The organism is Citrobacter sp. Cu096 (assembly GCF_030332285.1).
GTDB classification, from domain to species: Bacteria; Pseudomonadota; Gammaproteobacteria; order Enterobacterales; family Enterobacteriaceae; genus Citrobacter; species Citrobacter meridianamericanus.
The window spans coordinates 1-113,587 of sequence record NZ_JAOWID010000018.1; the positions used below are offsets into that span (position 1 = coordinate 1).

Sequence of the window (113,587 nt, forward strand, 5' to 3'; positions counted from 1 at the left end):
AGGGAACTGCCAGGCATCAAATAAAGTGAAGAAGCCCATCCTGCCGGATGGGCTTTTTTGCGTCTGTGCGCCGTGAAATCTGCCGGCTGCGGCGCAGCGCCTTATCCGGCCTTAGGTTCATAACCTGTGCTGTAGATTTATGCAGCGGACTGCCGTTATCCACAAGTGACAAACCGGACAGTATCATGGACCGCTTTTCCCGATAATCCGCATTCACAAGGCTGGTCTCACTATGGAACAGGAACTTCATTTTATCGGTATCGACGTCTCTAAAGCCTGGCTGGATGTCGATGTGGTGCGGCCAGATGGCCGTCACCGCAGTGTATATGCCTGCGATGGTGGCGGTGAGTAAAACAGAATGGGGACGGGCATTCCGGGTGCGTCTGGCAGGGAATGGAAAGAAAGGGAAAGTGATAATCGGCGCGATGATGCGCAAGCTGGCGCAGGTGGCTTACGGGGTGCTGAAATCAGGTGAGCCGTTCGATGTGAGCAGACACATAGCCGTACAGCGTGGTGAAAAGCGCGGGAGATAACAGCGCCTGACGGCGCTGTGGTTGTCATGCCTTCAATCCGGAATGCCGGAACATCAAAATGCTTGCAGGTGATAACAGTATCGATAACAGTCTACATCATTACCCGAGCACCAGTTTCAGTAGCGGATACGGTCGTCCGAGATCGACTACTTCCGTGCGTCCCGTCACTTTAAAGCCCATCTTCTTATAGAGCCCAGATGTCTTCTTGTTAACTGGCATGGCTATTTTATATATGGATTGTGAGCGGGGAAACTCTGTAAGGATATTGAGAGATGAACAGTTGGAAAGTATCAGAAACTATAAAAGCAAAAACCCGCCTTTAGGGCGGGTTCTTTAAATAGTGGTGCCCGGACTCGGAATCGAACCAAGGACACGGGGATTTTCAATCCCCTGCTCTACCGACTGAGCTATCCGGGCAACGGGGCGCATTAAACCGTATTCACGTCTGTCAGTCAATTAAATTTCGGGAAAAACCGTTCAACCGCTTAATATTACGGCAATCTACGCATTTATGCCTGAAGATTGAACAAAATAGCGTGGTGCCAATTTCTCACCACCCAATAAGCGTTGTGCGCTTAAGTCAGCGCACCGCCCATACGGCACTGAGCAAAGCGCAGGATATCTTCAGCCAGACGGTGTGCTGTTTCGACATCAGCATGGCTACGATTGACCAACATGCGGCTCAGGCAGCCTTCCAGCACCAGTTCCATCTGTTTGGCAACCATTGCCGGGTCGTCAACTTCCAGCGTCGTGAGCAGTTCATGGGTGAAGTCATGTGCCGCCTTTTTTTGTTGATCGGCTAACTGATGGATCGGATGTCCGGGATCGGGGTAAAACGTACAGGCGGCGATGAACAGGCAGCCTGGATAGCGATTATTGCTCACGCATTCGGACAGCGCGTTGTAGCGTGCCAGTAATTTCTGCTCAACGCTCTGGGTGTCATCCAGCAAAAGCTGACGCCGCCAGATATCCACCCGCTGGCTGAGGTAACGTAACGCATCGTACAGAATGGCCTCTTTATCGGGCCAAAAGCGTTGTAGTTCATCAAGAGGATAATTGATACGTTCGGCCACCATTTCCAGCGTGGTATTGGCTATCCCTTGAACCTCAAGTAATTTCAGGGTTTCTCCCAGGACATCTTCACGTTGCACGGTATTCTCCTCCGTATTTCCTGTTGCAAGTGTCGCTCACGGTTGGCGATCGCGCAAATGTGCGCTGAAGGCCGTGGCATCCATAAAGCCCGTTACCCGGGCCTCCGGGTGCTCTTTCCCTTCAGCGTCAAAGAACAAAATAGTCGGCAAACCTAAAACCTGTAAATGCTTCAGCAGAGCAACATCCTGGGCATTGTTTGCCGTCACATCCGCCTGCAAAAGCACTGTGTTGCCGAGCGCTTGCTGAACCTGTGGGTTACTGAACGTATACTTCTCAAACTCTTTGCAGGCCACGCACCAGTCGGCATACAAATCCAGCATAACAGGCTTGCCTTTAGCTTGCGCCAGCGCCTGATTTAGCGCATCTACCGATGCTACCGGCGTAAAGTTAAGATGCGTCTGGTCTTGAGCATGCGGCGCACCGAACGCCCAGTCCTGTAATGGTCTTACGCTGACCAGCGCTGCAGCTAACAGGACAATCTGCACGATGCGCATCCAGGCGTGCTTTGCCTGCAGGCTGGTGATGAATGCCCACGCAAAGAATGCGACGCCAAGCGCTGACCACAGGCGAGCGCCCCATTCGTCGCCAATGATGCGTTCGAGTAAGAAGACGGGAAGCGCCAGAATGACAAAACCAAAAGCGGTTTTGACATGCTCCATCCAGGGGCCGCTTTTAGGTAACAGGCGATTGCCAAATACGGTAATCAGCATCAGAGGTAATCCCATCCCCAGCGCGTACAGATACAGCGTGCCGCCTCCCAGCCACATGTTCCCGCTCTGAGCGATATACAGCAAAATCGCGCTTAACGGGGCTGTGGTACAAGGAGAACAGATGAGACCTGCGATCGCCCCCATCGCAAAGACGCTACCGGGAGAACCACCTTGCTGGCGGTTACTCATCAATGTAAGGCGCGTTTGCAGCGATGAAGGGAGCTGCAGCGTAAACAAACCAAACATCGATAACGCGAGCAGCGTAAAGATGACGGCAAGGCCAATCAGAACGTAAGGATGCTGTAGTGCGGCCTGGAACTGCAATCCAGCGGCCGCAACAACCAGACCCAACGCGGTATAGGTGAGCGCCATCCCCTGGACGTAGATAAACGTCAGCAACAGTGCGCGCCCGGTTGATAATCGTTGCTTGCCGCCCAGCACTATGCCGGAAATCAATGGATACATCGGTAATACGCAGGGCGTAAACGCGATGCCTATTCCGATCAGTAATGCCCACAGAGCGGTAAAGGGGAGTTTGGCTGCGGGCTCCGGTTGCTCTTGCGGCGCGACAGTGGCTGGCGCTGGCGCAGGTGTTGCCTGGGTATCGGCGGATACTTCACTTAACGGTACGGTTTTGGTTTCTGGCGGGTAGCAAAATCCGGCGTCAGCACAGCCCTGGTACGTGACCGTTAATGTTGCGCCAGATTTCGCCTGATTGATCGTGACCGGGATGGTCAACTGTTTACGGTATATCTCACTTTTGCCGTAAAACTCATCTTCATGCCAGACCCCCGGCGGTAGTTTTACCTCGGCGATATCAGCCTGAGAAGGCGTAATGCTTATCTGTTTGCGATACAGATAATAGCCATCTTTAACCTGCCATGTGAGGTTCAGATCGTGTTGGTTTTGCTGGAAATCAAAAACAAACGCCCGATCGGCAGGTACAAACTGCGAGCGGCCTGGCGCGTCAAATAATCCGGCAAAAGTAGATGTGCTGCACAGCAGCAGGATCAGCGTAAGGATGCGTTGAGCCATGAGCGGTAATCAAAGTCTCCGTGAATGACGGGTAAAACCAGAAGTTCAGGTGTTTGATATGGATGATGTGACTTCAGGCAATCGAGTAAGGCTTGCTGGTGCGTAACGGTGGTTTTTAAAATCATCTGGACTTCATATTCCTGCTCCAGTTTACCTTCCCAATAATAGAGGGAGGTCGCACCGGGCAGTAGCGTTACACAGGCGGCTAGCTTTTCCGCCAGCACTTTTGCAGCCAGATCCTGGGCGGTTGCTTCATCCGGCGCAGTACAGAGCACCACAACGGTATCGGGGATGGAAATATCCTGACTCTTTACATCAAGCATAAACACCTCGAAAGAACAGAGTAACCAGCTAAAGAGTGGTCACTATACAACGGACGAGGGAAGGATGTTAGCTAAAGCGGGGTGATAAAGAGGAGGAACTGCAGGGTGCGAAGGCACCCTGCAGTAAAGTCTTATAGCATGAAGCTGCCCAGCAAGAAGCCGAAGCAGACAGCCAGAACGACACCCAGAGTACCTGGGATGAAGAACGGATGGTTAAAGACGAATTTACCGATGCGGGTTGTTCCGGTGTCATCCATCTGAACCGCCGCAACCAGAGTTGGGTAGGTTGGCAGAATGAACAGGCCAGAAACCGCGGCGAAAGACGCAACAGCAGTCAGCGGGGAAACGTTCAGAGCCAGAGCCATCGGCATCAGTGCTTTAGCGGTTGCAGCCTGAGAGTACAGCAGTGCAGAAGCAAAGAAGAAGATGACCGCCAGCAGCCACGGATGACCCTGGATTACGCTACCTGCAGTATCTTTGATCCAGTCAATGTTGTGAGATACGAAGGTATCACCCAGCCATGCAACACCCAGGATACAAATACAGGCGCTCATACCGGCTTTGAAGGTGCTGGAGTTCAGGATGGAGTCAGTTTCAACGCGGCAGATGATTGTCGTCAGCGTCGCGATGCTCAGCATGATGATCAGGATTGCGTTGGTGGTGTTCATCAGCGGTTTAGCGACCAGGCCAAGGCTTGGGCTGTTGATGATGGCGTATACAACGACGCAAACCACGCCCAGCAGGAACAGCCAAACGGAGGTTTTCGCGCCAGCTTTGATTTCAACTTGTCTTTCACCGCGCAGTTCAACCAGGCCTTCTTCCAGACGCTTACGATAAATCGGGTCGTCAGACAGTTTGGAGTTGAACAGTGCGGTGATCAGGAAGGACATCACCAGAACGGCCAGCAGAGTGGATGGAATGACCACGGACAGCAGGTGAATGTAGCTGATGCCATGACCTTCCATGACGGAAGACATGTAAACCACAGCCGCGGAGATTGGAGACGCCGTAATCGCAATCTGTGCGGAAACCACTGCGGTAGAGAGCGGACGGCAAGGCTTGATACCTTGCTCCTTCGCGACTTCAGCGATAACCGGCAGAGTAGCCAGAGAGATGTTGCCGGTACCGGCAAAGATCGTCAGGAAATAGGTCACGATAGGTGCAAGGATCGTGATGTATTTCGGATTCTTACGCAGCAGTTTTTCAGTTTGATGAACCAGATAGTCCAGACCACCGGCAATCTGCATGGCAGAGATAGCAGCGATAACCGCCATGATAATGGAAATAACATCGAACGGAATATTACCCGGTTTTACGCCAATAGCGGCAAGAACCAGAACACCCAGCCCACCTGCAAATCCAATACCTATACCCCCAAGTCTGGCACCTAAAAAGATTGCCAGCAAAACGATGATAAGTTCTAAAACTATCATATTAGCCTTCCTTGTTGTTTAACAAGTTGATATTAAATTGTTGTTTTTAAGTAACTTCGAGTAAGAAAAAAGGCACGTCATCATGACGTGCCTTCTCCGGTACTACCCTACACGATTACTGTTCGCTTTCATCAGTATAACGTTTTGCTTTATAAGCAGGGTGCATCAGGTTCTGTGCAGAGAAGATATCGTCCAGTTCAGACTCGGTCAACAGACCGCGTTCCAGGACAACTTCACGTACGCTCTTACCGGTTTCGGCACAAATTTTACCGACGATGTCGCCGTTGTGGTGACCGATGAACGGGTTGAGGTAAGTAACGATGCCGATGGAGTTGAATACAAACGCTTCACAGACTTCTTTGTTAGCAGTGATACCACTAACGCATTTTTCCAGCAGGTTGTAGCAAGCATTGCTCAGAATGTGAATGGATTCAAACATTGCCTGGCCAATGACCGGTTCCATTACGTTCAGCTGCAGCTGACCCGCTTCAGATGCCATGGTGACAGTGATGTCGTTACCGATGACTTTGAAGCACACCTGGTTTACGACTTCCGGAACAACCGGGTTCACTTTTGCTGGCATGATAGAAGAACCCGCCTGCAGTTCTGGCAGGTTGATCTCGTTCAGACCAGCACGTGGGCCAGAGGAGAGTAAACGCAGGTCGTTACAGATTTTGGACATCTTAACAGCCAGACGTTTCAGTGCGCCGTGCACCATAACGTATGCGCCGCAGTCAGACGTCGCTTCAATCAGGTCTTCAGCAGGAACACAAGCGAAGCCAGTGACTTCAGCCAGTTTCTGTACTGCCAGCGGGGAGTATTCTTTCGGCGTGTTCAGACCTGTACCGATTGCCGTTGCGCCGAGGTTAACTTCCAGCAGCAGTTCTGCGGTACGACTAATGTTTTTCACTTCTTCTTTCAACAGTACGCTGAAAGCATGGAATTCCTGACCGAGAGTCATCGGTACAGCATCTTGCAACTGGGTACGACCCATTTTCAGGATGTCCTGGAATTCAACAGCTTTTTGTTCGAAGCCTTCACGCAGTTGGTTCAGAGCATCAATCAGTTTGATGATGGATGCGTAAACAGCGATACGGAAGCCGGTTGGGTAAGCGTCGTTGGTAGACTGACATTTGTTAACGTGGTCGTTCGGGTTCAGGTACTGATATTCACCTTTCTGGTGACCCATCAGTTCCAGACCGATATTGGCCAGCACTTCGTTGGTGTTCATGTTGACGGAGGTACCCGCACCACCCTGGTAAACGTCTACCGGGAATTGATCCATGCATTTTCCGTTATTCAGGACTTCATCACACGCCGCGATGATGGCATTTGCCACACTCTTAGGAATGGTTTGCAGCTCTTTGTTGGCCATTGCCGCTGCCTTTTTAACCATTACCATACCGCGAACAAATTCAGGAATGTCGCTGATTTTGTTGTTGCTAATGTAGAAGTTTTCAATCGCTCTCAGAGTGTGAACACCGTAGTAGGCGTCCGCTGGAACTTCCCTGGTACCCAACAAGTCTTCTTCGATACGAATGTTGTTTAACATGTGAACCTTCTTTTTCAAGCTGCCAATGATTTGACTAAACACACAGGATATATGTGATTTCGATTGTTTCTCGACCGACGATTATCCCCTGCATCGGTCTGATACTCGAGATCATATGCTGGTTCAGGATTTCTACCGTAATCTGGATCACTTAAAGCGTGGAATTTACCCCTTATTTATTATTCTGTGAAATGGATCACCCCTTTGTGATTAACCCTAAATATTAGTGTACAAGCCGCTTGAAATTTTGCTAACCACCACAATATCAAACCGATGCGAGTCACATAATTTTCGTACAGGCGTTGAAAAAAACGACTGTTATTAACAGGAGATCCCCTTGCGCTGGATACCACTAATTGCCATTTTTCTCTATGTTTACATAGAGATATCCATTTTTATTCAGGTCGCCCATGTATTTGGTGTCCTGATGACGCTGATTTTGGTTATTTTTACGTCGGTTATCGGTATGTCACTGGTTCGTAACCAGGGATTTAAGAACTTTTTACTGATGCAACAAAAAATGGCGGCTGGTGAAAGTCCGGCTGCAGAAATGATCAAAAGCGTGTCGCTGATTATCGCTGGTTTGCTGTTGGTGCTGCCCGGCTTTTTCACCGATTTCCTCGGTCTTCTCCTTTTATTACCTCCGGTGCAAAAACATCTGACGATGAAACTGCTGCCGCATTTACGTTTTTCGCGGATGCCGGGTGGCGGTTTTAGCGCTGGAACCGGTGGCGGTGAGACCTTCGACGGTGAATTTCAGCGTAAAGACGATGAGCGCAACCGTCTTGATCATAAAGACGACGATCGTCGAGACTGACCCCGCAGGCCCGGTAAGTACTACCGGGCTTTTTTATTGCTTATTTGGCCTCAGCCATTTTCCGACTCGGTAAAAACAGCCACAGCCCAGCCAGCATAACCAGGGCGTACAGGCTCTTCCAGCCAACCATCGTCAGTAGCAGTAGACACAGCAGACCGCCAATGACTGCCAGTGCGCGGTAATGCCCTTTCAGTAATCGACATCCCGCCAGCATGCACAGCAGGTAAATCATAATAAAAATACCGTTGGCATAGACGATTAACGCATCGAGATTGATTTGCAGCATATAGATGCACAAGGTACTCACCACGCAGCAGCCCAATACGGCGTTTAGCGCATTGCGTGGAAGGTGACGGGGAGACAGACGTGCCAGATGACTCTCCGGTTTATACTGTGCTTGCGACCAGACCAGCCGGGCGAAGCTTTGAATATAAATGTTAAGGCTGGCAAAACAGGCCAGATAACCAATGATGCAGGCGACCCACAGTGCCTGTACGCCAAACAGCTGCACGACGATCTCTGGCAGTGATGCCGCTGCCGCCATCTGTTCGCCGTAGGCGCCAAAATGAAGCACGACGACGGTGCATGCCCAATAAACAGAGCCCGCCAGCAGCAGACCTATCATTAGCGCGCGCGGGAAATCCCGCTCAGGATTTTTGAATTCAGACGCCAGATGAGCAAAGGCTTCAAGGCCAACAAAACACCAGAACATCACCGACAGCGCGGCGAATAGCCCGGGTAGTTCAATATCGCTAATCGCAGGGAAGGGGATTTCGCCAGGTTTCAGATCGCCCGCCCACCAGATAGCGACAATGAGGGCAACAATCAGTCCGGCAATGACCGTTTGCAGATTCGCGCTGGAGCTTGCGCCGCGAGAGCCGATATACCAAACCAATCCCAGCGTACCGAGTTCCGCCAACAGCAGTTGCTCGTCATGCCAGCCAAACATCGCCTGACCAAATCCGGCGGCGATGTGTAATGCCGCGGGCAAGCCGACGGGAATCACCGACAAAAACAGCCATCCGGTGACGCGCTCCAGGCGTGAGCCAAAGGCCATGCCGACAAAATGCGCTACGCCGCCCGCGCTGGGAAAATGGCGACCCAGTATGGCAAAGACAATCGCCACGGGAAAAACTAAAACAATCAGCACCGGCCAGGCCCACAAACTGTTGTTGCCGGCCACCAGCGCAGCCAGCGCAGGGACGGCGAAAACGCCTGTACCTAACAATGATGTCGACAACAGGCCAACGCCCTGAGCCAGTCCCAGCTCTTGTTTCAGTCCGCTCATAAGTTGTTATCCGGTTATGCCCAATGACGGGCTACAGCGCAGATTTTTGATGGTATCACAATCGGATTTGCTTATGACGACGCGGCTGAAATCGTTATGAAATGTGAGGCGCGTCGGCGTTTTGACGGGATTTTCTGCTGATAAAAATTTTTTTTCGCTTGCCCCCTTGAAGGCACAAAACCCCATCCCCATCTCTCTGGTCACTAGCCGGGAAACCGTTTACGGGCCGGCGTCACCCATAACTGATAAAGACTTTCTCAAAGGAGAGCTATCAATGAGTATTCGTCCGTTACATGATCGTGTGATCGTCAAACGTAAAGAAGTTGAATCTAAATCTGCTGGTGGCATCGTACTGACCGGTTCTGCAGCAGGTAAATCAACTCGTGGCGAAATCATCGCTGTCGGTAAGGGTCGCATCCTGGACAACGGTACCGTACAGCCGCTGGACGTTAAAGTCGGCGATATCGTTATTTTCAACGATGGCTACGGTGTTAAATCTGAGAAGATCGACAATGAAGAAGTGTTGATCATGTCTGAAAGCGACATCCTGGCAATTGTTGAAGCCTAATCCGCGAACGACACTGAACATACGAATTTAAGGGAAAGAGAAAATGGCAGCTAAAGACGTAAAATTCGGTAACGACGCTCGTGTGAAAATGCTGCGCGGCGTAAATGTACTGGCAGATGCAGTGAAAGTTACCCTCGGTCCAAAAGGCCGTAACGTAGTTCTGGATAAATCTTTCGGTGCACCGACCATCACTAAAGATGGTGTTTCCGTAGCACGTGAAATCGAACTGGAAGACAAGTTCGAAAACATGGGTGCGCAGATGGTGAAAGAAGTTGCCTCTAAAGCGAACGACGCTGCAGGCGACGGTACCACCACCGCAACCGTACTGGCTCAGTCCATCATCACTGAAGGTCTGAAAGCCGTTGCTGCGGGCATGAACCCGATGGATCTGAAACGTGGTATCGACAAAGCTGTCGCTGCTGCCGTTGAAGAACTGAAAGCACTGTCCGTACCGTGCTCCGACTCTAAAGCTATTGCTCAGGTTGGTACTATCTCCGCTAACTCCGACGAAACCGTAGGTAAACTGATCGCTGAAGCGATGGACAAAGTCGGTAAAGAAGGCGTGATCACCGTTGAAGACGGTACCGGTCTGCAGGATGAACTGGACGTGGTTGAAGGTATGCAGTTCGACCGTGGCTACCTGTCTCCTTACTTCATCAACAAGCCGGAAACTGGCGCAGTAGAACTGGAAAGCCCGTTCATCCTGCTGGCTGATAAGAAAATCTCCAACATCCGGGAAATGCTGCCGGTTCTGGAAGCCGTTGCGAAAGCAGGCAAACCGCTGCTGATCATCGCTGAAGATGTTGAAGGCGAGGCGCTGGCAACTCTGGTTGTTAACACCATGCGCGGTATCGTGAAAGTGGCTGCGGTTAAAGCACCAGGCTTCGGCGACCGTCGTAAAGCGATGCTGCAGGATATCGCTACCCTGACCGGTGGTACCGTTATCTCTGAAGAGATCGGTATGGAGCTGGAAAAAGCAACTCTGGAAGATCTGGGTCAGGCTAAACGCGTTGTTATCAACAAAGACACCACCACCATCATCGATGGCGTGGGTGACGAAGCTGCAATCCAGGGTCGCGTGACTCAGATTCGTCAGCAGATCGAAGAAGCAACTTCCGACTACGACCGTGAAAAACTGCAGGAGCGCGTAGCGAAACTGGCAGGCGGCGTTGCAGTTATCAAAGTAGGTGCTGCGACTGAAGTTGAAATGAAAGAGAAGAAAGCCCGCGTTGAAGATGCCCTGCACGCGACCCGTGCTGCGGTAGAAGAAGGCGTGGTTGCTGGTGGTGGTGTTGCGCTGATCCGTGTAGCAAGCAAAATTGCTGGTCTGAAAGGCCAGAACGAAGACCAGAACGTTGGTATTAAAGTTGCGCTGCGCGCAATGGAATCCCCGCTGCGTCAAATCGTGCTGAACTGCGGCGAAGAACCTTCTGTAGTGGCTAACACCGTGAAAGCGGGCGACGGTAACTACGGCTACAACGCTGCAACTGAAGAGTACGGCAACATGATCGACATGGGTATCCTGGATCCAACCAAAGTAACGCGTTCTGCTCTGCAGTACGCTGCTTCTGTTGCGGGTCTGATGATCACCACCGAGTGCATGGTTACCGACCTGCCGAAAGGCGATGCGCCTGACTTAGGTGCTGCTGGTGGTATGGGCGGCATGGGCGGTATGGGCGGCATGATGTAATCATGTTGTTCTGAATCTCTCAGAATTGAGAAACCCCTGGGCAGAAATGTCCGGGGGTTTTTCTTTTGGTCATCTTTTTAGTATATGATTCAGCTACGGACATAACGTCCAGCTAATTGATTATGGGGAATGACATGCACGTGAAATATTTAGCAGGGATCGTTGGTGCCGCGCTACTGATGGCGGGTTGTAGCTCCAGCAACGAACTGAGTTCTGCCGGACAAAGCGTACGCTTTGTCGAAGACAAGCCTGGCGCAGAGTGTCAACTGATTGGCACTGCAACCGGCAAACAAAGTAACTGGCTTTCTGGCCAGCACGGCGAAGAGGGTGGTTCAATGCGTGGTGCTGCAAACGATCTGCGTAACCAGGCCGCAGCAATGGGTGGTAACGTGATTTATGGCGTCAGCAGCCCATCACAAGGAATGCTTTCCAGCTTTGTTCCTACTGCCAGTGAGATGACTGGCCAGGTTTATAAGTGCCCTAATTGATTACACTTCATCCTGCCTCCTTGTTGGCTGCGCTATGAAACCCCAGTCACATAGCTATCTATGCTCCTGGGGATCTCTTTGCTTGCCGCCGTGATGCAGATTGAATGATTTTGCGTAATGAAAAGCACTTACCAAATTCGCTTGGTCATAGGCCTGATAAGCGCAACGCCATCAGGCATTCTGAACTTTTTGCGCAGACTGGACGCGTAAATGATGTAGTGCGCGCAAGCATTGATCCTGAGTGAGCTTTTGCGCCTTATCACTCGTCAACGTTCTGACAAATACCTGACAGGGTACGCCCGCTATTTTTTTCAGCCGAGGGCTGAAATCGAGAAGACGACGAGTAATGGCTTCGGCTTCTTTGCTGCCGGAAAGGGCGCGAGTTTTTACTACCGATCCACAGAACTGGACTTTCCCTTTTTCATCCTTATAACGATAGATAATCGCCAGATAATGATTAAACAGGTTATGCTTCCATTCTGGTTGTGTATAAGAGTCGTATTCAAGATTGTCGTTTTGCTGGCAATCAACATCATACAGCGGCAGAAAATCCAGTAGTGATGTAATTCGTAGCGCCAACTCCCGCATGCCTGTATTATTTATTGCATGAATAATTGCATGGACCAGCACTTGAATCTGTAATTCATTAACCCGTAGTTCGTGCGTTTTTCCGTCATGCAACGTCAGAGAAAATGTTAAGTTTTCCCCTTTATTATTCACTAACATGAGCGAATTTATGCGAAAGTTAATATCCGCGTTCCTTAACTCATCTTCCTGAATTAAAGGGATATTTTCGTGCATTTTTTTGCTGGCTTTGTCACGTTCTTTTTCATATTGCAAACGAGCGTCTTCGCTAAGCTGGTGCTTTGTATAGAGTCTGCTCTCGAGCGCGATAAGCAGATCTCTTAGTCCAAGCGGAGAGAGAAAAAATAACGACTCTTTATTTCTTGGTTCTTTAATCTTCAATGCCAAAGCAACAAATTCATTCTTCTGACGAATAACACCGGTATTAATACCTTTAATACTGATAGTCATCAAAGGTTCTCCCTAACCATATATTTATTAAAAATCTAGATTTGACCTGATTTATATGTTTTGCAAATAATAAATTGCGCACCGCGAGTTAAAATAGCACATATTAAAAGCGCGACTCCACCTACAGGGAAATTAAATAATCGCGATCGATAGCGAGTGTCCGAAATCGGACACTCAATAATGACTATTGTTGGCGTAACTGCAGATCCAACGGTGTTTTACTTGGTTCTCCACCAATTTCACGTGCCAGTTTAGGGACCATATAGCCGGAAACCAGTGTCAGCAGCTCACGCATAATACGACGCGCTTCATCGTCGCTGACCATAAAGTGGGCGGCACCCTGCACTTTATCCAGTACGTGCAGGTAATAGGGCATCACACCGGCATCAAACAGCGCGTTACTCAGGTTGGCCAGCGTTTGTGCGTTATCGTTCACGTCACGCAGCAGTACGCTTTGGTTGAGAAGCGTGACGCCTGCAGCACGCAGTCTGACCATCGCCTGGCGAAATGTCTCATCGACCTCATTCGCGTGGTTAATGTGATTGACCAGCAGAATTTGCAAGGAAGAGTGCGCAAAACGTTCGATCAGTCCTTCAGTAATACGTGCTGGGATAACAATCGGCAAACGGCTGTGAATACGCAGACGCTTAATATGCGGGATGTCTTCCAGTTGCGTGAGCAGCCAGTCCAGTTCATGGTCTTTAGCCATTAACGGATCGCCACCGGAGAAGATAATCTCATCCAGCTCAGGATGTGCGCTAATGTAGTCCAGAGCGACCTGCCAGTTGCGCTTATTGCCCTGGTTTTCAGCGTACGGGAAGTGTCGACGGAAGCAATAACGACAATTTACTGCACAGCCACCTTTAACCAACAGCAGCGCACGGTTGCGATATTTATGCAGCAGACCGGGAACCACGCTGTGCTGTTCCTCCAGTGGATCGGTGGAGTAGCCAGGTGCAGAAACGAACTCTTCCTGAGAAGTCAGTACCTGACGCAGAAGAGGATCGTCCGGATTGCCTTTTTCCATGCGGGCAATAAACGCACGTGGTACGCGCAGGGCGAAAAGCCGTCTCGCGTCGCGTCCGGCCAACAGTTTTTCATCTGCGTCTATATTCAAAAGATGCAGAAGTTCATCAGGATCGGTCACAACATCGGCAAGTTGCGATAACCAATCTTCTCTGGATGGGGTATTTAGGGTTACAATATGCGCCATTTTGTGGCTTAGCTACCAGTTAACAATTTTCAGAGGGCCTTATGGCAACGTACTATAGCAACGATTTTCGTGCTGGTCTTAAAATCATGTTGGACGGCGAACCTTATGCGGTTGAAGCCAGCGAATTCGTTAAACCAGGTAAAGGCCAGGCATTTGCGCGCGTTAAGCTGCGTCGCCTGCTGACCGGTACTCGTGTAGAGAAAACCTTCAAGTCTACTGACTCCGCTGAAGGCGCAGACGTAGCTGACATGAACCTGACCTTCCTGTATAGCGACGGTGAGTTCTGGCACTTTATGAATAACACCACTTTCGAACAGCTGGCTGCAGACGAGAAAGCGGTAGGCGATAACGCCAAATGGCTACTGGACCAGGCTGAATGCATCGTGACCCTGTGGAACGGTCAGCCGATCTCCGTGACTCCGCCGAACTTCGTTGAGCTGGAAGTTGTTGAAACCGACCCAGGTCTGAAAGGTGATACCGCAGGTACTGGCGGCAAACCGGCTACCTTGTCCACCGGCGCAGTCGTTAAAGTTCCGCTGTTCGTACAGATCGGCGAAGTGATCAAAGTGGATACTCGCTCAGGCGAATACGTTTCTCGCGTAAAATAAGATATCTCATTGATTATATGGCGCAGGTTACTGCGCCATACTTTTTCCAGGGCAGGAATGATGAAACGTCTTCTCGGTCTTGTAATGCTCATTTCTTTCACCTGCACCTTGTTGACGGGGTGTAATAGCGCGCGCGGCTTTGGTGAAGACATCAAACATCTTGGTAGTTCAATCTCTCACGCCGCCAGCTAATCCTCTCTCATAGTCTTAAAAATGGTTGTTTATCCATCATCCTTGCGGATCTTGTCTATTATTAAGTAGCTATACACAAACAATATTGGCTAGAAAAGGAAGACGTTATGGTTAAGAAGACAATTGCTGCGATCTTTTCTGTGTTGGTACTTTCTTCTGTATTAACCGCGTGTAACACCACGCGAGGCGTAGGGCAGGATATTTCTGAAGGCGGTAGCGCCATCTCTGGTGCAGCGACAAAAGCTCAGCAATGACCATCAACGGTACGACGTTGTGTCGTACCGTTAATTACCTTTCTCGGGTAGTGAGAGAAACGGCGAGAATCGATTCCCCAGGTGCAGTTTCATGCGGATATTCCGTTTATAGGTGTAGACCGTCTTGCCATGAATGCTGAGGGCGGCAGCTATCGCATTGTTACTCACACCATCCATCCACATCGATAACACTTTCTCTTCCTGGGGCGTAAGCAGCGGAGACGCGTTTTCGCCGATTTCTAAGGTGGGACGAACCTGCAGCGCCTCCTGAATGGTGTTCGAAAGTGCGCTCAGAGTGGCGTGCTTAGTTAAAACCGAATGGGCGACGGATTGAGGGGAAGCAAGAGTGGGATGTAATCTGTCAGCTGATTGCAATAAAATCAGCGGAACGACACCGCAGCTCATAAAAAAGGGCGTAATTGGCGGGCTGGGATGCGTCTCGCTAATAAAACTGTATAAATCCGCGATCACCAGATGCGGCTTCCACTGCAAAATATGCTCTTTTGCTAACAGGAGGTTATTTATTCCTGATACCAGAAATGAGGAGCTGAACCTGCCGGAATGATTAAGCAAGGCCTCAATCCCTGTGCGAGTATAGTGGCACCGGTCAATCACTAAAATTTTAAGCATAACCTTTTCGCATTCAGAAGAGAGGCAATCGACTTTCGGGATTCAGAAAGCCCTTCATCATAGAGAACTCCGATGAGCGCCAAACGCGGGAACTACGCCGCTAATTATGCTTAATTCTTGCTTTTAGTAGGTTGCGAATAAAAAGGTTGAAATTCATTTTCTTCCGGGCAAAAATGCCATTTCACACATCAGCTTTGCAGGACGACCTGCAAACGCTTCTTTCACCGGGGACGGCCCCATTGTTCTGGAGCCTGATATGTCCTGGATCGTTTTATTAATTGCAGGTTTGCTCGAAGTTGTCTGGGCGATTGGCCTGAAATATACCCACGGTTTTACGCGTTTGACGCCAAGCATTATTACCATTGCGGCGATGATCGTCAGCATCGCCATGCTATCCTGGGCAATGCGTACGTTGCCTGTCGGGACCGCTTATGCCGTATGGACCGGTATTGGCGCAGTTGGCGCAGCAATTACCGGGATTCTGCTGCTGGGTGAGTCTGCCAGCCCGGCGCGTTTACTGAGCCTCGGGCTGATTGTTGCCGGCATTATTGGCCTGAAGCTGAGCACCCACTAAGCGCCTGGTTGTTTTACCCAAATCAGTTTATTTACCTCAAACCCTTCCCGGGTCGCGACAGCCAACATTTGCTGTTTTATTTCGTCTGAAATAGTCGGGGTCCGTGAAAGGATCCACAGGTAGTCGCGATCCGGCCCGCAAACCAGCGCGTGACGATATTCCCTGTCGAGCGCAATCACGTTATACCCGCCATAGAAAGGGCCAAAGAACGAGACCTTGAGCGCAGCGCGGTTTGGAGCGCCGGTGAAATAGGCTTTACCCTCGGTTTTCTGCCACATTTCCCTGTCAGGATTATAGCCCTTGTTGATTACATTGATGCCGCCATCGTCGCGCAGGCTGTAGGTTGCGGTCACTTTTTCCAGTCCACGCTCGAATCGATGGTCGAAACGCGCAATTTCATACCAGGTGCCCAGATAGCGTTTGGCATCAAAGTTATTCACCACGGTAACGCCTTTCGGCGGTGTAGGGGTACTGCAAGCAACAACCAGAAATGCAGCCGTAACTGCAGCAACGACGGGCAGAATGCGCATAGTGTTTTCCTTACTGTTTTTTGTTAAGTGTAGATGACAGCAGGAAAAAAAGATCAAGAATGGAGGTCCGATTTACCGGACCTCTTTGTCAGTTATTGCAACTTTTCCAGGATGCGCCAGGCGGCCTCTACGCGAGCCGGGTTAGGGTAGCTTTTGTTTGCCAGCATCACGATGCCAAGTTTTTTTTCTGGCACGAAGGCAACGTAGCTGCCAAATCCGCCAGTAGACCCTGTTTTATGCACCCATGAGGCTTTCACGGCCGGGGCTGGCGGATTTACCTCAACGGCGGGAAGTGCTGCCAGCGCCACTTTGCTGTCGCTACCGCTGATTATCGAGTCGGCTTTCACCGGCCAGTTAAGCATCTCCCAGCCCAGTCCCTGATACATATCGACAATACGCCAGTAACGTGATTGCGCAAGCTCAATGCCCTGCTGGAGCGTTTTCTCCTTAACCTGGCTGGCGTCCATGTTGGCCTGAACCCAACGAGTCATATCGACGACGCTGGATTTCACGCCATAGGCTTCGGCATCAAGTTGTCCGGGGGAAACATGCACTGGCTTTCCTTCGCGATAGCCCCAGGCATAATCTTTTTGTTCGCTCTGTGGAACCGTAATCCAGGTATGCGCCAGTTTTAAAGGCTGCAGGACGCGTCTGGTTAGCGCCTCTTCATAGCTCATCCCTGAAGGTTTCACCGCCAGTGCGCCAAACAGGCCAATACTGGAGTTAGCATAGAGACGTTTAGCGCCTGGAGCCCATTGCGGCTGCCAGTTTTGATAAAAGCGCAGTAATGCGGCTTTATCCGTAACGTCGTCGGGGATCTGAAGCGGCAGACCACCCGCCGTATAGGTGGCTAAGTGTAGCATGCTGATACCCCGCCATTGTTTGCCCGTCAATTCTGGCCAGTATTGCGTGACCGGATCGCTGAGCTTGATTTCGCCGCGGGCGATAGCATCGCCACCCAACACGCCGTTGAACGTCTTACTGACCGAGCCAAGTTCAAACAGTGTTTGCTGAGTAACGGGACGGTTATTGGCGATATCGGCTTTACCCCAGGTAAAGTAATACGGTTTCCCCTGGTAGATAATCGCCACGGCCATACCCGGAATAGCCTGTTCTTGCATCAGCGGTGTGATGGTGCGATTAACGATATCGGCAATGTGTTGTTCTGTTTTTGACGCGGCAAACGTTGAGAAAGAGGCTGTCAGCAGCAACGCGCAGCATATTGATTTTTTCATCATGAAATCAGTTCCGTTATAAAAAGCGAAAGAGTGTCCGGGCCCGTCAGACGCAATCAGTGTGTTTGATTTGCATCGTGTTGACAAACGGTTAAATTTAGCAGCAGATATAAGTTTTTCTAACAGGCCAGATGATGACGCGTCGCTATATCCCTCTAAACTCTCTGCGTGCTTTTGAAGCAGCGGCCAGACATCTCAGCTTGACCCGTGCTGCGATTGAACTCAACGTGACGCATTCTGCAATTAGCCAGCATGTAAAATCACTAGAGCAGCAGCTGAATTGTCAGCTTTTCGTGCGTGGTTCTCGTGGGTTAATGCTGACGACTGAAGGAGAAAGTCTGTTACCTGTACTTAATGACTCTTTCGATCGTATGGCGGGGATGCTGGATCGTTTTGCCACTCAGCAGACTCAGGAAAAACTTAAAATTGGCGCGGTAGGGACTTTTGCGGTCGGCTGTCTTTTCCCTCTGCTGAGCGAATTTAAGCGCAGCTACCCGCATATTGATTTGCACATTTCCACCCATAATAACCGCGTGGATCCCGCTGCCGAGGGGCTGGATTATACCATTCGCTATGGTGGTGGTGCCTGGCACGATACCGATGCGCAATATTTATGTAGCGCGTTGATGTCTCCTCTGTGTTCACCGACATTGGCTTCGCAGATTAAAGTACCTGCGGACATCCTGAAATTTTCGTTACTGCGATCGTATCGGCGTGATGAATGGGCGCTTTGGATGCAGGCCGTCGGAGAAGCGCCGCCGTCACCGACGCACAACGTGGTGGTGTTTGATTCGTCCATCACCATGCTGGAGGCCGCGCAGGCGGGGATTGGTGTGGCAATCGCCCCAGTCAGAATGTTCACGCATTTGCTCAGTAGTGAACGTATCGTCCAGCCGTTTTTAACGCAGATTGATCTGGGGAGTTACTGGATAACGCGTTTGCAATCTCGCCAGGAGACACCTGCGATGCGCGAGTTTTCACGTTGGTTGATCGGGGTATTGCACAAATAAAAAGGCCCGCCACTGGCGGGCCTGAAATTAACGTATGCGATTAGATGGTCAGGATACCAATCGCCGTTACAACGGTCAGGATCGCTGCCAGGCCGTAGAATACCCATTTGCCAGCAGGCACGTGGATTTTCAGGTCATGCATTGCGTGGTGCATACGGTGTAAACCGCACCACAGCGGCAGAACGATCATCAGGAACAGAAACGCACGTCCGATGAAGCTCTGAGCGAATGCCAGTACGCGTTCATAGGTGAAGGCATCAGGAACAAAGCCCAGCGGCAGCATAATGCCGACCAGCAGGATCATCACTGGCGCAATGATTGCGCTCCACATACCGCCTGCACCAAACAGGCCCCAGAATACGGGTTCGTCAGAGCGTTTTGGATTTGGATTAATCATTCCGGACTCCTTACCAGAACAGGGCAACAAACAGTATTACTACTGTCGCAACCACAGTAACTGCCCAGAGACCTTTGATGATCGGCTCTGGCCCCATTTTTTCGTCTTTTACGATGATGTTGGCGGCTTTAGGCGCCAGCTCAAACCAGGTTTTGGTATGCAGCAGCGCTGCTGCCAGGGCGATAATGTTCAGGATCACCACCACCGGGTTTTGTAAAAAGGCGACGAAGCCCATCCAGGACTCTGCACCATGCTTGAGTGCAAACAGGCCGATAATCAGTTCAATGCTGAACCAGACTGCCGGAACTGCCGTGCCTTCGCGCAGCATGTAAAAACGATAAAATGGCAGCTTTTTCCACCAGGTGGACGTCATAGGACGCACATAGGGTTTGCGTTTAGTCGTCATCGTGCACTCCTTAGCGTGGTTTCAGGGTAGCGATAAGAAAGTCTTTTGAACTTTCAACTTTACCCTGCTGAATGGCCGCAGCCGGATCGACGTGTTTCGGGCAGACTTCGGAGCAGTAGCCCACGAAAGTACAGGTCCAGACGCCGTTCGGGCTGTTCAATTGAGCCATACGCTCCTTCTTACCGTGGTCGCGGCTATCTTCGTTGTAACGATGCGCCAGCGTAATCGCAGCCGGTCCAATGAACTCAGGGTTCAGGCCGAACTGCGGGCACGCGGCGTAGCACAGACCACAGTTGATGCAACCGGAGAACTGATGATACTTCGCCATCTGCGCCGGAGTCTGGGTGTTTGGTCCCTGATCCGGTGTACGCGGGTTACCGATGATGTACGGCTTGATTGCTTCCAGACTTTCGATAAAGTGCGTCATGTCAACGACCAGGTCGCGCTCGATCGGGAAGTTGCCCAGCGCTTCAACCTTCATACCGCTGGTGTAATCACGCAGGAAGGTTTTGCACGCCAGTTTTGGCACATTGTTGACCATCATGCCGCAGGAGCCGCAGATCGCCATACGGCAGGACCAGCGGTAGCTCAGGTCCGGCGCCAGGTTATCTTTGATGTAGCCCAGCGCATCCAGCAGTGACGTGGTTTCATCATAAGGAACTTCGTAGAAAGCACTGTGCGGCGCGGTATCGGTTTCCGGGTTATAGCGCACCACCTCAACTTTCAGGTTTTTCATCTCAGCCATTCGCCTTCTCCTTCTTATCGGCTGCTTCCGCTTCGCCACCGTAAACACGTTTAGCCGGTGGCAGAGTGGTGATTTTCACGTCGCTGTATTCCAGGCGAGTCGTGCCGTCAGCATCGCGGAAGGCGAGGGTGTGTTTGAGGAAGTTCACGTCGTCACGCTCGGTGCAGCCTTCATCCAGACGCTGGTGCGCGCCGCGGGATTCTTTACGTGCCAGAGCGGAGTGCGCCATACATTCAGCAACGTTCAGACCGTGACCCAGTTCGATGGTGTACAGCAGGTCGGTGTTGAAGACGCTGGAAGTATCAGTGATACGTACGCGCTTGAAGCGCTCCTGCAGTTCCGCCAGCTTATCAACGGTTTTCTGCATGAGTTCCGGCGTACGGTAGATACCGCAACCTTCTTCCATGGAAATACCCATTTCGTCACGGATCTTAGACCAGTTTTCGTTACCTTCCTGGTTAACCAGATCTTTCAAGCGTTTTTCAACGCCAGCAACCTGTGCATCCAGAGCAGCACTGTTTGCAGCGCCAGCCGTTGCAGCGCGTTCCGCAGCTTGTTCACCGGCCATACGACCGAAGACCACCAGTTCCGCCAGAGAGTTGGAGCCCAGACGGTTAGCGCCATGCAGACCAACAGAGGAACATTCGCCGACAGCGAACAGACCTTTAATGCGGGTTTCACAGTGCTGATCGGTTTCGATACCGCCCATGGTGTAGTGTGCTGTCGGACGTACCGGGATCGGTTCTTTAACCGGATCGACACCCACATAGGCTTTCGCCAGTTCGCAGATGAACGGTAAACGTTCGAGCAGTTTTTTCTCGCCGAGGTGACGCAGGTCGAGGTGAACAACATCGCCACGCGGAGTGGAAATGGTGTTGCCTTTGCGCCATTCGTGCCAGAAAGCCTGAGAAACTTTGTCGCGCGGACCGAGTTCCATATATTTGTTTTTCGGCTCGCCCAGCGGAGTTTCTGGGCCCATGCCGTAGTCTTGCAGATAACGGTAGCCGTTTTTGTTGACCAGAATACCGCCTTCACCGCGGCAGCCTTCAGTCATCAGGATACCGGAGCCTGGCAGACCTGTCGGGTGATACTGAACGAATTCCATATCACGCAGTGGAACGCCATGGCTAAGTGCCATGCCCATACCGTCGCCGGTTACGATGCCGCCGTTGGTGTTGTAACGGTAAACACGACCTGCACCGCCCGTCGCCATCACAACGGCGTTAGCACGGATCTGCACCAGCGTGCCTTCCATCATGTTCATGGCTACCAGGCCGCGAGCATGACCATCGTCAACAAGGATATCCAGAACGAAGTGTTCATCAAAGCGCTGAATCTGCGGGAACTGCAAAGATGTTTGGAACAGCGTATGCAACATGTGGAAGCCGGTTTTATCCGCGGCAAACCAGGTACGCTCGATTTTCATACCGCCGAAGCGACGTACGTTGACGCTACCGTCTTCACGACGGCTCCATGGGCAGCCCCATTGTTCCAGTTGCGTCATTTCAGTTGGGCAGTGGTGGACAAAGTAATCCACGACATCCTGCTCACACAGCCAGTCTCCGCCTGCTACCGTATCGTGAAAATGGTAGTCAAAGCTGTCATGATCCTGCGCGACAGCAGCAGAGCCGCCTTCGGCAGCAACGGTATGGCTGCGCATTGGGTACACTTTTGAGATCAGTGCGATTTTAGCGTTGGGATTTGCTTGTGCGGCAGCAATTGCTGCACGCAATCCCGCGCCACCGGCGCCTATAATGGCAAGATCGGCTTGAAAGGTTTGCACGACATTCCTCCAGATTGTTGTTATTTCATTCCTGCCTGAAATCAGATGCTTCATCGGCTCCAAACAGGTTATGAACGCGTTTCCACTGCTCCTTTATAGGTACAATAGTATAGTCTCAGGGATGTGCGGGAAATTTGACGTGTTCGATTTTTTTAGCGTGTCACAGGGGGGAATTATCATTGAATTTGATTAATTTAATTACTAAACCACCCTATGTCGCTTTTTTTACCCAATTGCTTGTACAGATTACTGGGGCGCGAAATTTGTCTCGTTAACGCGATACGAGTAGACTTCGTGCCCTTGTCTTAAATCGGAGAAACAACCATGAGCGAAACGGCAACCTGGCAGCCGAGCGCGTCCATCCCCAATCTGTTAAAACGTGCAGCAATTATAGCGGAGATTCGCCGCTTTTTTGCCGATCGTGGCGTGCTGGAGGTTGAGACCCCTTGTATGAGTCAGGCAACGGTAACGGACATCCATCTGTTCCCGTTCGAAACGCGTTTCGTCGGCCCGGGACACTCCCAGGGGATGAATCTCTATTTAATGACCAGTCCGGAATACCATATGAAGCGCCTGCTGGTGGCAGGGTGCGGCCCGGTGTATCAACTGTGCCGCAGCTTCCGTAATGAAGAGATGGGGCGCCATCATAACCCTGAATTCACCATGCTCGAGTGGTATCGTCCGCACTACGATATGTATCGCCTGATGAACGAAGTGGATGATTTGCTTCAGCAGGTGCTGGACTGCTCGCCTGCGGAAAGTCTCTCTTACCAGCAAGCCTTTCAGCGTCATCTGGAGATAGACCCGTTGTCTGCGGATAAAACCCAACTGCGGGAAGTCGCGGCGAAATTGGATCTCAGCAATATCGCTGATACCGAAGAAGACCGGGACACCTTACTGCAACTGCTGTTTACGATGGGCGTTGAGCCGCATATTGGCAAAGACAAACCGACGTTTGTGTATCATTTCCCGGCCAGTCAGGCATCACTGGCGCAAATCAGTACCGAAGATCACCGCGTGGCTGAACGTTTTGAGGTTTATTACAAAGGTATTGAGCTGGCAAATGGTTTCCATGAATTGACCGACGCGCGTGAACAACAGCAGCGGTTTGAACAGGATAACCGCAAACGTGCCGCACGAGGCTTACCGCAGCAACCTATCGACACCAACTTGCTTGAAGCGTTAAAAGTAGGCATGCCGGATTGTTCTGGCGTGGCGCTGGGCGTTGACCGTCTGGTGATGCTGGCGCTGGGCGCAGAGAGCCTGGCTGAGGTTATCGCATTTACCGTCGATCGCGCGTAACTGACTCTTCTTCAATACAACGTGGCGGTAAAATCGCCACTTTGTAGCATATTTTTTCATTTTCCCTCTAATAGCCACAATTTACTCCTGGATATTTGATATCGTTCAGGTATCAATTCTGTGTTGATTTATCTATCGCTGAACTCTGCAAAGAGAGCAGTGCCAATCGGTGAGCGGCGTTAGTTAAACGCTTGCCAGAGAAAGGGATGGTTTAATGACCCAAACAATAAAAAAGATGAGCCTGATTGGTCTCATCCTCATGATATTTACGTCAGTTTTTGGATTTGCTAATAGCCCATCGGCTTTCTATTTAATGGGATACAGTGCTATTCCATGGTATGTATTTTCTGCATTATTATTCTTTATTCCATTCGCCTTAATGATGGCTGAAATGGGTTCTGCCTATCGTAAAGAAGAGGGCGGTATCTATTCCTGGATGAATAATAGCGTTGGACCACGCTATGCCTTTATCGGCACCTTTATGTGGTTCTCTTCCTATGTTATCTGGATGGTCAGCACTGCGGCGAAAGTCTGGGTACCTTTTTCAACCTTCTTATTTGGCGCAGACATGACGCAACATTGGCGTATCGCGGGGCTTGAGCCTACGCAGGTCGTCGGACTGCTCGCCGTTGGCTGGATGATTCTGGTGACCTGCGTGGCCTCCCGGGGTATTAATAAGATTGCCCGTATTACGGCAGTAGGCGGAATTGCCGTAATGTGTCTTAATTTAGTTCTGTTGTTAGTGAGTGTCGCTATTTTGTTATTAACTGGTGGCCACTTTGCTCAGGATATTAATTTTATCTCCTCGCCTAATCCGGGATATCAGTCCGGTCTGGCCATGCTGTCATTTGTGGTATTTGCCATTTTTGCTTACGGTGGAATAGAAGCCGTGGGTGGATTAGTTGATAAAACGGAAAAACCCGAAAAGAATTTTGCGAAAGGCATTGTTTTTGCCGCGATTGTGATTTCTGTGGGTTATTCGCTGGCTATTTTTTTATGGGGGGTTAGTACTAACTGGCAGCAGGTATTAAGTAATAGCTCGGTTAACCTCGGCAATATTACTTATATCCTGATGAAAAGCCTTGGGATGACGTTGGGTAATGCGCTGCATCTTTCCCCTGAGACCGCGATGGCGATGGGCGAATGGTTCGCGCGTATTACCGGACTTTCTATGTTCCTCGCTTATACCGGCGCGTTTTTCACGCTCAGCTACTCGCCGTTGAAAGCGATTATTCAGGGTACGCCGAAGGCATTGTGGCCCGCACCGATGACCAAACTGAATGCGGTGGGAATGCCGACGACCGCAATGTGGTTGCAGTGTCTGTTGGTAAGCCTGTTTATCCTGCTGGTTTCGTTTGGCGGCGATACGGCTTCAGCGTTCTACAACAAACTGACCCTGATGGCGAACGTTTCGATGACGCTGCCGTATCTGTTCCTTGCGCTGGCATTTCCGTTCTTTAAATCCCGCACGGGTCTGGAAAGACCGTTTGTTGTCTTTAAAACCCGAGCGGCGACGCTACTGGCAACAGGCGTGGTAGTACTGGTGGTGACGTTTGCCAACGTATTCACCATCATCCAGCCGGTAATTGAAGCCGGGGACTGGAACAGCGCATTGTGGATGACCGGTGGCCCAATCTTCTTCTCGCTGCTGGCGATGGCGATTTATCAGAACTACAGCCGCCGCAAGGTCAACGAACCTGAGTGGGCGGTGGAATAAACATCCTACCTAATCCGGCCTACAAAGAAGCATCTTCGTAGACCGGATACGCTGTAGCCGTCTGTTTACAAACTTCCCGCCGGGCGACTGCCTCTGCCCGCAGAACTTAACGTTCTACCCGTTTGCTTACCCCCCAGACTCTCCAGACGCATCTGGAACGGTGGGAATGGCATATCGATACCGTGCTCGCGGAAACCAGCCAGTATCAGCTGATGGATCTCGTGGCGCAGCGGCATACGGTGCCCCATCTCTGCGGCATAGATACGCAGTTCGAAGATTTGAATCCCCTGCTGCAGGTCAACCAGAAAGACTTCTGGCGCCGGGTTATCGATAACCAGTGAACAGCGGTGTGCGGCAGTAAGCAGGATCTGCGTCACTTCCTCGCTGTTCGCCTCCGACGGTGCCGGGATGGTTAACACTACGCGGGTGACCGAATCTGACAACGACCAGTTGATAAACTGCTCGGTGATAAAGGCTTTGTTGGGCACGATGATCTCTTTGCGGTCCCAGTCGCTGATGGTCGTGGCGCGGGTATTAATTTTCGTCACGCTACCGGTAAGATCGCGAATTGTCACCGTGTCGCCAATGCGGATTGGTTTTTCAAACAGGATAATCAGGCCGGAAATAAAGTTGGCGAAGATTTCCTGCAAACCAAAGCCCAGACCAACACCGAGAGCCGCCACCAGCCATTGCAGTTTGGACCACTCAATACCGATCATCGAGAAGCCAACCAGACCGCCAATCAGCATTAGCAGGTACTTGGTGATAGTGGTGATGGCGTAACCGGTGCCGGGGGTTAAATCCAGATGTTGCAGCAGCGCCAGTTCCAGCAACGCGGGCAGGTTGCGTACTAATTGGGTGGTGATGATAAACACCAGAATTGCGATAAGCACTGCACCCAGCGTTATCGGCTCCAGGCTTTCCACGCCCTGCACCGTAGAGGTGACATCCCACAGCGAGATGTTTTCCAGGAAGCCAAAAGCGGAATGAATTTCTGACCACAGCACAATGACCGAGAGCAGGGCGATAAGCATCAGGATAGAACGCACCAGACGCAGCGATTGCGCGCTGATAGCATCCAGATCCACTTCGCTTTCATCAACATCAATTGTGCCTTCAAGACTGGTGGAATGCGGTGGTTCTTCTTCACCCCGCGCGCGCTGCGCAAGCATTTCGGCGCGTCGATGCTTGGCGCGATCGAAGGCCAGGCGGCGGCGCTGGATCAGCATCCAGCGGCGGATGACGTGATAAACCACCAATAACAAGAACCAAATCGCCACGGACGTTTCCAGACGTGCCAGCAACGCTTGTGACGTGGCGAGGTAGCCCACGGCTGCGGCGAGAATAGCAATCAGCGGCGCGCCCATCAGCATATTCCATAGCATGCTGTTGACCATGTTGTCGCTGTTGCCCTCTTTATCGAGGTACAGCGGTATCCCGGCGCGTTTCAGGCTCAGGGTTACAACCGCCAGCGCACCGCAAATCAGAATAAAGCACAGACGTCCCAGTGAGGCGGAGAATTCCCGATCATTGAGATTATCAAACATAATCACCGCCATGATCAGCGGGACAATCAGTCCGATGCTCATCAGGTAATAGTGCATGGCTTTCGCGACGCGGTTACGTGGCCAGCCAAAGTGGGCAATGAACAAACCGTTGGGACGCGCAAAGGTGGCGCAAATCATTACCGCCCATAGCATAGGCACCGTGGCGGTAACGCCATCGCCGATAGCAACAGCCAGCGGGTAAGGCCAGGCTTCCTGCAACCCGTAACCGAGCGTTGCCCACAGCACCGGCAACGGCGAAGCGACGAGTATTGACCAGAAAACCGTGCGTATCGTCAACCAGAAGTGGTCCTGGGTGACTTTCCCGACCCGCGCTGATGAACGCTCCAGAAAACGGGTGAAATGTTTGCGCGAAGAGAGGCTAAAGCCAACCAGCACCAATGCCGCGAAAAGCGGTAGCAGCGTTTCTTTGCTGGTCAGCATCATGATGCTGGCTTTACCCAACTGATTAAACGTATCTAATGAGATCAAACGTCGCAAATCCTGAACGATGTCGACAGGCCAGGAGAGCGAGATGGGGCTGACGTCTGACGTCCAGAACAGATAGCGGTGCGTTGCTTCGTTGACCTCTTTTAGCGCATCTTCCAGTTGGCTGTTGGAGACCTTGAGTTTGGTCAGCTCAAGGATCAGGGTATCGCCACCCTGTAACAGAGAGTTCAGCAACTCACGCTGGGTGCGTAGCTGGGCGTTGAGAATGCTGCTCTGTTCAGCAGTTAGCGGTTGTCCATCGGCCTGATGAATCTGACGCAGTTGTGGCTGTTTGTTGAGGAGATCTTCATAGCGCATACGGTGCACGCGTAGCTGCGCCATTTCGGTATCCAACTGCTGGGGTTTGGGCATTTCCGGTAAACGGGATACCTGCGCGCGCAGCGCTTCTCCCAGCATATTTGAGACCCCAAGCCATTGGGACTGCTCTCGCAGCGTATTCAATGCCTGGCGCACCTGTAATGTTTGACTGGCGGCCTGACGCTGTTGCGAGGCAACCAGGTCCATACGCTGCGCCTGCTGGTTTAAGGCCTGAGACAGTTCGCGGTTAACTTTGAACTGGTCAACAATGCCTTCCGGCAGCCCCGCGCTGTTTTCCGCCAGCAGTTCGGTGCTTTCCAGCGCTCGCTCTGCTTCACGCTGGCGCTGACTGTTGAGTTGGTTGCGCAAAGCCTGCAGGTAAGTATCAAGCTGTTGGCTCTGTTTTTCCGCAAGCTCTGAGCGCATACGTGCCAGTTCCTGGCGGTTATTGGCGGAAAGCTGCGCCAGCTCCAGTTCATCGACCAGAGCTTTGAGTTTGGCGGATTCAGCCTGCATCGCCTGATTCTGCGCGGGATTCGCGTTGGCGGCACCAATACGTCGCTCAAGCTCATTGAGCTGGCGGCGGGCATCGGTTTGCTGTTGAGGAAGCTGACTTAAGGAGTCGGCGATTTCCCGGGCGCGATCCTGCTCCTGCTGGGCCTGACGACTCTTTTCCAATAGCTGGCTGCTGACCTGGAGGATCTCCTGGTTTAACGCATCGGTGGTGAGTCCGGTTGGCACATTGCGCGGTTCATCGCGCAGGTTGCTAAGCTGCGCGCGTAATGTTGCGGACAGCTTGGGGAAGTTATCAATAACCTGTTGATATTGTTGGGCGCGCTCGAGAGATCCTTTACGCTCCTCAAGGGCATTCAGCGCGGACTGGAGCGCCTCGACGGTTTCTGGCTGAGCGGGTTTTGCCGCCTTTGCCTGCTCCAGTTCCTGGGTGAGTTGTTTGGCATCGGGGGCCGTCGCAGCGTACGCCCCCAGGCTGAGGCACCAGGCCATCAGAAAAGTGATAATCAGGCGCACAGCAGCGATTCCTATGTTTAACTTTCGTCTTTTTTGTCGTCAACCAGCGGGCTGGCATCGTGTTCTGCTTCGATCTCTTCTTTCGTTAGCGGGGCAGGTTCTGCCTCTGGCGTCACGAAAGTCTCGGTCGAGATGGCCATTGGTTGGCCAATTTTTGTCACGGAAAGGTCCTGCAACTGCTCAACCAGGTTAACTTTGCCCGGTGCGAACAGGTTGATGACGGTGGAACCGAGCTTAAAGCGACCCATTTCCTGACCTTTCAGCAGCGCCACCGATCCTTCACTTTCGCCTTCCGGCCAGGTCCAGCGTTTAATGACGCCTTCACGCGGTGGGGTAATGGTGCCAGCCCAGGCGGTTTCAATACTGCCGACGATGGTCGCACCGACCAGAATCTGCACCATCGGACCAAATTCGGTATCAAACAAGCAGATTACGCGTTCGTTGCGTGCAAACAGGTTTGGCACGTTTTGCGCAGTCAGGATGTTTACAGAGAAGAGATCGCCCGGTACATACATCATTTCACGCAGGATACCGTTACACGGCATGTGTACACGGTGGTAATCGCGTGGAGACAAGTAAGTGGTCACAAACGTACCGTTGCGGAATTTGTCCGCCATCTGGTAGTTGCCGGCCAGCAGCGCTTCCAGGGTATAGCTGTGTCCTTTGGCCTGCAGCAGTTTGTCTTCTTCAATGTTACCTAACTGGTTAATCACACCGTCAGCAGGCATGACCAGAACGTTTGGATCGGTGTTGATCGGGCGTGCGTCATCGCGCAGCGGGCGAACAAAGAAGTCGTTAAAGGTGCGATAGCTTGCGGTGTCCGGCTTTTGTGCCTCTTTCATATCGACCTTGTAGTATTTCACGAACAGATCGATAACCAGTTTAGTTAGCCATCCAGCTCGTTTGCTTGCACCCCAACCCGCCAGGCGAGTGAGCCATAGTTTCGGCAGAATGTATTGTAGCGAAAGCTTAAATGAGTTTAACAAGGTAGCCTCCAGGCCATAATTTGTTCCCGATCCGGCATACGAGCCGGATCCTGAAAAAAGGGGGTCGATTCTAGCGATGCTTAGCTTAGTTGTCAGTTGTCTGTATCAGAAAAGTTTTTACGCGTTTTTACCTGCGCCATGCTTTCCAGGATGCGGTGATAATTTTCAAACCGAGTTTCGGCTATGGCCCCTTTTTCTACAGCCTCACGGATAGCGCAGCCTGGATCGGTATCATGCTTGCAGTCGCGGTATTTGCAGTGGCCCAGGTAGTCATGGAATTCGACAAAGCCCTGCGTGATTTGTTCCGGCTCCAGATGCCACAACCCGAACTCACGAACGCCAGGGGAGTCGATCACGTCACCGCCATGCGGGAAATGATACAGACGAGAGGCCGTGGTGGTATGCTGTCCAAGGCCGGAGTTGTCGGAGACATCGTTGGTCAGGATCTCTTCCTGCAGCCCGAGAAGGTTATTAAGCAGGCTGGATTTCCCTACGCCCGACTGACCGGCAAAAATGCTGATGCGATCGGTTAATGCTTCTTCAAGTGGTTTCAGACCGTCTTTAGTGCGGCTTGATACCATCAACACGCGATAGCCAATGTGGCGATAGATATCCATCTGTTCGTTAACAAAGGCCATGCCTTCGCTATCCAGCAGATCGATCTTATTCAGTACGATAATTGGTTCAACGTGTAGTGTTTCACAGGCTACAAGATACCGGTCGATAATATTGAGTGACAGCTCGGGTAAAATGGCTGAGACAATAACGATCTGGTTGATGTTGGCGGCAATGGGTTTCACCCCGTCGTAAAAATCGGGACGTGTCAGTACTGAGGTACGCTCGTGTACCGCCTCAACGATGCCTTTGACATTCACACCTTCTGCTGCCGCTTTACCTGGGCGCCAGACGACGCGATCGCCGGTAACCAGCGAGCGAATTGTACGGCGGATATTGCAGCGGTGAATCTCGCCGTCAGCGGATTCCACGTCGGCATGCATGCCAAAACGGCTGATAACGATGCCTTCGGCGGTTTCGCCAAACAGGTTGTCGTCGTAGTCTGGCTTCTCCGTGGACGTTTTAAGACGACGCTGGTGATTGGCATTCACTCGGCGCTGTTGGCCTTTGGAGAGTTTATTCTTACTCAATCGGACTGGCTCCTGGTCGCCCATGATGGGCAAAACATTTATGATACACGCAATTTTAGACGAATATAGTCACACTGAATGTGACGCTGAAGGGTGGAAAATAGCATGAGTGCCAATGAAAACAACCTGATTTGGATCGATCTGGAGATGACAGGCCTGGATCCCGAGCGCGATCGCATTATTGAGATCGCCACGCTGGTGACGGATGCCGACCTGAATATTCTGGCTGAAGGACCGACAATTGCGGTGCACCAATCCGACGAACAACTGGCGTTAATGGATGACTGGAACGTACGTACACATACCGGTAGCGGGTTGGTGGATCGCGTGAAGGCAAGCACCATGGGAGATCGTGAAGCCGAATTGGCCACCCTGGCGTTTTTGAAAGAGTGGGTTCCAGAAGGAAAATCACCTATCTGCGGCAACAGCATCGGTCAGGATCGTCGTTTCCTGTTTAAATACATGCCGGAGCTGGAGGCGTATTTCCATTATCGCTATCTGGACGTCAGCACGCTCAAAGAGCTGGCGCGTCGCTGGAAGCCGGAAATTCTGGCTGGCTTCACCAAGCAGGGTACACATCAGGCTATGGACGATATTCGTGAATCGGTTGCCGAGCTTGCTTACTATCGCGAACATTTTATTAAGCTCTGATTTTGTTCTCCGGTGGCTTGCGTCACCGGGTTTTTGACGCTAAATTGTTCAGCTTGATTGTAAAGTAATCACTTGAACGGATTTTCGAAAAAAACGTATTCAGGGGGGTTGCAGCTAAACGGATTTCTCGTATAATGCGCCTCCCGTAACGACGCAGAAATGCGAATTACGACAGCAACAAATTTGCGGGAATAGCTCAGTTGGTAGAGCACGACCTTGCCAAGGTCGGGGTCGCGAGTTCGAGTCTCGTTTCCCGCTCCAAAATTTGAAAGTGCTTATAAAGCACAGACCACCCAAGCGGGAATAGCTCAGTTGGTAGAGCACGACCTTGCCAAGGTCGGGGTCGCGAGTTCGAGTCTCGTTTCCCGCTCCAAAATTTGAAAGTGCTTATAAAGCACAGACCACCCAAGCGGGAATAGCTCAGTTGGTAGAGCACGACCTTGCCAAGGTCGGGGTCGCGAGTTCGAGTCTCGTTTCCCGCTCCAAATTCTTACCCCAATAAAAATATCCACAACGACTAATCGCGTTGGGGGCGTTTTGTTTCGTCATTGACATACTCTTGTAAACAGACTTATCCACAGGTCCAGGTATTGTTCCTCGAATACAAAAAACTTCGCTGGGTGAATAGTATCATTTTAACCATCTGAAATTATTGAATTAATTATCATTTCAAATTGTTAATGCGATCACTTGACGATTTTTTCCCTCTTGAATATCAATGTGTTTTTATTTTTATACACAAGCTGTGGATGACTTATGCGTCGCGCGGCAGACCCTTTTCAATGACCCTGACCAAACGTAGTTTCTTCGGTAACTGCACCTCAACTACGCTGGCATTCCGCTTCTCAATTTGCTGAGCAATCGCCCAGTCTATGTGTTCGTCGAGAAGTGGGTGCTCACTTCTTCGACTTTCCAGCGCGTGAATAACCGCTTCATCCCATGGGGCATTACCCAACGCAACGGCGATATTTCGCAGCCAGCGCAGGTGGCCAATACGGCGAATGGCAGAACCTTCCGTGACTTTTAAAAACCACGCTTCGCTCCAGCTAAACAGTTCAATTAACTCCGGGGCATGAAGTTGCTTGCGGGGAGAGAAGTCATCCTCTGTCGTCAACTGCGAATAGCGGTTCCACGGGCAGATGAGCTGACAATCATCGCAGCCATAAATTCGATTCCCCAGCAGAGGACGAAATTCTTCCGGGATCGCGCCTTCCAGTTCGATAGTGAGATACGAGATACAGCGGCGCGCATCTACCGTATAGGGTTCAACGATGGCCCCGGTTGGGCAGATGGTCATACAGGCAACGCACTTCCCGCAGCCTTCTTCGACTGGCTCATCGACCGGCAGGGGCACGTCGATCAGTAATTCCCCGAGGAAGAAAAATGAACCTGCTTCACGATTGAGGATAAGTGAGTGCTTACCTGTCCAGCCAAGCCCGGCTTTTTCCGCCAAAGGACGCTCAAGAATGGGCGCGGAATCGACAAAAGGTCTAAAATTCAGCGAAGCGCAGTGCTGTTGGATCTTCTCCCCCAGCTTTTTTAAGCGGTTACGCAGTAGCTTATGGTAGTCGCGTCCAAGCGCGTAACGGCTGACATAACCGAGTGAGGGATTTTTCAACGTGCCGGCAAAGGCTGCATTAGCAGGAAGATAGTTCATACGTACGCTGATGACGCGTAGAGTACCGGGTAACAATTCGTGAGGTCGGGCGCGCATCATGCCGTGACGGGCCATCCAGTCCATCTCGCCGTGGTATTGTTTATCCAGCCAGGCCTGCAGTTTGGGTTCCGCTTCGCTGAGGTCGGTATCGGCAATACCGACCTGCTGAAAGCCAAGCTCCAGCCCCCACTGCTTAATATTATGCGCTAACTGATTGAGATCGAGGGGCTCTGACATGACGGACCATACAATGAAGAAAAACCCCACAAGTATACCACACTCCATCTGGCACGCCGATGACATCAGGCGGATGGAGCGAGAGGCAGCAGACAGTTTAGGGCTGACGTTGTATGAGCTGATGCAACGAGCGGGAGAGGCGGCGTTTCAGGTCACACGCAAGGCATATCCGAATGCCCAACACTGGCTGGTGCTCTGCGGTCACGGCAACAACGGCGGTGATGGTTACGTGGTGGCAAGGCTTGCCAAAGCGCAGGGTTTTAATGTTACGTTGCTGGCGCACGAGAGTGATAAACCGCTCCCCGAGGAAGCACAGCAGGCGCACGACGCCTGGCTTAACGCTGGTGGCGTGATTCATGCTGCTGATATTAACTGGCCAGACAGCGTGGACGTCATTATTGATGCGCTGTCAGGTACTGGCTTAAAAAACGCGCCGCGTGAACCTCTCCCGGCGTTGATCGAACGTGCCAATAGCCACCCAGCCCCTACAATTGCAATCGACATTCCATCCGGCCTGCTGGCGCAAACGGGGGCGACGCCGGGTGCGGTCATCCACGCTGCGCACACCGTTACCTTTATGGCGCTCAAGCCAGGTTTGCTCACCGGTAAAGCACGCGATGTCACCGGACGTCTGCATGTTAATGCTCTTGGGCTGGACGACTGGCTGGCGGGGCAGAACGCGCCGCTGCAACGTTTTGATGCTCAACAGCTTGCGCACTGGCTAAAGCCACGTCGGCCCACCTCACACAAAGGTTCCCACGGTCGGCTGGTGATTATTGGCGGTGACCACGGTACGGCAGGCGCAATACGTATGGCCGGTGAAGCGGCGTTGCGTGCGGGAGCCGGGCTGGTCAAAGTGTTGACGCGCAGTGAGAACATTGCGCCTGTTCTGACTGCCAGACCGGAACTGATGGTCGATGCGCTGACGCCGCAGACTCTGGAAGAGAGCCTGGCATGGGCGGATGTTGTAGTGATCGGACCAGGGCTTGGTCAGCAGGAGTGGGGCAAAAAAGCGCTGCAAAAAGTAGAGAATTTTCGCAAACCGATACTCTGGGATGCGGATGCGCTGAACCTGCTGGCAATCAACCCCGATAAACGTCACAATCGCGTGATCACGCCGCATCCTGGCGAAGCCGCGCGGCTGCTGGGCTGTTCCATTGCAGAAATTGAAGACGATCGCTTACTTTGTGCGCAACGTCTGGTAAAACGGTACGGAGGCGTGGTTGTGCTGAAAGGCGCGGGTACGGTTGTTGCTGCTGAACAAGCTGAGTTAGGTATTATTGATACTGGCAATGCAGGGATGGCCAGCGGCGGAATGGGTGATGTGCTTTCCGGTATTATTGGCGCATTGCTCGGACAGAAGCTTACCCCGTATGATGCAGCATGTGCGGGATGTGTTGCGCACGGAGCGGCGGCGGATGTGCTGGCGGCGCGTTTTGGTACGCGCGGCATGCTGGCGACAGATCTCTTTACCACGCTACAGCGTATTGTTAACCCTGATGTGATTGACGTTTATCATGATGAATCGAGTAATTCCACTACCTGATGAGCAGGCGACTTTAGACCTGGGACTGCGGGTAGCCAAAGCCTGTGACGGCGCGACGGTTATATATTTGTACGGCGATCTGGGGGCGGGTAAAACCACTTTCAGCCGGGGATTCCTGCAGGCGTTAGGCCACAAAGGTAATGTAAAAAGCCCCACCTACACGCTGGTTGAACCCTATTCACTCGATAACTTGATGGTATATCACTTCGATCTGTACCGACTTGCGGACCCGGAGGAGCTGGAATTTATGGGGATCCGCGATTATTTTGCCAATGATGCCATCTGCCTGGTGGAATGGCCGCAACAAGGTAAAGGTGTGTTGCCAGACCCGGACGTCGAAATACACATTGAATATCAGGCGCAAGGTCGAGAGGCGCGCGTAAGCGCAGTCTCCTCATCGGGTGAATTATTGCTGGCGCGTTTAGCCGAATAACCTTAAGGGTGGCGGGATGATTTATTGCATCAGAAACTGGCTGATGGCAACCCTGGTCCTGCTGTGCACGCAGGCAGGGGCCGCCAGTCTCTCCGATCTTCAGGTTTCCAATGGCGATCAACAGGCGCGGATCACGCTGAGCTTTATTGGCGATCCTGAATACGCCGTGACCCAGGACGGGAAACGCACCGTCGCGTTTGATATTAAACAAACTGGTGTGATTCAGGGTTTACCACTGCTGTTTAGCGGCAATAATCTGGTGAAATCTATCCGTTCCGGCACGCCAAAAGATGCGCAGTCTCTGCGCCTGGTAGTGGATTTAACCGAGAACGGCAAAGCTGAAGCCGTTAAACGTCAGAACGGTGGCAATTATACCGTTGTGTTTACCATCAAAGCAGATGCGCCGCCGCCTCCACCTCCAGTGGTTGCTAAGCGTGTTGAAACGCCGGTTGTCGCCCCTCGTCCTGCCGAACCTGCGCGTAACCCGTTTAAAGCGGAAAACGATCGCACCACGATGGTGACCAACAGTAATACCTCCACACGACCTGCGGCGCGCGCCAGCACCAGCAGCGGTGATAAAGTGGTTATTGCCATTGATGCCGGACACGGCGGGCAGGATCCGGGGGCGATTGGCCCTGGCGGTACGCGTGAGAAAAACGTCACGATTGCCGTGGCGCGCAAACTGCGTAGTTTGCTCAATGATGACCCGATGTTTAAAGGCGTACTCACCCGTGATGGCGATTACTTTATCTCGGTGATGGGGCGTTCAGACGTCGCGCGTAAACAAAATGCCAATTTCCTGGTCTCTATTCATGCGGATGCCGCGCCAAACCGGGATGCCACCGGCGCTTCCGTTTGGGTTCTGTCAAACCGTCGGGCAAACAGCGAGATGGCCGGCTGGCTGGAACAGCATGAGAAGCAATCAGAGCTTTTGGGCGGCGCGGGCGATGTGCTGGCAAACAGTCAGTCCGATCCTTATCTCAGTCAGGCCGTGCTGGATCTGCAATTCGGCCATTCGCAACGTGTCGGGTATGATGTGGCGACCAGCATGATCGGCCAGTTAGAACGTATTGGCTCGATGCATAAGCGTCGTCCTGAACATGCCAGTCTGGGGGTATTACGTTCGCCTGATATCCCGTCAGTGCTGGTTGAAACCGGCTTTATCAGTAACAACAGCGAAGAGCGTCTGTTGGCGAGTGATGATTATCAGCAGCAGCTGGCCGAGGCGATTTACAAAGGATTGCGTAACTATTTCCAGGCGCACCCAATGCAAACTGGGCCGCAGGGCGCACAGGCGCAAACCGCCAGTGCTGTATCGCCTGGTAACACGTTAACAAATTAAGGATTAGCCATGCCGATTCAGGTTCTACCGCCACAGCTGGCGAACCAGATTGCCGCAGGCGAGGTGGTAGAACGGCCTGCGTCAGTGGTGAAAGAGCTGGTGGAAAACAGCATTGATGCTGGTGCGACGCGCATTGATATTGATATAGAGCGCGGTGGTGCGAAGCTTATCCGTATTCGTGACAACGGCTGCGGGATTAAAAAAGACGAGTTGGCGTTAGCGCTGGCGCGCCATGCCACCAGTAAAATTGCCTCGCTTGACGATCTCGAGGCCATCGTGAGCCTCGGATTTCGCGGCGAAGCGCTGGCCAGTATCAGCTCCGTCTCTCGTTTAACCCTGACGTCGCGCACACAAGAGCAGCCTGAGGCCTGGCAAGCCTATGCTGAAGGGCGCGACATGGATGTGACGGTAAAACCTGCTGCGCATCCAGTGGGAACCACACTGGAGGTGTTAGATCTGTTCTACAACACCCCGGCGCGGCGCAAGTTTATGCGTACCGAAAAAACCGAATTTAATCATATTGATGAGATTATTCGTCGCATTGCCCTGGCACGTTTTGATGTGACGATTAATTTGTCACACAACGGTAAAGTGGTACGCCAGTACCGTGCAGTGGCTGCTGATGGACAGAAAGAGCGCCGACTGGGCGCGATTTGCGGCACGCCGTTTCTGGAACATGCGCTGGCGATTGAATGGCAGCATGGCGATTTAACGTTGCGCGGCTGGGTGGCCGATCCTAACCACACAACGGCAGCGCTGGCGGAAATCCAGTACTGCTATGTGAATGGCCGGATGATGCGCGATCGGCTGATCAACCATGCTATTCGTCAGGCCTGTGAAGATAAGCTGGGAGCCGATCAGCAACCCGCTTTTGTGTTGTATCTGGAAATCGACCCGCATCAGGTGGATGTTAACGTACATCCGGCCAAACATGAGGTCCGTTTTCATCAGTCCCGCCTGGTGCACGATTTTATTTATCAGGGCGTGTTGAGTGTTCTGCAACAGCAGCTTGAAACGTCGCTGCCGTTGGCTGATGACGATGAACCCGCCCCAAGGCACATTCCTGAAAACCGCGTTGCCGCCGGACGTAACCATTTTGCCGAACCGGCTCCCGTGCGTGAACCTGCGACACCGCGTTACTCCGCGTCCGCTGGTGGCGCAGGCCGTCAGGCGGCTAGCTGGCCTCATGCCCAACCTGGATATCAAAAGCAGCAGGGTGAAATTTATCAGCAACTGCTGCAGACGCCGGCTCCGCCGCGTAAAACGCCGGTCTCTGAAACACCATCGGCACCGCTGACCGGCAGCGCTCAGGGCTTTGGACGGGTGCTAACGATTGTCGGCGCAGACTGCGCGTTACTCGAATGCGATGGTCATATTCGGTTGCTGGCATTACCGGTGGCGGAACGTTGGCTGCGTCAGGCGCAGTTAACGCCAGACCAGGGGACCGTTTGCGCCCAGCCGTTGCTGATCCCTTTACGTTTAAAAGTCACCGCCGATGAAAAAGCGGCGCTGCAAAAAGGGCAGGGCCAACTGGCTGAGCTGGGCATTGAATTTCAACTGGATGCACAGCATGTGACCATCCGGGCGGTGCCTTTACCCTTACGCCAACAAAATTTACAAATCTTGATTCCTGAACTGATAGGCTACCTGGCGCAGCAGTCCGTATTCGAACCGGGCAATATTGCACAGTGGATTGCACGTAACCTGATGAGCGAGCATCCTCAGTGGAGCATGGCTCAGGCGATTACGCTGTTAGCGGATGTTGAGCGGCTTTGCCCACAACTCGTGAAGGCGCCGCCGGGTGGTCTGTTACAACCCGTTGATTTACATTCGGTAATGAATGCCCTGAAACATGAGTGATACCCGTAAGGCGAGCCTGCCAAAGGCGATTTTTTTGATGGGGCCAACGGCCTCTGGTAAAACGGCACTGGCAATTGAATTGCGTAAAGTTTTACCCATAGAGTTGATAAGCGTTGATTCCGCCCTTATTTACAAAGGGATGGATATCGGCACAGCCAAGCCTGATGCAGATGAATTACAGGCTGCGCCGCACCGATTGCTGGATATTCGCGATCCGTCGCAAGCATATTCTGCGGCGGATTTTCGCCGCGATGCGTTAGCCGAGATGGCCGATATTACCGCTGCGGGGCGTATCCCGCTGCTGGTGGGCGGTACAATGTTATATTTTAAAGCCTTGCTTGAAGGGCTGTCGCCGTTACCGTCGGCGGACCCGGAAGTCAGGGCCAGAATTGAGCAGCAGGCTGCAGAGCTTGGGTGGGACGCGTTGCACCGACAGCTTCAGGAAATCGATCCAGTGGCAGCGGCGCGTATTCATCCAAATGATCCGCAAAGACTTTCCCGGGCACTGGAAGTTTTTTTCATTTCGGGTAAAACTTTAACGGAGCTGACGCAAACGTCAGGAGATGCTTTGCCGTATCAGGTGCATCAGTTTGCAATCGCCCCGGCGAGCCGTGAACTGCTCCATCAGCGAATTGAGCAGCGTTTTCATCAGATGTTAGCTTCAGGTTTTGAAGCAGAAGTCCGGGCGCTTTTTGCCCGAGGAGATTTGCATACGGATTTGCCTTCCATTCGTTGTGTAGGGTATCGCCAGATGTGGTCATACATTGAAGGCGAAATTTCATACGATGAAATGGTTTATAGAGGTGTTTGCGCCACGAGGCAGTTGGCGAAGCGACAGATAACCTGGTTGCGTGGTTGGGAAGGCGTGCATTGGCTTGACAGTGAAAAGCCTGACCAGGCGCGAAACGAAGTATTACAGGTTGTTGGTGCTATCGCGAACTGAATGTGTACAATTGAAACGTATCGTGCGCAATTTTTCAGAATCGAAAGGTTCAAAGTACAAATAAGCATATAAGGAAAAGAGAGAATGGCTAAGGGGCAATCTTTACAAGATCCGTTCCTGAACGCACTGCGTCGGGAACGTGTTCCAGTTTCTATTTATTTGGTGAATGGTATTAAGCTGCAAGGTCAAATCGAGTCTTTTGATCAGTTCGTGATCCTGTTGAAAAACACGGTCAGCCAGATGGTTTATAAGCACGCGATTTCTACTGTTGTCCCGTCTCGCCCGGTTTCTCATCACAGCAATAATGCCACCGGCGGCACTGGCAGCAACTACCATCACGGTAGCAACGCGCAAGGTTCATCTGCGCAACAGGACAGCGAAGAAACCGAATAAGGTTGTCTGCTGTTTTACACACGGGGAGCCAGCGATCCTGCGTTCCCCGTTGATACATATTAAGGGGTTGACGCTTGTTTGACCGTTATGATGCCGGTGAGCAGGCGGTACTGGTACACATCTATTTTTCGCAAGACAAAGATATGGAAGACCTCCAGGAGTTTGAATCTCTGGTTTCTTCCGCCGGTGTCGAAGCAATGCAGGTGATTACCGGGAGCCGTAAAGCACCGCACCCGAAGTATTTTGTTGGTGAAGGTAAGGCAATCGAAATTGCCGAAGCCGTAAAAGCGACTGGCGCTGCGGTGGTGATTTTTGATCATGCTCTAAGCCCCGCCCAGGAACGTAACCTGGAACAGTTGTGCCAGTGTCTTGTTATCGACAGGACAGGCCTTATTTTAGATATTTTTGCCCAGCGTGCGCGCACCCATGAGGGTAAGTTGCAGGTTGAGCTGGCGCAGTTGCGCCATATGGCTACGCGTCTGGTCCGTGGCTGGACCCACCTTGAAAGGCAAAAAGGCGGGATTGGTTTGCGCGGTCCGGGTGAAACCCAGCTCGAAACCGACCGTCGTTTGCTGCGTAATCGCATTTTGCAAATACAGTCGCGCCTGGAAAAAGTTGAAAAGCAACGTGAGCAGGGGCGACAGTCGCGCAAGAAAGCGGATGTCCCAACCGTATCACTGGTGGGATATACCAACGCCGGAAAATCCACCCTGTTCAACCAGATTACCGAAGCCCGGGTTTACGCAGCGGATCAGCTGTTTGCAACTCTGGACCCGACGCTGCGCCGAATAGACGTAGCGGACGTCGGTGAAACTGTGCTGGCGGATACCGTAGGGTTTATCCGTCATTTACCGCACGACCTGGTGGCGGCGTTTAAAGCCACCCTGCAGGAAACACGTCAGGCGACATTGCTGCTGCACGTTATTGATGCAGCAGATTTTCGTGTGCAGGAAAACATCGAGGCCGTCGACACGGTGCTCGAAGAGATCGATGCTCACGAGATCCCGACCCTGCTGGTGATGAATAAAATCGATATGCTGGAAGATTTTGAGCCGCGTATCGACAGAGATGAAGAGAATAAACCGATTCGCGTTTGGGTTTCAGCGCAAACGGGAATAGGTATACCACAGCTTTTTCAGGCTTTGACTGAGCGACTTTCCGGTGAGGTGGCGCAGCATACGTTGCGTTTGCCGCCGCAGGAAGGGCGTCTGAGAAGCCGGTTTTATCAACTTCAGGCAATAGAAAAAGAGTGGATGGAGGAGGACGGCAGCGTAGGTCTGCAGGTTCGTATGCCGATCGTAGACTGGCGTCGCCTCTGTAAACAAGAACCGGCACTGGAAGACTATGTTGTCTGATCTGACGGATATGGCCTGAAGATTTTTTCGCCTCTATACCTTGTGGATTTTGTGCGGCAGGAAGGCGGCAAGTCCTGAAATCTCCAGCAGCATAGTCAACTATGTGACTGGAGTTGAGGGACGTAGCCAACGCATCGGCAGCGCAAAAGACGCAGGTATAGCATCGCATAACAAATATGGAGCACAAAAATGGCGTGGAATCAGCCCGGTAATAACGGACAAGACCGCGACCCGTGGGGAAGCAGCAAACCTGGCGGCAACTCTGAGGGAAATGGAAACAAAGGTGGTCGCGATCAGGGACCTCCCGATCTGGATGATATCTTCCGCAAACTGAGCAAAAAGCTCGGTGGTCTGGGTGGCGGTAAAGGTACTGGTTCTGGCGGCGGTAGTTCATCGCAAGGCCCGCGTCCTCAATTGGGCGGTCGGGTCTTTGCTATCGCAGCGGCAGCTATCGTCATTATCTGGGCGGCCAGCGGTTTCTACACCATTAAAGAAGCGGAACGCGGCGTGGTGACACGCTTCGGTAAATTCAGCCATTTGGTTGAGCCGGGTCTGAACTGGAAACCGACCTTTATCGATGAAGTGACCCCGGTTAACGTTGAAGCCGTGCGTGAACTTGCCGCATCCGGCGTCATGCTGACCTCTGACGAAAACGTCGTACGCGTTGAAATGAACGTGCAGTATCGTGTGACCGATCCGCAGCGTTACCTGTTTAGCGTAACCAGCGCGGATGACAGCCTGCGTCAGGCAACCGACAGCGCCCTGCGTGGTGTTATCGGTAAATACACTATGGACCGTATCCTGACTGAAGGCCGTACCGTTATTCGTAGCGATACCCAGCGTGAACTGGAAGAAACGATCCGCCCGTACAACATGGGTATCACCTTGCTGGACGTCAACTTCCAGGCAGCACGTCCGCCGGAAGAAGTAAAAGCCGCGTTTGACGATGCTATCGCAGCACGTGAAAACGAACAGCAGTACATTCGTGAAGCAGAAGCGTACACCAACGAAGTGCAGCCGCGTGCAAACGGTCAGGCGCAGCGTATTCTGGAAGAAGCGCGGGCTTACAAAACGCAAACCATCCTGGAAGCACAGGGTGAAGTGGCTCGTTTCGCAAAAATTCTGCCGGAATATAAAGCCGCGCCGCAAATTACCCGCGAGCGTCTGTATATCGAGACCATGGAAAAAGTGTTGAGCAATACCCGCAAAGTCCTGGTTAACGATAAAGGCAGCAATCTGATGGTTCTACCGCTGGATCAAATGCTGAAGGGCGGCAGTGCGCCGGCAGCAAAGACTGACAGCAGTTCAAACCTGCTGCGTCTGCCGCCAGCAGCGACTTCCAGTACTGGAGCAAGCAATACTTCGTCCACCAGTCAGGGCGATATTATGGACCAACGCCGCGCGAATGCGCAGCGTAACGACTACCAGCGTCAGGGGGAATAACGATGCGTAAGTCAGTTATTGCGATTATCATCATCGTTCTGGTAGTTCTGTTCATGTCTGTCTTTGTGGTCAAAGAAGGCGAGCGCGGTATTACTCTGCGCTTTGGTAAAGTACTGCGTGACGATGAAAACAAGCCGCTGGTTGTTGCACCAGGCCTGCACTTCAAGATTCCGTTTATTGAATCAGTGAAGATGCTGGATGCGCGTATTCAGACCATGGACAACCAGGCCGATCGCTTTGTCACCAAAGAGAAGAAAGACCTGATCGTTGACTCCTACATTAAGTGGCGTATCAGTGACTTTAGCCGTTACTACCTGGCAACGGGCGGTGGCGATGTTTCTCAGGCAGAAGTCCTGCTGAAACGTAAGTTCTCTGACCGTCTGCGTTCTGAAATTGGTCGTCTGGACGTGAAAGACATCGTTACCGACTCCCGCGGTCGTCTGACCCTGGAAGTGCGTGACGCGCTGAACTCCGGTTCTGCTGGCACGGAAGATGAAGTCGCGACGCCGGCGGCGGACAGCGCAATTGCCGAAGCGGCTGAGCGTGTTCAGGCTGAAACGAAAGGTAAAGTACCGGTCATCAACCCGAACAGTATGGCGGCATTGGGGATTGAAGTGGTTGACGTGCGTATTAAGCAAATCAACCTGCCTGCTGAAGTGTCCGAGGCTATCTACAACCGTATGCGCGCTGAGCGTGAAGCGGTAGCGCGTCGCCATCGTTCACAAGGTCAGGAAGAAGCGGAAAAACTGCGCGCGACGGCAGACTATGAAGTCACCAAAACGCTGGCAGAATCTGAGCGCCAGGGCCGCATAATGCGCGGTGAGGGCGATGCAGAAGCCGCTAAATTGTTTGCCGATGCGTTCAGCCAGGATCCTGACTTCTACGCCTTCATCCGTAGCCTGCGTGCGTACGAGAAGAGCTTCGAAGGTAATCAGGACGTGATGGTCATGAGCCCGGACAGCGATTTCTTCCGCTACATGAAGACGCCGAATACCGCGACACGCTAATAGCGTTCCAGCGGTTTAAAAACCAGCAAAACCACCGGCATCCCCAGGATGCGGTGGTTTTCTTTTTATAAAAGGACGATGGATGAATTCAACAATTTTGCTGGCGCTCGCACTGGTTCTGGTGCTGGAAGGCCTGGGACCGATGCTTTATCCCGGCGCGTGGAAGAAAATGATCTCCGCAATGGCGCAGCTTCCTGAAAATACTTTACGTCGTTTTGGTGGAGGTCTTGTGGTTGCGGGCGTTGTGGTCTACTACATGTTGAGGAAAACGATTGGCTGATCAATTAGTAGCCTATTTTGCGGATTTTCGCATGCAAAAAGTGCTGTATATCTGAAAAAGCGGTGGTAGAATCCATTTTTAAGCAAACGGTGATTTTGAAAAATGGGTAACAACGTCGTCGTACTGGGCACCCAATGGGGTGACGAAGGTAAAGGGAAGATCGTCGATCTTCTGACTGAACGGGCTAAATATGTTGTGCGCTACCAGGGTGGTCACAACGCAGGCCATACTCTCGTAATCAACGGTGAAAAAACCGTCCTCCATCTTATTCCATCAGGTATTCTTCGCGAGAATGTCATCAGCATCATCGGTAACGGTGTTGTGCTGTCTCCGTCCGCGCTGATGAAAGAAATGAAAGGACTGGAAGATCGTGGTATCCCGGTTCGCGAGCGCCTGCTGTTGTCTGAAGCTTGTCCGCTGATCCTTGATTATCATGTGGCGTTAGATAACGCTCGTGAGAAAGCGCGTGGCGAGAAAGCGATCGGTACTACCGGTCGTGGTATCGGTCCTGCTTATGAAGACAAAGTGGCACGTCGCGGTCTGCGCGTTGGCGATCTGTTTGATAAAGCAACCTTCGCTGAAAAACTGAAAGAAGTGATGGAATATCACAACTTCCAGCTGGTGAATTTCTATAAAGTTGAAGCGGTTGACTACCAGAAAGTGCTGGATGATGTGATGGCGATTGCCGACATCCTGACCTCGATGGTTGTTGATGTTTCCGATCTGCTGGACCAGGCGCGTAAGCGTGGCGATTTCGTCATGTTCGAAGGCGCGCAGGGTACGCTGCTGGATATCGACCACGGTACCTATCCGTACGTAACGTCTTCTAACACTACCGCAGGTGGTGTGGCGACCGGCTCCGGCCTGGGTCCACGTTATGTGGATTACGTTCTGGGTATCATCAAAGCTTACTCTACACGTGTCGGTGCGGGTCCGTTCCCGACTGAGCTGTTTGATGACGTTGGTGAGTTCCTGTGCAAACAAGGTAACGAGTATGGCGCGACCACCGGTCGTCGTCGTCGCACCGGTTGGCTGGACTCCGTTGCTGTACGTCGCGCAGTACAGATTAACTCCCTGTCTGGCTTCTGCCTGACCAAACTGGACGTACTGGACGGTTTGAAAGAGGTGAAAATCTGTGTCGCTTACCGTATGCCAGATGGTCGTGAAGTGACCACGACTCCGCTGGCAGCTGACGACTGGAAAGGTATTGAGCCGATTTACGAAACCATGCCGGGCTGGTCTGAATCCACCTTCGGCGTGAAGGAACGTAGCGGTCTGCCGCAGGCAGCACTGAACTACATCAAGCGTATTGAAGAACTGACCGGTGTGCCGATTGATATTATCTCAACTGGCCCAGACCGTACCGAAACCATGATCCTGCGCGACCCGTTCGACGCATAATTCTGGTTATAGCGTGGCGTCGAATGGCGCTGCGCTTGCACTATCTTAGGCCGGATGGAGCGCTTTGTATTAGAATCCGGCTTAAATTCACGTAAGTTCCTCGCTTTTTTCCTTCCTGAATTGAAATAAATTAGCGACCTGGCTGGTGGCTGGTTTATCATCAATGTAATTAATACCACCAGGTTTATCCGTTTTATCCCTTTTCCTGAGGTTGATGTGCAGTTAACAAGTTTCACCGATTACGGATTACGTGCGCTAATCTACATGGCGTCACTTCCCGAAGGACGTATGACCAGTATTTCTGAGGTGACAGAAGTCTACGGCGTGTCCCGTAATCATATGGTCAAAATAATCAATCAACTTAGCCGGGCGGGCTTTGTTACTGCTATTCGTGGAAAAAATGGCGGTATCCGCTTGGGTAAACCGGCTAAAGCTATTGGTATTGGTGATGTGGTTCGCGAGCTCGAACCTCTATCGTTGGTCAATTGTAGCAGCGAGTTTTGCCATATTACCCCGGCCTGTCGACTCAAACAGGCGCTTTCTAAGGCAGTGCAAAGTTTTCTCACGGAACTGGACAACTACACACTTGCTGATTTGGTTGAAGAAAATCAACCGCTTTATAAATTATTGCTGGTGGAGTGACGAAAATCTTCACCAGAGCTGACAATGGAGGAACCTCAATGTCACAAGATCCTTTCCAGGAACGCGAAGCAGAAAAATACGCGAATCCTATCCCGAGCCGGGAATTTATCCTCGAACATTTAACTAAACGTGAAAAACCGGCCAACCGCGATGAGCTGGCCGCTGAACTCAACATTGAAGGTGAAGAGCAGCAAGAAGCGTTGCGTCGTCGCCTGCGCGCCATGGAGCGTGACGGACAACTGGTCTTCACCCGCCGCCAGTGCTATGCGCTGCCGGAACGTCTTGACCTGCTGAAAGGTACCGTTATTGGCCACCGTGATGGCTACGGCTTTCTGCGCGTTGAAGGCCGTAAAGATGACTTGTACCTGTCCAGCGAGCAGATGAAAACCTGTATTCATGGCGATCAGGTACTGGCACAACCGCTGGGCGCAGATCGTAAAGGTCGTCGCGAAGCGCGTATTGTGCGCGTCCTGGTGCCAAAAACCAGCCAGATTGTCGGTCGCTACTTTACCGACGCAGGCGTTGGGTTTGTTGTCCCTGACGATAGCCGCCTGAGCTTCGATATCCTGATCCCGCCGGAAGAGATTATGGGGGCGCGTATGGGCTTTGTGGTCGTGGTTGAACTGACCCAGCGTCCGACTCGTCGCACCAAAGCGGTGGGTAAAATTGTTGAAGTCCTGGGCGACAACATGGGAACCAGCATGGCCGTAGATATGGCTCTGCGTACTCATGAAATCCCGTATATCTGGCCGCAGGCGGTCGAAAAACAGGTCGCCGGGCTGAAAGAAGAAGTGCCGGAAGAAGCGAAAGTCGGACGTGTCGATCTGCGCTCACTGCCGCTGGTGACTATCGATGGTGAAGATGCGCGTGACTTCGACGATGCGGTTTACTGCGAAAAGAAACGTGGCGGCGGCTGGCGTTTATGGGTGGCGATTGCTGACGTAAGCTATTATGTTCGCCCGCCGACTCCGCTGGACCAGGAAGCCCGCAGCCGTGGCACATCCGTCTACTTCCCGTCGCAGGTTGTTCCGATGCTGCCGGAAGTGCTGTCTAACGGATTGTGTTCTCTCAACCCGCAGGTGGACAGGTTGTGTATGGTCTGCGAAATGACCATTTCGTCGAAAGGCCGTTTAACCGGCTTTAAATTCTACGAAGCGGTCATGAGCTCCCATGCGCGTCTGACCTACACCAAGGTCTGGCATATGCTGCAGGGGGACCAGGAACTGCGTGAGCAGTACGCGCCGTTGGTTAAACACATTGAAGAGTTGCACAACCTCTACAAAGTGCTGGATAAAGCGCGAGAAGAGCGTGGCGGTATCTCGTTTGAAAGTGAAGAAGCGAAGTTTATCTTCAATGCTGAACGCCGTATTGAGCGTATTGAGCAGACACAACGTAATGATGCGCACAAACTGATTGAAGAGTGCATGATCATGGCGAACATCTCCGCGGCGCGATTCGTTGAGAAAGCCAAAGAACCCGCGCTGTTCCGTATTCATGATAAGCCGACGACCGAAGCGATTAACTCGTTCCGTTCCGTACTGGCGGAGTTGGGGCTGGAGCTGCCAGGTGGCAACAAACCGGAGCCACGAGATTACGCGGAGCTGCTGGAGTCGATTGCTGACCGTCCTGACGCTGAAATGCTGCAAACCATGCTGCTGCGTTCGATGAAGCAGGCGATTTACGATCCGGAAAACCGCGGACACTTTGGTCTGGCGCTGCAATCTTATGCGCACTTTACCTCGCCGATCCGTCGTTACCCGGATCTCTCCTTGCACCGGGCGATTAAGTATCTGCTGGCGCAGGAGCAGGGCCATAAGGGCAACACCACGGAAACGGGTGGCTACCATTATTCGATGGAAGAGATGCTGCAACTGGGTCAGCACTGTTCGATGGCCGAGCGCCGCGCTGACGAAGCCACGCGCGATGTCTCTGACTGGTTGAAGTGCGACTTCATGCTGGATCAGGTAGGGAATGTCTTCAAAGGCGTGATCGCCAGCGTCACCGGATTTGGCTTCTTTGTCCGTCTTGATGAGTTGTTTATCGACGGTCTGGTGCATGTCTCCTCCCTGGATAACGACTACTATCGTTTCGACCAGGTTGGGCAGCGCCTGACGGGTGAATCCAGCGGTCAAATGTATCGCCTGGGCGATCGGGTGGAAGTTCGTGTAGAAGCGGTCAATATGGACGAGCGTAAAATCGACTTCAGTTTGATCTCCAGCGAACGTGCACCGCGCAATGAAGGCAAAACCGCGCGCGAAAAAGCGAAAAAAGGTGATGCAGGTAAAAATACCGGTAAACGTCGTCAGATGGGCAAAAAGGTGAATTTCGAGCCGGACAGCGCTTTCCGCGGCGAGAAGAAAGGCAGAGCCAAACCTCAGGCGGATAAGAAAACGGCTGAAAAGAAAGGCGACAAAAAAGCGAAAAAGCCATCGGCAAAAACGCTTAAAATCGCTGCCGCCACCAAAGCTAAACGTGCGTCGAAAAAGAAAGTCGCACAATAACAGCCATAAACAGTAAGTCGGGCAACTTCGCGTTGCCCGCGTTACACATAAAAAATTAACGAGTACATTTATGAGTGAAATGATTTACGGCATCCATGCGGTGCAGGCTCTGCTGGAACGTGCGCCTGAGCGCTTCCAGGACGTCTTTATTCTCAAAGGTCGTGAAGATAAACGCCTGCTGCCGCTGATCCACGCACTGGAAGCACAGGGTGTTGTCATTCAGTTGGCTAACCGCCAGTTCCTGGATGAGAAAAGTGAGGGTGCGGTACATCAGGGCATTATTGCTCGCGTGAAGCCGGGTCGTCAGTACCAGGAGAACGATCTGCCGGATCTGATTGCTACACTCGATCAGCCGTTCTTTTTGATCCTTGATGGCGTCACTGACCCGCATAATCTGGGCGCATGTCTGCGTAGCGCCGATGCTGCTGGCGTGCATGCGGTTATCGTACCGAAGGATCGTTCTGCGCAGCTGAATGCGACGGCGAAAAAAGTGGCCTGCGGCGCGGCAGAAAGCGTACCGCTGATCCGTGTAACTAATCTGGCACGCACCATGCGTATGCTGCAGGAAGAGAATATCTGGATCGTCGGAACCGCAGGTGAAGCCGACCATACTCTCTACCAGAGCAAAATGACCGGGCGTCTGGCGCTGGTGATGGGCGCAGAGGGTGAAGGTATGCGCCGTCTGACCCGTGAACACTGTGACGAACTTATCAGCATCCCGATGGCAGGTAGCGTTTCGTCGCTGAACGTTTCAGTTGCGACGGGCATCTGCCTGTTTGAAGCAGTCCGCCAGCGCGGATAAATTTAATTTTCAGACAAACCATCCAATTTAGGATGGTTTTTTTTTATCTAAAACGGGTATTATAAGCGAGTAAAAATAACATTCATTTTATTTATTCCTAAATAATCAATATATGGAAGATATATAGTGTGGACTCCACAAATGCTCGCTACTGCGCTGCAGAATATCCATGATTTAAATATTAAAACTCATAATGATGAGCAATCCTTAATAGTTAAAATGGATGATTATGGCGATCTGCAGCTTAACGTTTTATTTACTTCCCGCCAGATGATAATTGAAACTATTATTTGTCCGGTGAATGATATTCAACACCATGACGAATTCAATCTCTTTTTGTTACGTCATCAAAAACTGCTGCCGCTGTCCTCTGTGGGAATTTCTCGCGTTCAGCGAGATGAATATTACGTTGCGTTTGGCGCGCTGTCGCTTAATTCATCTCTGGACGATGTTGTCCTTGAAATGAAAACGTTAGCCGATAATGCGCTGGATCTGGCTGAAATCACTGAAGAATACACGCACGAATAACAAGGAACGTTATTAATGGGAATTTTGAAAAGTCTGTTCACCCTCGGCAAGTCAATGATTTCGCAAGCGGAAGAATCAATTGAAGAAGCACAGGGTGTGCGGATGCTGGAGCAGCATATTCGTGACGCGAAAGGTGAACTGGATAAAGCGGGAAAATCACCGGTTGATCTGTTGGCGCGTGTGAAGCTCAGCAACGACAAACTGAAAGATTTGCGCGACCGTAAATCCACGCTGGAAACGCGAGCGATGGAAGCGCTGAGTAAAAACGTTGATCCATCTTTGATAAATGAAGTTGCGGAAGAGATTGCCCGCCTTGAGAATATGATTTCAGCTGAAGAGCAAGTACTTACTAACATTGAGGCGTCGCGCGATGGCATTGAGAAAGCGGTGAACGCAACCTCACAACGGATTGCGCAGTTCGAACAGCAGCTTGAGGTGGTAAAGGCAACAGAAGCGATGCAGCGCGCCCAACAGGCGGTGACTACATCGACAGTGGGCGCGTCTTCCAGCGTGTCTACAGCCGCAGAGTCGCTCAAGCGTTTGCAAACGCGGCAGGCAGAGCGTCAGGCTCGTCTGGATACCGCTGCGCAACTCGAAAAGGTTGCCGATGGGCGTGACCTCGACGAGAAGCTGGCCGAAGCTGGCATTGGGGCGACCAATAAAAGTTCGGCTCAGGATGTCCTGGCACGACTGCAGCGTCAGCAAGGCGAGTAATGCTGTTCACCTGGGTCATCAAAACGTGCCAACGGCACCTTTCAAGACTGACCTGGCCTGCATTACTGGGGTTATTCGCAGGGCAGTATCTGTTTTGTTACCTGGTGCTGAGGTTACTTGGTGAGGCGGTACTGGTTGGTCGTCTGAGCGACTTTATTTATTACTGCTCAGTCGTCGGCTCTACGTTGGGTTTTGGTGACATGAGTCCGCAAACTGCGGCAGGTCGGATTTTTACAGCGATCTGGCAAATTCCTGTCAGCGTTGGTTTATTTGGCGCATTAATGGGAAAGGTTATCGGCCTGGTGCAAGGGATGTTAGCGAAAGGAATGATGGGGATGGGAGATTATCAGCATTTGCGTAACCATATGCTGGTGGTCGGTTGGCGAGGCCACCAGACGGAAAAAATGATATCGCTGTTGCTGTATGACACCCGGCGCGCTTTTGAGCGGGTGCTCCTGTGTGAATCAGATGATATTCAGCATCCTTTATCAGGAAATAACTGGGTTGATTTCATTCGTATCCGTAATTTTAATGACCCGCAAGAGCATGCTCGCATGGGGTTATGCAATTGCCAGAGTGTGATCATATTTGCTCGTACAGATGAACTCACGTTTACCATCGCGCTTTCACTGGTAGATTCCATTCCTGAACAATGCCATGTTGTTGCTTATATGGAAGATGAGCGTTACGCAGGATTGCTGGAAGTTCATTGTCCGCGCATTGAAATTGTGCGCAATCTCTCCGCTGAGCAGCTTTCTCGCTCCATTCAGGACCCAGGGTCTTCGCAGTCGGTCGCATCCATCATGAATCCCATGCTGGGTGATACGGGGTTTGCCGTGCCAATACCTGAAGAGGTGGTTTCAATTCGTTATGGCGACCTCATGCGCTATATGAAGCTTCGTCACGATGCCACGGTTTTGGGGATTAGCAGCTGTAAAAATGGTCGGGGGATGGAATTAAATCCGGTCATTTCGACAGAGGTAAAAGGAGGTATGTGGCTGCATCTGATAGGTAATAGCCGCATTCTGGCGAAAGAGATTGCATGGCTGGAGATAGAGGGAAAATAATGACGAGTTTTTTCCAGCGTTTATTTGGTAAAGCTGCTGCCGATGCGCCAGTACGCGGGCCGTTGGGGTTACATCTGAATGCAGGGTTTACGCTCAATACGCTGGCGTTTCGCCTGCTGGAAGAGTCTTTGCTGATCGAATTACCTGGTGAGGAGTACACCGTCGCCGCGGTTAGCCATATTGATTTGGGAGGAGGAAGCCAGATTTTCCGCTACTACACGTCTGGAGAGGAGTTTCTGCAAATCAATACCACGGGCGGCTCAGATATTGATGATATCGACGATATCAAATTTTTTGTTTATGAAGAAAGTTACGGGATTTCACAGAAAAAACACTGGCAGTCTGCCATTAGCCCGTCCGCAATAGGTACGCCGACGCTGAGCTGGCAGGAAATATGCTGGCAGCGCTTTTTTAACGATGAAGAGCCGGGGAATATTGAACCGGTTTATATGCTGGAGAAAGTGGAAAATCATCAGCATGCCACATGGGATGTACATAATTTTACTATGGGCTACCAGCGGCAGGTTACAGATGATACGTGGGAATACCTGTTGTTAAACGGTGAAGAGTCGTTCAATGAGCAGGGAGAGCCTGAGTGGGTATTTTCGCGGGCGCTGGGTGTAGATATTTCATTAACATCGCTTGATATTATTGGTTAATTTTAGGGATGGTTACAATGCATATACTGGATTCATTACTGGCTTTTTGCGCCTATTTTTTTATTGGTGCAGCCATGGTGATAATTTTTCTTATCATCTATTCAAAGATTACACCGCACAATGAATGGCAGCTGATTAAAAATAATAATACGGCAGCATCGCTGGCCTTTAGCGGTACATTGCTGGGCTACGTTATTCCGTTATCCAGCGCGGCAATAAATGCTGTTAGCATCCCGGATTATTTTTGTTGGGGGGCAATTGCGCTGGTAATTCAACTCATTATCTACGGCGGCGTGCGTTTATACATGCCAGCACTGAGTGAGAAAATTATTAATCACAATACCGCAGCGGGAATGTTTATGGGGACCGCTGCCCTGGCGGGGGGCATTTTTAACGCCGCCTGCATGACATGGTAATGGACGATCATGGCAAGAATACGCAAATCCGGAAACAAAAACAGGACGTCAGGGCATTCCTCCATCACGCGAATCGGACGCCCGGTCGATCCTTTTGCAAAAAAACGCAGCCGCTACAGCGGAAAATATCTGACGTTGGCCATTATGGGCGGAGCGGCATTTTTTATCCTTAAAGGATGCACAGACGACGATAATACCGATAACGACGGTGACGGTACCTTTTACTCCACGGTGAACGAATGCATTGACGGTGGCAATAGCGCCACCGTTTGTGCCGATGGCTGGAACAATGCGAAATCAGAGTTTTACGCTGATCTGCCGAAGCAAATGAGCAAGGAGAGTTGTCAGACGCAGTTTGGTGACTGCTATCTCGATAGCACCGATCAAAGCTGGGTGCCGGTATTCACCGGTTTTTTACTCAGCCGCATTATTCGTAAGGATCGCGACGAGCAGTATGTCTACAGCAGCGGCGGTTCTTCTTATGCTTCACGCCCGGTCTGGCGTACGCCTTCCGGAGATTACAGTTGGCGTTCCGGTAGCGGAAAGAGTGATACCGCAACCAGCCATAGCTATACGACGAAAAAAGTCTCGACAGTTTCACGCGGTGGCTACGGACGTTCGTCCAGCGCACGCGGGCACTGGGGAGGTTAACGATGCTGCGACATGATGTCCCTGTGCGCCCCGCTCTGGACAGGATCGCCTACGATCATGGTTTCGATTTTCATATTATCGATGACGAAATCTACTGGGATGAGAGTCGGGCATACCGCTTTACGCTCAGGCAAGTGGAAGAGCAGATCGAAAAGCCTACCGCAGAATTGCACCAGATGTGTCTGGATGTCGTCGAGCGGGCAGTTAAAGACGAACAGATTATGCAGCAACTGGCGATCCCGCCCCTGTACTGGGATGTGATTGCCGAAAGCTGGCGCGATCGCGATCCTTCGCTGTATGGCCGCATGGATTTTGTCTGGTGCGGGAATAACGCCCCGGTCAAGCTGCTGGAGTACAACGCCGATACGCCAACGTCGCTCTACGAGTCCGCGTATTTCCAGTGGTTATGGCTGGAAGATGCGCGTCGTAGCGGAGTGATCCCGCGCGATGCCGACCAGTACAACGCTATTCAGGAGCGGCTGATCTCTCGTTTTGCTGAGCTTTATAGTCCCGAGCCCTTCTATTTCTGCTGCTGCGAAGATACCGATGAAGATCGGACCACGGTATTGTATTTACAGGATTGCGCGCAGCAGGCTGGGCAAAAGTCACGATTTATTTATGTCGAAGAACTGGGGCTTGGCGTCGGCGGCGTGCTCACGGATCTGGACGATAACGTCGTTCGTCGCGCCTTTAAGCTCTATCCCCTGGAGTGGATGATGCGCGATGAAAATGGTCCCTTACTGCGCCATCGCCGAGAACAGTGGGTTGAGCCGTTGTGGAAGAGTGTGCTCAGCAATAAAGGGCTGATGCCTTTGCTGTGGCGATTTTTTCCCAACCATCCTAATCTGCTTCCCGCCTGGTTTGATGGTGAAACGCCACAAATTGCGGCTGGTAAAAGTTATGTGCGCAAACCGATATTTTCTCGGGAGGGGGGAAACGTCACCATTTTTAATGGTCAGCAGCAGGTCGTTGAACATGCTGAGGGGGACTACGCCGAAGAGCCGATGATCTATCAGGCATTTCAGCCATTACCGCACTTTGGCGACAGCTATACGCTGATCGGCAGTTGGATCGTGGATGATGAAGCCTGTGGTATGGGGATCCGCGAGGACAATACGTTGATCACTAAAGATACTTCTCGTTTCGTCCCTCACTATATTGCGGGCTAACCGCACTTTTGTGATCTCCCTCCGTCGCGAATAATGAGGTTCTGACCATACTTAAGGCGAGGGCCATTGACGGAGGGAGACACAATGCACTGGCAAACGCATACCGTTTTTAACCAACCTGTACCGCTCAATAACAGCAATTTGTACCTGTCGGATGGGGCTCTGTGCGAAGCGGTCAATCGCGAAGGCGCGGCCTGGGACAGCGATCTTCTCGCCAGTATTGGTCAGCAGTTAGGGACTGCCGAGTCGCTCGAATTGGGTCGGTTGGCTAACGCTTATCCACCGGAACTGTTGCGCTACGACCCGCAGGGGCAGCGGTTGGATGATGTGCGTTTTCATCCAGCCTGGCATATGCTGATGCAGGGATTGTGCGCCAACCGCGTACATAATCTGGCCTGGGAAGAAGACGCGAGGCAGGGAACATTTGTTGCCCGGGCGGCCCGCTTCATGCTGCATGCACAGGTGGAAGCGGGTACGTTGTGTCCGGTGACTATGACGTTTGCCGCCACGCCGCTGTTGATCCAAATGTTACCTGCACAATTTCGCGACTGGTTGACGCCGCTGCTAAGCGACCGTTATGACTCGCATTTACTGCCCGGAGGGCAAAAGCGTGGGCTGCTAATCGGCATGGGAATGACCGAAAAGCAGGGTGGTTCAGATGTGCTGAGCAATACCACTCAGGCAGAACGTCTTACAGACGGCGCGTATCGGCTGGTCGGACATAAGTGGTTTTTCTCCGTGCCGCAAAGCGATGCCCATTTGGTGTTGGCTCAGGCAAAGGGCGGTTTATCCTGCTTTTTTGTACCGCGATTTTTACCTGATGGGAGCCGGAATGCGATTCGTTTTGAACGACTCAAAGATAAGTTAGGCAACCGATCCAACGCCAGCTGCGAGGTTGAATTCCACGATGCGATTGGTTGGCTATTGGGTGACGAAGGGGAAGGTATCCGCCATATCCTGAAAATGGGCGGGATGACGCGTTTTGACTGCGCGCTCGGCAGTCACGGCATGATGCGGCGTGCTTTTTCCGTCGCGATTTACCATGCGCATCAGCGACAGGTTTTTGGTAAGGCATTGATTGAACAACCGATGATGCGTCAGGTATTAGGTCGAATGGCGCTCCAGTTAGAAGGACAGACGGCGTTATTGTTCCGACTGGCGCGGGCCTGGGACCGTCGTGCTGATGTCAAAGAAGCGCTGTGGGCCAGGTTGTTTACGCCAGCAGCGAAATTCTCCATTTGCAAGGCCGGTATGCCGTTTGTGGCAGAGGCGATGGAAGTGCTGGGCGGGATTGGCTATTGCGAGGAGAGCGAGCTGCCGCGGCTGTATCGTGAGATGCCGGTAAACAGTATTTGGGAAGGCTCCGGTAACATTATGTGCCTTGATGTATTGCGGGTACTGACAAAACAACCTGGCATCTACGATATGCTCAGCGAAGCTTTTGCGGAGGTAAAGGGGCAAGATCGGCATTACGATCGAATGGTACGTCAGCTACAGCAACGTTTACGTAAACCCAGCGAGGAGTTGGGACGGGAGATTACGCAGCAACTGTTCTTGCTCGGCTGCGGGGCACAGATGTTGCGCTATGCCTCTCCGCCAGTGGCGCAGGCCTGGTGTCAAATGATGCTCGATACGCGGGGCGGACTACGATTGTCTGAACAGGTGCTGAACGATTTGCTCCTGCGGGCAACGGGGGGATTACGGTAATAACTTGCCTGATGGCGACGCGGGCGCGTCTTATCATGCCTACGCTCAGTCCAGGTCAGATAAGTTTACGCCATCCGGCAATCTGTTACGCATAAAGTATGGCCTGTACGCGCCAGTTATCGGGCTGCTGGTCTTCGTACATTTGAATGATCCGATACCATGAGGCACCTTGTTCATCCGCTTTTAACGCGATTACACGTTCTACATCCTGCGGATTCCCAGCAATGTTACTGACAGAGATCAGGCCAATTTCGTTCAGGCCCGTAACGCAGTCAGCACTGGCGAACTCGGCAGACTGCGCCGTAGTACCTACCAGTCCGGCAGAAAGCAGCAGTGAGGATAAGGCAAGTGTTTGTTTCATCGTCAGCTCCATTATTCGTCCCCCTACACACGGCAGGGCATTCCATCGCGATAATAAACCGCAAGCTTCCTGCTGTTGGTTTATTGTGCACAGGTAAACGCATAGGGGCGCAAAGCAATGTAAAGCTGACTAAATTTCAACCCAATGTTATTTACGATACAAAATTGCCTGTGAATACCATTGGCCTGTCACGATGGTTTCATCCACTAATAAAACCACGTAGTAATCAGCTTTAGCCGCGACGGCTTTGGCACGGATCTCTGCCAGCGCATCATCCGGAGAGCCTCTTACCAGCGAGCTAACCGTCCCTATTCGCTGTAACCCATTACTTTGGTCACGGCGAATCTCCTGCGGGTGGTCGGCAACGGGTGGTGCGGGTTGCGGAGTTCCCTGTAGCACGCTACAGGCGCTTAAAAACACCACCAACAATAAAGAGGCAAACTGACGCATAACTCTATCTCGTTTCCTGATATCCATAGTGTAGTGCCTTATCAATTTCCCTTTAGGGGAATGTTCCCGAATTGTTATCTCTCACGCGATTTTCGAATGAAAATGTTGTGAAAGCGTAACCCAGTTCTCAACATTATGAATCATTGCCGAACACATTCGCTTGCGTTAAGTATTGCTGCATGGCATACCAGAAAGAAAGAGGCGACAAATGATCGAAATTGAAACACGACAGTTGGCTGGTATCCCTGTCCTGCACGCCGTTCCGGCAGGCAAGTGTGAAAGTTCACTCCCATGCATTATCTTCTACCACGGATTTACATCTTCAAGTCTGGTCTACAGTTATTTTGCCGTTGCTCTGGCTCAGGCCGGATTTCGCGTCGTCATGCCAGATGCGCCCGACCATGGTGTCCGCTTTAACGGTAATGCTCAGGAGCGAATGTTCCGCTTCTGGAATATATTGCAGCAAAACATGCAGGAATTTACGACGTTACGTGCGGCGCTGGTGGCGGAAAATTGGTTATCAGATGAACGACTTGCTGTTGCGGGAGCATCCATGGGGGGAATGACGGCGTTGGGCATTATGGCTCGCCACACTGAGGTTAAATGTGTAGCCAGCCTGATGGGTTCAGGCTATTTCACCCGTCTTGCGCATACGCTTTTTCCTCCTTTGCAGGTCCAGACGCCAGAGCAGCAGGCAGAGTTCGATGCCGTTATTGATCCGCTAGCCGAATGGGATGTTACGCATCAACTGCAACGTCTGGCCGATAGACCATTGCTGCTGTGGCATGGACAAGAAGACGATGTGGTACCGGCGGTTGAAACCTACCGCTTACAGCAGGCGCTGATTCAGGCAGGGTTGGACAATAATCTGACCTGCCTGTGGGAAGCGGGCGTGCGCCATCGCATTACGCCTGAAGCGCTGGCTGCGACGGTAACATTTTTTCGCCAGCACCTTTAAACGCGCATAATGCTTACGCCCTGAGCTTCAAGCTGTTGCAGAATTTCAGGGTTCGCGTTTTTACCGGTAATGAGCATATCGATTTGATCGGCGCGGCTGAACAGCATCCCCGCGCGTTCACCGACCTTACTGCTGTCGACCAGTACCACCAGTTTGCCCACCACGTTAAGCATCTTCTGCTCGGCCATCGCAGTCAGCATATCGGTTTTATACAGTCCGTCCGCGGTCAACCCTTTACCGCTGGTAAACATCCAGTGTCCGGCATACAGGCTATTTTCACTGCCTTGCGGGCTAAGCGTGATGGATTGGCTTTTGTTGTATTGCCCGCCCATGATGATCACGCTGTCATGCTCCTGGTCGATCAGATAATTTGCCAGCGGCAGATAATTGGTGATGATCTGCACTGGCTTGCCGCACATTTCACGACCCAGCAGGAAAGCGGTCGATCCGCAGTTGATCACCACACTTTCACCCGCATTCACAAGCTGGGATGCCGCCTTGGCAATACGTACTTTTTCATCGTGGTTCTGCGCCTGGTGCAAATTCATTGGCGTCCAGCGCGGACGCTGCTGCGTAATAGCTTCTGCGCCGTTGCGGACTTTCTTGAGTTTGCCGCTTTCGTCGAGTTTGTTGATGTCCCTACGGGCCGTTGCGGGTGAAATCCCCAGACGCTCAATCACGTTCTCAACGGTAACAAAGCCCAACTGCGCCAGCATATCCAGCAATATTTGATGTCTTTGTGCTTCAGTCATGAGCTATTCCGATACAAATTGATTTGAAAAGATGATATTTGAAATAGCCTGGAAATACTAAAGTAAAAGGGAAAAATGCCGGGATGACCCGGCATTTTGTGTGGATCACAGGAAGGATTTAAACGGTAAATCTGGTTCAATGGTGAAGCAGTCATCAAAGCCGCGCGGATAGTGATATTCAAAGTTATCTTTGTCCAGCGGCCAGGTGAACTTGCCGCCTACCTGCCAGATGAATGGCTTAAAGCCATACTTCAGCCGATCCTTTTTCATCTCCCACAGGACGCGGATCTCTTGAGGGTCAGCCTGAAAGTTTGACCAGATGTCATGATGGAAGGGGATCACCACTTTCGTATTCAGCGCTTCAGCCATACGCAGCATGTCGGCGCTGGTCATTTTGTCGGTAATCCCACGCGGATTCTCACCGTAGGATCCAAGCGCGACGTCAATCTGGTGCTCGTTGCCATGTTTTGCATAATAGTTGGAGTAGTGTGAGTCTCCGCTGTGATACAGCGTCCCCCCCGGCGTTTTGAACAGGTAGTTTACCGCGCGGGCATCCATACCATCCGGCAGCACGCCTGCCGCTTTTTGATCTGCAGGCAAGGTGATTAATGCCGTACGATCAAACGCGTCGAGCGCGTGAATCTCAATATCTTTTACTTTAACAACGTCGCCCGGTTTCACTACGATGCAGCGTTCTTTTGGTACGCCCCAACCGATCCATAGATCCACGCAGGTTTGTGGTCCGATAAACGGCACGTCGTCGGCGCAGTTCTGCATGACGGCTGCCGCAACATTCACATCGATGTGATCGTTATGATCGTGCGTCGCGAGTACCGCATCGATCTGTCGAATGGCAAACGGATCAAGAACAAACGGTGTGGTGCGCAGATTCGGCTGCAGTTTTTTCACCCCTGCCATACGTTGCATTTGGTGGCCGGTTTTCATCAGCGGGTTACCGTGACTCTGTTTACCCGTACCGCACCAAAAATCGACGCAGACGTTAGTCCCGCCCTCTGACTTCAGCCAAATTCCGGTACAGCCAAGCCACCACATAGCGAAAGTGCCTGGTGCAACCTGTTCCTGTTCGATCTCTTCATTCAGCCAGCTTCCCCACTCCGGGAATGTACTCAGGATCCATGATTCACGCGTGATGCTTTTTACTTTACTCATCGCATTTACCTTCAGGTTTAATCAAATTGAATCAATGTGTGATTTGTTTTGATTAATCCTGACATTATTTTTTCATATTGGCAATGGGGGATTTTTGAGCTTTGCACCAATGACAGAAAAGGTAATGTAATGATTTTAGGTGGTTTTACGCTATGGGGTTTATTGTAATTTATTGATTTAATTAACATTGAGTATTTTTCGTCGCACTGCTTAATTATCCACTCTTTAAATGTGGTAATTATTTGCGTACTGCATCACATTTAATCAAATTTAATCTTGTTGTGATTACTTTTGAAAATTACAGTGAGTGGACAACATCCTGGGCATCTGGAAAGCCCGGCAACTTCGTCTACTGGAGATCGTTATGGAGATCCTCTACAACATCTTTACCGTCTTTTTTAATCAGGTTATGACCAACGCCCCGCTGTTGCTGGGTATTGTGACCTGTCTTGGCTATATCCTGTTGCGTAAAAGTGTCAGCGTTATCATTAAAGGCACGATCAAAACGATTATCGGTTTTATGCTGCTGCAGGCGGGGTCTGGCATTCTCACCAGCACGTTCAAACCGGTGGTGGCGAAGATGTCCGAGGTTTACGGTATCAACGGTGCGATTTCCGATACCTATGCTTCCATGATGGCAACCATCGAACGTATGGGGGATGCCTATAGCTGGGTAGGGTATGCCGTGCTGTTGGCGCTGGCGCTAAACATTTGTTACGTACTGCTACGGCGGATTACCGGTATTCGCACCATCATGCTGACCGGGCACATCATGTTCCAGCAGGCGGGCCTGATCGCCGTTTCTTTCTACATCTTTGGCTATTCCATGTGGACGACCATCATCTGTACAGCGGTGCTGGTGTCGCTCTACTGGGGCATTACCTCTAATATGATGTACAAGCCTACCCAGGAAGTGACCGACGGTTGCGGTTTTTCCATCGGTCACCAGCAGCAGTTTGCCTCGTGGATTGCCTACAAAGTCGCGCCTTACTTAGGTAAGAAAGAGGAGAGCGTGGAAGATCTCAAGCTGCCAGGTTGGCTGAATATCTTCCATGACAACATCGTTTCTACCGCGATTGTGATGACCATTTTCTTCGGCGCTATCCTGCTCTCTTTTGGCATTGATGTGGTTCAGGCGATGGCGGGTAAAACCCACTGGACGGTCTATATCTTGCAAACTGGTTTTTCGTTCGCCGTCGCTATTTTCATCATCACCCAGGGCGTACGCATGTTCGTTGCTGAACTTTCAGAAGCGTTCAACGGTATCTCTCAGCGTTTGATTCCCGGCGCGGTGCTGGCCATCGACTGCGCGGCGATTTATAGCTTTGCTCCTAACGCGGTGGTCTGGGGTTTTATGTGGGGCACCATTGGCCAACTGATAGCAGTGGGCATTCTTGTGGGCTGCGGCTCCTCCATCCTGATTATCCCAGGCTTTATCCCGATGTTCTTCTCGAACGCCACTATTGGCGTATTTGCTAATCACTTTGGCGGCTGGCGAGCGGCGCTCAAGATTTGCCTGGTGATGGGGATGATCGAAATCTTCGGCTGCGTCTGGGCGGTGAAGCTTACCGGTATGAGCGCCTGGATGGGCATGGCGGACTGGTCAATTCTGGCGCCGCCGATGATGCAGGGTTTCGCCTCCATCGGCATCGTGTTTATGGTCGTCATTCTTCTGATTGCACTGGCTTATATGTTTTTCGCAGGGCGCACGTTGCGCGCTGAGGAAGACACAGAAAAACAACTGGCAGAACACTCTGCTTAAAAAGGAGTTCCGATTATGACCGTACGTATTCTGGCTGTATGTGGCAATGGGCAGGGCAGTTCCATGATCATGAAAATGAAGGTGGATCAGTTTTTAACCCAGTCAAATATCGACCATACGGTAAACAGCTGTGCCGTGGGGGAATACAAAAGTGAACTGAGCGGCGCAGATATCATCATCGCCTCTACCCATATTGCCGGCGAGATTACCGTATCTGGCAATAAATATGTTGTCGGCGTGCGCAACATGCTGTCTCCCGCCGATTTTGGACCAAAACTGCTGGAAGTGATCAAAGCGCATTTCCCACAGGACGTGAAGTAAGGACACGCCATGAAATTACGTGATTCGCTGGCAGACAATAATTCAATCCTTTTACAGGCTGAGGCCAGCACCTGGCAGGAAGCGGTAAAGCTTGGCGTGGATCTGTTGGTTAAGGCTGATGTGGTTGAACCACGTTACTACCAGGCGATCCTCGACGGAGTCGAGCAGTTTGGTCCGTACTTTGTGATCGCACCCGGTCTGGCGATGCCGCACGGTCGCCCGGAAGAAGGCGTCAAAAAAACGGGCTTCGCGCTGGTAACGCTGAAAACTCCGCTGGTGTTTAACCACGAAGATAACGACCCGGTCGATATCCTGATAACGATGGCGGCAGTTGATGCCAACACGCATCAGGAAGTAGGCATCATGCAGATCGTGAATCTGTTTGACGACGAAGCCAATTTCGACCGTTTACGCGCCTGCTGCACCGCGCAGGAAGTGCTGGATTTAATTGATAACGCCACCGCGGCGGCTGTTTAAAAGGATACCAAAATGTCATTACCTATGTTGCAGGTTGCGCTGGACAACCAATCAATGTCTTCCGCGTATGAAACGACGCGTCTGATTGCCGAAGAGGTCGATATCATTGAGGTGGGTACTATTCTTTGCGTGGCAGAGGGCGTTCGTGCCGTTCGCGATCTGAAGGCGCTTTACCCGCATAAAATTGTGCTGGCGGACGCTAAAATTGCCGACGCGGGCAAAATCCTCTCCCGCATGTGTTTCGAAGCCAACGCAGACTGGGTAACCGTCATCTGCTGTGCCGATATCAACACCACCAAGGGTGCTCTGGCGGTGGCGAAAGAATTTAACGGTGACGTACAGATTGAACTGACCGGCTACTGGACTTGGGAGCAGGCGCAGGAGTGGCGTGACGCGGGTATTGGGCAAGTTGTCTATCACCGCAGTCGTGATGCGCAGGCGGCAGGCGTGGCGTGGGGAGAGGCGGATATCAGCGCGATCAAGCGTCTGGCCAATATGGGCTTTAAAGTTACCGTGACCGGCGGTCTGGCGCTGGAGGACCTGCCGTTGTTCCAGGGGATCCCGATTCACGTCTTTATCGCTGGTCGCAGCATTCGCGACGCCGCTTCTCCGGTTGAGGTCGCACGTCAGTTCAAACGTTCCATCGCCCAGCTGTGGGGATAAGGAGCGGCTATGCTGTCGAAAGAGGTCCCGCTCGGTATTTATGAAAAAGCGCTCCCTGGCGGGGAGTGCTGGCTGGAACGCTTGCAACTGGCGAAGGAACTGGGCTTTGACTTTGTCGAAATGTCGGTTGATGAAACCGACGCACGCCTGGCGCGCCTTGACTGGTGTCGCGAGCAGCGACTGGCGCTGGTGGCGGCTATCGCCGAAACCGGGATACGCGTACCGTCCATGTGCCTGAGCGCCCACCGTCGTTTCCCGCTTGGCAGCGAAGATGATCGGGTGCGCGAACAGGGGCTGGAGATTATGCGTAAAGCCATTCAGTTTGCGCAGGATATCGGTATTCGCGTTATTCAACTGGCGGGTTACGACGTCTATTACCAGCAGGCCAATAACGAAACGCGTCGTCGGTTTCGCGATGGACTAAAAGAGAGCGTGGAGATGGCGAGCCGTGCGCAGGTGACGCTGGCGATGGAAATCATGGATTATCCGCTGATGAATTCGATCAGCAAGGCGCTGGGTTATGCTCACTATCTCAACAATCCGTGGTTCCAGCTGTATCCCGATATTGGTAATTTGTCGGCGTGGGACAACGACGTGCAGATGGAGCTGCAGGCTGGGGTAGGCCATATCGTCGCGGTACACGTGAAGGATACTAAACCAGGTGTATTCAAAAATGTGCCGTTTGGTGAAGGGATCGTTGATTTCGAGCGTTGTTTTGTGACGCTCAAACAGAGTGGATACTGCGGGCCATACCTGATTGAGATGTGGAGTGAAACAGCGGACGATCCGGTACGTGAAGTCGCGAAAGCGCGCGATTGGGTGAAAGCGCGTATGGCCAGCGCAGGTCTGATGGAGGCGGTGTAATGCAAAAACTTAAACAGCAGGTTTTTGAAGCCAATATGGATCTGCCACGCTACGGGCTGGTGACATTTACCTGGGGTAACGTCAGTGCCATCGACCGTGAACGTGGGCTGGTAGCGATCAAGCCCAGTGGTGTCGCCTATGAGCACATGACTGTTGATGATATGGTGGTGGTCGATATGTCAGGGAAGGTGATAGAAGGCGGCTTTCGTCCTTCTTCCGATACCGCCACCCACCTGGCGCTCTACCAGCGTTATCCGTCGCTGGGCGGAGTCGTGCATACGCACTCTACTCATGCCACTGCCTGGGCGCAGGCAGGGCTGGCGATCCCGGCTCTGGGAACCACTCACGCGGACTACTTCTTTGGCGATATTCCCTGTACCCGGGCATTGACGGAAGAAGAAGTGCAGGGCGAGTATGAGCTGAATACTGGCAAGGTGATCGTTGAAACGCTGGGCAATGTAGAACCATTACATTCGCCGGGTATTGTGGTGTATCAGCACGGTCCGTTTGCCTGGGGTAAAGATGCTCACGATGCGGTACACAACGCGGTGGTCATGGAAGAAGTGGCGAAAATGGCGTGGATTGCGCGTGGCATTAACCCGGCGCTCAGCCCCATCGACAGTTACCTGATGAATAAGCACTTCATGCGAAAGCACGGCCCAAATGCCTATTACGGCCAGAAGTAAGAAAAAAACGTTCCGGAGCCAACTCTTCATGGGGATGAGATCGGTCTGGCTTCAGGACTTTTTTGCAAAAAAAAGCCCCCGATAAGGGGGCAAATCAAACTGTGGCAATATTCTCGTTGGTTATTTCTGGTGCTAGCGATAAATATCTGCACTGGCATGCATATTTCCGTTACTACCGGGTTCCCTGGTGAGGATCACGTGATAGTAGGTTGCGCCTTGTACATCGGTTTCTTCATTCAGGGCCTGAGTGGCTTCACTTTCAGTGGCGAAGTTATGATTTATGTAAATAACGCCTAAGCTCTGCACATCATCCATATTCCTGGCCTGATGATTGTCAATTTTGATGGCTGCCGTTGCATTTGCACTGAGCAAAAGTACAGCCAGAAGGGGCAAAATACGGGCTCGCATATGTACCTCCTCGATTGCGGTCTCTGGTTAGCTCTCTCCTGTGAGTGGATAACTTCTGATTTAATTTTAACCGCTCCCGGCGCAGTCGATAGCGACCATTTCTGATGCAGTTGTTCAAAAAATTACCGCAAAGCCATCTTTTCTTTAATTAACAATCAGCTGAAGCCTTCCGCTGCGGTTAAAAATACCTGCCTCGCGCGCATAAGCTCTTACCAAATAGTCAATTTAATCGGGTGAGTACGCCGTTTATAGTGAGCCGGATAATTAATATAACTTTATGATAATAAGGCAAAAACTTATGGATACTTCATTCATGGATTTCAGCTACTTTGTGATTATGTTTATGGTCGCGCTGGTGGCAGGCTTTATTAATGTAGTGTCGGGCGGCGGTGGTTTTCTCTCTATTGGCGCTCTCTTAATTTCTGGTTTACCCCCCGCCAATGCGCTGGCAACCAATAAAATTCAGGCGTTGGGCAGCTCGCTGACCTCCGGAATTTACTTTTTACGCCGGGGACATATTAATGTGCAGGAACACAAATATGTCTTTTTATCTGCCTTTATCGGTTCTGCGTTGGGCACGACGCTTATCCAGTTTATTGAACCAGAAGTGTTGAAGAAACTGCTGCCGATCCTGATTATTGCGGTCGCCATCTACTTTATTTCTGCGCCTAATCTTAGCGAACCGAAAAGAAAGCAGCAGGTATCCCTGTTTCTCTTCTCGTTGATCTGCGGGGGAGGAATTGGGTTTTATGATGGTTTTCTCGGTGCCGGAGCAGGCTCCTTTTATACGCTCTGCTACATCCTGCTGTGGGGATACAGCATCGATAAGGCGCAAATTCACTCGAATTTTATCAACCTGGCGTCGAACATCGCCTCGATTCTGTTCTTCATTTTCGGCGGTAAAATGATCTGGTCGCTGGGGCTGGTGATGTTTGCTGGTCAGTCCCTTGGCGCACGTCTTGGCGCGACGGTGGTACTGACGCGCGGGAAGAAAGTTATCCGGCCGATGATTGTCGTTGTCTCCATTTGTATCAGCATCAAAATGCTGCTTGATATGTATTAATTGCGGCATGGTAAATAATCGTACAATCACCTTGAGTTTAGCGGCTGACCCCAGTATTATGACGCGTCATTTTTCAGCCGACCTTTAACACGTTCCTTGCCTCCATGGGCCTCGGCTGACCCAGACAGGAGGCTGAATAATCCGTAAGGAGCAATTCGATGCGTCATTACGAAATCGTTTTTATGGTCCATCCTGACCAGAGCGAACAGGTTCCGGGTATGATCGAACGCTACACTGCTGCCATCACTGGTGCAGAAGGCACGATCCACCGTCTGGAAGACTGGGGCCGCCGTCAGCTGGCTTACCCGATCAACAAACTGCACAAAGCTCACTACGTTCTGATGAACGTTGAAGCGCCGCAGGAAGTGATCGATGAGCTGGAAACTACCTTCCGCTTCAACGATGCCGTTATCCGCAGCATGGTTATGCGTACTAAACACGCTGTTACCGAAGCATCTCCGATGGTTAAAGCGAAAGACGAGCGCCGTGAGCGTCGCGATGATTTCGCTAACGAAACCGCAGATGATGCTGAAGCTGGGGATTCTGAAGAGTAATTTCTGATGACCAACCGTCTGGCGTTGTCCGGCACCGTGTGCAGGGCTCCCCTTCGAAAGGTCAGTCCATCAGGAATTCCTCATTGCCAGTTCGTGCTTGAGCATCGTTCTGTGCAGGAGGAAGCCGGGTTTCACCGGCAGGCGTGGTGCCAAATGCCCGTTATTATTAGCGGACACGAAAACCAGGCCATTACTCACAGTATAACGGTCGGTAGCGCAGTGACCGTTCAGGGGTTCATCTCTTGCCACAAGGCAAAGAACGGCCTGAGCAAAATGGTTCTGCATGCCGAGCAGATTGAATTGATAGATTCTGGAGACTAGCCATATGGCACGTTATTTCCGTCGTCGCAAGTTCTGCCGTTTCACCGCGGAAGGCGTTCAAGAGATCGACTATAAAGATATCGCTACGCTGAAAAACTACATCACCGAAAGCGGTAAGATTGTCCCAAGCCGTATCACCGGTACCCGTGCAAAATACCAGCGTCAGCTGGCTCGCGCTATCAAACGCGCTCGCTACCTGTCCCTGCTGCCGTACACTGATCGTCATCAGTAATCGGTCACGGTCCATTAATACGACTTTGAGAGGATAAGGTAATGCAAGTTATTCTGCTTGATAAAGTAGCAAACCTGGGTAGCCTGGGTGATCAGGTTAACGTTAAAGCGGGCTATGCTCGTAACTTCCTGGTACCACAGGGTAAAGCTGTTCCTGCTACCAAGAAAAACGTTGAATTTTTCGAAGCGCGCCGCGCTGAGCTGGAAGCTAAACTGGCTGACGTTCTGTCCGCTGCTGAAGCTCGTGCTGAGAAAATCAACGCACTGGAAACCGTAACCATCGCGTCTAAAGCTGGCGACGAAGGTAAACTGTTCGGTTCCATCGGTACTCGCGACATCGCTGACGCTGTAACTGCAGCTGGCGTTGAAGTTGCTAAGAGCGAAGTTCGTCTGCCGAACGGTGTTCTGCGTACCACTGGTGAGCACGAAGTGAGCTTCCAGGTTCACAGCGAAGTGTTTGCTAAGCTGACTGTAAACGTAGTTGCAGAATAAGTTTTTATTCTGATAACCGCGTAAAAGCGCCGGCCCTGTGCCGGCGTTTTGCTTTTCTGTTTCCCCCCGCTTTTTGCTCTGGCTATTCTTTATCCTTTTCGGGATAATCACAAAAATAAAACATTATTTCAAAGTGGTGATGGAATGGAACCAACGCACCAACCTCTGTTTGCGCGTAAAAATGTTGTCTACCTGAGCGCGGCGTTTTGCTGCCTGCTGTGGGGGAGCGCCTATCCGGCGATAAAAAGCGGATATGAGATCTTCCAGATTGCCACGGATGATATTCCCTCAAAAATTGTCTTTGCCGGCTATCGCTTCCTGTTTGCGGGATTATTGCTGCTACTGTTGGCGATGGCGCAGCGTAAACCGATTGGCCGGTTAAGCCCGCGTCAATACGGTCAGCTCACGCTGTTGGGATTGACGCAAACCTCGCTGCAATACATCTTCTTCTATATTGGCCTGGCGTTCACGACGGGGGTAAAAGGCTCCATCATGAATGCGACCGGGACCTTCTTCAGCGTGCTGCTGGCCCATTTTATCTACCATAATGACAAACTGAGCTACAACAAAGCGCTGGGCTGTATCCTCGGCTTTGCTGGGGTGATGGTGGTGAACTTTAGCAGCGGAATGGATTTTAGTTTCAGCCTGTTAGGTGACGGTTCAGTGGTGATGGCCGCCTTTATTCTTTCGGCCGCCACGTTATACGGTAAACGCATTTCTCAGACGGTAGATCCGACGGTAATGACGGGGTATCAACTGGGCGGTGGCGGTCTGGCGCTGGTTATCGGCGGCTACGCTTTTGGGGGCTCGTTGACCTTACATGGCGCATCTTCAGTGGCGATTCTGGGCTACCTGACGTTACTCTCTTCGGTCGCCTTTGCCTTGTGGAGTATTCTGCTCAAGCATAACCGCGTGGGGATGATTGCGCCGTTTAACTTTCTGATCCCGGTTTCGGGAGCGGTGCTGTCGGCGATATTCCTCGGCGAAAACATTCTCGAATGGAAATATGCGCTGGCGCTGGTGCTGGTTTGTTCAGGGATCTGGTGGGTGAATAAGGTGAAGCGCTGATGCTTCACCTTGATGCCTGATGGTGCTGTGCTTATCAGGCTTACATGTGTGCTGCTTAACGGGCGCGAATAAAACTGCCGTTCGGCTGGCGGGTAAACAGTACCTGCTGGCCATTACCGGTATCGATGGTTAACCCGGTCACCACGCCATTGGCATTCTGCCTGATCTGCACCATCTGACCGTCTTTCAGATTACTTAGCGGTTTTCCTGCACCTTCAACCTGCGCCATTGCATACACATCGGTTGGTGGGAGGTTATGGTCACGGAAGACCTGGGCCAGCGTTTTGCCCGAGTCGACGCGATAAGAACGCCACTGTTGCTCAATTCCGTTATCCTGTTGGAAAGGTTGCGTCTGCGGCTGAGATTGCTGAACCTGCGGCTGCGCGTCCGGTTCTCCTTCCTGAATCGGTTCCGGTGCAACCGGAGCGACCTGGCCGGGATCGTTTTGCGGGGCCACTAACTGTGCCTGAAGCTGAGCCTCGGTTGGCGGTTGCGACTGTGACTGTAAATCCAGTTGGGCAGTACGCGTCACCACAGGGGCATCAGTCGTGTCACTGGAAGGAAGCAGGAAACCGATCACCAGCACGATAGCAGCAATAATAATGCCGCGTCGGTGCATAGGCGGTAGCGGGTCCATAATGCGAAAATTGTCCGGTGCATGCCAGATTTTCGCCAGGGTTGGTTTTAATTCAAAGCGCCCGGGCATGGCTTTCCTCCTGCTCCGCGTCTCGTTCCTCGATCATAGAGTATAGATGGCTAACGCTATGATGTTCGTCATATTACCCGCTTTCGTGACGTCAACGCGGGATATTCCTATTGTTTATGTTTCCTCGCGATTTGTCATCTGTTCCCGAGACAAAGTTTTACCGGATGCGGCATGGCTGATATGCTGCCCGCTACTTTACATCCGATGAAAGGAAATATGATGGCTAACCCGACTTTTGACACTATCGAAGCGCAAGCAAGCTACGGCATTGGTTTGCAGGTAGGACAACAGCTGAGCGAATCCGGACTGGAAGGACTGTTGCCTGAAGCGCTGGTAGCGGGTATCGCTGACGCGCTGGAAGGTAAGCACCCGGCAGTGCCGGTCGATGTTGTGCATCGCGCACTGCGTGAAATCCACGAACGTGCTGATGCAGTACGTCGCGAGCGTTTCCAGGCTATGGCGGCTGATGGCGTCAAATATCTGGAAGAAAACCGTGAGAAAGAGGGTGTGAACAGCACTGAATCCGGTTTACAGTTCCGCGTTCTGACTCAGGGCGAAGGTGCTATTCCGGCGCGTACTGACCGCGTTCGCGTTCACTATACCGGTAAACTGATCGACGGTACCGTGTTTGATAGTTCTGTCGCACGCGGTGAGCCGGCTGAATTCCCGGTTAACGGCGTTATCCCAGGCTGGATTGAAGCGCTGACCCTGATGCCGGTAGGTTCCAAATGGGAACTGACTATTCCTCAGGAACTGGCTTACGGCGAGCGTGGCGCTGGCGCGTCCATCCCTCCGTTCAGTACGCTGGTGTTCGACGTTGAGCTGCTTGAGATCCTGTAAGCAGTGAACTCTGTTCCCCCCGAGGCCGGGGGGAGCAAAAAAATAGCGTGAAAAGCTATTGTTACGTCGATGTCGAGATTTTATCTTGCAAATGCCGCATCAGCGTGTATTTTTGTGAACTGTTTCGCGCTATCAGAGTGATATGACACTCACTTTAAACATTAAATTAACATTATATCTAAATCTTAGTATTCATCCCGCCAATTCTTACCTAATATCGATGAGTCCTGATAACAGGATCGTCGTATCATCGACACACTAAAGGCCGTAGAGCCTGAACAACACAGACAGGTACAGGAAGAAAAAACATGGTAGATCAGGTAAAAGTCGACGCCGCTGAAGAGGCATCGACTGAACAGTCGCTACGGCGCAATCTCACAAACCGTCATATTCAACTTATTGCCATTGGTGGTGCTATCGGCACCGGCCTGTTTATGGGCTCAGGTAAAACTATCAGCCTCGCCGGGCCGTCGATCATCTTTGTGTATATGATCATCGGTTTTATGCTGTTTTTCGTGATGCGGGCAATGGGGGAATTGCTGCTCTCGAATCTGGAGTACAAATCGTTTAGTGATTTCGCCTCCGACCTGCTCGGGCCATGGGCCGGATATTTTACCGGCTGGACCTACTGGTTCTGCTGGGTCGTTACCGGGATGGCGGACGTTGTCGCCATTACGGCGTATGCACAATTCTGGTTCCCCGAGCTGTCAGACTGGGTCGCCTCGCTGGCGGTGATCGTGCTGCTTCTGAGCCTCAACCTCGCCACCGTAAAAATGTTTGGGGAGATGGAGTTCTGGTTTGCGATGATCAAAATCGTCGCCATCATCGGCCTGATCGTCGTCGGTCTGGTGATGGTATTGACGCACTTCCAGTCGCCAACCGGCGTTCAGGCATCATTTACGCATCTGTGGAATGACGGTGGCTGGTTCCCGAAAGGTCTGAGCGGCTTCTTTGCTGGCTTCCAGATAGCTGTGTTCGCGTTTGTGGGTATTGAGTTGGTGGGAACGACCGCTGCGGAAACCAAGGATCCGGAGAAATCTCTGCCGCGCGCCATTAACTCGATTCCGATCCGTATCATCATGTTCTACGTTTTTGCGCTGATTGTGATTATGTCCGTCACGCCGTGGAGCTCGGTCGTGCCAACCAAGAGCCCATTTGTTGAATTGTTTGTGCTGGTTGGTTTGCCTGCCGCAGCGAGCCTGATCAACTTTGTGGTGCTGACTTCAGCGGCCTCTTCTGCAAACAGCGGCGTGTTCTCGACAAGCCGTATGCTGTTCGGCCTGGCACAGGAAGGCGTTGCGCCTAAAGCGTTTGCCAAGCTGTCTAAACGCGCAGTTCCGGCGAAAGGTTTAACCTTCTCCTGTATCTGTCTGTTGGGCGGCGTGGTGATGCTGTACGTGAACCCGAGCGTAATTGGCGCGTTCACCATGATCACTACCGTGTCGGCGATTCTGTTCATGTTCGTCTGGACCATCATTCTTTGCTCGTACCTTGTGTACCGTAAGCAACGTCCGCACCTGCATGAAAAATCAATCTACAAGATGCCGTTAGGCAAGCTGATGTGCTGGGTATGTATGGCGTTCTTCGTCTTCGTACTTGTGCTGTTGACGCTAGAAGATGATACCCGTCAGGCGTTGATGGTGACACCGCTGTGGTTCATCGCGCTGGGTCTGGGCTGGTTGTTTATCGGTAAGAAACGTATGGCAGGTATGCGTTAAGCGTTGCCATCTCGGGCACAAAAAAGGCCACATAAACAGTGGCCGAATGCGGACTTCAGGAAGGCGCTCTCGGGCGCCTTTTTTATTCACCTGCCAGGGCACGCGGGAACAACACATTGTTTTCCAGACTGATGTGTTCCATCAGGTCGTCGATCATTTCGTTAATGCCGTTATACATGGCTTTCCAGGTGGTGCAGGCTTCTGGCGGCGGCGTCACGTTGTGGGTGATATGCTTGATTACTTCCACCAGTTCACCCGCATCGTCATGCTCGCTTTCCATCACGCTGATTGGCCCCATCGCCTGGCTACCCATGCCCTGTTTGATCATCGGGAACAGGATCTGCTCTTCTTTCATCATGTGGCTGGACAGCTCTTCATGCAGCATGGTCAGGTTTTTCGCCAGACCGCGCGGTACGTTCGGTTTGTCTGCGTGAACGCGTTCAACTTTAGTGGCCTGCAGAATCAGTTCCGGCAGCTGTTCACGGTGTCGGTCATGATAACGCACAACGATATGGTCAATGATTTCAGCCAGCGCCACGGTACGCCAGTCTTTTTCCAGCGGCTGCTCAGCGAGTTTTGCCAGTTCGGATTCGATGGCTTCGACATCCAGCTCTTTACGCGCGGCAGCGCGTGCCAGCGTTTGCTTACCGCCGCAGCAGTAATCCATATCGTATTTACGAAACAGGGCCGAAGCGCGAGGAATAGAGAGCGCCAGTTCACCTAAAGGTTGATCGCGATAAGACATTGCCGTTACCTCATTCTCAATAATATAAGATGCATTTTAAATACAAGTTATGGTGAAGGATATAACCCTTTCGGGGTGGGGTTTTTTGTGATGAATGTCACAAGAATTTCTTATTTCGTTAAGGTGCTGAATCTTATTGGAAAGGAGGGGGACGGCGAAAAAAGCCACGCGACAGTGTTAAATAAGCGCACGCCGCTGCCGATAGTTAGACCTCAGACAATACCTGCATAATAAAAGGCTACAGATGTTCAAACGAATTAAAGTGATAACCTTACTTATCACTGTGTTACTCGCCCTGGGCGCAATGCAGCTCATCTCCGCGGGCGTGTTTATTGGCGCGCTCAATAATGATAAACAAAACTTTAACGTCTCGCAGCTTTCCAGCCAGAACGTGGCTGAGTTTACCGATGCGTGGATTAGCCTGAACCAGGCTCGTGTTACGCTCAACAGGGGCATGCTGCGTTTACAGGGAACGATGGCCAGCGATATCAATGGTGGTCAGTTGAAGGAACTGGTGAACACGGCAAATCGTCTGTTGGCCGAATCGAAAGAGCATTACGATACCTACTACGCCTTGCCGGAAACGCCGGGACTGGATGAGCATCTGGCCGATCGACTGGAAGAACAGTACGGTATCTATTCTGCAACGCTGGCTAAAATGAACGCGCTGCTGGCTGAAGGTAAGCTGGAGGAGATGTTCAAACAGAATGCCGAGCAAAAGCAAACGGCGATGCAGGCCGTTTATCGGGAATGGCGTAGCGCGCAAACGGCGCTGGCCACTGCCGGAGTGCAGGACAATGAAAGTGATTATCAGAAGATAATCTGGTTGCTGTCCGCAGTGATGCTAATTGTTGTCGGCGTGATTATCGCCAGCTGGCTGGCGATGCAGCGAGTGTTACTCAAGCCGCTCCACGAAGTGATGGCACATATTCGCCACATTGCCGCGGGTGATTTGACGCACCGCATCAACGCCGATGGCAGTAATGAAATGGCGCTGCTGGCAGGCAACGTCCGCGAGATGCAGCAGGCGCTGGCGAATACGGTCAGCGTAGTGCGTGACGGGGCTGACACCATCTATACCGGTGCGGGTGAAATTGCCGTTGGCAGTAACGATCTCTCTTCACGTACCGAGCAGCAGGCCGCTTCTCTGGAAGAGACCGCTGCCAGCATGGAACAACTCACCGCGACCGTGAAACAGAATGCGGATAACGCGCGTCAGGCGACCAGTCTGGCAAAAAACGCCTCACAGACGGCGCAAAAAGGCGGAACAGTGGTTGATAGCGTGGTGCGTACTATGGATGAAATCGCTACCAGTTCCAGCAAAATCGCGCAAATTACCAATGTTATCGACGGCATAGCTTTCCAGACCAATATTCTGGCGCTGAACGCGGCGGTAGAAGCGGCGCGAGCGGGTGAACAGGGGCGTGGCTTTGCAGTAGTTGCAGGCGAGGTTCGCACGCTGGCGCAGCGTAGCGCTCAGGCAGCGAAAGAGATTAAGGCGCTGATTGATGACTCGGGGAATCGGGTCAATGCCGGTACAGCGCTGGTTCATGAAGCGGGTGAAACGATGGCGGAAATTGTCAGCGCCGTGACTCGCGTGACCGATATTATGGGCGAGATTGCGTCGGCCTCTGATGAACAGAGTCGGGGTATCGATCAGGTAGGCCAGGCGGTGGCTGAGATGGATCGCGTCACGCAACAAAACGCCTCACTGGTGGAGGAGTCTGCTTCCGCTGCCGCCGCGCTCGAAGAGCAGGCCGCACGGTTGAACCAGACGGTGGCGGTGTTTAAAGTTTAACGTCTGCTCCGGCCTACAAGATATTATCCAGTAGGCCGGATAAGCGGAGCACCATCCGGCACATTATGATTGTGGTACCACGACGACGCTCGGTTTCTGCGGCTTGGCTCTGACGGCTATCACTACCCCAACCATCAGCAGCGCAATGCCGCTTATCGTCAGCAACGGCGGAAATTCCTGGCGCAGTATAAAGGTGTACAACAGGCCTGCCAGTGTTTCAAACACAATCAGCGGACCGAGGATCACCGTCGGCAGCTTCTGGCTGGCGACGTTCCAGCACAGTGCGCCAACCCACGAACACAAGACCGCAATGACTATCATCAGGCCGATAAACACGTCCGGACGCGGGCCGAAGGGCAGAGCGAAGTCCGGCGTTTGCCCGTTCAGCCAGAGGCAGGCGGTAATATAACCGAACAGGGATACAGGCAGCGTCACCAGTGCCTGGGCCGTCGCCCACATCATTGGGTGCTTATCCGGATTTTCGCGTAGCCAGCGGGCATTACGCAGTGCATACCACGCCCAACACACCACCGAAATCAGCGCCAGCGCGATGCCAGAGCCATATCGCCAGCCGCTAAAGTCGGGGAGGCCCTGATTCAGCTCCGAAATATTCACGCACAGCAGACCCATGCCAATTAACACCAGCGCAGGCGACAAACGCCACCATGATAATTTGCCGTCGCGTTGGCTATAGAGCAGGTTAGCGAAGATAGGGATCACCACCGGCAAGGTACCGATTATCATGGTTGAGACCGGTGCTCCGGTGCGCTGGATGGCGCTTGCCAGACAAACGTAATAGACCAGGTTACCCATCATCGTTAGTGCCAGCGCCGTTATCCAGTCTTTACGCGTCAACTGGCGCAGGCGCACACGCCCCAGCCAGGCGATCGGCAACGCTATCAGCCCCAGCGCCAGATAACGCCCCATCGACTGTAACACCGCCGGGTATTCCGGTACGATCAGCGGCCCAACAAAAATTAATCCCCACATCAGCCCAGCCAGCAGGGCATACAACACGCCGCTAATCATTTTTGACATCCACATCGCTTAACAATAAATCGAGTGTAGGCAGGAAAAATGCCGCGGTATTGTATGAGATTGCTGATCAACGCCGGACGACTTGTTTCTGATAACGCACCGGCGTAATGCCGTAGCGATGGGTAAACGCGCGGGTGAGATGCGACTGGTCGGTGAGGCCGGTTGCGGCGGCGACCTCTGCGGCGGGCATACCGTGAGTGAGAAAACCTTTAGCTCGCCACAGGCGGATCGCCATCAGCATCTGGTGCGGCGTGACGTGGAAATGCAATTTGAACTGGCGCTGAAAATGCCAGGGACTCAGCGATGCCACCCGCGCCAGTTCGTCGAGCGTGACCGGGTGCATATAGTTATCGTGCAGATACTCGCGGACTCGTTCAAAGCGATGCGCCCCCTCCGGCAATACCGGCGCATGGCGGGCCAGCGGTTGGAACGTGTCGATCAGATCGAGTAATAATCCTTTTTGCGCCAGCGGATCTTCCGTGTTCCACAGACCGTGGATCAATGAACAGATCTGACGCGAGCGCAGCGGATCGTGACGGGTAACGTCATGGAACCACCAGTGGCGGATCCCGGTGACCTCCTCCAGAAGATCGGGTTCAAGATAGATCATCCGATAGCGCCAGCCGTCGGCGGTTTCGGCTTCGCCGGTGTGCAGCTCATCGGGATTCATGGTGACGACGGACTGGGCGGGGGCCACGTACTGCGTGCCGCGATAGCGAAAGCGTTCGGCTCCGGCTTCTATCGCGCCGATACCAAACGCTTCATGAGTGTGCGGCTCAAAGGCGTAACGCGAGATATGCGCATGATACAACTCAACGCCGGGCACCTGCGCCAGATGGCGAAAGCGGGCGCTGTCTTTCTCATCAATAAACTGCTCAGGTACACCTTGCACGTTTTCTCTCCCCACGCATCATTCTGTCATTATCAGAGAGGATGCGCGGGGATGCCACCACAATTAACTAATTTTTAACATTTACACGATGCCTTTGACGCTGTCAGCCAGCGATGTGGTCGGGCGACCAATCAGTTTGCTCAGCGTATGGCTGTCGTCGAACAGACCGCCTTTGGAGGCGCCAGTGTCTGAGTCAGCCAGCATGTCCGCCAGTCCGGCAGGCAGACCTACACCTTTTAGCGCGGCGGCAAAATCAGCTTCGCTCAGGTTCTGATACACCACTTTTTTACCACTCTGTTTTGCCAGCTCGGCAGCCAACTGGCTCAGGATCCAGCCTGCGTCGCCCGCCAGCTCATAGGTTTTACCGGCGTGACCGTCTTCACTGATGACGCGCGCGGCGGCAGCGGCATAGTCGGCGCGGGTCGCTGAGGCAATTTTGCCTTCATCTGCAGCCCCGATAAACACGCCATGTTCCAGAGCAGCCGGTGCGCTGGCGAGATAGTTTTCGGTGTACCAGCCGTTACGCAGTAGCGCGTAGGCGATACCGGATTCAGCCAGCATCTGCTCGGTTGCCACATGCTCATCAGCCAGCCCCAGCGGGGAGGTGTCAGCGTGCAGCAGGCTGGTGTAGGCGATAAATTTCACGTGGGCAGCTTTTGCCGCGTTAATTACGTTGCGATGCTGTGGGGCGCGTTGTCCCACTTCGCTCGACGAGATCAGCAGTAGCTTGTCGATACCCTGTAGGGCAGTTGTAAAGGCGGCTTCATCGCTGTAATCCGCCTGACGAACGGTAATGCCCTGCTGGCTAAGCGCCGTCGCTTTCGCAGGGTTACGTACAATGGCCACAATGTGGCTGGCAGGAACGGTTTTCAGCAAAGTTTCAATAACGTGTTGGCCCAGTTGGCCGGTGGCGCCGGTAATCGCGATCATGGGGTGACTCCTTGGTATTGGTCTTGTGTTTAATCACGCTAACACCTAAACTTACTTTTAGTAAGTACGCACAAAAAGGTAAGTATGAAAATGGCCACACCAACGCTTTCTCAGCAGTTACGCGATGGCAACTTGTTTGCCGAACAATGTCCCTCCCGCGAGGTGTTAAAACACGTCACCAGCCGCTGGGGGGTGTTGATTCTGGTGGCGCTGCGCGACGGTACGCACCGTTTCAGCGATTTGCGCCGTAAGATGGGCGGCGTCAGTGAAAAGATGCTGGCGCAATCCCTGCAGGCGCTGGAGCAGGACGGGTTTATCAACCGGGTATCGTATCCGGTCGTACCGCCGCATGTGGAGTATAGCCTGACGTCGTTGGGGGAGCAGGTGAGCGATAAAGTCGCCGCACTGGCGGACTGGATAGAACTGAATTTGCCGCAGGTGCTGGCGCAGCGGGAAGAGCGGGCGGCGTAAAGTATTGCCGGATGGCGGCTAACGCCTTATCCGGCCTACAGATTACTTCGACTCGTAGGCCGGATAAGACGCTATTGCGTCGCATCCGGCACGAAAATTACTTACTTAAATCCAGCTGGTAAATGGCGAAACCGATGTCATCGGTCGCGACTTTTTTCAGCGGATACTGGCCTTTCTCTTTAATAAACGCCGCGGCTTTATCAGACGGTGATGTTTCAAAGCGAATATCCAGTGGCGTATCGCTGTGAATTGGCGCCAGACGCCAGTTGTTATCTGCCGCCGGATGAATTTCACCGGCACGCTTCGTCTGTGCACCAATCCACGCGGCCAGCACCGAGCGGTTTTCATCCGGAGAAGCAAACGCGATGTGGTTGTCGCCGGTTCCGGCAAACTTACCGCCGTAGGCGCGGTAGTTGTTGGTCGCGACGAGGAAGGTAGCATTCGGATCGATTGGTTTGCCGTTAAAGGTCAGATTTTTAATACGTTCCGCTTTCGGATTAATGGTCTGACATTCCCCGTCGTAGCGGGCGGGTTGTGAAACATCAATCTGATAATTCACGCCATCAATCACGTCGAAATTATAGGTACGGAAGCCGTCCCAGTTAATCAACGACTGTGGTTTGCTGCTGTGGATATCAATCTGATTGAACTGCCCGGCGGAACATTCCAGCCACTCTTTCACCTCTTTACCGCTGGCTTTCACCACCACCAGAGTGTTGGGATAGAGATACAAATCAGCGGCGTTACGGAAGGTTAACTGGCCTTTTTCGACTTCGACAAAGCTTGCCGGATCGTTCTTACGCCCACCGACCTTAAACGGCGCGGCGGCGGAAAGTACCGGTAGTTTTGCCAGATCCGGATCGCCCTGAATAAAGTGTTCCACATAGGCTTTCTGCGCGTTGTTCACCACCTGTACGGTCGGATCATCCTGTACCAGCGCCAGATAGCTGTACATATTGTCGGCGGATTTACCGATCGGTTTGCTGACAAACTCACGCGTGGCGTCGTGGTCGGCTTTCAGGATCTCAACGATTTTTTTGTCTTCTGCTGCCAGTGATTTTTTCGCTGCCGCGTCATAAATCGGACGTGCTTCGGCTTTCGCCTGGGTGACCTGCCATTTACCGCTGTCGTTATTCAGCACTAAATCCACCACCCCTAGATGATCGCCCCACATACCCGGCATCACCGCCGGAACGCCATTGAGCGTACCTTTTGTGATATCTGCACCTTTGATGTTGGCAAAGTCTTTACCGGGGAAAACGGCGTGAGCGTGACCAAACATAATGGCATCCACGCCCGGGACTTCACTGAGGTAATAAACGGAGTTTTCCGCCATGGTTTGATACGGGTCAGCAGAAAGCCCGGAGTGAGCAACTACCACCACGACATCGGCACCTTTTTCTCGCATTTCGGGAACGTATTTGCGTGCAGTTTCCGTAATGTCGTTCACCGTCACTTTACCGCTGAGGTTGGCTTTATCCCAGGTCATAATCTGCGGTGGCACAAAACCGATATAGCCAATCTTCAGCGTCTGCTTGTTCCCTTCTTTGTCGACAACCTCAGTGTCTTTGATCAGATAAGGCGTAAATAGCGGCTTTTTGGTCTTAACGTCGATGATATTGGCGTTAACGTAAGGGAACTTTGCCCCTGCCAGCGCGTTGTGCAGATACTCTAGACCGTAGTTGAATTCATGGTTGCCGAGGTTACCCACCGCGTAATCCAGGGTATTCAGCGCCTTATATACCGGGTGAGTTTCGCCCGCTTTCAGCCCTTTGGCCGCCATGTAATCCCCGAGCGGGCTGCCCTGAATCAGATCGCCATTATCAACCAGCACGCTGTTTTTGACTTCTCCACGCGCAGCGTTGATAAGACTTGCCGTACGTACCAGACCGAATTTTTCAGTCGGTGTATCTTTGTAATAATCGAAATCCATCATATTGCTATGCAAATCAGTGGTTTCCATTATACGCAGATCGACGGTCGCGGCATTGACGCTGGCTGCAATCAACGTTGCCAGAAGCGTTGCACTAAACTTAATCATCAGGGGCATCCTTTTAAGATCTAAGCCACAAAAGAAAATGTATATAAATCTTCTTGCTTACAGAACTGTGAATCATGACATGAATATAGCGTTTAAAACCGCAGACGCTATCACAGTTGGCGGATCCCCTGACGATCGGGTATAAGTAAAACAACGAGTTAACACCACTGACAGAAACGAGGTGGAGAATGCTAGAACATGTATGCCAGCTTGCACGGAACGCGGGCGATGCCATTATGCAGGTCTACGATGGAATCAAACCGATGGAGATTACCAGCAAGCAGGATGATTCTCCGGTCACGGCGGCAGATATCGCCGCGCATACGGTGATCCTCGAAGGATTACTGGCTCTGACGCCGGATATTCCGGTTCTGTCTGAAGAGGCGCCTCCTGGCTGGGATGTTCGCCAGCACTGGCAGCGCTACTGGCTGGTGGACCCGCTGGACGGGACCAAAGAGTTCATTAAGCGTAACGGTGAATTTACCGTCAATATTGCGCTGATCGAGAAAGGAAAGCCGGTTCTGGGCGTGGTTTACGCGCCGGTAATGAAAGTGATGTACAGCGCAGCAGAAGGTAAAGCGTGGAAAGAAGAGTGCGGCGTACGTAAACAAATTCAGGTTCGTGACGCGCGTCCGCCGCTGGTGGTCATTAGCCGCTCGCATGCCGATAATGAGTTAAAAGAGTATCTGCAACAGTTGGGCGAGCACCAGACCACGTCGATTGGCTCATCGTTGAAGTTCTGCCTGGTGGCGGAAGGGCACGCACAGCTGTACCCGCGTTTTGGGCCCACTAACGTATGGGACACCGCCGCGGGCCACGCTGTTGCCGCCGCAGCCGGAGCGCACGTTCACGACTGGCAGGGGAAACCTCTGGATTACACCCCACGTGAATCGTTCCTCAACCCCGGCTTCCGCGTTTCTATTTACTGAGCAATTTGTGCAGCAGGGCAATCACCTGCTGCACCTCTTCCTGCGTTAATGCGCCATCTTTTGCCCACTGTACGCGTCCGTCCTTGTCGAGAACGACAATTGCTGAACTCTCTTCATCAAGTTGCCAGGCCTTACCCGCAATGCCATTGCTGTCGACAATAAATTGTGACCACGGGTAGAGCTTCTTATTACTCTCCAGACTGCTGCGCACAAACATACCGGAGCCGGGAATGGCGTCATCTGTGTTGACGATAGTGGTGGTCTGGTATTTGTCGTGCGGCAGGTTGGCGGCTTTGATTGCCTCGATCAGTGTCGCATTTTTCTCTTTGGCGGAGGTGCGTCCGGCAATGTGTTGCACAATTCGCACTTTCCCAGGCAACTGCGCGCTATTCCAGCTTTTGTAGCTAAACTTATCGTTATCGAGAATCAGTTCGCCGCGATCGGCGATCCCCACCGGTGGTACGCGTTGGTCAGTCTCAAACTTATGTGCGGAGGCAATCATCGGCAGCAGCAGAAACGACAGCGCCAACAGTTTTCGTAAGGTCATAGGTTTTCCTTCTTTCTTTTATTTTGCAGGTGATCCGACCACTTGGGTCTGGAATTTAATCATATGTGCGATTGATGCTTTTTCCCGCAAGCGCGATGCCAGTTTGCGGACGGGCGCACAAATCCTGCAAAAAATGAAGGCTTATACTGAAGACAGCGAAGCGTTGAAAAGATAATTCTGAATAATTGTAACCTGAAGGTAAATAAACTTATACACGCTGGAAACATCAACGAGATAGTCTATAGTCATAGGGCATTAAAATTTGCGCCTGAGGATTGTCGGACCGATTGTGGTACCGCTAAGGCGTAATGCTCAGCAGGAGACAACAATGAAAATTTTCCAACGATACAACCCGCTGCAGGTGGCGAAGTACGTGAAGATCCTGTTTCGTGGACGGTTATATATCAAGGATGTAGGCGCTTTTGAATTTGATAAGGGTAAGATTCTTATCCCAAAAGTGAAGGACAAACTGCATTTTTCCGTGATGTCCGAAGTTAACCGTCAGGTCTTGCGTCTGCAAACTGAGATGGCTTGATCAAAGTGCTATGCGGTAGTTAAAAAAACGGCTCCTGGATGGGAGCCGTTGATGTTTTTGTCAGGCGTTAAGACGCCTTTGCCTCTTCTTTTGCATCCGGCAGCTTTGGTACCAGAACGGTAGGTTTGCTGTCCAGTCGCGTTACCAACAACTGATCGATCTTGTAGTTATCGATATCCACCACTTCAAATTTGTAGCCAGAATACTTCACCGAGTCGGTGCGTTTCGGGATTTTACGCAGCATGAACATCATAAAGCCGCCGATGGTTTCATAGTTGCCGGACTGCGGAAACTCGTCGATATCCAGTACGCGCATAACGTCATCAATCGGCGTACCGCCATCAACTAACCATGAGTTTTCATCACGCGCCACAATCTGCTCTTCCAGACCCTGGCCAACTAAATCGCCCATCAGCGTGGTCATCACGTCATTGAGCGTGATAATTCCCACCACCAGCGCGTACTCGTTCATGATGACGGCAAAATCTTCGCCTGCGGTTTTGAAGCTTTCCAGCGCTTCCGAGAGCGTCAATGTATCCGGAACAATCAACGTATTGCGAATCTGTACGCCGCTGTTCAGCGCCATGCTTTGATTCGCCAGTACGCGGTTGAGGAGATCCTTTGAATCAACATAGCCAATGATGTGGTCGATATCTTCGTTACACACCAGGAACTTGGAGTGCGGATGTTCCGCCACCTTGTTCTTCAGGCTTTGCTCATCTTCGTGGAGATCGAACCAGATAATATTCTCGCGGGAGGTCATAGAAGACGGTACGGTACGCGATTCCAGTTCGAACACGTTTTCAATCAGCTCATGTTCCTGCTTACGCAAAACACCTGCCAGCGCACCGGCTTCGACCACGGCGTAAATGTCGTCCGAAGTGATATCGTCTTTACGCACCATCGGGATCTTAAACAGGCGGAAAATGTTATTTGCCAGACCGTTGAAGAACCACACCAGCGGGCGGAAGACCAGCAGGCAGAAGCGCATCGGGTTGATGATACGCAAAGCCACAGCTTCTGGCGCAATCATACCGATGCGTTTCGGGGTTAAATCCGCGAACAGGATGAACAGGCCAGTAACCAGCGAGAACGACAGAATAAAGCTTAACTGTTCGGACAGCTCTGGGGCGAAGTATTTTGAGAACAGGCTGTGAAAAGCCGGGGAGAATGCCGCATCACCGACTATACCGCCGAGAATAGCGACCGCGTTAAGGCCGATTTGCACGACGGTAAAAAACATGCCGGGGTTTTCCTGCATCTTCAAAACACGCTGTGCGTTCACGCTGCCTTCATCGGCAAGCAGTTTAAGTTTGATTTTGCGTGATGCAGCAAGCGAGATCTCTGATATCGAGAAAAACGCACTCACGGCGATCAGGCAGAGAATGACTAAAATACTGTTTAACATATCTTATCCGACCGTTAAGGCCAGATCCTCGGAAGGGATAAATTGATAAATCCGTGTGAAATACACATTGAAAACCGGTCCGAAGGGAGTGGACCGGCAATTTCAGAAGCTAGTATAGCGTAAGGTACTGTAAAGTCGCCAGAGGAGCTTTTTTGGCCTTATCCAGCGGCGTTAAGCCTGCGCACCATCTGCATCTCTTTTTCGCTATAAGGTGAACCATCCGGCTTCAGCACATCGTGGAACCATAGCTGCGCCGTCGTTTCGTTAAGCGGGATATCCGGCCACGGTAACCAGGTTTGTGTTTTCCCCTGTACCAGCCCCCAGTGAAAGCTGGAGACACGCTGAGCACGAAATAGCGGCAGTTGTTCTTCTATTCGGCTATTGACATGACGTGCCAGCCACTCGGTACAAAAGAGCGGCCTGCCAAATTCAGCCAACTGCGACAGAAGAGACCGCTGGCCAGGGGTATCGACATAGGCATGGTAGCTAATCACATCGGAAAGCCTCAGCGCGGCTATATCAACAGGATGCGTAACCGCACTCCCGCACGCCGCGCGATCGTCAATATGCCAGGCTGCTACGGTCAACGGTTGAGAGGGGGACTCCTGTCGAGCCCAGCCAAACAGATGGGTCATCAAGGTTAAGGCGTAGATTTCCAGCCTGTCGTCATAGCGGGAAAATTCGCCGGTATGACAAAAAATCCCGCCGTTGCCAGGCTCATTATATAAATCCCAGACGCTGATGCGTGAGTCATGGCGAAAGTAACGGATGACATCTCTCACGTAAGCTTCAATTTGCGGCCAACAGCGTCGGTCCAGCACGCAGGCGCGCCCAGGGCTACCCGCTGCCTGGCTGTTGTGAATGCCGGGAACCGGCGGTTTTTGCTGACCGATAAACGGCTCATCGCCGGAAAAGGCGCAGTCGTCGAGCAGCGTCAGCATCACTTTTATACCGTGGCTATGGGCAATGCTCAGGAAGAGGTCGATGCGCCCGAGAAGGCCGTCACGGTCATGCTGCCAGACGGTAAACGGTAAATTTGTTCGTAGCTGGTTATAACCATACAAGCTGGCCCAGCCGAGTTCCTGATCGATAGTGTTGCTATCGAAACTCTCTGCTTGCCACATTTCGAGCCAGTTAACCGCGGTGCGCGGTAAGTAATTAAAACCGCAGCCCCAGGGTTGCTGTTGATACCAGCTTTGCGCCCGTGCTTTGTTCCATGGGTTATACATGATGCGCTCCTTATTCTGCATCTGAGAGACTGACGCGTCCCATCGCACGTTGCGTAGCGCTGCCGCCCCAAACTTCATCGTACTCGTAGCCAGTGAGTTGTTTGATCACCATCCGAGTTTCTTCATCGCAGTCGCGGTAGTTGCCACCCAGCTTGCGGCGGGCGATCTCTTTAAGCAGGACTTTGTGCGTTTCGCGGGTGAGTTTGAATTTGTAGGTAGTGTAGAAACTCACCGCCAGCAGTGCCGAGGTAGCAAAGATCATCAATCCGATTATGGCGTGAAGCGCGCTTGCTGGCTGTGCGCCGCTGCCTTTTATAAAGCCAGACTCTTCCAGCACCATGCCGATAAGCAAAATAGCGATTGCCACGGTACTTTTGCGGGTGAGTACCATAACACCTGCAAAAATCCCTTCTCGGCGCTGTTGGGTAACCATTTCGTCGATATCAGGAATAAAGCTGTAGATATTCCATGGGATATAGTAAAGACCGGAACGCGCCATACCGAGTAGAATAAATACCGCCGAGAACAGAATATTGGATACCTGGGTTTCAGTGTAATAAATAATAAATAAAAATAGTAGTACGCTAAATATACAGGTGTAAGAAAGACGTAGTGCCGCTGACGGGGTGATATTGAGTTTGTTCAGTAATAGCATAAATCCATAGGTGCCAAACACTGAAGCAAAGGCGGCAATACTTAACCAGCCAGAAACGGAGGCTGCATCCTGGCTTAAACAATACACCACGTAATAGGTGAAAACCGAGCCGAATACATCCATGGCGGTAAATGAGAAAATATAAATAATGATATGCAGGCGAAATGCCCGAATGCGGAATGCCGAAAACAGATCGAGTACTAAATATTTAAGGTGATTCAGTAGACCGCTATTTCGTTGCAAGTCAGCCTGAAATGTCTCTTCCTGAACGTCTTTGGCTTCCCATGTACATCGCCAGGTTATAAACACGGCAAGACAGAACACGGCGGAAAAAATCAGCCCGGTTAGCGTATAGGTAAAGGGATTATCTTTGCCGGTGAACTGCATCAGGATGCCGGGTACCGAGACGGCAAGAAATCCGCCCAACTGCGAGCAGATCATGCGCACACCGGAGAGGCGACTGCGTTCTTCGTAGCGATTGGTCATCTCTGCGGCGAGGGTTTCCCACGGCACCAGCACCATCGCTGACAGCAGCTCAATTGACAGATAGGTTCCCAGGTAATACCAGTAACCCATGTCGGTCAGCCACAGCAGAGCATAGAGAAACATTAAAGGAGAACTAAGTAATAAAAAGAAGCGACGGCGGCCAAATCGTCGACCCAGCCACGTGTTGCCAAAGTTATCGGTGATGTAACCCATAATTGGACTGAGTACGGCATCAATTACGCGGGCAATAGCAAATATTGAGCCAGCTTCCAGCACGCTTAAACCGCAGTAGGTGGTATAAAAAAATAAAAGCCAGGTTCCGATAATGGCGAAAGCACCGCCGCCAAATAAATCAGTAATGCCATAGCCGATCGCTACACCATAACTGACTCTGCGTTCAGTTGGTTTGACCATAATATTTTCCAGTATGTAGGGTATTTGTACTCCGGTATTATCCGGCTGATGTTATTTAATTCTGTAGCGTTAGGTTAATTTTAATTATTAATGGTTATCCATTGTCGGGTTTTAGACGAATGATAAATAGCATCGACCATCGCCAGTGATTTGCGGGCATCATTAATATTGATATATTCTGTTTGACCTCCATGAGTAATAGCATGATAAAACTGACGAATGGCCTGCTGGTGGCCCAGGCCCCAGTAACTTTTACTGTGACCGTCCGGAGAACCGTCGCAATCCAGCTTCAGGCGACGATCCGTTGTAACGCGCCAGAGGGTGTTATCCGTGAGCTGCAGCATGCCGTGTTCGCAATGAATCTCCAGCTGTAGCGGTGAATCGAGGGTGTTGCAGTTACTGGCATAAAACAGACCACGGGCGCCGTTGGCAAAGTGCAGAGTTGCCATCGCGCTGTCTTCGGCTTCGGTAACGTCTGCCAGTTCGCCGCTATCCACCACACCTTTTAAACGTGTCACACCGCCGGCGAACCACTGCATCAGATCGAGAGTGTGAATAGCCTGGTTGATCAGTAAACTGCCGCCTTCGCTGACAAAACGTCCACGCCACGGGCTTTCGCTGTAATACGCTTTAGAGCGTGACCAGGTCAAAACCGCTTTAATGCTTAACATTTTACCCAGCGTATTTTTCGCCAGTTCGTCGCGGATACGTAAGCTGGTTGGATTGAGTCGATTTTGATAACACACGCCCAGCAAGCCTTGGGCAGACGCCGCTGCGTTAGCGATGTCCGCAACTTCTGTGCAATTCAACCCCACCGGTTTTTCGCAAAACACATGTTTCCCGGCGGCAAGCGCGGCGGTAATCATGTTTTTGTGCTCGAAATGAGGTGTACAGATATGGACGACGTCGATGTCATTATCCAGCAGCATTTCACGGTAATTCTGGTAATAGCGGCAGTTATACGCCATGGCCTGTTGCAAACCGTTGGCACTATCAATATCGACCAGCGCACGCAGCGTGACCCCCGGCAAAAGCCGGAGGGCGTTAACGTGGCTGCGGTGAATCGCCCCCGCGCCGATGATGGCGGCATTGATTGTTGTCATGTCACCTCCGGTTATGTGCGGGCATTCGCCAGCATTTGCGCCTTCACGCACAGCTCTGCGGCTTTAAAGGCGTGGGCCTGAGTCATGGCGTTTTCCGTGCGATTCAGACAGTCGAGAATGAATTCACCGAAGAACGGGAAACCGACTTTTCCCGCGACCGGGAAACGAAATTCTCCTTCTTTATTCACCAGATACACCACGTCCTGTTCGCCCCGGGTGATATCCACATACTTGCGGATCTCAATGTAACCTTCGGTACCCAGTAACGTCAGGCGGCCATCCCCCCAGCTACTGAGCCCCTGCGGCGTGAACCAGTCGCAGCGGAAGTAGCCAGTTGCACCGTTGTCGCCCGCCAGCATGGCATCGCCAAAATCTTCAAACTGCGAGTACTGCGGATGATTAACGTTACGCACCTGGCTGGCGACGACGTGTGCCTCGCGGTTGCCGGTATAAAACAGGAATTGTTCGATTTGATGGCTACCGATGTCGCACAGAATGCCGCCAAAGTAGCGTTTGTCATAAAACCAGTCCGGGCGTCCGTCGCCTTCGCGATGCGGACCGGTACCCAGAGTTTGCATCACGCGCCCAATCGCCCCTTGCTGAATGAGCTGACCGGCAAAGACAGCGCTTTCAACGTGCAGACGCTCGCTGTAATAGACTGCGTATTTGCGTCCGGTTTTCGCCACCATCGCTTTGGCGTCTTCCAGTTGTGCAAGCGTGGTTAACGGAGCCTTGTCAGTGAAGTAGTCTTTCCCAGCCGCCATTACCTTTAGCCCCAGCGGACAACGCTCATACGGAATAGCTGCCCCGGCAACCAGTTGTACCTCACGATCGTTGAGGATAGTCTCGAGCGAATCGGCCACCTGCGCCTGGGGATAATGCTGCAAAAATTGATCGATTTTGTGCGGATCGGGATCGTAAACCAATTTCAGCGTGGCGCCTGCTTCAATCAACCCGTTGCACATGCCGTAGATATGGCCGTGGTCGAGCGTGGCGGCGGCAATGACAAACTCGCCAGGCTTCACGACCGGTTGAGGCTTCCCGATAGGGGCGTAGTTCATTCCATCTTGTTTGTTCATGGTTTAACTCCTGAATCTAAGTCTTTACCCAGAGGGATGGCGCCCACTTCCGTAAAATTGTTCACGGAGGCGGATTTCTCATAGAAATGCGGGGCGATTTCAATCAGGCCGCCGGTGCGATAAAACGCATCGGTGTGGTGGATGGGTAGCGTCACCACCGCCCGGGTGATGGCGGATTTATAGATAGCGGTGATCAGTTCCAGCGAACGTTTGCCCTGTTCGCCATCGACCAGCGGACGGGTTTGTCGTTCGATGGCGCTAAGCAGGTTGTCGATTTGCCCGGTATGCAGCGTCCATTGCAGCGCTGGCGTCGCGTGAAAAAGCGCATCCAGACGCTGTTCCAGTTCGCCGTTATTTTCCGGTTGCGGAAAGCCGTTGTCCGCCGACTGGCTGGCATGCACTTGCCACGGCGCAGAAATTCGCGCCTTTTCGCCCTGAATAACCATTTTCTGATCTTCACCGTGATGCACAACCGAGGCGGTCAACTGCGTCAGTGCCCCGTGTGGGTATTTGAAAATAGCCGCGCTAAGATCCTCTACTTCGGCATTGTCGTGGGCGACGTTGGTCATCATTGCGACCACTTCGGCTGGGAAACCCAGTATCCATTGAATGGCATCAATGTGGTGCACCGCGTGATTCAGCGTGCAGCCGCCGCCTTCTTTCTGCCACGTGCCGCGCCACCACAAATCGTAATAGCAGTGTCCGCGCCACCAGAATGAATCCACCTGCGCATGGCAAATCTTGCCCGCCAACCCGGAATCAACCACCGTTTTTAGACGCCAGAAGGCATCAGTAAAGCGATTTTGCGCGATGATCGATAAGGTCTTTCCGCTGCTCTTTTGCGCGGCGATCATGGCATCGCACTCTTCGAGCGAGGCGGCCATCGGCTTTTCGCACAGCACGTGTTTTCCGGCGTGCAGCGCATCAATGCTGATGGCTGCATGTACGTACGGCGGCGTACAGACATCGACCACATCCACCGCAATGCCCGCGTTCAGCATCGCCTGATGGCTGCGGAAGACTTGCGCTTCGCTCAGGCCATAGCGTGATTTCTTTTCCTCTGCTTTCTCCGGGTAGATATCGACCAACGCGACAATCCGACAACGATCCGCGAACTGTAAATAGCCCTGAATGTGGTTGTGGGAGATATTCCCGATACCGACAATTGCAATGTTCAGCATGATTTTCTCCTGCGCGTTACCAGCTACCGGAAGCGTCCAGCGTGCGGCTGGCCATATTTTTTTCCACTGAAGAGGCGATACGTTCCTGTAACAGCTGGAAGTAACGTTGCTCGTCAATCGGCAGCTCTACCCAGTCATCTGTCCAGGTAGAGAGGTGCATCGCATTGGAAAGCGTCAGGCCGCGAATGCCTTCCAGACCGGGGGCGATCAGCGGCTCATCGTGTAGGATCGCGGCGGTAAAATTGCGGGTAATGACATAGTGCTCGCTGCATTCCGGTTCGGTAGGGATGGTCACTTCCCAGCATTCCGGCTCACCAAAACCGTTTTGCCAGCGGGCGTTGAAGTCGGTTTCGGATTCACGCAGTCGCCAGAAGCGCAGGCGACCTTCTTCTACCACCACCTTTCCCCTGCTGCCGACAATTTCGAGGCGGTTTGTGCCAGGCGTTTCGGCGACGGTGGTGATGAACACCCCGGTTGCGCCGTTGGCGTATTCTGCGTAGGCCGTGACGTCATCTTCGACTTCAATCTGACGATGCTTGCCAAACTGGCAAAAAGCGCGCAAGCGTACCGGCATGCCGACCAGCCATTGCCATAAATCGAGTTGGTGCGGGTCCTGATTCAGCAGCACGCCGCCGCCTTCACCTTTCCAGGTCGCGCGCCACCCGCCGGAGTTGTAATAGCTTTGTGAACGATACCAGTTGGTAATGATCCAGTTAGATCGACGCAGCTCGCCGAGTTCGCCGCTGTCGATCAGATCTTTGACTTTCTGATACAGCGGATTGGGGCGCTGGTTGTACATCATGCTGAACACCACATTGCATTCGCGCGCGCAGGCGTTCATCTCTTGTACCTGCGCGGTGTAGACCCCTGCGGGCTTCTCACATAGCGTATGAATACCAAGACGCATGGCCATCATCGATAAACCCGGATGGTCATAATGCGGCGTGGCGACGATCACGGCATCGATCAGCCCACTTTCCAGCATCTCTCGCGCATCGCTGAACAATCTCATCTCTTCGCCGACCAGCCGGCGGATCGCCGGATGTTTATCCGGATTGTTATCGCACACTGCGGCGAGCACGGCTTCTTGTACCGTTCCGGCCAGCAGGTAGCGTGCGTGGACGGTACCAATGTTGCCAACCCCAATAATGCCAAAGCGTATTTTTTTCATGTCGTGCCTTTTTCGTCAGAAATAAGGGATATGCGGAACATAAGAAACGCCTGGAATATCGACAATGTGATTTTGTGAGAACGGTTGCAGGATGAAAAAGAAGTTTGTTCAGTCATTGAAAAAGTGTTTTAGAGTCAATGAACTGCGTTTGCAAAAAATTGCAAAGATTGATTGCGAGTGAGGTCACAGAATGTCTGGCAAGCTAAAAATGGACGAAATTGCTGCTCTGACGGGGTACTCGGTGAGTACGGTGTCGAGGGTGCTTAGCGGAAAGTCATACACCAGTGATAAAGCACGTGAGGCGATTGTCAGTTGCGCGCGCGGACTGGGGGTTCTGGACTCGTTGTCCAGCGGACGACTGTTGATCAACGGCATTGCTGTTTTCGCCCCGTTGCGCACCTTTACCGCTCGTGGCGATGCATTTTACCTCGAAGTGACGCGCGGTATTGCCGAGGCGATAGCGCCGCATGATGTCTACCTGAGTTACTGCGGACTGGATGAGCAGCGTGCGGACATCAAGGTCTTTCAGGAAAAGGCCAACAATAAGAATATTAATGCGATTATTCTTATCGGCATTGATGACCCAACTGTGCATAAACTGGCGCAACTGTTGGATAAACCCTGCGTGTTGATTAATTCTCAGGACAAAGAAGGGTTACTGGATGCGGTATCCCCCGATCATCGGGCGATTGGCAACCGTGCTGTGCAATATCTTTTTGATCAGGGGCACCGACGTATTCTCCATGTCACCAGCCTGCGCCGGGAAACGATGTACTGGCGTCTGGAGGGCATCAAGGAGGTCTACCGACAGTATCAAATACCGTTTGATGCCGGGCGCGATCTGCTGGTAACGGAGGGCTTTTCTGAGGAGGAATCAGACCGGGCGATGGACAACTGGCTACGTGAGACGCCCCGTGAAGCGTGGCCGGAAGTTATTTTCTGCGCCGGGGCATCAATGTCGACGGGCATCAGGCGGGTACTGGAAAACATTGGCGTGGAGATACCCGGTGAATTGTCGCTGATGACGACGGATGTTCAGGAACTGGACGCGCATATCGTTGCAGCAGTAACCAGTATCACTATTCCTTGTCGGGCGTTGGGCGTGGAAGCGGTGCATTTGCTGCAGAACCGTCTTAATCGCCCCTCTGCGCCGGTGTTTAACCTGTTACTGAAAGGAAAGGTGACGGATCGAGGCACCGTGACCCACGCAACGCGCCATGCCGCGCGGGTGACGGTATCTCGTTAATCGAGGATTAACGTTCTGGCGGCAGGCAAACGCCTATTCCACCAATCCCACAGTATCCATAAGGGTTTTTGTACAAATACTGCTGGTGATCGTCCTCGGCATAGTAGAACGGGGTTGCGGTAGTGATTTCCGTGGTAATAGTGCGTTCATCGCCTGCGGCGGTCATTGCTGCCTGAAAACGCTCAAGGCTGGCCTGTGCCGAGGCGGTTTGCTCCGGCGTTAACGGGTAAATGGCGGAGCGATACTGCGTACCCTGGTCGTTCCCCTGACGCATGCCCTGCGCCGGATCGTGATTTTCCCAGAACACCTGCAGCAGTTGTTCGTAGCTGATAACATGCGGGTCATAGACGACGCGTACCGCTTCGGCGTGTCCGGTATCGCCGGAACAGACTTCCCGATAAGTTGGGTTTGGGGTGTAACCACCTGTGTATCCGGCTGCGGTGCTATATACGCCGGGTAATGACCAGAATAAACGTTCAACGCCCCAGAAGCATCCCATGGCGAAATAAGCTATCTCCATACCTTCGGGCACGTTGGTCATCGAATGTTGGTTAACCGCATGCAGCGTTGCCACTGGCATCGGGGTGTTGCGTCCAGGTAGGGCATCTGCTTGAGTAACAAGATGCTTTCTATCAAATAAACTCATGGCCGTTCTCCCGAAATCAGTCATTTGGGTTAAGGTTGTAACGAGACGCGTCTTTGCCCACAATAAACAGCGTGAATGCGTCTAGAGTTAAACATAAGAAATATTTGGGTTGTCGTCTGTTTTTCAACTCTTATTGTTGATTTTTTGTTAAGCCGAGGAACGGCATAGTATTTTTTTCCAGGGGTGGGAAAAAAGGATATTCAGGAGAAAATGTGCCACATATCCGTCAGTTATGTTGGGTTGGATTACTGTGCTTAAGTGGCTCCGCCGCCGCCGCGAATGTTCGCTTGCAGGTCGAAGGATTATCAGGACCGCTGGAGAAAAACGTCCGTGCGCAGCTGTCCACGATTCAAAGTGATGAAGTCACTCCAGACCGACGCTTTCGTGCGCGCGTTGATGATGCCATCCGCGAAGGGCTAAAAGCGCTGGGCTACTTTGAGCCAACCATTGATTTTGAACTGCGTCCGCCGCCGGCAAAAGGACGCCAGGTGCTGATTGCCAAAGTCACTCCTGGCGAGCCAGTGCTGATTGGCGGCACAGAAGTGATTCTGCGCGGTGGCGCACGTACGGATAAAGATTACCTGGATCTGCTGAAAACACGCCCGGCAATCGGCACTGTGCTGAATCAGGGTGACTATGACAATTTCAAAAAGTCACTCACCAGCGTGGCGCTGCGCAAAGGCTATTTCGACAGTGAATTTAATAAAAGCCAGCTCGGGATAGCGCTTGAGCGCCGCCAGGCATTCTGGGATATCGATTACAACAGCGGCGAACGCTATCGCTTTGGGCATGTCACCTTTGAAGGCTCGCAAATTCGCGATGAGTATCTGCAAAATCTGGTGCCCTTTAAAGAGGGTGATGAGTATGAGTCGAAAGATCTGGGCGAACTGAACCGTCGTCTGTCGGCAACCGGATGGTTTAACTCCGTGGTCGTCGCGCCGGAATTTGATAAAGCCCGTAAAACCAAAGTGCTGCCGCTGAAAGGCGTGGTTTCGCCGCGCACCGAAAACACCATCGAAACCGGGGTTGGTTATTCAACTGACGTCGGACCCCGGTTGAAAACCTCGTGGAAAAAGCCGTGGATGAACTCCTACGGCCACAGCCTGACCACCAGCGCCAGCATCTCTGCGCCAGAGCAGGTTCTTGATTTCAGTTATAAAATGCCGCTATTAAAGAACCCTCTGGAACAGTATTACCTGGTGCAGGGGGGCTTTAAGCGAACCGATTTAAACGACACCGAGCAGGACTCCACGACGCTTGCGGTTTCCCGCTATTGGGATCTCTCCAGCGGCTGGCAACGCGCGATTAACCTGCGCTGGAGCCTCGACCACTTTACCCAGGGTAACGTCACCAACACCACCATGCTGCTTTATCCGGGCGTGATGATCAGCCGGACGCGCTCGCGTGGCGGTCTGATGCCCGTCTGGGGCGACTCCCAACGTTATTCCATCGATTACTCCAACACAGCCTGGGGCTCAGACGTTGATTTCTCCGTCTTCCAGGCGCAAAACGTGTGGATCCGTACGCTGTACGATCGTCATCGCTTTGTGATGCGCGGCAACCTCGGCTGGATTGAAACCGGTGACTTCGACAAAGTGCCGCCGGATCTGCGTTTCTTCGCTGGGGGCGATCGCAGCATTCGCGGCTACAAATACAAATCTATTTCGCCAGAAGGCAGCGACGGCAAGCTGAAAGGGGCTTCGAAGCTGGCGACCGGCTCGCTGGAATATCAATACAACGTGACCGGAAAATGGTGGGGCGCGATGTTTGTCGATAGCGGCGAAGCGGTTAGCGATATTCGCAAAAGCGATTTCAAAACCGGTGCCGGGGTCGGTGTTCGCTGGCAGTCGCCGGTAGGACCTATCAAGCTCGACTTTGCCGTCCCTGTCGGCGACAAAGATGAACATGGTTTACAGTTTTACATCGGTCTGGGGCCTGAATTATGAGTTTATGGAAGAAGATAAGCCTCGGCGTACTGATTTTTATCCTGCTGCTGTCAGGCACAGTAGCGTTTCTCGTCGGCACCACCTCGGGCCTGCATTTGATCTTCAAAGCCGCGAATCGTTGGGTTCCGGGGCTTGAGATCGGTCAGGTCACCGGCGGCTGGCGGGATTTATCACTTAAAAATATCCGTTATGACCAGCCCGGCGTGGCAGTAAATGCTGGCGAAGTACATCTGGCCGTTGGGCTTAATTGCCTGTGGAATAGCAGTCTGTGCGTCAACGATCTGTCGCTGAAAAATATCAACGTAGCGATCGACAGCAAAAAAATGCCGCCATCAGCGCCGGTTGAGGAAGAAGAGAACGGTCCGCTTAACCTTTCCACGCCTTACCCAATCACGCTTTCACGCGTGGCACTTAACAACATCAATATTAAAATCGATGACACCACGGTTTCCGTGCTGGACTTTACCTCTGGTCTGAACTGGCAGGAAAAAACGCTGACGTTGAAGCCAACGTCATTGCAGGGGCTGCTGATTGCCCTGCCTAAAGTGGCGGAAGTGGCGCAGGAAGAGGTCGTCGAACCAAAGATTCAAAACCCGCAGCCGGATGAAAAACCGCTCGGCGAAACGCTAAAAGATCTGTTCTCAAAGCCGGTGCTACCGGAAATGACCGATGTGCATCTGCCGCTCAATCTCAATATTGAAGAATTTCGCGGCGAGCAGTTGCGCGTCACCGGGGATACTGATCTCACGGTACATAACCTGTTGCTGAAAGTGAGCAGCATTGACGGCAACATGAAGCTGGATACGCTGGATATCGACTCGAATCAGGGATCGGTAAAAGCCAGCGGTACGGCGCAGCTCACCGACACATGGCCGGTCGATATTACGTTAAACAGCACGCTGAACATCGACCCGTTAAAAGGCGAAAAGGTGAAGCTGAAGGTCGGCGGCGCACTGCGTGACCAGTTGGAAGTCGGCGTAAATCTGTCTGGTCCGGTGGATATGGACCTACGGGCGCAAACGCGTCTGGCGGAAGCCGGGTTGCCGCTCAATCTGGAAGTGGTGAGTAAGCAAATATACTGGCCGTTTACCGGCGACAAGCAGTTCCAGGCTGATGACATCAAGCTCAAACTGACCGGCAAGATGACCGACTACACGTTGTCGATGCGTACCGCAGTGAAGGGGCAGGATATTCCTCCGGCTACCATCACGCTGGACGCTAAAGGTAACGAACAGCAGATCAATCTCGACAAACTCAGCGTTGCGGCGCTGGAAGGGAAAACCGAGCTGAAAGCGCTGGTGGACTGGCAGCAGGCGATCAGCTGGCGCGGGGAGTTAACGCTGGATGGCATAAACACCGCGAAAGCGATTCCAGACTGGCCGTCAAAACTGAATGGCCTGGTGAAAACGCGCGGCAGTCTGTACGGTGGAAGCTGGCAGATGGAGGTTCCGGAGCTGAAGCTGACCGGCAACGTGAAGCAGAACAAGGTCAATGTGAATGGTTCACTGAAGGGTAACAGTTACCTGCAGTGGACGATCCCGGGGCTGCATCTGGAACTGGGGCGCAACAGCGCGGATGTGAAAGGGGAACTGGGGGTCAAAGACCTCAATCTCGACGCGACGATTGATGCCCCGAGCCTGGATAACGCGCTGCCTGGACTGGGCGGTACGGCGAAAGGGCTGGTAAAAGTTCGCGGTACGGTTGAAGCGCCGCAGCTGCTGGCGGATATCACCGCTCGCGGTCTGCGCTGGCAAGAGCTTTCCGTCGCTCAGGTACGCGTCGAAGGCGATGTGAAATCGGCCGAGCAAATCGCCGGTAATCTCAATGTTCGCGTAGAGCGGATTGTACAACCTGACGTGAATATTGGCCTGGTGACGCTTAACGCCAAAGGCAGTGAAAAGCAGCATGAGCTGCAACTGCGCATTCAGGGTGAGCCGGTTTCCGGACAGCTTGATCTAGCGGGTAGCTTTGATCGTAAAGAACAGCGCTGGAAAGGGACGCTGAGCAATACGCGCTTCCAGACGCCGGTGGGTCCGTGGTCGTTGAACCGCCCTATTGCGCTGGATTACCGTAATCAGGAACAGAAAATCAGCATTGGGCCGCACTGCTGGAACAACCCGAATGCGGAACTGTGCGTACCGCAAGCCATTGATGCCGGTGCAGAAGGGCGCGCGGTGGTGAACCTGAATCGCTTCGATCTGGCAATGCTGAAACCGTTTATGCCGGATGCAACCCAGGCCAGCGGTGTGTTCACTGGCAAAGCCGATGTGAGCTGGGACACCACCAAAGAAGGGCTGCCGCAGGGGCAAGTGACGCTGAATGGACGTAACGTGAAGGTCACGCAAAGCGTGAACGATGCATCGCTTCCGGTGGCGTTTGACACGCTGAATCTGACTGCTGACCTGCATAATAACCGTGCCGAGCTGGGCTGGCTGATTCGCCTGACCAACAACGGGCAGTTTGACGGCCAGGTACAGGTGACGGATCCGCAAGGACGCCGCAACCTGGGCGGTAACGTCAATATTCGCAACTTCAATCTGGCGATGGTGAACCCCATCTTCTCGCGCGGTGAAAAAGCGGCTGGGGTGATCAACGCCAACCTGCGACTGGGCGGTGATGTGCAAAGCCCACAACTGCTTGGACAACTGCAACTGAGCGGTCTGGATATCGACGGTAACTTTATGCCGTTCGACATGCAGCCAAGCCAGTTAGCCGTTAATTTCACCGGAACACGCTCCACGCTGGCGGGCGTGGTGCGCACGCAGCAGGGAGAAATTAACCTGAGCGGCGATGCCGACTGGAGTCAAATAGACAACTGGCGGGCGCGGGTGGCGGCTAAAGGCAGCAGGGTACGTATTACCGTGCCGCCGATGGTTCGCCTGGATGTCTCGCCGGACGTGGTCTTTGAAGCCACGCCGAGCCTGTTTACCCTGGATGGCAACGTAGATGTGCCATGGGCGCGTATCGTGGTACACGACCTGCCGGAGAGCGCGGTAGGGGTTTCCAGCGACATGGTCATGCTGAACAACAATCTGCAGCCGGAGAAACCGCAGACAGCCAGTATTCCGATTAACAGCAACCTGAACATCCACGTCGGTAACAACGTGCGTATTGACGCTTTTGGTCTGAAAGCGCGTCTGACGGGCGACCTGAAAGTGGTACAGGATAAGCAGGGGCTGGGGCTGAACGGACAAATTAATATTCCGAGCGGTCGCTTCCATGCCTATGGTCAGGATCTGATTGTGCGTAAGGGCGAGCTGTTGTTCTCCGGCCCGCCGGATCAGCCGTTGCTCAATATTGAAGCGATTCGTAACCCGGATGCCACCGAAGACGACGTGATCGCCGGTGTTCGCGTGACCGGCACTGCCGATGAACCGAAGGCGGAGATCTTCTCCGACCCGGCAATGTCGCAGCAAATGGCGCTTTCCTACCTACTTCGCGGACAAGGACTTGATAGCGAACAGAGTGACAGCGCGGCGATGACCTCAATGCTTATTGGTCTGGGGGTTGCACAAAGTGGTCAGGTTGTGGGTAAAATCGGGGAGACATTTGGCGTAAGCAATCTGGCACTGGACACGCAAGGGGTGGGCGATTCATCTCAGGTAGTTGTCAGCGGATACGTACTGCCAGGTCTGCAGGTGAAATATGGTGTGGGTATATTTGACTCCTTAGCGACACTCACGCTACGTTATCGTCTGATGCCTAAGCTATATCTGGAAGCAGTGTCTGGCGTAGATCAGGCACTTGATTTGCTCTATCAGTTCGAGTTTTAGCAATGCGAATATTTGTCTACGGCAGTTTACGAACCAAACAAGGCAACAGCCACTGGATGACCAATGCCCTGTTGCTGGGGAATTTCAGTATCGACAACTACCAGTTGTATAGCCTGGGCCACTATCCAGGCGCCGTTCCGGGAAAGGGAACAGTACACGGGGAAGTTTATCGTATTGATAACGCCACGCTGGCAGAGCTTGATGCTCTGCGTACCCGTGGCGGTGAATACGCACGCCAGTTAATTCAAACGCCGTACGGAAGTGCATGGATGTACGTGTACCAACGTCCGGTTGATGGCTTAACGCTGATTGAAAGCGGCAACTGGTTAGACAGAGACCAGTACTGATGTGAACACGCCACCTTCGGGTGGCGTTGTTTTTTGTGCCAATCGTACTCGCATCAGGGCATAAAAAAGCCCCGACATGCGGGGCTAAGCATCAAAAGTAAAACTTACTTTTTCGCGCGCTCGAAGGAAGCAACGATTTCAGCTTTAGCGGCTTCAGCGTTGTCCCAACCGTCAACTTTTACCCATTTGCCTGCTTCGAGGTCTTTGTAGTGCTCGAAGAAGTGGGTAATCTGCGCTTTCAGCAGTTCCGGCAGGTCGGTCACATCTTTGATGTGGTCGTATTCTTTGCTCAGCTTGGTGTGCGGTACCGCAACCAGTTTCGCATCTTCACCGGATTCGTCGGTCATTTTCAGTACGCCAACCGGACGGCAGCGGATCACTGAACCTGGTTCCAGCGGATACGGGGTCGGGACCAGAACGTCTACCGGGTCACCGTCCAGAGACAGGGTGTGGTTGATGTAACCGTAGTTGCACGGATAGAACATCGCGGTGGACATGAAGCGGTCAACGAACAGGGCGCCGCTCTCTTTGTCAACTTCGTATTTGATCGGATCTGCGTTGGCAGGGATCTCGATAACAACGTAGATATCTTCCGGCAGATCTTTACCGGCAGGGACGTTGAGTAAGCTCATGTCTGTTTCCTTTAAATATGCTATGGCAAACAAGTGGCGGGTATTATAGCCAACTCGCGCTGAATGTCTCCGCTTGTTTTCGCTTTATCTACGTGCATTTTCTTCTTTTTACTCCTCTCTGATGACAGAAAAATCCATATCTTCAGCCGCATTTTTCATAGCGAGATGAAAACGATTACAAAGTTGTGATTAACGTTTTATTTACTTTTTTGAAGTGTGATGTAACGCAATCTGTTACATGCTCAATTGTCTATAGTTTTTTCGCGACGGTTTATTAACCAACAATAATCACCCTACGAGGACGCACTTATGTGGAAGCGCTTACTTTTAGTCACAGCAGTTTCGGCAGCCATGTCGTCTATGGCAATGGCAGCCCCTTTAACCGTAGGATTTTCACAGGTTGGCTCTGAATCCGGCTGGCGCGCCGCAGAAACCAACGTTGCGAAAAGCGAGGCCGAAAAGCGGGGTATTACGCTGAAAATCGCTGACGGCCAGCAAAAGCAGGAAAACCAGATTAAGGCAGTCCGCTCATTCGTGGCGCAGGGCGTTGATGCCATCTTTATTGCCCCGGTCGTGGCAACGGGTTGGGAGCCGGTCTTAAAAGAAGCAAAAGATGCCGACATTCCCGTCTTTTTGCTCGATCGTTCCATCGATGTAAAAGACAAATCTCTCTATATGACCACCGTCACCGCTGACAACGTGCTGGAAGGTAAATTGATTGGCGACTGGCTAATTAAAGAAGTGAACGGCAAGCCGTGTAACGTTGTTGAGCTGCAAGGGACCGTCGGGGCAAGTGTAGCGATCGATCGTAAAAAAGGTTTTGCTGAAGCCATCGCTAACGCACCTAACATCAAAATTATCCGCTCACAGTCCGGTGACTTCACCCGCAGTAAAGGGAAAGAAGTGATGGAGAGCTTTATTAAAGCGGAAAACAACGGCAAGAACATCTGCATGGTTTACGCCCACAACGATGACATGGTGATCGGTGCGATTCAGGCGATCAAAGAAGCGGGTCTGAAACCCGGTAAAGATATTCTTACCGGTTCCATCGACGGCGTACCGGATATCTACAAAGCGATGATTGATGGTGAAGCTAACGCCAGCGTCGAGCTGACGCCGAATATGGCAGGTCCGGCCTTCGATGCGCTGGAGAAATTCAAAAAAGACGGCACGATGCCTGAGAAGCTGACCATCACCAAGTCGATCCTCTACCTGCCAGATACGGCGAAAGAAGAGTTAGAGAAGAAGAAAAACATGGGCTACTAGTTTTGCTGTCGGTCTTCTGTAGGTCTGATGGCGCTGCGCTTATCAGGCCTACGAAACGCCGTGATTTCGCACCGGAGGAATGCCATGACCACCGACCAACATCAGGAGATCCTCCGCACCGAAGGATTAAGTAAATTTTTTCCCGGCGTCAAAGCACTGGATAACGTGGATTTTAGTTTGCGTCGTGGCGAGATTATGGCGCTGCTGGGTGAAAACGGAGCCGGTAAATCGACGCTAATCAAAGCGCTGACCGGTGTTTACCACGCCGATCGCGGCACTATCTGGCTCGAAGGCCAGCAGATTTCCCCGAAAAATACTGCCCATGCCCAGCAACTGGGAATTGGCACCGTGTATCAGGAAGTAAACCTGCTACCCAATATGTCGGTCGCGGATAACCTGTTTATTGGCCGTGAACCACGGCGTTTTGGCCTGCTACAGCGTAAGCAGATGGAAAAACGCGCCACGGAGCTGATGGCGTCATACGGTTTTTCCCTCGACGTACGCGAGCCGCTGAACCGCTTTTCTGTGGCGATGCAGCAGATTGTCGCGATTTGCCGCGCGATCGATCTCTCCGCGAAAGTGCTGATCCTCGATGAACCCACAGCCAGCCTCGATACCCAGGAAGTTGAAATGCTGTTCGGCCTGATGCGCCATCTTCGCGATCGGGGCGTCAGTCTGATCTTCGTCACCCATTTCCTCGATCAGGTTTATCAGGTCAGCGATCGCATCACCGTTCTGCGTAACGGCGGCTTCGTTGGCTGCCGCGAAACCCGCGAGTTGCCACAGATCGAACTGGTCAAAATGATGTTGGGCCGCGAACTGGATACCCATGCGCTACAGCGTGCGGGACGCACGTTACTGAGCGATAAGCCGGTGGCGGCCTTTAGCGGCTTTGGCAAGAAAGGCACCATCGCGCCGTTTGATCTACAGGTGCGTCCCGGTGAGATTGTTGGTCTTGCCGGATTGCTGGGATCCGGGCGCACGGAAACGGCGGAGGTGATCTTCGGTATTAAACCTGCCGATAGCGGTAGTGCGCTGATCAAAGGTAAACCGCAGATCTTACGATCCCCACATCAGGCTTCGTGCCTGGGGATCGGCTTCTGTCCGGAAGATCGTAAAACGGATGGTATTATCGCCGCCGCCTCGGTGCGGGAAAACATCATTCTGGCTTTGCAGGCGCAACGTGGCTGGCTGCGGCCTATTGCGAGGAAAGAACAAAACGAGATTGCCGAGCGTTTTATCCGTCAGCTTGGAATTCGTACCCCCAACGCCGAGCAACCAATCGAGTTTCTCTCTGGCGGTAATCAGCAAAAAGTTTTGCTCTCGCGCTGGTTACTCACCAAACCGCAGTTCCTGATCCTCGATGAACCCACGCGGGGAATCGATGTCGGCGCACATGCTGAGATCATCCGCCTGATCGAAACGCTGTGCGCGGATGGCCTGGCGCTGCTGGTGATTTCATCCGAACTGGAGGAGTTAGTGGGTTATGCCGATCGCGTCATTATTATGCGCGATCGCAAACAGGTGGCCGAGATCCCGCTGGCTGAACTGTCCGTACCGGCGATCATGAATGCCATTGCGGCCTAAGGAGACTATGGTGATGCCTCAATCTCTCCCTCAATCCAACACTGCGAAACGACGGTTCCGTTGGCCAAAAGGTATGCCGCAACTGGTGGCGCTACTGCTGGTGCTGCTGGTCGACAGCCTGGTGGCCCCACACTTCTACCAGGTGATTTTGCAGGATGGACGCCTGTTCGGCAGCCCGATTGATATTCTCAACCGTGCCGCTCCCGTGGCGCTGTTGGCGATTGGTATGACGCTGGTGATCGCCACCGGCGGTATTGATCTTTCCGTTGGCGCGGTGATGGCGATTGCCGGTGCGACCACCGCGGCGATGACGGTGGCCGGGCACAGTCTGCCGGTGGTGCTGCTTGCTGCCTTAGGTTCCGGCATTCTGGCCGGGCTGTGGAACGGGATTCTGGTGGCAATCCTCAAGATCCAGCCGTTTGTTGCGACGCTCATCCTGATGGTGGCCGGGCGTGGAGTGGCGCAGCTTATCACGTCCGGGCAGATCGTCACCTTCAACTCGCCCGAGCTGTCGTGGTTTGGCAGCGGCTCGCTCTTTCTGTTCCCCACGCCGGTGATCATCGCGCTGCTGACGCTGGTCGCCTTTTGGCTGCTAACGCGTAAAACGGCGCTGGGCATGTTTATTGAAGCGGTGGGCATTAACATTCGTGCGGCGAAAAATGCCGGGGTGAATACCCGCATCATTGTGATGCTCACTTATGTACTGAGCGGCCTGTGTGCGGCTATCGCCGGTATTATCGTCACGGCGGATATCCGTGGGGCAGATGCCAATAACGCCGGATTGTGGCTGGAACTGGATGCCATCCTGGCGGTGGTCATCGGTGGTGGCTCGCTGATGGGCGGGCGATTTAACCTGCTGCTGTCGGTGATCGGCGCATTGATTATTCAGGGAATGAACACCGGGATTTTACTGTCGGGCTTCCAGCCGGAGCTGAACCAGGTGGTCAAAGCCGTGGTGGTGTTGTGTGTACTGGTCGTGCAGTCACAACGCTTTATCAGCCTGATAAAAGGAGTGCGTGGTCATGATAAAACGTAATTTACCGCTAATGATTACTCTCGGCGTGTTTGTGCTGGGGTATCTCTACTGCCTGACCCAGTTTCCGGCTTTTGCTTCAACTCGGGTAATCTGCAATATCCTGACCGATAACGCTTTTTTAGGAATTATTGCCGTGGGCATGACCTTCGTGATCCTCTCTGGCGGGATCGACCTTTCCGTTGGCTCGGTCATCGCCTTTACTGGCGTATTTCTGGCGAAGGCTATTGGTTATTGGGGTATTTCCCCGCTGCTGGCGTTTCCCCTGATTTTGCTGATGGGTTGCGCGTTTGGCGCATTTATGGGGTTACTGATTGATGCGCTGAAGATCCCTGCGTTCATTATTACGCTGGCGGGAATGTTCTTCCTGCGTGGCGTCAGCTATCTGGTCTCTGAAGAGTCGATCCCAATTAACCATCCGATCTATGACACGCTCTCAAGCCTGGCATGGAAAATTCCCGGCGGCGGTCGCCTGAGCGCGATGGGGTTGTTAATGCTGGGCGTGGTGGTGATTGGCATCTTCCTTGCGCACCGTACGCGGTTTGGTAATCAGGTTTACGCCATTGGTGGCAACGCCACCTCGGCCAACCTGATGGGGATCTCAACCCGTAGCACGACCATTCGTATCTATATGCTGTCTACCGGGCTTGCTACGCTGGCCGGCATTGTGTTTTCAATTTACACCCAGGCGGGTTATGCGTTGGCGGGCGTTGGCGTTGAGCTGGATGCGATTGCTTCGGTTGTTATCGGCGGAACGCTACTGAGCGGCGGGGTCGGTACGGTGTTAGGTACCTTGTTTGGCGTCGCTATTCAGGGATTAATTCAAACCTATATTAATTTTGACGGCACATTAAGTTCCTGGTGGACGAAGATTGCGATTGGTATTTTATTGTTTATTTTTATAGCGTTACAACGCGGTTTGACGGTGCTATGGGAAAATCGTCAAAGCTCGCCGGTAACCCGAGTGGGTACGACAGCAACACCAAAGTAACATCCTGATTTTACTAAAAACATTTAAATACCTAAACTTTTTCCGGTTGTAGTCGATAGGTTCTGTACAGGTCTGTTTTAACCCTACAACCGGAAATATAACAATGCCAAAATCCCTTTCAATTCGATCAAGTTTGTTGGTGTTATTGTCGTTACTGACGTTCCTTCTGTTACTGACTGGAGGGATGGGGCTATATGCCTCTACTCGTATTATTACTTCATTGATTTACCACGCTATTATGAGTGGGGCAATGTTGGCTGCTATCGCGCTACTGGCCGTGATTTGGTTCATGCTGCGAAATAAGTTTCTCAAGCCGCTGGATAGCATAGTGGAGCAACTGGAACGCCTGGCGACGGGGGATTTGTCGCCGGTTTCGGCGCTGTCGGCTAGCGCTGAATTCAACCGCCTGAGCGCAGCGATGGATGAAATGCGCCATTCGCTGGGCGACTCGGTACAACGCGTACGCGATGCCAGTTCGCAAATTGATATTGGTAGCCGTGAGCTGACTGCCGGAAACCAGCATCTGGCGCAACGCACTGAATCGACCGCCACGTCGCTGGAGCAGACCGCCGCCAGCATGGAAGAACTCACGGCGACCGTGAAACAGAATGCACAGAACGCGGAACAGGCGCATCAGTTGGCAAAATCGGTGTCGGATACCGCCGATCGCGGTAGCGAGATGGTGTGCTATGTGATCGAGAAAATGCGCGATATTTCAGGCAGTTCCAGCCGAATCGCCGACATCCTTAGCGTAATCGATGGTATTGCTTTCCAGACCAACATCCTGGCGCTTAATGCCTCCGTTGAAGCGGCGCGCGCCGGTGAGCAAGGGCGGGGCTTTGCGGTTGTCGCAGGTGAAGTCCGAAACCTGGCCAGCCGCAGTGCTGAAGCGGCAAAAGAGATCCGCACCTTAATCAGCGATTCGCACACGCACGTGGGTGAAGGCAGTGAGCTGGCGCAGCAGGCGGGTGAAACCATGGATGAGATTGCGACCGAGGTCATGCGTATGACCAAACTGATGCGTGAAATTGCCAGTGCGTCCCAGGAACAGAGTCGCGGCATTGAGCAGGTGAATATTGCGGTGATTCAGATGGATGAAACGGCGCAGCAAAATGCGGCGTTGGTACAGCAGTCGTCAGCAGCTACCCGCTCGCTGGAAGAGCAGTCACATGCGCTGCTTGAAGCAATGGCAGTGTTTAAAGTACAAACGGCGTAGCGGATAAATTTGCCGGATGATGGGGTTAACACGTCTCATCCGGCAAAACGTATTACGCGTCCGGGAACTCGCGGATAAAGCGTTCTACATCTTCAACCATATGGTCGTTACCCACGAAGAAGGAGCGGCGCTGATGCAGGCTTTCCGGGATAATATCCAGAATACGATTTTTACCATCGCTCGCCTTGCCGCCCGCTTGCTCGGCCAGCAGGGCCATTGGGTTGCATTCGTACAGCAGACGCAGTTTTCCTTCCGGGTGGCTGGCGGTGCTTGGGTACAGGTAGATTCCGCCTTTCAGCAGATTGCGATGGAAGTCCGCAACCAGAGAGCCAATGTAGCGCGAGGTGTACGGGCGCTGGGTTGACTTATCTTCTTCCTGGCAGAATTTAATGTACTTCTTCACGCCGTTCGGGAATTTAATGTAGTTGCCTTCGTTAATGGAGTATGTGCTGCCTTTCGCCGGGAAGCGCATACGTTCCTGGCTGAGGCAGAATACGCCCAGAGAAGGATCGTAGGTGAAGGCGTGTACGCCGCAGCCGGTGGTGTACACCAGCATGGTGGAAGAACCATAAACCACGTAACCTGCCGCAACCTGCTTGTTGCCCGGCTGCAGGAAATCCTCTTCCGTGACCGGCGTGCCGACGGGGGTTACGCGGCGATAAATAGAGAAAATCGTACCGACAGAGACGTTAACATCGATGTTGGATGAGCCATCCAGCGGATCCATCAGCACAACATATTTTGCGTGTTCACAGCCTTCAAAGACGACGATTTCATCTTCTTCTTCCGAGGCAATGCCCGCCACAATGTCGCGCGCCTTCAGTGCAGCTTTCAGTTTTTCGTTCGCGAACAGATCGAGTTTTTGCTGAACCTCTCCCTGCACGTTCTCAGCACCGCTGGCACCCAGGATATCGACCAGACCGGCCTTATTGATATCGCGGTGGATGATCTTGGCGCCCAGCTTTATTGCCGACAACAAAGCAGTGAGTTCACCGGTAGCATGAGAAAACTCGTGCTGCTTTTCGACAATAAATTCACCTAACGTTTTCATAACACTTTCCCTGCAATTTATGTGGAGTAAAGCGACCGCAACAATATTAACAAATATTTCCATTGTTGCGCTTAGGTGAATCGCGCCAGCAAACTACGGAATATCCTGAAATGCGTTTCTCACTTGCCGGACATGTGCGTAAAATGGCCCCCAGATTAAAAAAGGATAGTGACGTATGCGCATTCATATTTTGGGAATTTGTGGCACTTTCATGGGCGGTCTGGCGATGCTGGCGCGCTCGCTCGGTCATGAAGTAACCGGTTCGGACGCCAATGTGTATCCGCCGATGAGTACCTTGCTTGAGAAGCAAGGTATTGATTTAATTCAGGGGTACGATGCCAGCCAGCTCGACCCGCAGCCGGACTTAGTGATCATCGGTAATGCCATGACCCGTGGTAATCCGTGCGTGGAAGCGGTGCTCGAGAAGAACATCCCGTACATGTCCGGCCCACAGTGGTTGCATGACTTTGTGCTGCGCGATCGCTGGGTACTGGCGGTTGCGGGCACGCATGGCAAAACCACCACCGCCGGAATGGCGACCTGGATCCTCGAAGCCTGCGGCTATAAGCCTGGCTTTGTGATCGGCGGCGTACCGGGTAACTTTGAGGTTTCTGCGCGTCTGGGCGAAAGCGACTTCTTCGTGATTGAAGCAGATGAGTACGACTGCGCCTTCTTCGACAAGCGTTCCAAATTCGTGCATTACTGCCCGCGTACGCTGATCCTCAACAACCTTGAGTTCGATCACGCGGACATCTTTGACGATCTGAAAGCGATCCAGAAACAGTTCCATCACCTGGTGCGTATCGTGCCGGGCCAGGGACGCATCATCTACCCGGAAAACGACATCAATCTGAAACAGACGATGGCGATGGGCTGCTGGAGCGAACAAGAGCTGGTGGGCGAACAAGGCCACTGGCAGGCGAAAAAGCTGACCACCGATGCCTCCGAGTGGGAAGTGTGGCTGGACGGTGAAAAAGTCGGTGAGGTGAAGTGGGGCCTGGTGGGCGAGCACAATATGCATAACGGTCTGATGGCGATTGCGGCCGCGCGCCATGTGGGCGTCGTGCCTGCGGATGCGGCCAATGCGCTGGGCTCGTTCATCAACGCCCGTCGTCGTCTTGAGCTTCGCGGCGAAGCCAATGGCGTGACGGTGTATGACGATTTTGCCCATCACCCGACGGCCATTCTGGCAACGCTTGCGGCGCTGCGCGGTAAAGTGGGTGGCACGGCGCGCATCATCGCGGTGCTGGAACCTCGCTCGAACACCATGAAAATGGGGCTGTGCAAAGATGACCTCGCGCCGTCGTTAGGCCGTGCGGACGAAGTGTTCCTGCTGCAACCGCCGCACATTCCCTGGCAGGTAGCAGAAGTCGCTGAAGCCTGCGTTCAGCCGGCACACTGGAGTGGCGATGTGGATGCACTGGCAGATATGGTGGTGAAAACCGCACAGCCTGGCGACCACATTCTGGTGATGAGCAACGGCGGATTTGGTGGTATTCATCAAAAACTGCTGGATGGCCTGGCGAAGAAAGCTCAGGCAGAAACGGAAGAGTAAAAAAATGCCCGGTGGCGCTACGCTTACCGGGCCTACAACGGATCGTAGGCCGGATAAGGTATTTGCACCGCCATCCGGCAAGCTCGTTTCGCCAAACTTTGTTTCTCTAAATAAAAAAGAAAACTGATGTCGTCAGATTTCTTTTTCCTATTCTGATAGATTATTGCAATAAATATATCTTTGCTGCATATTGAAAACATTATTTTTATATTCAATACAAGGATCGGTGCTACTTAATATGACAGCGAGTATAGTCTCTTCAAGTGATGGTAATAGAGAAATGGTAACGGTTTCTCTTTGGGTAAGTTTCATTGGGTTAGCTCTGGCAATTTGCTTTTTCTTGTATCTCATAACCGCAAGTATTGATGATGATGATGGTATAGCTATATTTCTTGTCATGGCTGGAATACTTTTTTTTGTTATTGGTTTTTCGATGAGTATTGCCGGAATGATATCGTCGAATTATCGTTTAAAGGCGTTTTGTGCTTTCATTATCACCTGCTTATCAGCTACGATGTACGTATCTACCACATTATTAATTGCATTTTAATAATAGCAGGGAGCCAACTATGCTCCCTGTGAGATTAATACTGACGTGATGGCAGGTTTGACACCGCTTCTGCGCTTTTTCGGGTTAACCCCTGGAACGGATTCCAACTTTCAACACCTTTCACCATGCGCAGGTAGTAGGCGGTATTGACTAAATAAGAACATACACAGGCGTATCCAATATTTATGACTTTGGCAAAGGCATTCATATCAATATCTGCCACAGCTTCTATTGCGATCAGCGCGGCCTGTATGGCCGCTACGCCCAAAAATAATACAAGTCCCTTTTTCCATAAGCCCAGGATGCAGAAGTAGACAAAGCCGAAGAAAAAAGCATATAAGTTGGCTCCTATACTTATCCTCTGTCCAAACTTCATTGTTCTATACGTTTTTGTATAAGAGGGTGTTCCTGGCAATCCATGCGTACTCAGAAAGTCAAAACGCTCTCGCCATTTTTCATTAATTGATTCTTTCTCCATTTTATAACCCTTGTGAATATAAATGTTATTCGAAGCGATTCCGTTCAGAATTTAGATTCAATCACTTTCAGGTACTGACTGCAACAATATTTGATCACTATAAAAATAGCCAGAAGGAATAATGTTGATTGTTATATTGATAATATAAATGTCTTATAAGGGTAATTTAATACCCTTATAAGAATCATAGCCGACGAGTTACGCCTCGTTTTCCGCCAGTTCGCGCAGATACTGGAAGATCTGGCGGGAAGATTTTGGCGGCTTGTTGCCCGCTTTTTCTTTCCTGGCGTTACGCACCAGCGAACGCAGTTGCTGACGGTCGGCGTCAGGCCACAGGTTTATCACTTCTTCGATAGCTTCATCGTTACCGTCAACCATACGGTCACGCAGTTGCTCCAGCTTATGGAAGACAACGACCTGTTGGTTGTGGCGGTTTTTCAGCTTATCCAGCGCCTGACGGATAGGATCAACATCGCGCTGGCGCAACATTTTGCCAATCAGCTGCAGCTGGCGGCGGCGACCTTCCATCTTAATACGCTGGGCCAGCTCAATCGCGGCACGTAAATCCGCATCGAGCGGGATTTTATCCAGCGCGTTTTTCCCCAGTTTTACCAGTTCCACACCCAGGTGTTTTAACTCCTCGGCGTCACGTTTTATTTCACTTTTACTGACCCAGATAATTTCATCGTCTTCGTCTTCGATGTCATCACCGGGAACGTCGTCGAGCCAGTCTTCGGGCTGCTTAGTCATGTCAGGCTCCTTAAAAAAAGAGGCTAATGTTACCAGTTAAGATGCGCACTGAAAAACGGTTCTCTGTTAGACTTCAGAGAAACTCTCTCTACATTATGGCATTTGCGATGAAAGTAATCTCACAAGTTGAAGCGCAGCGTAAGATTCTGGAAGAAGCGGTCTCGACGGCACTGGAATTAGCGTCAGGTAAGTCGGATGGCGCGGAAGTCGCTGTAAGCAAGACCACGGGTATTAGCGTCAGCACCCGTTATGGTGAAGTGGAGAACGTAGAATTCAATAGCGATGGCGCGTTGGGGATTACGGTTTATCACCAGAACCGTAAGGGCAGCGCATCGTCCACCGATTTAAGTCCGCAGGCGATTGCCCGTACCGTGCAGGCTGCGCTGGATATTGCGCGTTACACCTCACCGGACCCGTGCGCGGGCGTTGCAGATAAAGAATTACTGGCCTTTGATGCGCCCGATCTGGATCTGTTCCACCCAGCGGAAGTCTCGCCTGACGAAGCTATCGAATTGGCTGCCCGCGCTGAACAGGCGGCGCTGCAGGCTGATAAGCGTATCACCAATACCGAAGGCGGCAGCTTTAACAGCCACTATGGCATCAAAGTATTTGGCAACAGCCACGGCATGCTGCAGGGCTACTGCTCCACTCGTCATTCCCTTTCCAGCTGTGTGATCGCGGAAGAAAATGGCGATATGGAACGCGATTACGCCTACACCATTGGTCGGGCGATGGGCGATCTGCAAACGCCGGAGTGGGTGGGGGCAGACTGTGCTCGCCGTACCTTATCTCGTTTGTCGCCGCGTAAGCTTTCCACCATGAAAGCGCCGGTGATTTTCGCCAACGAAGTGGCGACCGGACTGTTCGGACACCTGGTCGGCGCGATCGCCGGTGGTTCGGTGTACCGCAAATCCACCTTCCTGCTGGATTCGCTGGGTAAACAAATTCTGCCGGAATGGCTGACTATTGAAGAACATCCGCACCTGCTGAAGGGACTGGCGTCATCGCCGTTCGACAGTGAAGGGGTACGGACTGAACGCCGCGACATCATTAAAGACGGCGTGCTGACTCAATGGCTGTTGACCAACTATTCCGCACGTAAGCTGGGGCTGAAGAGCACCGGGCATGCGGGGGGGATCCACAACTGGCGAATTCCGGGACAAGGTCTAAGCTTCGAGCAGCTACTCAAAGAGATGGGGACAGGCCTTGTGGTTACCGAGCTGATGGGCCAGGGCGTAAGCGGCATTACCGGGGATTACTCGCGCGGTGCGGCGGGCTTCTGGGTCGAAAACGGCGAAATTCAGTATCCGGTAAGTGAAATTACCATCGCCGGGAACTTAAAAGAGATGTGGCGCAATATTGTGACCGTAGGGAACGATATTGAAACGCGCAGTAATATTCAGTGTGGTTCGGTATTGTTACCGGAGATGAAAATCGCCGGGCAATGATACTCGTTAAGGCGTAAATTTTTTAATAATAAAAAAGGAAGTGAGCAATGCGTAAACACCTGTTAGCGATCGTCGCGGCTTCAACGCTGGTTCTTGGTTCTTCTGCGTTTGCAGCCGATCTCGAAGATGACATGGGGATCCTCAACGACAACCTGAAGATCGTCGAAAAAACGGATAATGCGACTGAACTGAAAGATGCGTTAACCAAAATGCGTGCAGCCGCGCTGGACGCTCAAAAAGGAACACCGCCGAAGCTGGAAAGCAAATCCCCGGACAGCCCGGAGATGAAGGATTTCCGCCACGGTTTTGACACACTGATCGGTCAGATTGATGGCGCGCTTAAGCTGGCGAACGAAGGTAAAGTCAAAGAGGCGAAAGCCGTTGCGGAAGACATGAAAACCACGCGCAACGAAAACCACAAGAAGTTCCGCTAATCTACGCTATCCGGCCTGCATAACCGTGGGCCGGATAAGACGCTGCGTCACAACACCCCATAAGTAAACGCTATACCCATCACATTTTTTCATTTTTATCGTCCATTCATTGTTCGTATCGCCGTCCATTTTTCGGCTCACTCTTGCGATCTCAATCACATTCTTCCAGTGATAAATCGTGAACCCGACCCATTTTGCGGCGCAGATCACTAACGCTGACCCCCTTTCCACTTCGAAGTGGAAAACAACTCGCTACAAACTTTTAACCCCCACCGCTAATTTATCCCCAGAGCCATTAGTGGGGTAAGACGAGTGAATAACGGAGCTGTAATGAATGACATGGGGGAATCGGTGGAACTGGCCGACCGCATGCTGGCGCAGGTGTATGCCTTGCTGCGTGAACGCCACATTATTCCCAACGCTGTACAGGAACAGATGCTGACGTCGCATGTTCGCGCCATGGCGCACCGCTCGGTAACGGGTGAACCCTTACCTGAAGTCGATGCCAGCTTGTTTGATGAAATTTCTGCCGAATCAATGGCGCTTGCCCGCGACGTGGTTGCCGAGTTTGGCAACCTTCCTGAGGAAGAGGCCTGGCTGCTGTCGGTGCACTTCGAAGTCGCAAAAGACAACCTTTAAGGAGCAAAAGATGGAACAGATTACCGTAGTGATTGGCGATCGTCTGGGTAAAGGCCAGAAAGTGGCGGCAGGCGTTGAGAAAGCGGGTGGCCGTGCGGTTGTGGTACCAGGCGTTGCGGCTGACATGAAGCTGGGTGACGTAATGAAAGCGGAAAACGCCACCTTTGGTATCTCGTTTTGCGGCAGCGGTGGGGCGGGGGCAATTACCGCGCAGAACAAATACGGCTACAAGGCGAAATACGGCATGCGCTCGGTTGATGAAGGCGTCACCGCCATCAACGAAGGTTGCAACGTGCTGGGGTTCGGTTTTATGGACAAAGAAGAGCTCGGTGAACGCCTGGTTCAGGCGTGGCAAAAGAAACACGGCGCTTAAGCATGAAAGAGCAATTCACCACCACGGTGAGAGTCACTGGCAAGGGCGAGGCAAAAGCGCGCGCCTTTGCCGACGCCCTGAACCACGTTCAGGCTGCGGTGATGAAAGCGTCGCCGCATATCTTACTGCGTATTGAGCCACAGGATGTGCAGGTTGTTCAAGCGCGTGAAACGGTGCGCAAAGAGGCGTTTTTATTTCTCTTTCTGCGCCGGGAAAGACGCACCTTCAGCGTGGAGCTGGATGTGACCGTCAACGTGACTGCCATCAATCTCGACAAGGTGGATTTCGTTACGCAACGCTGATTCTTTATTAAAAGGCATAAATATGTTCCTGATAATATTAATAAAATCGCTCATCATTGGTGGCCTGGTTGGCGTCGGTGTCGGCGCTGGGGCTGCACGCATGTTTCATGCGCCTACCACTCAAGGGATGGGCGCGTTTCGTACTCTGGGAGAACTGAATTCCTGTGAAGGGGATCCGGCTTCTCACTTCTCGTTCGGCCTGGGCTTCTTCTTTAACGCCTGGGCTTCTTCCGTTGCGGCGGGAGCGTTCACGCAGGACGTTGACCATCGCATCATCCCCAACTGGGGCGCCGCCGCGCTGATGGTTAAAAACCGCAACGTCGGCGAAACGCTGCACGATCCCAAACGCATGGCGATTGCCTGTGGCGTTATCGGGATGATTGTCGTGACCTTCCTGAACCTCACCGCGTCATCCGTACCGGAAGCGTTGCAAGTTACTGCCGTCAAGGTACTGGTGCCTGCGGCTAACCTGCTGGTTAACACCGTGATGCCAGTGATTTTCTGGCTGGCGGCGATCGATGCCGGTAAGAAATCAGGTTTCTGGGCCACCGTTTTTGGCGGCGCGGCGCAACTGATTATGGGCAACGCCGTCCCGGGTCTGGTCCTTGGTATTTTGATCGGTAAAGGCGTGGAAGAAAGCGGCTGGAACCACGTTACCAAAGTCATGATGGT

The 113,587-nt window shown here is 52.2% G+C and carries 112 protein-coding genes, 4 tRNA genes and 2 pseudogenes (1 of these 118 cut by a window edge); 73 read left to right on the forward strand and 45 right to left on the reverse strand.

The features are described 5' to 3' along the window. Positions 1-317 precede the first annotated feature (317 nt). Positions 318-533, forward strand: a pseudogene (locus tag OGX99_RS01365) (IS110 family transposase); the annotation flags it as partial. 99 nt (positions 534-632) lie between these two features. On the opposite strand, the pseudogene OGX99_RS01370 reads toward OGX99_RS01365, so the two are convergent. The 7 genes and pseudogenes from OGX99_RS01370 to aspA form a co-directional block, all read right to left on the reverse strand. Further along, positions 633-728, reverse strand: a pseudogene (locus OGX99_RS01370) (acetyltransferase); the annotation flags it as partial. Positions 729-874: 146 nt separating this feature from the next. Further along, positions 875-950 (reverse strand) — tRNA-Phe (locus tag OGX99_RS01375). A gap of 158 nt (positions 951-1,108) precedes the next feature. Further along, positions 1,109-1,684, reverse strand: coding sequence for a transcriptional regulator (locus OGX99_RS01380; protein ID WP_210904338.1), 576 nt, complete (start codon positions 1,682-1,684; stop codon positions 1,109-1,111). A gap of 36 nt (positions 1,685-1,720) precedes the next feature. Then, complete coding sequence (locus tag OGX99_RS01385; protein ID WP_286542367.1) at positions 1,721-3,430, reverse strand: protein-disulfide reductase DsbD; 1,710 nt, start codon at positions 3,428-3,430, stop codon at positions 1,721-1,723. Further along, entirely contained in the window at positions 3,406-3,753 is a 348-nt protein-coding gene (gene cutA, locus OGX99_RS01390) for a divalent cation tolerance protein CutA (RefSeq protein WP_151217311.1), read from the reverse strand. The genes OGX99_RS01385 and cutA overlap by 25 nt, the downstream gene beginning before the upstream one ends. A gap of 131 nt (positions 3,754-3,884) precedes the next feature. After that, positions 3,885-5,186 carry an anaerobic C4-dicarboxylate transporter DcuA gene (gene dcuA, locus OGX99_RS01395; protein WP_151217313.1) on the reverse strand — a complete coding sequence of 434 codons (1,302 nt, stop codon included), beginning with the start codon at positions 5,184-5,186 and terminating at the stop codon, positions 3,885-3,887. 115 nt (positions 5,187-5,301) lie between these two features. After that, a complete protein-coding gene (gene aspA, locus OGX99_RS01400; RefSeq protein ID WP_016151388.1) occupies positions 5,302-6,738 on the reverse strand; it encodes an aspartate ammonia-lyase in 1,437 nt (478 codons plus the stop codon). Positions 6,739-7,075: 337 nt separating this feature from the next. Between aspA and OGX99_RS01405 the strand changes: the two genes are divergently transcribed. Beyond that, positions 7,076-7,555 carry an FxsA family protein gene (locus tag OGX99_RS01405; RefSeq protein WP_151217315.1) on the forward strand — a complete coding sequence of 160 codons (480 nt, stop codon included), beginning with the start codon at positions 7,076-7,078 and terminating at the stop codon, positions 7,553-7,555. A 40-nt stretch (positions 7,556-7,595) separates the two neighbouring features. Here the strand turns inward: OGX99_RS01405 and yjeH are convergent, their stop codons facing one another. Then, complete coding sequence (gene yjeH / locus OGX99_RS01410; RefSeq protein WP_286542369.1) at positions 7,596-8,843, reverse strand: L-methionine/branched-chain amino acid transporter; 1,248 nt, start codon at positions 8,841-8,843, stop codon at positions 7,596-7,598. A 274-nt stretch (positions 8,844-9,117) separates the two neighbouring features. Between yjeH and OGX99_RS01415 the strand changes: the two genes are divergently transcribed. From OGX99_RS01415 to OGX99_RS01425, 3 genes are all read left to right on the forward strand, one after another. Next, complete coding sequence (locus OGX99_RS01415) at positions 9,118-9,411, forward strand: co-chaperone GroES (protein ID WP_000027827.1); 294 nt, start codon at positions 9,118-9,120, stop codon at positions 9,409-9,411. Between the two features lie 43 nt (positions 9,412-9,454). Next, positions 9,455-11,101: a chaperonin GroEL gene (gene groL / locus OGX99_RS01420; protein ID WP_003025464.1), complete on the forward strand. Its 1,647-nt coding sequence runs from the start codon at positions 9,455-9,457 to the stop codon at positions 11,099-11,101. A gap of 134 nt (positions 11,102-11,235) precedes the next feature. Continuing rightward, the gene (locus OGX99_RS01425; RefSeq protein ID WP_151217317.1) at positions 11,236-11,589 is read left to right on the forward strand and encodes a DUF4156 domain-containing protein; all 354 of its coding nucleotides are present in this window, start codon (positions 11,236-11,238) and stop codon (positions 11,587-11,589) included. Between the two features lie 171 nt (positions 11,590-11,760). Here the strand turns inward: OGX99_RS01425 and yjeJ are convergent, their stop codons facing one another. Further along, complete coding sequence (gene yjeJ, locus OGX99_RS01430) at positions 11,761-12,624, reverse strand: YjeJ family protein (RefSeq protein ID WP_187253590.1); 864 nt, start codon at positions 12,622-12,624, stop codon at positions 11,761-11,763. A 184-nt stretch (positions 12,625-12,808) separates the two neighbouring features. Beyond that, positions 12,809-13,837 carry an EF-P beta-lysylation protein EpmB gene (gene epmB, locus OGX99_RS01435; protein ID WP_151224453.1) on the reverse strand — a complete coding sequence of 343 codons (1,029 nt, stop codon included), beginning with the start codon at positions 13,835-13,837 and terminating at the stop codon, positions 12,809-12,811. A gap of 41 nt (positions 13,838-13,878) precedes the next feature. Between epmB and efp the strand changes: the two genes are divergently transcribed. From efp to ecnB, 3 genes are all read left to right on the forward strand, one after another. Beyond that, positions 13,879-14,445 (forward strand): elongation factor P, encoded by a 567-nt coding sequence (efp, locus tag OGX99_RS01440; RefSeq protein ID WP_003025478.1) that lies wholly within the window; start codon positions 13,879-13,881, stop codon positions 14,443-14,445. 57 nt (positions 14,446-14,502) lie between these two features. Further along, positions 14,503-14,637 carry an entericidin A/B family lipoprotein gene (locus OGX99_RS01445; RefSeq protein WP_286542373.1) on the forward strand — a complete coding sequence of 45 codons (135 nt, stop codon included), beginning with the start codon at positions 14,503-14,505 and terminating at the stop codon, positions 14,635-14,637. Positions 14,638-14,744: 107 nt separating this feature from the next. After that, on the forward strand, positions 14,745-14,891 hold the full coding sequence (gene ecnB, locus OGX99_RS01450; protein ID WP_003025482.1) for a lipoprotein toxin entericidin B: 147 nt from the start codon (positions 14,745-14,747) through the stop codon (positions 14,889-14,891). Positions 14,892-14,921: 30 nt separating this feature from the next. Here ecnB and OGX99_RS01455 read toward each other — a convergent pair whose 3' ends face one another. Continuing rightward, positions 14,922-15,521, reverse strand: coding sequence for a helix-turn-helix transcriptional regulator (locus OGX99_RS01455; protein ID WP_286542375.1), 600 nt, complete (start codon positions 15,519-15,521; stop codon positions 14,922-14,924). Between the two features lie 256 nt (positions 15,522-15,777). On the opposite strand from OGX99_RS01455, the gene sugE reads away from it, so the two are divergent. Then, a complete protein-coding gene (gene sugE / locus OGX99_RS01460; RefSeq protein ID WP_000118520.1) occupies positions 15,778-16,095 on the forward strand; it encodes a quaternary ammonium compound efflux SMR transporter SugE in 318 nt (105 codons plus the stop codon). Here the strand turns inward: sugE and OGX99_RS01465 are convergent. Further along, the gene (locus OGX99_RS01465) at positions 16,092-16,625 is read right to left on the reverse strand and encodes a lipocalin family protein (protein WP_286542377.1); all 534 of its coding nucleotides are present in this window, start codon (positions 16,623-16,625) and stop codon (positions 16,092-16,094) included. The genes sugE and OGX99_RS01465 overlap by 4 nt on opposite strands. A gap of 92 nt (positions 16,626-16,717) precedes the next feature. Further along, positions 16,718-17,863, reverse strand: a complete 1,146-nt coding sequence (blaCMY, locus tag OGX99_RS01470; protein ID WP_286542380.1) for a CMY-2 family class C beta-lactamase — start codon at positions 17,861-17,863, stop codon at positions 16,718-16,720. A gap of 131 nt (positions 17,864-17,994) precedes the next feature. Between blaCMY and ampR the strand changes: the two genes are divergently transcribed. Then, entirely contained in the window at positions 17,995-18,870 is an 876-nt protein-coding gene (gene ampR / locus OGX99_RS01475; protein WP_286542381.1) for a LysR family transcriptional regulator AmpR, read from the forward strand. Between the two features lie 40 nt (positions 18,871-18,910). Here ampR and frdD read toward each other — a convergent pair whose 3' ends face one another. From frdD to frdA, 4 genes are read right to left on the reverse strand one after another with little or no spacing between them, the layout of a single operon-like run. Further along, complete coding sequence (gene frdD, locus OGX99_RS01480; RefSeq protein WP_103768662.1) at positions 18,911-19,267, reverse strand: fumarate reductase subunit FrdD; 357 nt, start codon at positions 19,265-19,267, stop codon at positions 18,911-18,913. A gap of 10 nt (positions 19,268-19,277) precedes the next feature. Beyond that, positions 19,278-19,673 (reverse strand): fumarate reductase subunit FrdC, encoded by a 396-nt coding sequence (gene frdC / locus OGX99_RS01485; protein WP_016151401.1) that lies wholly within the window; start codon positions 19,671-19,673, stop codon positions 19,278-19,280. A gap of 10 nt (positions 19,674-19,683) precedes the next feature. After that, positions 19,684-20,418: a fumarate reductase iron-sulfur protein gene (frdB, locus tag OGX99_RS01490; RefSeq protein ID WP_137384014.1), complete on the reverse strand. Its 735-nt coding sequence runs from the start codon at positions 20,416-20,418 to the stop codon at positions 19,684-19,686. Then, positions 20,411-22,201 carry a fumarate reductase (quinol) flavoprotein subunit gene (frdA, locus tag OGX99_RS01495; protein ID WP_048212906.1) on the reverse strand — a complete coding sequence of 597 codons (1,791 nt, stop codon included), beginning with the start codon at positions 22,199-22,201 and terminating at the stop codon, positions 20,411-20,413. The genes frdB and frdA overlap by 8 nt, the downstream gene beginning before the upstream one ends. A gap of 324 nt (positions 22,202-22,525) precedes the next feature. Here frdA and epmA point away from each other — a divergent pair, with 324 nt between their 5' ends. Further along, positions 22,526-23,503 (forward strand): elongation factor P--(R)-beta-lysine ligase, encoded by a 978-nt coding sequence (gene epmA / locus OGX99_RS01500; RefSeq protein ID WP_003830517.1) that lies wholly within the window; start codon positions 22,526-22,528, stop codon positions 23,501-23,503. A 214-nt stretch (positions 23,504-23,717) separates the two neighbouring features. Then, positions 23,718-25,220 carry a glutamate/gamma-aminobutyrate family transporter YjeM gene (yjeM, locus tag OGX99_RS01505; protein WP_187253595.1) on the forward strand — a complete coding sequence of 501 codons (1,503 nt, stop codon included), beginning with the start codon at positions 23,718-23,720 and terminating at the stop codon, positions 25,218-25,220. A 65-nt stretch (positions 25,221-25,285) separates the two neighbouring features. On the opposite strand, the gene mscM is transcribed toward yjeM, so the two are convergent. The 3 genes from mscM to rsgA form a co-directional block, all read right to left on the reverse strand. Then, complete coding sequence (gene mscM, locus OGX99_RS01510; protein ID WP_151217329.1) at positions 25,286-28,600, reverse strand: miniconductance mechanosensitive channel MscM; 3,315 nt, start codon at positions 28,598-28,600, stop codon at positions 25,286-25,288. 17 nt (positions 28,601-28,617) lie between these two features. Then, positions 28,618-29,586: an archaetidylserine decarboxylase gene (gene asd, locus OGX99_RS01515; RefSeq protein WP_151217331.1), complete on the reverse strand. Its 969-nt coding sequence runs from the start codon at positions 29,584-29,586 to the stop codon at positions 28,618-28,620. Between the two features lie 92 nt (positions 29,587-29,678). Beyond that, entirely contained in the window at positions 29,679-30,731 is a 1,053-nt protein-coding gene (gene rsgA / locus OGX99_RS01520) for a small ribosomal subunit biogenesis GTPase RsgA (RefSeq protein ID WP_187253597.1), read from the reverse strand. Positions 30,732-30,836: 105 nt separating this feature from the next. Here rsgA and orn point away from each other — a divergent pair, with 105 nt between their 5' ends. The 4 genes from orn to OGX99_RS01540 all read left to right on the forward strand — a co-directional run bounded on the left by orn (position 30,837) and on the right by OGX99_RS01540 (position 31,867). After that, positions 30,837-31,382, forward strand: a complete 546-nt coding sequence (orn, locus tag OGX99_RS01525) for an oligoribonuclease (RefSeq protein WP_151217332.1) — start codon at positions 30,837-30,839, stop codon at positions 31,380-31,382. A gap of 185 nt (positions 31,383-31,567) precedes the next feature. Next, positions 31,568-31,643 (forward strand) — tRNA-Gly (locus OGX99_RS01530). A 36-nt stretch (positions 31,644-31,679) separates the two neighbouring features. Next, a tRNA-Gly gene (locus OGX99_RS01535) sits at positions 31,680-31,755 on the forward strand. Between the two features lie 36 nt (positions 31,756-31,791). Continuing rightward, positions 31,792-31,867 (forward strand) — tRNA-Gly (locus OGX99_RS01540). Positions 31,868-32,136: 269 nt separating this feature from the next. Here the strand turns inward: OGX99_RS01540 and queG are convergent. After that, on the reverse strand, positions 32,137-33,276 hold the full coding sequence (gene queG, locus OGX99_RS01545; RefSeq protein WP_286542384.1) for a tRNA epoxyqueuosine(34) reductase QueG: 1,140 nt from the start codon (positions 33,274-33,276) through the stop codon (positions 32,137-32,139). On the opposite strand from queG, the gene nnr reads away from it, so the two are divergent. From nnr to OGX99_RS01655, 22 genes are all read left to right on the forward strand, one after another. Beyond that, a complete protein-coding gene (gene nnr / locus OGX99_RS01550) occupies positions 33,275-34,822 on the forward strand; it encodes a bifunctional ADP-dependent NAD(P)H-hydrate dehydratase/NAD(P)H-hydrate epimerase (protein WP_286542386.1) in 1,548 nt (515 codons plus the stop codon). The genes queG and nnr overlap by 2 nt on opposite strands. After that, complete coding sequence (gene tsaE, locus OGX99_RS01555) at positions 34,794-35,255, forward strand: tRNA (adenosine(37)-N6)-threonylcarbamoyltransferase complex ATPase subunit type 1 TsaE (protein ID WP_003025570.1); 462 nt, start codon at positions 34,794-34,796, stop codon at positions 35,253-35,255. Before nnr ends, tsaE begins: the two co-directional genes overlap by 29 nt. A 16-nt stretch (positions 35,256-35,271) precedes the next feature. Next, positions 35,272-36,597: an N-acetylmuramoyl-L-alanine amidase AmiB gene (amiB, locus tag OGX99_RS01560; RefSeq protein WP_286542389.1), complete on the forward strand. Its 1,326-nt coding sequence runs from the start codon at positions 35,272-35,274 to the stop codon at positions 36,595-36,597. A gap of 9 nt (positions 36,598-36,606) precedes the next feature. Then, positions 36,607-38,457, forward strand: coding sequence for a DNA mismatch repair endonuclease MutL (gene mutL, locus OGX99_RS01565; RefSeq protein WP_187253600.1), 1,851 nt, complete (start codon positions 36,607-36,609; stop codon positions 38,455-38,457). After that, positions 38,450-39,400 (forward strand): tRNA (adenosine(37)-N6)-dimethylallyltransferase MiaA, encoded by a 951-nt coding sequence (miaA, locus tag OGX99_RS01570; RefSeq protein WP_151217341.1) that lies wholly within the window; start codon positions 38,450-38,452, stop codon positions 39,398-39,400. Before mutL ends, miaA begins: the two co-directional genes overlap by 8 nt. An 84-nt stretch (positions 39,401-39,484) precedes the next feature. Further along, entirely contained in the window at positions 39,485-39,793 is a 309-nt protein-coding gene (gene hfq, locus OGX99_RS01575) for an RNA chaperone Hfq (protein WP_003025584.1), read from the forward strand. Between the two features lie 74 nt (positions 39,794-39,867). Then, positions 39,868-41,148 carry a ribosome rescue GTPase HflX gene (hflX, locus tag OGX99_RS01580; protein WP_151217343.1) on the forward strand — a complete coding sequence of 427 codons (1,281 nt, stop codon included), beginning with the start codon at positions 39,868-39,870 and terminating at the stop codon, positions 41,146-41,148. 189 nt (positions 41,149-41,337) lie between these two features. Beyond that, the gene (gene hflK, locus OGX99_RS01585; RefSeq protein ID WP_151217345.1) at positions 41,338-42,591 is read left to right on the forward strand and encodes an FtsH protease activity modulator HflK; all 1,254 of its coding nucleotides are present in this window, start codon (positions 41,338-41,340) and stop codon (positions 42,589-42,591) included. 2 nt (positions 42,592-42,593) lie between these two features. Then, complete coding sequence (gene hflC, locus OGX99_RS01590) at positions 42,594-43,598, forward strand: protease modulator HflC (RefSeq protein ID WP_151217347.1); 1,005 nt, start codon at positions 42,594-42,596, stop codon at positions 43,596-43,598. An 82-nt stretch (positions 43,599-43,680) separates the two neighbouring features. Continuing rightward, the gene (locus OGX99_RS01595; protein ID WP_006686310.1) at positions 43,681-43,878 is read left to right on the forward strand and encodes a DUF2065 domain-containing protein; all 198 of its coding nucleotides are present in this window, start codon (positions 43,681-43,683) and stop codon (positions 43,876-43,878) included. Between the two features lie 102 nt (positions 43,879-43,980). Further along, positions 43,981-45,279, forward strand: coding sequence for an adenylosuccinate synthase (purA, locus tag OGX99_RS01600; protein WP_003025606.1), 1,299 nt, complete (start codon positions 43,981-43,983; stop codon positions 45,277-45,279). Positions 45,280-45,495: 216 nt separating this feature from the next. Beyond that, positions 45,496-45,921, forward strand: coding sequence for a nitric oxide-sensing transcriptional repressor NsrR (gene nsrR / locus OGX99_RS01605; protein WP_005134424.1), 426 nt, complete (start codon positions 45,496-45,498; stop codon positions 45,919-45,921). A gap of 38 nt (positions 45,922-45,959) precedes the next feature. Next, positions 45,960-48,422: a ribonuclease R gene (rnr, locus tag OGX99_RS01610; RefSeq protein ID WP_210904351.1), complete on the forward strand. Its 2,463-nt coding sequence runs from the start codon at positions 45,960-45,962 to the stop codon at positions 48,420-48,422. Between the two features lie 70 nt (positions 48,423-48,492). Beyond that, positions 48,493-49,224 carry a 23S rRNA (guanosine(2251)-2'-O)-methyltransferase RlmB gene (gene rlmB / locus OGX99_RS01615; RefSeq protein ID WP_003830482.1) on the forward strand — a complete coding sequence of 244 codons (732 nt, stop codon included), beginning with the start codon at positions 48,493-48,495 and terminating at the stop codon, positions 49,222-49,224. A 123-nt stretch (positions 49,225-49,347) separates the two neighbouring features. After that, complete coding sequence (locus tag OGX99_RS01620) at positions 49,348-49,752, forward strand: YjfI family protein (protein WP_151217349.1); 405 nt, start codon at positions 49,348-49,350, stop codon at positions 49,750-49,752. 15 nt (positions 49,753-49,767) lie between these two features. Continuing rightward, positions 49,768-50,466, forward strand: a complete 699-nt coding sequence (locus OGX99_RS01625; protein WP_286542393.1) for a PspA/IM30 family protein — start codon at positions 49,768-49,770, stop codon at positions 50,464-50,466. Further along, positions 50,466-51,533, forward strand: coding sequence for a potassium channel family protein (locus OGX99_RS01630; RefSeq protein WP_151217351.1), 1,068 nt, complete (start codon positions 50,466-50,468; stop codon positions 51,531-51,533). Before OGX99_RS01625 ends, OGX99_RS01630 begins: the two co-directional genes overlap by 1 nt. Beyond that, positions 51,509-52,192 (forward strand): YjfK family protein, encoded by a 684-nt coding sequence (locus OGX99_RS01635; RefSeq protein ID WP_210904352.1) that lies wholly within the window; start codon positions 51,509-51,511, stop codon positions 52,190-52,192. The genes OGX99_RS01630 and OGX99_RS01635 overlap by 25 nt, the downstream gene beginning before the upstream one ends. 17 nt (positions 52,193-52,209) lie before the next feature. Continuing rightward, positions 52,210-52,608, forward strand: coding sequence for a DUF350 domain-containing protein (locus OGX99_RS01640; RefSeq protein WP_006686318.1), 399 nt, complete (start codon positions 52,210-52,212; stop codon positions 52,606-52,608). Positions 52,609-52,617: 9 nt separating this feature from the next. Further along, on the forward strand, positions 52,618-53,259 hold the full coding sequence (locus OGX99_RS01645; RefSeq protein ID WP_187259217.1) for a DUF1190 domain-containing protein: 642 nt from the start codon (positions 52,618-52,620) through the stop codon (positions 53,257-53,259). A 2-nt stretch (positions 53,260-53,261) separates the two neighbouring features. Next, complete coding sequence (locus OGX99_RS01650) at positions 53,262-54,428, forward strand: glutathionylspermidine synthase family protein (protein WP_151217354.1); 1,167 nt, start codon at positions 53,262-53,264, stop codon at positions 54,426-54,428. Between the two features lie 84 nt (positions 54,429-54,512). Beyond that, positions 54,513-56,135: an isovaleryl-CoA dehydrogenase gene (locus tag OGX99_RS01655; RefSeq protein WP_151224461.1), complete on the forward strand. Its 1,623-nt coding sequence runs from the start codon at positions 54,513-54,515 to the stop codon at positions 56,133-56,135. A gap of 85 nt (positions 56,136-56,220) precedes the next feature. On the opposite strand, the gene yjfN is transcribed toward OGX99_RS01655, so the two are convergent. Both yjfN and bsmA read right to left on the reverse strand, forming a co-directional pair. Beyond that, positions 56,221-56,496 carry a DUF1471 family protease activator YjfN gene (yjfN, locus tag OGX99_RS01660; protein ID WP_151217356.1) on the reverse strand — a complete coding sequence of 92 codons (276 nt, stop codon included), beginning with the start codon at positions 56,494-56,496 and terminating at the stop codon, positions 56,221-56,223. Between the two features lie 147 nt (positions 56,497-56,643). Next, positions 56,644-56,973: a biofilm peroxide resistance protein BsmA gene (gene bsmA / locus OGX99_RS01665; protein WP_286542396.1), complete on the reverse strand. Its 330-nt coding sequence runs from the start codon at positions 56,971-56,973 to the stop codon at positions 56,644-56,646. Between the two features lie 181 nt (positions 56,974-57,154). On the opposite strand from bsmA, the gene yjfP reads away from it, so the two are divergent. After that, on the forward strand, positions 57,155-57,904 hold the full coding sequence (yjfP, locus tag OGX99_RS01670; RefSeq protein ID WP_252838493.1) for an esterase: 750 nt from the start codon (positions 57,155-57,157) through the stop codon (positions 57,902-57,904). Here the strand turns inward: yjfP and ulaR are convergent. Both ulaR and ulaG read right to left on the reverse strand, forming a co-directional pair. Further along, a complete protein-coding gene (ulaR, locus tag OGX99_RS01675) occupies positions 57,901-58,656 on the reverse strand; it encodes an HTH-type transcriptional regulator UlaR (RefSeq protein ID WP_003025646.1) in 756 nt (251 codons plus the stop codon). The genes yjfP and ulaR overlap by 4 nt on opposite strands. Before the next feature lie 105 nt (positions 58,657-58,761). Continuing rightward, complete coding sequence (gene ulaG / locus OGX99_RS01680) at positions 58,762-59,826, reverse strand: L-ascorbate 6-phosphate lactonase (RefSeq protein WP_151217362.1); 1,065 nt, start codon at positions 59,824-59,826, stop codon at positions 58,762-58,764. A gap of 364 nt (positions 59,827-60,190) precedes the next feature. Between ulaG and ulaA the strand changes: the two genes are divergently transcribed. The 6 genes from ulaA to OGX99_RS01710 are packed head-to-tail and all read left to right on the forward strand — an operon-like array spanning position 60,191 to position 64,599. Further along, on the forward strand, positions 60,191-61,588 hold the full coding sequence (gene ulaA, locus OGX99_RS01685) for a PTS ascorbate transporter subunit IIC (RefSeq protein WP_252838516.1): 1,398 nt from the start codon (positions 60,191-60,193) through the stop codon (positions 61,586-61,588). 15 nt (positions 61,589-61,603) lie between these two features. After that, a complete protein-coding gene (gene ulaB, locus OGX99_RS01690) occupies positions 61,604-61,909 on the forward strand; it encodes a PTS ascorbate transporter subunit IIB (RefSeq protein WP_003025655.1) in 306 nt (101 codons plus the stop codon). Positions 61,910-61,918: 9 nt separating this feature from the next. Beyond that, positions 61,919-62,386, forward strand: a complete 468-nt coding sequence (gene ulaC, locus OGX99_RS01695) for a PTS ascorbate transporter subunit IIA (RefSeq protein WP_151217366.1) — start codon at positions 61,919-61,921, stop codon at positions 62,384-62,386. Positions 62,387-62,398: 12 nt separating this feature from the next. Further along, the gene (locus OGX99_RS01700; protein ID WP_286542398.1) at positions 62,399-63,049 is read left to right on the forward strand and encodes a 3-keto-L-gulonate-6-phosphate decarboxylase UlaD; all 651 of its coding nucleotides are present in this window, start codon (positions 62,399-62,401) and stop codon (positions 63,047-63,049) included. A gap of 9 nt (positions 63,050-63,058) precedes the next feature. After that, positions 63,059-63,913 (forward strand): L-ribulose-5-phosphate 3-epimerase, encoded by an 855-nt coding sequence (locus tag OGX99_RS01705; RefSeq protein ID WP_151224465.1) that lies wholly within the window; start codon positions 63,059-63,061, stop codon positions 63,911-63,913. Further along, positions 63,913-64,599, forward strand: coding sequence for an L-ribulose-5-phosphate 4-epimerase (locus OGX99_RS01710; protein ID WP_187253610.1), 687 nt, complete (start codon positions 63,913-63,915; stop codon positions 64,597-64,599). The genes OGX99_RS01705 and OGX99_RS01710 overlap by 1 nt, the downstream gene beginning before the upstream one ends. A 132-nt stretch (positions 64,600-64,731) precedes the next feature. Here OGX99_RS01710 and yjfY read toward each other — a convergent pair whose 3' ends face one another. Then, positions 64,732-65,007 (reverse strand): DUF1471 family protein YjfY, encoded by a 276-nt coding sequence (gene yjfY, locus OGX99_RS01715; RefSeq protein WP_151224466.1) that lies wholly within the window; start codon positions 65,005-65,007, stop codon positions 64,732-64,734. Positions 65,008-65,305: 298 nt separating this feature from the next. On the opposite strand from yjfY, the gene OGX99_RS01720 reads away from it, so the two are divergent. The 6 genes from OGX99_RS01720 to OGX99_RS01745 all read left to right on the forward strand — a co-directional run bounded on the left by OGX99_RS01720 (position 65,306) and on the right by OGX99_RS01745 (position 68,736). Then, positions 65,306-66,070, forward strand: a complete 765-nt coding sequence (locus OGX99_RS01720; RefSeq protein ID WP_151217375.1) for a TSUP family transporter — start codon at positions 65,306-65,308, stop codon at positions 66,068-66,070. A 158-nt stretch (positions 66,071-66,228) separates the two neighbouring features. Continuing rightward, positions 66,229-66,624, forward strand: coding sequence for a 30S ribosomal protein S6 (gene rpsF, locus OGX99_RS01725; protein ID WP_003025672.1), 396 nt, complete (start codon positions 66,229-66,231; stop codon positions 66,622-66,624). Between the two features lie 6 nt (positions 66,625-66,630). Next, positions 66,631-66,945 (forward strand): primosomal replication protein N, encoded by a 315-nt coding sequence (priB, locus tag OGX99_RS01730; protein ID WP_003025674.1) that lies wholly within the window; start codon positions 66,631-66,633, stop codon positions 66,943-66,945. A gap of 4 nt (positions 66,946-66,949) precedes the next feature. Continuing rightward, a complete protein-coding gene (gene rpsR / locus OGX99_RS01735; RefSeq protein WP_000135199.1) occupies positions 66,950-67,177 on the forward strand; it encodes a 30S ribosomal protein S18 in 228 nt (75 codons plus the stop codon). Between the two features lie 41 nt (positions 67,178-67,218). Then, positions 67,219-67,668 (forward strand): 50S ribosomal protein L9, encoded by a 450-nt coding sequence (gene rplI / locus OGX99_RS01740; RefSeq protein ID WP_003025676.1) that lies wholly within the window; start codon positions 67,219-67,221, stop codon positions 67,666-67,668. A gap of 144 nt (positions 67,669-67,812) precedes the next feature. Then, positions 67,813-68,736 (forward strand): DMT family transporter, encoded by a 924-nt coding sequence (locus OGX99_RS01745; RefSeq protein WP_187253612.1) that lies wholly within the window; start codon positions 67,813-67,815, stop codon positions 68,734-68,736. A 55-nt stretch (positions 68,737-68,791) separates the two neighbouring features. Here the strand turns inward: OGX99_RS01745 and OGX99_RS01750 are convergent, their stop codons facing one another. Continuing rightward, positions 68,792-69,442 (reverse strand): LysM-like peptidoglycan-binding domain-containing protein, encoded by a 651-nt coding sequence (locus tag OGX99_RS01750; RefSeq protein WP_151224468.1) that lies wholly within the window; start codon positions 69,440-69,442, stop codon positions 68,792-68,794. Positions 69,443-69,661: 219 nt separating this feature from the next. Between OGX99_RS01750 and bamJ the strand changes: the two genes are divergently transcribed. Both bamJ and cycA read left to right on the forward strand, forming a co-directional pair. Continuing rightward, complete coding sequence (bamJ, locus tag OGX99_RS01755) at positions 69,662-70,282, forward strand: BamJ family beta-barrel-assembly machinery protein (protein WP_003025685.1); 621 nt, start codon at positions 69,662-69,664, stop codon at positions 70,280-70,282. Between the two features lie 308 nt (positions 70,283-70,590). Then, positions 70,591-72,000, forward strand: coding sequence for a D-serine/D-alanine/glycine transporter (gene cycA / locus OGX99_RS01760; protein ID WP_151217380.1), 1,410 nt, complete (start codon positions 70,591-70,593; stop codon positions 71,998-72,000). Between the two features lie 82 nt (positions 72,001-72,082). Here the strand turns inward: cycA and ytfE are convergent, their stop codons facing one another. Then, positions 72,083-72,745 (reverse strand): iron-sulfur cluster repair protein YtfE, encoded by a 663-nt coding sequence (gene ytfE / locus OGX99_RS01765; protein ID WP_151217382.1) that lies wholly within the window; start codon positions 72,743-72,745, stop codon positions 72,083-72,085. A 244-nt stretch (positions 72,746-72,989) separates the two neighbouring features. On the opposite strand from ytfE, the gene OGX99_RS01770 reads away from it, so the two are divergent. Next, entirely contained in the window at positions 72,990-74,543 is a 1,554-nt protein-coding gene (locus OGX99_RS01770) for a methyl-accepting chemotaxis protein (protein WP_286542401.1), read from the forward strand. Positions 74,544-74,606: 63 nt separating this feature from the next. Here OGX99_RS01770 and OGX99_RS01775 read toward each other — a convergent pair whose 3' ends face one another. The 3 genes from OGX99_RS01775 to OGX99_RS01785 all read right to left on the reverse strand — a co-directional run bounded on the left by OGX99_RS01775 (position 74,607) and on the right by OGX99_RS01785 (position 77,403). Next, positions 74,607-75,572 carry a DMT family transporter gene (locus OGX99_RS01775; protein ID WP_286542743.1) on the reverse strand — a complete coding sequence of 322 codons (966 nt, stop codon included), beginning with the start codon at positions 75,570-75,572 and terminating at the stop codon, positions 74,607-74,609. A 76-nt stretch (positions 75,573-75,648) separates the two neighbouring features. After that, positions 75,649-76,473, reverse strand: a complete 825-nt coding sequence (locus tag OGX99_RS01780) for an AraC family transcriptional regulator (RefSeq protein ID WP_151224470.1) — start codon at positions 76,471-76,473, stop codon at positions 75,649-75,651. Between the two features lie 81 nt (positions 76,474-76,554). Further along, positions 76,555-77,403, reverse strand: coding sequence for an SDR family oxidoreductase (locus OGX99_RS01785; protein ID WP_286542405.1), 849 nt, complete (start codon positions 77,401-77,403; stop codon positions 76,555-76,557). A 90-nt stretch (positions 77,404-77,493) separates the two neighbouring features. Between OGX99_RS01785 and OGX99_RS01790 the strand changes: the two genes are divergently transcribed. Next, positions 77,494-77,874 carry a winged helix-turn-helix transcriptional regulator gene (locus tag OGX99_RS01790; RefSeq protein WP_005134463.1) on the forward strand — a complete coding sequence of 127 codons (381 nt, stop codon included), beginning with the start codon at positions 77,494-77,496 and terminating at the stop codon, positions 77,872-77,874. A gap of 97 nt (positions 77,875-77,971) precedes the next feature. Here the strand turns inward: OGX99_RS01790 and cpdB are convergent, their stop codons facing one another. Beyond that, positions 77,972-79,915, reverse strand: coding sequence for a 2',3'-cyclic-nucleotide 2'-phosphodiesterase (gene cpdB, locus OGX99_RS01795; protein WP_016149457.1), 1,944 nt, complete (start codon positions 79,913-79,915; stop codon positions 77,972-77,974). 188 nt (positions 79,916-80,103) lie between these two features. Here cpdB and cysQ point away from each other — a divergent pair, with 188 nt between their 5' ends. Continuing rightward, entirely contained in the window at positions 80,104-80,844 is a 741-nt protein-coding gene (gene cysQ / locus OGX99_RS01800) for a 3'(2'),5'-bisphosphate nucleotidase CysQ (RefSeq protein ID WP_008786026.1), read from the forward strand. Here cysQ and OGX99_RS01805 read toward each other — a convergent pair. After that, entirely contained in the window at positions 80,834-81,391 is a 558-nt protein-coding gene (locus tag OGX99_RS01805; RefSeq protein ID WP_286542407.1) for a YtfJ family protein, read from the reverse strand. The genes cysQ and OGX99_RS01805 overlap by 11 nt on opposite strands. A gap of 328 nt (positions 81,392-81,719) precedes the next feature. On the opposite strand from OGX99_RS01805, the gene OGX99_RS01810 reads away from it, so the two are divergent. Beyond that, positions 81,720-81,926 carry a DUF1107 domain-containing protein gene (locus OGX99_RS01810; RefSeq protein WP_003025710.1) on the forward strand — a complete coding sequence of 69 codons (207 nt, stop codon included), beginning with the start codon at positions 81,720-81,722 and terminating at the stop codon, positions 81,924-81,926. A 67-nt stretch (positions 81,927-81,993) separates the two neighbouring features. Here OGX99_RS01810 and paeA read toward each other — a convergent pair whose 3' ends face one another. The 7 genes from paeA to OGX99_RS01845 form a co-directional block, all read right to left on the reverse strand. Next, complete coding sequence (paeA, locus tag OGX99_RS01815) at positions 81,994-83,334, reverse strand: polyamine export protein PaeA (protein WP_151217392.1); 1,341 nt, start codon at positions 83,332-83,334, stop codon at positions 81,994-81,996. 158 nt (positions 83,335-83,492) lie between these two features. Next, a complete protein-coding gene (locus OGX99_RS01820) occupies positions 83,493-84,563 on the reverse strand; it encodes a glycoside hydrolase 5 family protein (protein WP_286542409.1) in 1,071 nt (356 codons plus the stop codon). Between the two features lie 10 nt (positions 84,564-84,573). After that, positions 84,574-86,118, reverse strand: coding sequence for an MFS transporter (locus OGX99_RS01825; protein ID WP_151217394.1), 1,545 nt, complete (start codon positions 86,116-86,118; stop codon positions 84,574-84,576). Positions 86,119-86,198: 80 nt separating this feature from the next. Next, positions 86,199-87,221 (reverse strand): Gfo/Idh/MocA family protein, encoded by a 1,023-nt coding sequence (locus OGX99_RS01830; protein WP_151217397.1) that lies wholly within the window; start codon positions 87,219-87,221, stop codon positions 86,199-86,201. Between the two features lie 11 nt (positions 87,222-87,232). Next, positions 87,233-88,300: a Gfo/Idh/MocA family protein gene (locus tag OGX99_RS01835; protein WP_286542414.1), complete on the reverse strand. Its 1,068-nt coding sequence runs from the start codon at positions 88,298-88,300 to the stop codon at positions 87,233-87,235. Continuing rightward, on the reverse strand, positions 88,297-89,481 hold the full coding sequence (locus tag OGX99_RS01840) for a Gfo/Idh/MocA family protein (RefSeq protein WP_151217401.1): 1,185 nt from the start codon (positions 89,479-89,481) through the stop codon (positions 88,297-88,299). The genes OGX99_RS01835 and OGX99_RS01840 overlap by 4 nt, the downstream gene beginning before the upstream one ends. A gap of 16 nt (positions 89,482-89,497) precedes the next feature. Continuing rightward, on the reverse strand, positions 89,498-90,652 hold the full coding sequence (locus OGX99_RS01845; RefSeq protein WP_151217403.1) for a Gfo/Idh/MocA family protein: 1,155 nt from the start codon (positions 90,650-90,652) through the stop codon (positions 89,498-89,500). A 190-nt stretch (positions 90,653-90,842) separates the two neighbouring features. On the opposite strand from OGX99_RS01845, the gene OGX99_RS01850 reads away from it, so the two are divergent. Continuing rightward, positions 90,843-91,898, forward strand: a complete 1,056-nt coding sequence (locus tag OGX99_RS01850) for a LacI family DNA-binding transcriptional regulator (RefSeq protein WP_151224479.1) — start codon at positions 90,843-90,845, stop codon at positions 91,896-91,898. A gap of 7 nt (positions 91,899-91,905) precedes the next feature. On the opposite strand, the gene msrA is transcribed toward OGX99_RS01850, so the two are convergent. Next, on the reverse strand, positions 91,906-92,544 hold the full coding sequence (msrA, locus tag OGX99_RS01855) for a peptide-methionine (S)-S-oxide reductase MsrA (RefSeq protein ID WP_151217407.1): 639 nt from the start codon (positions 92,542-92,544) through the stop codon (positions 91,906-91,908). Between the two features lie 212 nt (positions 92,545-92,756). Between msrA and tamA the strand changes: the two genes are divergently transcribed. The 3 genes from tamA to OGX99_RS01870 are packed head-to-tail and all read left to right on the forward strand — an operon-like array spanning position 92,757 to position 98,610. After that, positions 92,757-94,490 carry an autotransporter assembly complex protein TamA gene (tamA, locus tag OGX99_RS01860; protein WP_151217409.1) on the forward strand — a complete coding sequence of 578 codons (1,734 nt, stop codon included), beginning with the start codon at positions 92,757-92,759 and terminating at the stop codon, positions 94,488-94,490. Further along, on the forward strand, positions 94,487-98,263 hold the full coding sequence (tamB, locus tag OGX99_RS01865; protein ID WP_252838484.1) for an autotransporter assembly complex protein TamB: 3,777 nt from the start codon (positions 94,487-94,489) through the stop codon (positions 98,261-98,263). The genes tamA and tamB overlap by 4 nt, the downstream gene beginning before the upstream one ends. A 2-nt stretch (positions 98,264-98,265) precedes the next feature. Then, complete coding sequence (locus OGX99_RS01870) at positions 98,266-98,610, forward strand: gamma-glutamylcyclotransferase family protein (protein ID WP_029139743.1); 345 nt, start codon at positions 98,266-98,268, stop codon at positions 98,608-98,610. A gap of 104 nt (positions 98,611-98,714) precedes the next feature. On the opposite strand, the gene ppa is transcribed toward OGX99_RS01870, so the two are convergent. Then, a complete protein-coding gene (gene ppa / locus OGX99_RS01875; RefSeq protein ID WP_003025726.1) occupies positions 98,715-99,242 on the reverse strand; it encodes an inorganic diphosphatase in 528 nt (175 codons plus the stop codon). Positions 99,243-99,551: 309 nt separating this feature from the next. Between ppa and ytfQ the strand changes: the two genes are divergently transcribed. The 5 genes from ytfQ to OGX99_RS01900 all read left to right on the forward strand — a co-directional run bounded on the left by ytfQ (position 99,552) and on the right by OGX99_RS01900 (position 105,335). Next, entirely contained in the window at positions 99,552-100,508 is a 957-nt protein-coding gene (gene ytfQ, locus OGX99_RS01880; protein WP_005134480.1) for a galactofuranose ABC transporter substrate-binding protein YtfQ, read from the forward strand. An 84-nt stretch (positions 100,509-100,592) separates the two neighbouring features. Next, positions 100,593-102,095, forward strand: coding sequence for a galactofuranose ABC transporter, ATP-binding protein YtfR (ytfR, locus tag OGX99_RS01885; protein WP_187253625.1), 1,503 nt, complete (start codon positions 100,593-100,595; stop codon positions 102,093-102,095). 13 nt (positions 102,096-102,108) lie between these two features. Continuing rightward, positions 102,109-103,131, forward strand: coding sequence for a galactofuranose ABC transporter, ATP-binding protein YtfT (gene ytfT, locus OGX99_RS01890; protein WP_151217413.1), 1,023 nt, complete (start codon positions 102,109-102,111; stop codon positions 103,129-103,131). Continuing rightward, positions 103,118-104,119 (forward strand): galactofuranose ABC transporter, permease protein YjfF, encoded by a 1,002-nt coding sequence (gene yjfF, locus OGX99_RS01895; protein WP_151217415.1) that lies wholly within the window; start codon positions 103,118-103,120, stop codon positions 104,117-104,119. The genes ytfT and yjfF overlap by 14 nt, the downstream gene beginning before the upstream one ends. Positions 104,120-104,222: 103 nt before the next feature. Further along, positions 104,223-105,335: a methyl-accepting chemotaxis protein gene (locus OGX99_RS01900; protein WP_151224482.1), complete on the forward strand. Its 1,113-nt coding sequence runs from the start codon at positions 104,223-104,225 to the stop codon at positions 105,333-105,335. A gap of 52 nt (positions 105,336-105,387) precedes the next feature. Here OGX99_RS01900 and fbp read toward each other — a convergent pair whose 3' ends face one another. Further along, positions 105,388-106,386, reverse strand: coding sequence for a class 1 fructose-bisphosphatase (gene fbp, locus OGX99_RS01905; RefSeq protein ID WP_003025742.1), 999 nt, complete (start codon positions 106,384-106,386; stop codon positions 105,388-105,390). Between the two features lie 175 nt (positions 106,387-106,561). Here fbp and mpl point away from each other — a divergent pair, with 175 nt between their 5' ends. Continuing rightward, positions 106,562-107,941 (forward strand): UDP-N-acetylmuramate:L-alanyl-gamma-D-glutamyl-meso-diaminopimelate ligase, encoded by a 1,380-nt coding sequence (gene mpl / locus OGX99_RS01910; RefSeq protein ID WP_187259196.1) that lies wholly within the window; start codon positions 106,562-106,564, stop codon positions 107,939-107,941. Between the two features lie 584 nt (positions 107,942-108,525). Here mpl and OGX99_RS01915 read toward each other — a convergent pair. Then, on the reverse strand, positions 108,526-108,969 hold the full coding sequence (locus OGX99_RS01915; protein ID WP_187253627.1) for a DUF2628 domain-containing protein: 444 nt from the start codon (positions 108,967-108,969) through the stop codon (positions 108,526-108,528). A gap of 198 nt (positions 108,970-109,167) precedes the next feature. Further along, positions 109,168-109,719 (reverse strand): ribosome biogenesis factor YjgA, encoded by a 552-nt coding sequence (gene yjgA, locus OGX99_RS01920; protein ID WP_252838483.1) that lies wholly within the window; start codon positions 109,717-109,719, stop codon positions 109,168-109,170. Between the two features lie 95 nt (positions 109,720-109,814). Between yjgA and pmbA the strand changes: the two genes are divergently transcribed. The 6 genes from pmbA to OGX99_RS01950 all read left to right on the forward strand — a co-directional run. Then, positions 109,815-111,167, forward strand: a complete 1,353-nt coding sequence (gene pmbA / locus OGX99_RS01925; RefSeq protein ID WP_003830385.1) for a metalloprotease PmbA — start codon at positions 109,815-109,817, stop codon at positions 111,165-111,167. A 47-nt stretch (positions 111,168-111,214) separates the two neighbouring features. Then, positions 111,215-111,601, forward strand: a complete 387-nt coding sequence (gene cybC / locus OGX99_RS01930) for a cytochrome b562 (RefSeq protein ID WP_151217419.1) — start codon at positions 111,215-111,217, stop codon at positions 111,599-111,601. A gap of 330 nt (positions 111,602-111,931) precedes the next feature. Then, complete coding sequence (locus OGX99_RS01935) at positions 111,932-112,240, forward strand: PRD domain-containing protein (RefSeq protein ID WP_016151467.1); 309 nt, start codon at positions 111,932-111,934, stop codon at positions 112,238-112,240. A 10-nt stretch (positions 112,241-112,250) separates the two neighbouring features. Further along, positions 112,251-112,613: an SFCGS family glycine-rich protein gene (locus OGX99_RS01940; protein WP_103675660.1), complete on the forward strand. Its 363-nt coding sequence runs from the start codon at positions 112,251-112,253 to the stop codon at positions 112,611-112,613. 2 nt (positions 112,614-112,615) lie between these two features. Next, the gene (locus OGX99_RS01945) at positions 112,616-112,915 is read left to right on the forward strand and encodes a DUF4312 family protein (protein ID WP_038636649.1); all 300 of its coding nucleotides are present in this window, start codon (positions 112,616-112,618) and stop codon (positions 112,913-112,915) included. 22 nt (positions 112,916-112,937) lie between these two features. Beyond that, positions 112,938-113,587, forward strand: partial view of a DUF4311 domain-containing protein gene (locus OGX99_RS01950; protein ID WP_151217421.1) — the 5' portion only. It continues 127 nt past the right edge of the window; 650 of the gene's 777 nt are visible here — the first part of the coding sequence; it begins with the start codon at positions 112,938-112,940; the stop codon falls past the right edge of the window.

What these genes read in the sequence shown, in the direction of transcription:
- OGX99_RS01385 (WP_286542367.1), bottom strand. Translation starts at nt 3,430, where the DNA reads ATGGCTCAACGCATCCTTACGCTGATCCTGCTGCTGTGCAGCACATCT.
- cutA (WP_151217311.1), bottom strand. Translation starts at nt 3,753, where the DNA reads ATGCTTGATGTAAAGAGTCAGGATATTTCCATCCCCGATACCGTTGTG.
- dcuA (WP_151217313.1), bottom strand. Translation starts at nt 5,186, where the DNA reads ATGATAGTTTTAGAACTTATCATCGTTTTGCTGGCAATCTTTTTAGGT.
- aspA (WP_016151388.1), bottom strand. Translation starts at nt 6,738, where the DNA reads ATGTTAAACAACATTCGTATCGAAGAAGACTTGTTGGGTACCAGGGAA.
- yjeH (WP_286542369.1), bottom strand. Translation starts at nt 8,843, where the DNA reads ATGAGCGGACTGAAACAAGAGCTGGGACTGGCTCAGGGCGTTGGCCTG.
- OGX99_RS01415 (WP_000027827.1), top strand. Translation starts at nt 9,118, where the DNA reads ATGAGTATTCGTCCGTTACATGATCGTGTGATCGTCAAACGTAAAGAA.
- groL (WP_003025464.1), top strand. Translation starts at nt 9,455, where the DNA reads ATGGCAGCTAAAGACGTAAAATTCGGTAACGACGCTCGTGTGAAAATG.
- OGX99_RS01425 (WP_151217317.1), top strand. Translation starts at nt 11,236, where the DNA reads ATGCACGTGAAATATTTAGCAGGGATCGTTGGTGCCGCGCTACTGATG.
- yjeJ (WP_187253590.1), bottom strand. Translation starts at nt 12,624, where the DNA reads ATGACTATCAGTATTAAAGGTATTAATACCGGTGTTATTCGTCAGAAG.
- epmB (WP_151224453.1), bottom strand. Translation starts at nt 13,837, where the DNA reads ATGGCGCATATTGTAACCCTAAATACCCCATCCAGAGAAGATTGGTTA.
- efp (WP_003025478.1), top strand. Translation starts at nt 13,879, where the DNA reads ATGGCAACGTACTATAGCAACGATTTTCGTGCTGGTCTTAAAATCATG.
- OGX99_RS01445 (WP_286542373.1), top strand. Translation starts at nt 14,503, where the DNA reads ATGATGAAACGTCTTCTCGGTCTTGTAATGCTCATTTCTTTCACCTGC.
- ecnB (WP_003025482.1), top strand. Translation starts at nt 14,745, where the DNA reads ATGGTTAAGAAGACAATTGCTGCGATCTTTTCTGTGTTGGTACTTTCT.
- OGX99_RS01455 (WP_286542375.1), bottom strand. Translation starts at nt 15,521, where the DNA reads ATGCTTAAAATTTTAGTGATTGACCGGTGCCACTATACTCGCACAGGG.
- sugE (WP_000118520.1), top strand. Translation starts at nt 15,778, where the DNA reads ATGTCCTGGATCGTTTTATTAATTGCAGGTTTGCTCGAAGTTGTCTGG.
- OGX99_RS01465 (WP_286542377.1), bottom strand. Translation starts at nt 16,625, where the DNA reads ATGCGCATTCTGCCCGTCGTTGCTGCAGTTACGGCTGCATTTCTGGTT.
- blaCMY (WP_286542380.1), bottom strand. Translation starts at nt 17,863, where the DNA reads ATGATGAAAAAATCAATATGCTGCGCGTTGCTGCTGACAGCCTCTTTC.
- ampR (WP_286542381.1), top strand. Translation starts at nt 17,995, where the DNA reads ATGACGCGTCGCTATATCCCTCTAAACTCTCTGCGTGCTTTTGAAGCA.
- frdD (WP_103768662.1), bottom strand. Translation starts at nt 19,267, where the DNA reads ATGATTAATCCAAATCCAAAACGCTCTGACGAACCCGTATTCTGGGGC.
- frdC (WP_016151401.1), bottom strand. Translation starts at nt 19,673, where the DNA reads ATGACGACTAAACGCAAACCCTATGTGCGTCCTATGACGTCCACCTGG.
- frdB (WP_137384014.1), bottom strand. Translation starts at nt 20,418, where the DNA reads ATGGCTGAGATGAAAAACCTGAAAGTTGAGGTGGTGCGCTATAACCCG.
- epmA (WP_003830517.1), top strand. Translation starts at nt 22,526, where the DNA reads ATGAGCGAAACGGCAACCTGGCAGCCGAGCGCGTCCATCCCCAATCTG.
- yjeM (WP_187253595.1), top strand. Translation starts at nt 23,718, where the DNA reads ATGACCCAAACAATAAAAAAGATGAGCCTGATTGGTCTCATCCTCATG.
- orn (WP_151217332.1), top strand. Translation starts at nt 30,837, where the DNA reads ATGAGTGCCAATGAAAACAACCTGATTTGGATCGATCTGGAGATGACA.
- nnr (WP_286542386.1), top strand. Translation starts at nt 33,275, where the DNA reads ATGACGGACCATACAATGAAGAAAAACCCCACAAGTATACCACACTCC.
- queG (WP_286542384.1), bottom strand. Translation starts at nt 33,276, where the DNA reads ATGTCAGAGCCCCTCGATCTCAATCAGTTAGCGCATAATATTAAGCAG.
- tsaE (WP_003025570.1), top strand. Translation starts at nt 34,794, where the DNA reads ATGATGAATCGAGTAATTCCACTACCTGATGAGCAGGCGACTTTAGAC.
- amiB (WP_286542389.1), top strand. Translation starts at nt 35,272, where the DNA reads ATGATTTATTGCATCAGAAACTGGCTGATGGCAACCCTGGTCCTGCTG.
- mutL (WP_187253600.1), top strand. Translation starts at nt 36,607, where the DNA reads ATGCCGATTCAGGTTCTACCGCCACAGCTGGCGAACCAGATTGCCGCA.
- miaA (WP_151217341.1), top strand. Translation starts at nt 38,450, where the DNA reads ATGAGTGATACCCGTAAGGCGAGCCTGCCAAAGGCGATTTTTTTGATG.
- hfq (WP_003025584.1), top strand. Translation starts at nt 39,485, where the DNA reads ATGGCTAAGGGGCAATCTTTACAAGATCCGTTCCTGAACGCACTGCGT.
- hflK (WP_151217345.1), top strand. Translation starts at nt 41,338, where the DNA reads ATGGCGTGGAATCAGCCCGGTAATAACGGACAAGACCGCGACCCGTGG.
- hflC (WP_151217347.1), top strand. Translation starts at nt 42,594, where the DNA reads ATGCGTAAGTCAGTTATTGCGATTATCATCATCGTTCTGGTAGTTCTG.
- OGX99_RS01595 (WP_006686310.1), top strand. Translation starts at nt 43,681, where the DNA reads ATGAATTCAACAATTTTGCTGGCGCTCGCACTGGTTCTGGTGCTGGAA.
- purA (WP_003025606.1), top strand. Translation starts at nt 43,981, where the DNA reads ATGGGTAACAACGTCGTCGTACTGGGCACCCAATGGGGTGACGAAGGT.
- rnr (WP_210904351.1), top strand. Translation starts at nt 45,960, where the DNA reads ATGTCACAAGATCCTTTCCAGGAACGCGAAGCAGAAAAATACGCGAAT.
- rlmB (WP_003830482.1), top strand. Translation starts at nt 48,493, where the DNA reads ATGAGTGAAATGATTTACGGCATCCATGCGGTGCAGGCTCTGCTGGAA.
- OGX99_RS01625 (WP_286542393.1), top strand. Translation starts at nt 49,768, where the DNA reads ATGGGAATTTTGAAAAGTCTGTTCACCCTCGGCAAGTCAATGATTTCG.
- OGX99_RS01630 (WP_151217351.1), top strand. Translation starts at nt 50,466, where the DNA reads ATGCTGTTCACCTGGGTCATCAAAACGTGCCAACGGCACCTTTCAAGA.
- OGX99_RS01635 (WP_210904352.1), top strand. Translation starts at nt 51,509, where the DNA reads ATGGCTGGAGATAGAGGGAAAATAATGACGAGTTTTTTCCAGCGTTTA.
- OGX99_RS01640 (WP_006686318.1), top strand. Translation starts at nt 52,210, where the DNA reads ATGCATATACTGGATTCATTACTGGCTTTTTGCGCCTATTTTTTTATT.
- OGX99_RS01645 (WP_187259217.1), top strand. Translation starts at nt 52,618, where the DNA reads ATGGCAAGAATACGCAAATCCGGAAACAAAAACAGGACGTCAGGGCAT.
- OGX99_RS01650 (WP_151217354.1), top strand. Translation starts at nt 53,262, where the DNA reads ATGCTGCGACATGATGTCCCTGTGCGCCCCGCTCTGGACAGGATCGCC.
- OGX99_RS01655 (WP_151224461.1), top strand. Translation starts at nt 54,513, where the DNA reads ATGCACTGGCAAACGCATACCGTTTTTAACCAACCTGTACCGCTCAAT.
- yjfN (WP_151217356.1), bottom strand. Translation starts at nt 56,496, where the DNA reads ATGAAACAAACACTTGCCTTATCCTCACTGCTGCTTTCTGCCGGACTG.
- bsmA (WP_286542396.1), bottom strand. Translation starts at nt 56,973, where the DNA reads ATGGATATCAGGAAACGAGATAGAGTTATGCGTCAGTTTGCCTCTTTA.
- yjfP (WP_252838493.1), top strand. Translation starts at nt 57,155, where the DNA reads ATGATCGAAATTGAAACACGACAGTTGGCTGGTATCCCTGTCCTGCAC.
- ulaR (WP_003025646.1), bottom strand. Translation starts at nt 58,656, where the DNA reads ATGACTGAAGCACAAAGACATCAAATATTGCTGGATATGCTGGCGCAG.
- ulaG (WP_151217362.1), bottom strand. Translation starts at nt 59,826, where the DNA reads ATGAGTAAAGTAAAAAGCATCACGCGTGAATCATGGATCCTGAGTACA.
- ulaA (WP_252838516.1), top strand. Translation starts at nt 60,191, where the DNA reads ATGGAGATCCTCTACAACATCTTTACCGTCTTTTTTAATCAGGTTATG.
- ulaB (WP_003025655.1), top strand. Translation starts at nt 61,604, where the DNA reads ATGACCGTACGTATTCTGGCTGTATGTGGCAATGGGCAGGGCAGTTCC.
- ulaC (WP_151217366.1), top strand. Translation starts at nt 61,919, where the DNA reads ATGAAATTACGTGATTCGCTGGCAGACAATAATTCAATCCTTTTACAG.
- OGX99_RS01700 (WP_286542398.1), top strand. Translation starts at nt 62,399, where the DNA reads ATGTCATTACCTATGTTGCAGGTTGCGCTGGACAACCAATCAATGTCT.
- OGX99_RS01705 (WP_151224465.1), top strand. Translation starts at nt 63,059, where the DNA reads ATGCTGTCGAAAGAGGTCCCGCTCGGTATTTATGAAAAAGCGCTCCCT.
- OGX99_RS01710 (WP_187253610.1), top strand. Translation starts at nt 63,913, where the DNA reads ATGCAAAAACTTAAACAGCAGGTTTTTGAAGCCAATATGGATCTGCCA.
- yjfY (WP_151224466.1), bottom strand. Translation starts at nt 65,007, where the DNA reads ATGCGAGCCCGTATTTTGCCCCTTCTGGCTGTACTTTTGCTCAGTGCA.
- OGX99_RS01720 (WP_151217375.1), top strand. Translation starts at nt 65,306, where the DNA reads ATGGATACTTCATTCATGGATTTCAGCTACTTTGTGATTATGTTTATG.
- rpsF (WP_003025672.1), top strand. Translation starts at nt 66,229, where the DNA reads ATGCGTCATTACGAAATCGTTTTTATGGTCCATCCTGACCAGAGCGAA.
- priB (WP_003025674.1), top strand. Translation starts at nt 66,631, where the DNA reads ATGACCAACCGTCTGGCGTTGTCCGGCACCGTGTGCAGGGCTCCCCTT.
- rpsR (WP_000135199.1), top strand. Translation starts at nt 66,950, where the DNA reads ATGGCACGTTATTTCCGTCGTCGCAAGTTCTGCCGTTTCACCGCGGAA.
- rplI (WP_003025676.1), top strand. Translation starts at nt 67,219, where the DNA reads ATGCAAGTTATTCTGCTTGATAAAGTAGCAAACCTGGGTAGCCTGGGT.
- OGX99_RS01745 (WP_187253612.1), top strand. Translation starts at nt 67,813, where the DNA reads ATGGAACCAACGCACCAACCTCTGTTTGCGCGTAAAAATGTTGTCTAC.
- OGX99_RS01750 (WP_151224468.1), bottom strand. Translation starts at nt 69,442, where the DNA reads ATGCCCGGGCGCTTTGAATTAAAACCAACCCTGGCGAAAATCTGGCAT.
- bamJ (WP_003025685.1), top strand. Translation starts at nt 69,662, where the DNA reads ATGGCTAACCCGACTTTTGACACTATCGAAGCGCAAGCAAGCTACGGC.
- cycA (WP_151217380.1), top strand. Translation starts at nt 70,591, where the DNA reads ATGGTAGATCAGGTAAAAGTCGACGCCGCTGAAGAGGCATCGACTGAA.
- ytfE (WP_151217382.1), bottom strand. Translation starts at nt 72,745, where the DNA reads ATGTCTTATCGCGATCAACCTTTAGGTGAACTGGCGCTCTCTATTCCT.
- OGX99_RS01770 (WP_286542401.1), top strand. Translation starts at nt 72,990, where the DNA reads ATGTTCAAACGAATTAAAGTGATAACCTTACTTATCACTGTGTTACTC.
- OGX99_RS01775 (WP_286542743.1), bottom strand. Translation starts at nt 75,572, where the DNA reads ATGATTAGCGGCGTGTTGTATGCCCTGCTGGCTGGGCTGATGTGGGGA.
- OGX99_RS01785 (WP_286542405.1), bottom strand. Translation starts at nt 77,403, where the DNA reads ATGATCGCGATTACCGGCGCCACCGGCCAACTGGGCCAACACGTTATT.
- OGX99_RS01790 (WP_005134463.1), top strand. Translation starts at nt 77,494, where the DNA reads ATGGCCACACCAACGCTTTCTCAGCAGTTACGCGATGGCAACTTGTTT.
- cpdB (WP_016149457.1), bottom strand. Translation starts at nt 79,915, where the DNA reads ATGATTAAGTTTAGTGCAACGCTTCTGGCAACGTTGATTGCAGCCAGC.
- cysQ (WP_008786026.1), top strand. Translation starts at nt 80,104, where the DNA reads ATGCTAGAACATGTATGCCAGCTTGCACGGAACGCGGGCGATGCCATT.
- OGX99_RS01805 (WP_286542407.1), bottom strand. Translation starts at nt 81,391, where the DNA reads ATGACCTTACGAAAACTGTTGGCGCTGTCGTTTCTGCTGCTGCCGATG.
- OGX99_RS01810 (WP_003025710.1), top strand. Translation starts at nt 81,720, where the DNA reads ATGAAAATTTTCCAACGATACAACCCGCTGCAGGTGGCGAAGTACGTG.
- paeA (WP_151217392.1), bottom strand. Translation starts at nt 83,334, where the DNA reads ATGTTAAACAGTATTTTAGTCATTCTCTGCCTGATCGCCGTGAGTGCG.
- OGX99_RS01820 (WP_286542409.1), bottom strand. Translation starts at nt 84,563, where the DNA reads ATGTATAACCCATGGAACAAAGCACGGGCGCAAAGCTGGTATCAACAG.
- OGX99_RS01825 (WP_151217394.1), bottom strand. Translation starts at nt 86,118, where the DNA reads ATGGTCAAACCAACTGAACGCAGAGTCAGTTATGGTGTAGCGATCGGC.
- OGX99_RS01830 (WP_151217397.1), bottom strand. Translation starts at nt 87,221, where the DNA reads ATGACAACAATCAATGCCGCCATCATCGGCGCGGGGGCGATTCACCGC.
- OGX99_RS01835 (WP_286542414.1), bottom strand. Translation starts at nt 88,300, where the DNA reads ATGAACAAACAAGATGGAATGAACTACGCCCCTATCGGGAAGCCTCAA.
- OGX99_RS01840 (WP_151217401.1), bottom strand. Translation starts at nt 89,481, where the DNA reads ATGCTGAACATTGCAATTGTCGGTATCGGGAATATCTCCCACAACCAC.
- OGX99_RS01845 (WP_151217403.1), bottom strand. Translation starts at nt 90,652, where the DNA reads ATGAAAAAAATACGCTTTGGCATTATTGGGGTTGGCAACATTGGTACC.
- OGX99_RS01850 (WP_151224479.1), top strand. Translation starts at nt 90,843, where the DNA reads ATGTCTGGCAAGCTAAAAATGGACGAAATTGCTGCTCTGACGGGGTAC.
- msrA (WP_151217407.1), bottom strand. Translation starts at nt 92,544, where the DNA reads ATGAGTTTATTTGATAGAAAGCATCTTGTTACTCAAGCAGATGCCCTA.
- tamB (WP_252838484.1), top strand. Translation starts at nt 94,487, where the DNA reads ATGAGTTTATGGAAGAAGATAAGCCTCGGCGTACTGATTTTTATCCTG.
- OGX99_RS01870 (WP_029139743.1), top strand. Translation starts at nt 98,266, where the DNA reads ATGCGAATATTTGTCTACGGCAGTTTACGAACCAAACAAGGCAACAGC.
- ppa (WP_003025726.1), bottom strand. Translation starts at nt 99,242, where the DNA reads ATGAGCTTACTCAACGTCCCTGCCGGTAAAGATCTGCCGGAAGATATC.
- ytfQ (WP_005134480.1), top strand. Translation starts at nt 99,552, where the DNA reads ATGTGGAAGCGCTTACTTTTAGTCACAGCAGTTTCGGCAGCCATGTCG.
- ytfR (WP_187253625.1), top strand. Translation starts at nt 100,593, where the DNA reads ATGACCACCGACCAACATCAGGAGATCCTCCGCACCGAAGGATTAAGT.
- ytfT (WP_151217413.1), top strand. Translation starts at nt 102,109, where the DNA reads ATGCCTCAATCTCTCCCTCAATCCAACACTGCGAAACGACGGTTCCGT.
- yjfF (WP_151217415.1), top strand. Translation starts at nt 103,118, where the DNA reads ATGATAAAACGTAATTTACCGCTAATGATTACTCTCGGCGTGTTTGTG.
- OGX99_RS01900 (WP_151224482.1), top strand. Translation starts at nt 104,223, where the DNA reads ATGCCAAAATCCCTTTCAATTCGATCAAGTTTGTTGGTGTTATTGTCG.
- fbp (WP_003025742.1), bottom strand. Translation starts at nt 106,386, where the DNA reads ATGAAAACGTTAGGTGAATTTATTGTCGAAAAGCAGCACGAGTTTTCT.
- mpl (WP_187259196.1), top strand. Translation starts at nt 106,562, where the DNA reads ATGCGCATTCATATTTTGGGAATTTGTGGCACTTTCATGGGCGGTCTG.
- OGX99_RS01915 (WP_187253627.1), bottom strand. Translation starts at nt 108,969, where the DNA reads ATGGAGAAAGAATCAATTAATGAAAAATGGCGAGAGCGTTTTGACTTT.
- yjgA (WP_252838483.1), bottom strand. Translation starts at nt 109,719, where the DNA reads ATGACTAAGCAGCCCGAAGACTGGCTCGACGACGTTCCCGGTGATGAC.
- pmbA (WP_003830385.1), top strand. Translation starts at nt 109,815, where the DNA reads ATGGCATTTGCGATGAAAGTAATCTCACAAGTTGAAGCGCAGCGTAAG.
- cybC (WP_151217419.1), top strand. Translation starts at nt 111,215, where the DNA reads ATGCGTAAACACCTGTTAGCGATCGTCGCGGCTTCAACGCTGGTTCTT.
- OGX99_RS01935 (WP_016151467.1), top strand. Translation starts at nt 111,932, where the DNA reads ATGAATGACATGGGGGAATCGGTGGAACTGGCCGACCGCATGCTGGCG.
- OGX99_RS01940 (WP_103675660.1), top strand. Translation starts at nt 112,251, where the DNA reads ATGGAACAGATTACCGTAGTGATTGGCGATCGTCTGGGTAAAGGCCAG.
- OGX99_RS01945 (WP_038636649.1), top strand. Translation starts at nt 112,616, where the DNA reads ATGAAAGAGCAATTCACCACCACGGTGAGAGTCACTGGCAAGGGCGAG.